The sequence below is a fragment of the Pollutimonas sp. M17 genome (genome assembly GCF_025836975.1).
In the GTDB taxonomy this organism is placed as follows: Bacteria; Pseudomonadota; Gammaproteobacteria; order Burkholderiales; family Burkholderiaceae_B.
On the sequence record NZ_CP107548.1, the window covers coordinates 3,116,121 to 3,229,617 of the forward strand.

Below are 113,497 nucleotides of genomic sequence, written 5' to 3' on the forward strand. Positions count from 1 at the left end.
ATAAAGATGGGAATGCGACAGCCTGAAATGCTGCATGATGGCCTTGGGGCCAAGCGCTGGATCAGCGAGATGCCGATCAATGTACTCGATGATGCGCTGCCGCATGGAGAGATTAATGGCCATTTGCTGTGAGTGGGTGAGGGTGACGCCGCCAAGAGCGGCGTTCACCAGCACCATGAGCGATTCCTGCACGCCCGGAATGGCGCGGGCCTCCATCCCATCCAACTGGCCATCGAGAGAGACGATGAAATCGAACAGCAATCGGTTGGTCGCCACGCTGGCCGGCAGCACCACACCATGCAAGTTCTTCATTGCCAGGGACTTGTCAATATCCTTGCGCGGGATCACCAGGGTAATTCTGGCACCGGGCTCTTTCCGGCTGTTCAGCGGACGGGTCAGATCCAGAATGAACATATCCCCCGGCCGAGCATGCAGATCCTTGCCGGCGAAATCCCCCCGGTACTCCCCAGCCAGGATCACCTGCAGCAAATAGAAGTCCAGATCCGTCTGCGCGATCAGGCTGGTGGTACGTCGGCAGTCTTGCGTATTGAACGTCGTATTGCCCAGCACCATGCTGCCGAAGAGGCGCGAACGCACCGAACCCGCCATGCCGCCCGCGCCCTCGTCGCGTATGGGCGACACTTCATAAAGCAGGGATGACGTCTCCCGCCAGAAATCATTACGTATCGATTCCTCAACCATATCGGTTGAAATGTAGAAACCTTCTTTCATGACGTTCGCTCTATCGATGAATCACAGGCATTGAGGCACACCTTCCGGTGGGAGGGCCAGCCATATGATACCCATACATGTCGGGGATAAATAGAAACGTCCAGTTTTAGTTCATGAAACATCCGTGAGCTGCAAGGCCGCTACGCAGCCGAGGATAGCGTAATTCTGCGCAAGCGTCATGCCTCTCGGACCCGACTGGCAGTCCCTCCTGCAGAACGCAAGAACGCCTTGTCGTCGGCAAGGTAGAAAGGCGTGACTCGCCCTCCATGGCGGAGAAGCATTCGGCGCAGCTCGGAGGAGCTTCTAGCAGACGTCAGTGGAATATGTTTTTAGGAATAGCTACCAAAAATCAATACTTAGATACTTCAGCAGACGTCGGTAGAACCGTGGAAAGTCAGTGTGGAGCGGGGTGAAGGGAACAGAATTCAGCGTCCAACTCTTAGATTAATAAGGTGACACCCCCGCCAGGGAAGCGAGGATGTACCACATTTTGGGCCGGTCTGATGGCTGCTGTCCACTCTCCGCAGATTTCAGTGCCAAAATCGTGATTTTGCGCTATTATGGACAAATTAGATTTATAAAGTCCATAATAGCGAACATGCCACGCAAACCGCCAATCATCTTCCCTCAAGAACAGCGTCTCCTGTCCGCACTGGGAGAGCGGCTGCGCCTTGCCCGCAAGCGACGCAAATTGAGCAACGCCGTCGTCGCGCAACGCGCAGGGATTTCAAGGACGACTTTGTACAAGGTCGAGGCCGGGGACGCAGGGGCTACGCTGGGGTCCTATGTTCGGGTCCTGGCCGTGCTGGGTCTTGAGGGCGACCTCGATCAGTTGGGGGCCGACGACAGAGTTGGTCGAAAATTGCAGGACCTGGAGCTTGAACCCACTCCCAAGCGCCGCACGACCACCCGTGCCAAGGCGACCAAACCCTCGCCAACCTCAAACAACGAGAAATCGACATGAGCGCGCAGGGCAATACCCTGGAAGTCTGGTTGGATGATGATCTCGGCCCTGCACACCAAGTCGGCACGCTCGCCCATGACCGCGGCCAGATCCGCTTCCGTTACGAACGTGATTGGCTACGAGACCCTCGCGCCTTCGCGCTGGACCCTGACCTCTCTCTGGACGAACACCCCTTCTTTCCCAAGCCTGAACTAGGCAACTTCGGCATCTTCCTGGATTCGTCACCAGACCGATGGGGACAAACACTGATGAAGCGGCGCGAGGCCCTACAGGCAAAGGATGAGCAACGCTCTCCTCGCACGTTGTACGCCTGGGACTTCCTGATCGGCGTGCAAGACCTCACGCGCCAAGGCGCCCTGCGCTTTCGCCGGCCAGGTACGGAAGCGTTTCTTGGCGACGAGAAAATGGCGGCACCGCCTGTAACGACGCTACGAGAGTTGGAAGCCGTGGCATACCAGCTCAGCAACCGGCGTATCGACGATCTAGATGCACTACGCAAATGGCTCGCCGTGCTTGTCGCACCTGGCGCGTCTTTGGGCGGAGCAAGGCCAAAGGCCAACTTTACTGAAACCGACGGCTCACTGTGGATCGGCAAGTTCCCAGCCAAGGATGACGATCGAGACGTCGGAGCTTGGGAATATGTCGTTCACCAACTCGCCCGAAAAGCGGGGATAGACGTACCGCCTGCGAAGCTCATCAAGCTAAACAACGACTTCCATACCTTCTGCGTCCAAAGGTTCGATCGCGCCAACGGTTCGCGACGCTTCTATGCCTCGGCGATGACATTGCTTCGCAAGACGCAAAGTGAAGGTACGAGCTATCTGGAATTGGCGCAGTTCATTCGCGCTCAGGGGGATGCCGAGCATGCGGATGCGGACTTGGAACAGCTATTTCGCCGCGTGGCGTTCAACGTCGCGGTCGGCAACCGAGACGACCACCTTCGAAATCACGGATTCGTGCTTGGCAAGACAGGATGGAGACTTGCACCCGCGTTCGACGTCAATCCGAATATCGACAAGGCGGAACATGTATTGAATATCGACGACGTCGACAATCGACCTAGCCTAAAGACCGTCCTCAGCACGGCCGCATTTTATGGGCTGAACGATGTACAAGCTCGGCAAATTGTGGTTGAGGTAGCCATGGCTGTCGATCGTTGGCAGGGCGCTGCTCGTCGGACGGGCATTAGCGCTGCGGATATTGATTTGACTGCAGGGGCGTTTTCGGCAAACAAAACATAGAGAAGAAGGCAGCCGTGCGAATGGCTGCTTTCGGCCAAGCCTGCACGATGGTCGGGTACTTGGCGCCCCATTGACCCTCGGCAAAGACCTGCAAAGCCATTTGCGCTTCTTTTTCGCTGGCGGCGGCATAGATGGGCCGCAGTGCCCGGGAAACGAGTTTGTGATCTTCAAGCCGGTGTAAATATCCTTACGCCATGGCACTTAGCCTCAACCCTTCACGAGACAAAACCTATTACTTCCAAAGCTGAAGCTGTGCATATGAACAATAGGCTTTCATCTACCAACAACCTGGCAGCTCTTCTTACAAAGCTATCCAACTCGCAGCCTTACCGTCCCTGGAAATTCTTTCGCTTGCCCGGAAGCGCTGAGGTCTGATCACATCAGGGCCTTGACTCAACGTGACAGGGACTGTGCGAACCGTATTTGGGGGATGGCCACTCTTTCTCCGCATATGGCGAAGAGTCCATTGCTGAAATTCTTGGAGCGGGTGAAGGGAATCGAACCCTCGTATGCAGCTTGGGAAGCTGCCGTTCTACCATTGAACTACACCCGCCTGGATGGCCGTTCCGGAAATCGGAAGGGTTTGCATTATAGCGCCCTGCCTGCATCTTTTGCGCTGGCCCTACAATTGCTTGCGGTTGCCGCATGAAATAAGCGGCGGCAATCACTACAATTCAGGCTATGAACATGAATTCCCAATCCAACTCCCCTACACCTCCTTTCGCGGGCCTGGTGGCCGATACGCATCCCGCCCTGGCCGGGAAGGAAGCGATCGATTTCGTCACGACGTCCACCTCGCCATCCGGAAGCAGCCATATACGCAGTTTCGTGCATCGGCGCGCCCACATCACCCCGGGCCAGAAAGAAGCCCTGGACCGCCTATTGCCGCTGTGGTCCCTGCCCTATCGCAAGGCACAGCTGGATTTCGACAAGACATTCGGCCGTCAGGCGCCCACCGTGCTGGAGATCGGCTTCGGCATGGGCGAGACCACTCAGAAAATCGCCCAGGCCAGGCCTGGCGACAACTTCCTGGGTGTGGAGGTATTCAACGCCGGCGTGGGCGCAATGCTCAAGCGCATCGACGAGTCGGGGCTTGGCAATGTACGCATCATCCAGCACGATGCGGTGGAAGTGGCCCGCGACATGATCGCCCCTGACTCGCTGGCGGGCGTGCACATCTACTTTCCCGACCCATGGCCCAAGAAGCGCCACCACAAGCGCCGCCTGATCCAGCCGGCCTTCATCCAGCTGCTGGCCAGCCGCATCAAGCCCGGCGGCTATATACACTGCGCCACCGATTGGGAAAACTATGCCGAACAGATGCTGGAAGTGCTAAGCGGGGAGCCCAGCCTGGCCAATACAGCCGACGGCTATGCGCCGCGTCCCGACTTCCGCCCGCAGACCAAGTTCGAAACACGCGGCCTGCGGCTGGGCCATGGCGTCTGGGACCTGATCTTCAAGCGGAAGTAGACCTCAGACACCCGCCGCGCGACAGCGCGCGCCTTGATCATTTCACACTAAAGGAATGCCACGTGTACCCGGAAATACAGCCTTATGCCCATGGTTTTCTGGACACCGGAGACGGTCACCAGGTGTATTGGGAGCTCTGCGGAAATCCGCAGGGCAAGCCGGCGGTGTTCCTGCATGGCGGCCCCGGTAGCGGTTGCTCGGCGGCTCACCGGCGGCTGTTCGATCCGGAACGCTATAAAGTCCTGCTGTTCGATCAGCGCGGCTGCGGCCGGTCCACGCCGCATGCGGGCCTGGAGAACAATACGACCTGGCATCTGGTGGCCGACATCGAGCGCCTGCGCAGCGAGGTGCTGGAAGCTGAAAAGATACTGATCTTTGGGGGATCGTGGGGTTCCACGCTGGGGCTGGCCTACGGCCAGAAGCACCCGGACCGGGTCAGCGAGATGATACTGCGCGGCATCTTTGCCATACGCCGCGAAGAACTGCTATGGTTCTACCAGGAAGGCGCATCGCGAATCTTTCCCGACTACTGGGAAGACTATCTGGCGCCGATACCGGAAGCAGAGCGGCACGACCTTATGGCGGCCTACCGGCGCCGGCTTACCGGCACCGACCGCCAAGCGCAGTTGCAGGCGGCCCATGCCTGGAGCCTATGGGAAAGCCGCAGCATCACGCTGCTGCCCAGCGCGGAGCACGAGAAAGCGCATTCGGCCGACGATTCCGCCCTGGCCTTCGCACGGATAGAAAACCACTACTTCGTGCACAATGGCTTCATGGACGAAGGCCAGTTGATACGCGACGCCCATTTGCTGCACGGCATTCCGGGCATCATCGTGCAGGGACGCTACGACATGTGCACGCCGGCAAAGACGGCGTGGGAACTGCATCGGGCATGGCCGCAGGCCGAGTTCCACATGGTTCCCGATGCGGGCCACGCCTTCGACGAGCCCGGCATACTGAAGCAGCTTCTTGCCGCCACCGACAAATTCAGCCGGTAAAGGATGCGGCACAGGCCCTATTCAAAGTTTTCAGCAGGATTATTCAAGAATGAACATCACCCTCAATGGCAAACCGATGCAGCTCGATCAGGTCAATACCATTGCCGAACTGGTCGCGCACCTGGGCTACCAGGACAAGCGCATCGCCGTGGAGCGCAACGGCAACATCGTGCCCAAAAGCCAGCACGGCCAGACCGGCCTGGCCGATGGCGACCAGCTGGAAATTGTCGTCGCCGTGGGGGGCGGCTGATCAATCCGCCATTCCGGCCCGCGCCGAAGGTTGATAAGGCCCGCCCGCTCCGGCCGTAGACGCCTTCCGGGCGAATGCACAAGGCAGCAGGGCGGCTGGACCGCCCTGCCGGCAATCTAGCGGAATCCGCCGAAGCCGCCCTTGCCCAGGCCTTTCAAGCCACCCATGGCACGCATCATCTTGGCCATGCCGCCCTTTTTCATCTGCTTCATCATGCCCTGCATCTGATCGTATTGGGTCAGCAGGCGGTTGACTTCTTGCACGGGCACGCCCGCGCCCGCAGCGATGCGGCGCTTGCGCGAGGCTTTCAGCAATTCAGGCTTGGCACGCTCGGCCGGCGTCATGGAGTTCAGGATGCCTTCGCTGCGGCGCAGCTGCTTTTCGGCCTGGCCGCCTTGCAGCTGGCCCGCCGCCTGGGCAAACTGGGCCGGCAGCTTTTCCAGCAGCGAGCCCATGTCGCCCATCTTCTTGACCTGCTGCAGCTGCTCGCGAAAGTCGTTCAGGTCGAAACGCGAACCCGACTTGATCTTGGCCGCCAGCTTCTCGGCCTCGGCCACATCGATGTTCTTCTGCGCCTGCTCCACCAGGGCGACGATGTCGCCCATGCCTAGCACGCGCTGCGCCATGCGCTCGGGGTGGAAAGGCTCCAGGCCGTCCAGCTTTTCGGACACGCCGACAAACTTAAGGGGCTTGCCCGTGACATGGCGCACCGACAAGGCCGCGCCGCCGCGCGCATCGCCGTCCAACTTGGTCAGCACCACACCGGTCAGCGGCAGGGCGTCGGCAAAGGCGCGCGCCACGTTGACCGCGTCCTGTCCCTGCATGGCGTCCACCACGAACAGGGTCTCGATGGGGTTCAGCAGGTCATGCAGCGCGCGGATTTCGCGCATCATGGCCTCGTCCACGCCCAGGCGGCCGGCCGTATCGACGATCAGCACGTCGTAATGGTGCTTCCGGGCATGATCCAGCGCCGCGTGGGCGATCTGCTCGGGCTTCTGCGAGGCGTCGGACGGCAGGAAATCCACCTTGACCTGCGCCGCCACGGTTTTCAGCTGCTCGATGGCGGCCGGGCGATAGACGTCGGCGCTGACCACAAGCACTTTCTTTTTACCCGTCTTGCGGCCGTTCTGGATGTGGCCGCCCTCGGCCAGCCATTTGGCCAGCTTGCCGGTGGTGGTGGTCTTGCCGGCCCCCTGCAGGCCCGCCATCAGTATGACGGCGGGCGGCTGGGCGGCCAGGGAAAGCTCGCCGGCCTCGTCACCCAGGTCGCCGCCCATGAGCGCGGTCAGCTCCTTGTGCACCACGCCCACCAGCGCCTGGCCCGGATTCAGGCTGCCGACCACGTCCTGGCCCAGTGCGCGTTCTTTCACGCGGGCCACAAAATCGCGCACCACGGGCAAAGCCACGTCGGCCTCCAGCAAGGCCATGCGCACCTCGCGCAGCATGTCTTGCGTATTGGCTTCGGTTAAACGGGCCTCGCCGCGCATTGTTTTGACAACGCGCGATAAACGCTGGGTCAGATTGTCGAGCATAAGGATGGTTTCGCTTAAACTAATTGATCTTTCGGTATACGGACTAAAATAGTCCGATTCAGGGGCGTGCCCCGAACTGCATAACGAGAACTTAAGGGACTATGTCTGCAGGCATTGTATTTCACTTGCTGGCGGCTCTGGCGTACGCCGTGCTGGCTCTCTCGCTTTGGCGCCCTTTGACCCGGGGCGGCGAACAGGTCAGCACCGGAAAAGTACGGCGCGTATGCCTGGCCAGCACCATCGTGCTGCATGGCATAGGCCTGGCGCAGGCCATCGTGCCCGATCACACCCTGGTGCTGAGTTGGGCGCTGGCCCTTTCGGCCGCGGTCTGGCTGGGCATGGTGGTGTTCTGGCTGGAAAGCCTGGTCATGCGCATAGACGGCCTGCTGCTTATTCTACTCCCTGCCTCGGCCATCGCTTCGGCGCTGGCCGGCCTGTTTCCCATGGGGCACGTCGTCGCCCATGCCGGCAGCGAATGGCTGCGGGTGCACCTGCTGATCGCCCTGACGGCCTATGGCCTGATCACCGTGGCCGCCCTTCAGGCCATGCTCATGACCGCGCTGGACCGCCAGCTTCACCGGCCCGTGGAACCCGTGGCCACGCGCACCACGCTGAATCGCGCGCTGGACTCCATGCCGCCGCTGCTCCTGCAGGAAGTCCTGCTGTTCCGCCTCATCTGGATAGGCTTCGCCGTCCTGACGCTGACCGTCATCACGGGCGCCATCGTATCGCTGCGCCTGACCACCGACCTGGTTCCCATGGACCACAAGACCATCTTCACGCTGCTGTCCTGGCTGACTTTCGGCGGCCTGCTGATCGGCCGCTACACGCGCGGATGGCGCGGACGCATCGCTCTACGCTGGACGCTGGTCGGCTTCGCCTTCCTGCTGCTGGCCTACACCGGCAGCCGCTTCGTGCTCGACGTCATTCTGCAACGAGGTTAATGTGGGAAAAATACTGTTCTGGGTAGTGGTCATCATCGGCGGCCTGCTGGCCGCGCGCGTCCTGGCGCATTACAACGCGCAAGATCGGGCGGACAATCGCGAAGCTAAACCGATCAAGCGGCGCCGCAGCGAAAAGAAGCCGCTTGAATCCATGGTGCGCTGCGAGCATTGCGGCATACACCTGCCTCGGTCTGAAGCCGTCATGGCCAATGGCCGCATCTGGTGCAGCCAGGATCACGCCAAGCTGGGCGTGCGCCAGTGACTGCACTGGTTCTGGATCGCCACGGCTGGCTCAAGCCGCAAGCAGGCGTCATCCATACGCCCTCGCCGAATCACGATGACAGGCCCAGCCCCGACGACGTAACGCTGCTGGTCATGCACAACATCAGCCTGCCGCCCGGCGTCTTCGGCGGCCCGGAAGTCGCCGGCCTGTTCACCAATACCCTGGACTACGGCTCCCACCCCTGGCTGGACCGCCTGCGCGGCCTGCGCGTATCGGCGCATTTCTTCCTGCGGCGGGACGGCGGCATCGTGCAGTTCGTATCCACGAAAAAGCGCGCCTGGCACGCCGGGGTATCGTCATTCGACGGGCGCGAGCGCTGCAACGACTTTTCGATCGGCATCGAAATGGAGGGCACCGACACCCTGCCCTATGCCAACGAACAGTATCAAACCTTGCGCGCCCTGGTGCCGGCGCTGCGCGTGCAGCATCCATTGAAGGCCGTGCGCGGCCATGAGCACATCGCCCCCGGCCGAAAGACCGACCCCGGGCCGGCCTTCGACTGGCGGCGCTTCGGCCGCGAAACCGGCTGGCCCGCCCGGCAGATGCCGCCAGCCTGAACAGACGCCGGATTCCGGGCACGGCCACAGCAGGAATCGGACAGGCCATGCGGCATGCAGGCCAGCCCTCTGGCACCCCTGAGCGATTGCAAGACCGCCCCTTTGCCAAGCGTCCGTAACTATAAAAAAGCCCGCCCTTGCCACGATAAGGGCACGGGCGGACTCCGGTTCTCTCTGCTACTTATTTATTCAGCAGCAGGCGATTCATGCGCTTCACGAAAGCCGCCGGGTCCGACAGGCTGGCGCCTTCGGCCAGCATGGCCTGATCCAGCAGCAGCAAGGACCATTCGCCGAAATCCGCATCCGGCGCATCCTGAACCCGCGCGATCAAGGCATGCTCGGGATTGATCTCCAGAATGGGTTTGACCTCGGGCGCCGCCTGGCCCGCCGCCTGAAGCATGCGCAGCAGATGCGGGCTAAGCTCGTGCTCGTCGACCACCACGCAGGCGGGCGAGTCCACCAGGCGCCCGGTCACGCGCACTTCCTTCACCTTGTCGCCCAGCGAGGACTTCAGGCGCTCGACCAAAGGCTTGAAGGTCTCGGCCACCTCGGCCTGGTGCTTCTTTTCCTCTTCGTCGGCCAACTGGTCCAGGTCCAGCCCGCCCTTGGCGATGGAGACCAGCGCCTTGCCGTCGAAGTCGCGCAGGTAGGACAGCATCCATTCATCCACGCGGTCCGACAGCAGCAGGACTTCCAGCCCCTTCTTGCGGAAGATCTCCAGATGCGGGCTGTTGCTGGCGGCGGCGAAGGAATCGGCGCTGACGTAGTAGATCTTGTCCTGGCCTTCCTTCATGCGCGACACATAGTCGGCCAGCGACACCGTCTGGGCCGAGCCCTCGGCCTGAGTGGAGGCAAAACGCAGCAGCTTGGCGATGCGTTCCTTGTTGGCGGCATCCTCGCCCGTGCCCTCTTTAAGCACCTGCCCGAATTCCTTCCAGAAATCGGCGTACTGCTCGGGCTTGTTCTCGGCCAGGTCTTCCAGCAAAGACAAAATGCGTTTGGCCGAGCCTTCGCGTATTACGCGCACGTCGCGGCTTTCCTGCAGGATCTCGCGCGACACGTTCAGCGGCAGGTCGGCCGAATCGATCACGCCACGCACAAAGCGCAGATAAGTGGGCAGCAGCTGCTCGGCGTCGTCCATGATGAACACCCGCTTCACATACAGCTTGACCCCGCGCCGCCCTTCGCGATCCCACAGGTCCATGGGCGCATGCTTGGGGATGTACAGCAGCTGCGTGTATTCGCTGCGCCCTTCCACCCGGTTGTGCGTCCAGGCCAGCGGATCGTCGTAATCGTGCCCGATATGCTTGTAGAATTCTTGATACTGCTCGTCGCTGATGTCCGACTTGGACCGCGTCCACAAGGCATTGGCCTGGTTCACGGTTTCCCATTCGTTCTTCTTGACCTGCTCGGACTTCTCGGCGTCCCACTCTTCCTTCTGCATCTGGATGGGCAGCGAGATATGGTCGGAATAGCGGCGCAGCACCTCGCGCAGCTTCCAGCCGCTAAGGAAATCGTCTTCGTCCTCGCGCAGGTACAGCGTGACCGAGGTGCCGCGATCGGCTTTTTCCACTTGCGTGATGGAAAATTCGCCCTGGCCGTCGGACTCCCACAGGATGGCGTCGGTCTCGGCCACACCGGCGCGGCGGCTCAGCACCGACACCTTCTTGGCCACGATGAACGACGAATAGAAACCCACGCCGAACTGGCCGATAAGCTGCGCGTCCTTCTGCTTGTCGCCGGTCAGTTGCGAGAAGAATTCCTTGGTGCCCGAGCGTGCGATGGTGCCCAGATTGGCCACCGCCTCGTCGCGCGTCATGCCGATGCCGTTGTCGGATATCGTGACCGTGCGCTGGTCCTTGTCGTATTCCACGCGTATGCGCAGGTCGGAATCGCCCTGGAACAGATCGGGATTGTCGATGGCCTCGAAGCGAAGCTTGTCGCAGGCGTCGGAGGCATTGGAAACCAGCTCGCGCAGGAAAATTTCTTTATTGCTGTACAGCGAATGGATCATCAGATGCAGCAGCTGCTTTACTTCGGCCTGAAAGCCCAAGGTTTCCGAATTGGCGTGTGTGTCGGTTTGAGTCATGGTCCAACCTGGATAAAAATAGTCAATAAAACAATTATTTAGTCGATTTTTTTGCGTCTCGCGCTGCGTAGCGGCAGCGTCGACGGCTGCTTATCTCATTTAAATGGGGGTGCCCGGGCCGATTTTCAAGCGTGCGGCCGCATCCGGAAAACCCCTTGTTACACCCGAAAACAAGCGGATGGTGTACGGTTACACCACGACTGAAAGTACGAGCAGATAGTTCGGTCTTTGTATCCAGGTTATTCGGCCCAGAACAAAGGAGTGCGATCGTGCAAGCTTTAGCGCTTTTCAATGTATTGAAAATAATCGGACTTGTCGTCCTCGTACTGATGGCCGCGGCCATCGGCTATGCGGGCATCATCGGGATCAGCTACTGGTCCGGCATCGGCGTCTGACACGGAGGCCGCCATGAATAAACGCCAGACCCGTGTCTTCGCCATTGCGTCCACCGCCATCGCCTCGCTTATTTTCCTGGGGCTTACGCTGGACAGCCACCGCCAGTTTCCCAAACTGACCAACTCCGATTCCATCACCGAAGAAGTCGTACGCGGGCAGAACGTCTGGCACGCCTACAACTGCATCAACTGCCATACGATATTCGGGGAAGGCGCCTACTACGCGCCCGACCTGACCAAAATCACCCAGCACCGCGGCGCCCCTTACCTGACCGCCTTCCTGAAAGATCCCACCCAATTCTACGACGAGCAAAAGCATCGCCGGCTGATGCCCAACCTGAACATGAAGGACCAGGAAATCGCCGACGTCATCGCCTTCATGGACTGGGTCAGCAAGGTCGACAATCAGGGCTGGCCGCCCCGGCCCATACTGGTGACCGGCAGTTCCATACCCGGCACCGACCTGAGCATCGCGCAGCAGGACGAAAGCGGCGTGGCCCAGGACAGCACCGGCCTGCCCCCGGGCACCCGTCCCGTCAGCAGCGCCAACGACCCCATCGCCCTTGGCCAGGCATTGTTCCGCACCGTCGTGCCCACCTGTTCGGCCTGTCATTCCACGGCGCCCGGCGTGAACCTGGCCGGCCCGACTCTGGCCAACCTGGTCGCCACCGCCGAAAAGACCCTGGCTTCGCCCGATTACAAGGGCAAGGCCAAGACCGTGGAGGAGTACATAAGGGAATCCATCGTCGAGCCCAGCGCCTATCTGCACCCGGGGCCCATGTACTCGGCCAATGGCGTGTCCTTCATGCCGCCGTCCTACGGCAAGGACCTGAGCGAAGAGCAGATCGATCAACTGGTCGCCTATCTGGCGTCGTTCAAATAACGGCTTAGCTTATACGGAACAGCCACATTCCAGGAGTCGCCATGCGTTACAGATCTCAATCGGTCGCCTATTGGTATTTCGCGCTAGCCATGATTCTTTTCGGGCTGCAGCTGGTCTTCGGCCTGCTCTCCGCTTCGAAATACCTGGGTCCGGACCCGCTGCTGAACATCCTGCCTTTCGACGTCACCAAAACCATACACACCAACCTGCTGATCGTGTGGGTGCTGACCGGCTTCATGGGCGCCACCTACTGGATCGTATCCGACGAATCGCGCTCGGAACTGCACAGCGTCAAGCTGGCCTATATACAGCTTATCCTGTGGGCCATCATGGGCGTCACCGCCGTCATCGGCTATCTGTTCGGCTACGGCACCGGCAACAAGCTGCTGGAACAGCCTCTGCCGCACAAGCTGATCATCGTCGTCTGTATGCTGATCTTCCTGTACAACATCGGCATGACCATCAAGCGGTCGGGGCGCTTCACCACCACCGAGGGCGTGCTGCTGCTGGGCCTGGGCTCTTCGGCCGTGCTCTACCTGCCCGCCCTGCTGCACTACGAGAACTACGTGGTGTCCATCTTCTATCGCTGGTGGACCATACACCTGTGGGTGGAAGGCGTGTGGGAAATGATACAGGGCTCCTTCCTGGCCTACCTGCTGATACGCCTGTCGGGCGCCGACCGCGAGGTCCTGGAGAAGTGGCTGTACGTCATCGTGGGGCTGGTCTTCATCGCCGGCATCCTGGGCACGGCGCACCATTACTACTGGGTCGGAGTGCCGTCCTACTGGCTGCCGCTGGGCGGCTTCTTCAGCGCGCTTGAACCGGTGGCGCTGGTCGGCATGGCCATGTACGCCTACTTCGCCATACGGCGCACCGGCATGCGCCACCCCAACGGACTGGCCCTGCACTGGACCATAGGCAGCGCCGTCTTCACCCTGTTCGGCGCCGGCCTGCTGGGCCTGGCCCACACCTTCCCCGACATCAACAAATGGACGCATGGCACCCTGATCACCGCCATGCATGGCCACGCCGCCTTCTACGGCGCCTACGCCATGATCGTCATGGCCGTCATCAGCTACGCCATGCCCACCTTGCTGGTGGGCCGCAAGGAAGAAGGCAGCTCCATAGGCTACTGGGCCTTCTGGCTGCAGATCGCCGGCATGTTCGGCATGACGCTGTCCTTCGCCACCGCCGGCATCGGCCAGGTCTACCTGGAACGTGTCCTGGGCATAGGCTATCTGGACGTTCAGCTGAAAATACAGATCCACTTCCTGATGCTGATCGCCACGGCGTCCCTGTTCGCCATCGGCGTGGGCCTGTTCATCTACGACTTCTTCCGCTATGCGCCGCGGCTGACGCCGGTGGAAGACGTCGACTTGAACCACAACGTTCCGGCGAGCGGATTGGCCAATGAACAAGCCGGCTGACGTCCTGAGCCGCCTGCCCGGCGCGGCGGATGGGCGCGCCCCCGGCCGGGACCAGGCGCCCTACTACCTGCCCTTCGCCGACGAAGTCGAGCTGTTCCAGCAATGCCACCGCAACGGCCTGGCCGTCATGCTGAAAGGGCCCACCGGCTGCGGCAAGACCCGTTTCGTGGAGCACATGGCCTGGCGGCTGGGCCGGCCGCTGATCACCGTGTCCTGCCACGACGACCTTAGCGCCAGTGACCTGATCGGGCGCTTCCTGATACGCCATGACAAGACCGTGTGGCAGGACGGCCCCCTGACCACCGCCGTGCGCAGCGGCGCCATCTGCTACCTGGATGAGGTCGTCGAAGCCCGCCAGGACACCATCGTCGTCCTGCACCCGCTGACCGACTACCGCCGCAGCCTGTCCATCGACAAGACCGGTGAAACCCTGGAAGCCGCGCCCGGCTTCCAGCTGGTCGTGTCCTACAACCCCGGCTACCAGCGCATGCTGAAAGACCTAAAACCCAGTACGCGCCAGCGCTTCGTAGCCCTGGACTTCGACTTCCCCACCCCCGAACGCGAGGCTGACATCATCGTCCAGGAAAGCGGCGTAGCCCGCCCCACCGCCCAGGCCCTGGTAACGCTGGCGCACAAGCTGCGCGCCTTCCAGGACCGCGGCCTGGCCGAAGTGCCCAGCACCCGGCTGCTGGTCGCCACCGCGCAACTGATCGCCCAGGGCATTCCCGTGAAACGCGCCTGCCAGGTCGCCCTGGTATCGCCCCTATCGGACGACGCCTCGCTGGCCGGCGCCATGCGCGACCTGGTCGAGCTAAGCTTTCCGTAACGCCGCGCCATGGCCGAAGCGGAAGACGTCATCACCGATGCGGCCCGGCACGCCACCATCTATGCGCGCGAACTATGGCTGCGCAAACGCGGCAAGGCCCGCAACGAAGTGCCACCCATCATCCTGGCTCAGGCCGCGCCGCGCCTGGATTTGCTGGTCAACGCTGTCTTCGGGCAAAGCCACCCCTTGCGTGTGGCCCACCCGCCCGCCATACCCACCCTGCTCACCCGGTGGTTCCGCCGCCACGACGTCATGCCATCGACCGCCCCCGTGCCGGCCACCGACGGCAGTTCCATCTGGCTACCGAATACCGTTGGAGCCGGCAACCATAAACTGGCCATGGAACGCTTCCGCGTCATGGCCCTGCTACAAGCCATGCGCGTACAGCGCGGCAGCGCGCTTTTAACCGACGGCATCGCAACCCCGCGCATCCATGCCATCTACCTGTTGCTGGAGGCCTATGCCAGCGACCAGGTCCTGGCCGCCCTGCTGCCCGGCATCGCCCCCGCCATTAACGGCTTGCGGCTGGAGTGCCTGGCCGGCCGCCCCGCCGTGACGCGATTGCCGCAAGGCTGCCAACCCATCGAGCAATGGGTGCGGGCCATACTGCGCTGCCCCGTAGGACAAGCCGTTGCGGATATTCCCTTATGCCCCACCCCTTCGGCATCGCTTTCTACCGCCATGGAAATGGCCCTGTCGCTGAAAGAGCATGACAGCGCCCAAGCGCGCGAGCCCCATGCGCAGGCCTTGTACAAAGACAGCTGGACCGGCGACCTGCTGCCGCCCGCCGATAATTCGGACGGCGCCGAGCACGCCACCGCGCCCAGCGACGATCAGCCTTCGTCCGCCCAGCCCCCGCGCAGCGCCCGCATGCCGCGCCGCCCCAAAGAGCGCAAGACCAATGAAGACGAGGACGACGACAAACAAGGCGTATGGATGGTGCAGACCAACGCCCCCATGGAAAAAGCCGAAGACCCCATGGGCATGCAGCGCCCCGCCGACCGCGATGAGCAAACCGCCGCCGAAGAATTCGCCGACGCCCTGTCGGAACTGCCCGAGGCCCGGCTGGTATCCACCCCCGGCAAACCGCGCGAAGTCCTGCTGTCCGACGACCCGCCCGACAAGCGCAGCCAGGCCGGCGCGCCGCCGCAGGCGCCCGAAGCCCAATGGCGCTACCCCGAATGGGACTACCGCATCGACGGCTATCGCCACCCCGGCGCCACCGTCAGAATGCAGGCGCTGGAGCCTGGCCCACAAGCCTGGGTGGACGCCACCCTGAAGCGCCACCAGACCATGCTGGACACCCTGCGCAAGCGCTTCGAAATGCTGCGCGCCGAACGCGTCTGGCAACGCCGTCAACTGGACGGCGACGACATCGACCTGGACGCCTGCACCGAAGCCCTGGCCGACACCCGAGCCGGCCTGCCCATGCCCCAGGCACTATATAAACAGCAGCGCCCACAACGGCGCGACATGGCCATCATGCTGCTGATCGACATCAGCGGATCCACCGACTCATGGCTGTCCGCCAACCGGCGCATCATCGACGTCGAACGCGAAGCCCTGCTGCTGGTCGCCATCGCCCTGGAGCGCCTGGGCGAACCCTGTTCCATACAGGCCTTCTCCGGCGAAGGCCCGCAAAGCGTCACCGTCAACGCCATCAAGGACTTCAAGGAGCCCTACGGCAACGACATCGCGCAGCGCATCGCCGCGCTAGAACCCCAGCACTACACCCGCGCCGGCGCCGCCCTGCGCCACGCCAGCGCCCTGCTGATGCAACAGCCCGCCCGGCATCGGCTGCTGTTGCTTTTGTCGGATGGCAAGCCCAATGATGTGGATCAGTATGAAGGGCGCTACGGCGTGGAGGATATGCGAAGGGCTGTCGAGGAAGCCAAGCAGCAAGGGATATTTCCCTTCTGCCTGACTATCGATAGGCAGGCGGCTGGGTATTTGCCGTCGATATTCGGGACCAGGCAGTATGCGCTACTGGGCAGGCCGGAAATGCTGCCGACCGTGCTGCTGGACTGGATGCGGCGGCTGATATCGCATTGACGGGCGGCCTTGTGCAAAAATCTTCAGCCCTGCGTATAATTACGCCTTCCTGCCACGCGCCGCGTTCTGCCGCGCGACATACTCGAATGCCCGGGTGGTGAAATTGGTAGACGCAGGGGACTCAAAATCCCCCGCCGCAAGGCGTGCCGGTTCGATTCCGGCCCCGGGCACCACTCTAAAAATACCAATAAATTCAAGCTTTTAGAGCGGTTTATATTCCCACCCCAAGACTGGGGGATTTTCCAAGTTTGCCAGCCAGGTACAGTTTCGGGCTCTACCCCATGTACGGGGGATGGGCATTCACTAGACACGGTTGATCACACCGTTCCAACCGCACTGAGCCAAGACCCTCATGCGGTAATTCTCAAAATTCCTGAATCCATACGCTCTACGTGAGAGCATCTCCATCTTCGTGTGGAACCTGGAACCCTTCGGTAACTCCATTGGATTTAGTAAAGCGCCACATTCGCACAATGGGCTCCAGCCACGATCGTAACGTAGCGGCCAGCGCCTTGGCCGGACTTTGCTCAAATTAACGGATCAAGGCCGGGAATTTAGACAGCATCTGCTTGGCCCGCTTGGCCTTCAAGCTCTTCATGACCAGAAAGCAAGTGCGCCCATTCTTCACCAGCAGACGGTGTGAACCGGGGTTGGCAAGCGCAGCGCGCAGGCCCTAGGCTGGAAGCCGGGCCGAAGGCGTCAGCCGAGCAAAGCGAGGAAACGATGGAAGCCCGTCAGGGACGAGACTCGCACGCCGAGACTCAATGCGAAGCACGAGAGCGCGACCGGCCGTGTTCCCTGGCCGAGGACGCTCGGATTTCTAAGAGCAACTTCTTGGTGTCGATATGAGCCGAGGGAACCACTGCTCCTGCGACTTGACGCTACGGCACGAATCTGGTTACACTTTTTCTGCGGTTCAGCCGAACCGCGGGTGAGTTGCTCCCGTCAGTGCACGCACTGGACACCTGTCCGACCTGGCAAAACCAGCTTGAAGTACCCCAGTCTTTTTCCCGGCTTGGTATTGACTCCCGGAAAGCCGAACAACGCGTGCCGTTCTTCTTTGTGCTTTCCATGACGGAGCTCAATCCATGGTAACGCCTACTTCAGGTTCATCGGCCGCCTCGGCCACAACCCCTCCCTATTCCGCTGCTTCGGCGGCCCCCCTGACCGACGAAGCACGCGCCGGTGCACTCTGGACTTTTCTCCAGGCCCGCGCACCACGATTCACTTTTGATCAAGCGCTCGAACTCGTCCGATCGCTGCACGTCGACCCGCGCGAGGATCACAAGACACTTGCCAAACGACTGCGCAAGGAGCTGCAAGAGCGGCGCATCGCGCTCAAGCATGTGAATGCCCTGCATGCTGCAGCCCGGCTAAACGGTCATGCCAGTTGGCACACTGACGACGAGCCAACCGTTGCGCGCCTGCGTTTCGAGGTGTTTGATAGCGGTACGCAGATACAGCAGTTCGAGTTTGCGTCCTGGAGCGAGCTTGCGGTAGCACTGCGCGCTTGGGCCGACAAGCTGTATACCCGTGGCGAGTTGCCATTAGGCGTGCTGACGATGAACTTTACGGGCCGCTCGCTGCGTTTCACGGTTCCCGTGCCCAAGCGAGGTGGAAGCGCGGGCCCAGGCCGCAACGAGCTGTGGCCGGTGGGCGGTGTCACACCGGTAGCTGACGATAACCCAGACTGGCTCACCGAAGCGCCGGCCGCGCTAGAGAAGCTACGCCGACACCTAGAGGAGACCAGCAAGGCCGTGCTGGACGGCTATGCCACGCTTTACCTGTGCGCCAATTCTCACGACCGGGCGGGCGACGTCAACGCCGTGACCGCCGGCGACGTCGTGAATTCGGAACTGGTGCTGCTGCGAGAGCCGGATGAAGACGATCCACACAGCGGCTACGAAATCGCTCGTGGCGACGAGTTGACCTGCTGGCACCAGTTGGAGCTGTCGCTGCGCCACGACCGGACTGAGCGCAAGCCAGCATCTATCGATGTGCGCATCCCACAAGAGGGGGTGGGCGCGTGGTTCGTCAATGGCGCGCGCTATGTGTGGGCGCTCGACACACTAAAGCCTAGCGAATTCGTGCCAGGCCACATCAGCCGTCAACTCAGTATCTCGGATTGTGAGCGGCTGCTGCGTCGCTACAGGCTCGCTCGGCGCATCCATGACGGCGGCTTCCGCTACCACGACATGACCAAGCACGTCGACTATCTGGGAGAGGTGCCGGAGACGTGGCGTATCAACCTGCATCGGTTGCTGCATATCCTGAATGAGGCCGGCCTGACCTGGGAAGGCTACATTGAGAAGTTCGGCTCCGAGCCGCTGCCGATGAAAGCTGACCTGCCAGTGGGCTTTGTGATGCAGATGCTAAAGGATCTGGAGGTCGAAGAGCCAAACAAGGTGTTTGCTTGGCCAACGCTGGCCGAAATGGCGCCTGTCACGGATGACAAGCTGCTCTCCAGCCTATTGCCACGGGTGGACGTCGTGCGCTACGTCACGCCGCAGGACCTGGACGCTCAAACCGCAGCCAACCTACATGAGGCCGTCAACGAGTTCGCCAGCGGGCTGCAGATGCAAAAGATGGCCGCCGCCGGGGGGCTGCCCCTGGAAAACGAACTGCCGTACCTTGTGTACGCCAACGATGCCCAGGAGTTTCGCATGTCTGCGCAAGCCCTGGGCATGCGGCTGTATGTGGCGGTGTCACCGCACCTCATCTCAACCAAGAATCTGCTGCCGGAAGTGCAGGGAGTAAAAATGTGGCCGTGGGCGTTTGCGCACGCACTCCTTGTGCGCTACGAACGTAAAGGAGCGGCACAATGACGCCGACCGCCGAAAACCTGCGCACTCTCCTTGAAGCGCGCGACATTGACGGCTTTCTGACCGCCTTGGACGCCTACCGCCAACAACACCTGGGCGAGCCAGAGGTCACAGCCTTGACCCAACGCGTGTTCCCGCCACTGCTGCGCACTGCATTCCAGGAAGAACGCCTGCTGCCCGCCACCCTAGTTCGGCTCTACCGCATGGTGCGCTCCGGCAGGCTGGTACTCGTCGAGGATGACCTGCTGGTCGCCATCAACTCGCGCATCAACGGCGCGATCCGCGAGGCGGAGCCAGCGACGGATGCTCCAGTGCCCCCCTTGGTCACCGGGGAGGATGTCCGTCCGAAGGCGGTGCAGTGGTCACCCCCCTCGGCACCAAGCGGCCAGCCGCTGGCCGTGACAGAGATGAAGCGAATCGCGGTCGTCAACACCTTCACATTTGGCTCCTGGGCGGCAGCCGACGCATTCGACTTCCGCCGCAACGCCTGCGCCAGCCAGCAGGAGCGTGAGTTCCTGCACGCAGTCCGCCAGTTCTTCCCGTCGCTGCAAGCCTACCCCAACATGCCGTTGAAGAACTTCATCGACATCGGCAAGCTTGAAGCAACCGTTCCCGCGCGAGTCCGCAAATACGCCTGGTTGGCGCAGGTGGATGTCCTGCTGTGCACCACTGACGAAGACCCGGTGGCTGGCATCGAACTGGACTCCCTGCACCATGATACCGAAGAGGCCATTGCGCGCGACGAGATGAAGAATATGCTTTTCGGGCTCGCCGGGCTGCACTTGGTGCGCATCAGGGCCGATGACGAGAGAGCCGTGCGGGCCGAAGATTTCTATGACCTGCTGATGGCCGAGTCCAAGACGCTGGATGCACTCAGGCCCAGGCGCCTGCGGCCAAGAAGGACCCACGACTTCCTGGTGCCTGCGGAGTCGGCTACATGCACAGCGCCTGCAAACATGGCACGGAGATAGGCATGGAAACAGGAAACTCCCCGTTGCAGCATGAGATCGACCACCGCCTTCGGCCCGCCAAGCGGCGGGCGCAGGCGAGACCCGTTCCACGTGAGTCGCTTGCTCTCGACAAACCCGAGATCAAGGAGGTGATGGAACCGAGACAGGCAGGCAGCCGATGGTGTCATTCCTGCTCCCGGAGCTTCTGCCTTTGCCCTGAGCAGGAAGCGCGCCGCGCCCGCGATCGCGAGGCGGCGCGCAAGACGGATTCAGCGCTTCAGTCCGCAGCCGGTTCGATCATTGCCTGCAAGTGGTCGATTACCTCGGGTTCGACGAAAACGAATGGTTGTTGAGCCGAAATCGGTACATTGAAGACTTTGGCAAACACTTCGCGCCTCAGGTGTGCCAACCAGCCTGTGCGATACGCTTGCTCAGGATCGATCCTGCCCAAGGACGGCACGCCGCTACGCTGCGGGCCGCATTCGACCAGGGCGATGAAACCCTCCTCGAACATACGCCCGTGTTCGGGGCACAGGCCCCAGCCCGTGACTGTGTGGCGCACCATACTCTGGCGCAGACGCTTGTCCAGCAAAATGTTGCCCGTGTCATACGGGCTGCCGCACGCCAGGCATACGCGCCGCTCCTATGAAACGTGGGATTTGTCGTTCATGACCTTCTCCGGTTGCTGGGCGGAATTGCCCGAGAACCGAAGGGGCACGGCGCGGCGGACGCAATCACAGAGTCGCAGACGGCCGCCAGGCCGCAAGCGCAAAATGCGCGCCGCCCTTGAAAAACATCGGTGACGAGTTTTCAAAGACACCGCTTGACGCCTTCGGTCTGATTGCAAAGGAAGGCCGAAAATACAGTTTTACTTGTGTACTAGCAACGCAACGGCCTCGCGATATTCCAGAGGATGTGCTGAGCCAAATGGGTATGTTCATCGTACATAGATTAATCAATGGCCGCGACAGGAATGTTGTCGAGAAGGCTTGTGGAAATTTGGATGCGTCCGCTGCGGCATTTCTCCCAACATTGGGGCAAGGCGAGGCCATTGTTGTCGGTGTTGATTCGCCCATGCCTTTGCCAGTTGTGATTCGACGCCCTACGACTCCCCCCCCCAGTCTAGAGGAGCTGATTACGAGAACCTCTGAAATGCACAACTGGCATAAGTGTGGCCTGGCATATTGGATTAAGAATTCCCTTCGTGAGCTTCTAATCCCCACCGTGAACGCTTCCAGCATGTTCGGGGCCAGCATCTCGCCATCGACAGGCTTATCCGCCATTGGCTCGGTATCCTCCGGAACGTCCTGGCCTGCGTTTTCTCCGGCGTGGTTCCCGGATCTTCGACCTGGAAGATGGTGGATATCCAGACGGTGCCATCGAGCGACTACCTCACACGTAGATAGTCAAGGTTCTATTGTTGCTAATCCAAAAGCCATAAGCCCGTCGGAATCGGATATTAGGTAATAACCCATCGGTTGATGTAAGAGCTGTTTCGCCGCGTCTTGTATAAGCCATCGCAAACTTGTACCCCGGCTTGTACCCTAGCACTCACCTAATCTACTTTTTTATTTATCAATCAATCGTTAGGTACTTGACAAATATTAACGAAAAAATCATCGAAACCAACGGTCGCCATATTCAGCTACCCATAGATCAACCGCTGAAGAATATGGATTATGCCTACACCAGACCGTTTATAGCACTCAAGGGCTAACTAGCTACCGCGCAACTTATAACGCCGAAAGCTAGAACACGGAAGCGTCCGGCTTTTCCCCGATACCTAGCAAACGGAATCCGAATTGAAAACTGGCTGATCTTCAAATAGCTGCTAGCGGAATATCAGCCTGTACTGGTATCCGCAAGCAGCCAACAAAGAAGTATCAACCATCCAACAAAACAGACAAAATCACTCAACCGCCCGCCCCGATGTAGCACCCTGACACTTATCCAACACCCCCATCAACCCAACCTCACGAGCAACTTCAGCTAAATCACTCCATGTATCCTCAGGCAAGCGCAACCCCTCACGCAAATGCCGTTCAGCCGCAAGGGCCTCCATCTCTCCGGGATAAAAGATTTCATCAAACCCCTGGGCCAGAGGCTGGGCTTTGATTTCGGTGATGAAGCGCTCCATGCGTGCGTCGAACTCTGCGCGATCCATAAATGCCTCGATGTCGTAGACCGTCAGGAAATGCCCCACCCCACTGCGCTTGTCATAGTGATAGGGGCCGTTAACCCCACTAAGAAACTGCGCTCCCGACAGGACGCCGGCCAGAACGTCCATCAACGCCGCAATGGCGTAGCCTTTATGATGCGCCATCGGCAGAATGATGCCATTGATAGCCGCCTCGGGGTCTGTTGTCGGTGCGCCATCCGCATCCAGGGCCCAACCCAATGGAATCGGTTCACGGCGTTGCCTGGCCAGGTAAATCTTGCCTCGGGCGACTCCCGTGTTGGCCATATCCAGCATGATGGGAGGCCGGCCGGCAGCCGGTGCTGCGATGGACCATGGGTTAGTGCCGATGATCTTTCGCTTCGCTCCACCCCAAGGCGCCATCGCAGGCCCTCCATTGCTGGTCAGGAAAGCAATGCATCCGGCTTCCGTCGCCATGCGGGTGTAGTACATCAGTGTGCCGAAATGGTTGGAGTTCCGGACGGTCACCGCTGCGACACCATGCGCCTTGGCCTTTTCAATCGCCAGGTCCATGGCGTGCTTGGCGACAACCTGCCCGACTCCGTCCTGGGCATCGAGCACCGCAACGGCACCCTTGCTTCGAACCACCTCGATACGCGTAGATTGACTCATCGAACCGCGCCTCAATCGCTCCCAATACCATGGCATACGCAGCACCCCATGCGATTGATGATTCCATAAGTCAGCCTGTACCAGCGACTTCGCTATGAGTGCCGCGTCCGTATCGGACAATCCGGCATCGGCGTAGACATCATGCACAAAGTGTTCCAGGGCATGGGAATTGACGAGAATGTGCGCGCTCATGGTGTACTTTGATCATCTAAGTTAAAGAAGAGGACGCAAGGCGTCCAGCCGTGGCAGGCCATCATGTGTTCGCCCCAGCGGCTTGTATTCGCAACCGACCCAGCCGTCATAGCCGGATTCTTTAAGAGCGCCGAAGAAGGCGCCAAAATCAATGTGGCCGGTCCCTGGCTCATTGCGGCCCGGAGCATCGGCGATCTGTACATGCCCGACACGGCCCGCCCAATTTCGCACAAGTGACGGCGGGTCTCCCGTAAGAATTTGCGCATGGTAAGCATCGAGCAACAGCCGGACCTCTGGCAGTCTCTCTCTGACTTGTGCAGCCAAGTCGTAAGTGCACATTGCGTACCCTGGCACGGTGGCCGCGCTAATCACTTCGATCAAGACGCTCAATCCATTTGCGCTCGCCATTTCCAATGCAAGCTCAAGGTTGCGCAAGTAGACATCCATGGTCGCCGCATCGGACAAGGAGACGCCGGCACCCGCCATGGGATGAATCATAGTGGCGCCAAGCGCTTTGGCATACAGCACGGCCGACTCAAGGCCACGCAAGTATTCGTCCTGCCTGCCCGGCAGTGCTGCAAGGCCCTTTTCGCCTTTGGCGCCATCGCCCGTGGGCAGAGTGACCTGTACCCAACGCAGGCCAAGCTCGCGCGTCCGGGCCGCCAGTTCGTGTGCATCGAAGCCGTAGATGGCGGGCCACTCGACCGCTTCGAATCCGGCGTTGGCAGCCATCTTCAACCGCTCCAGGCCCTGATACTCGGTGAACTGGTATCCCAGATGGGCGCAAAGCTTCATGCTTGCACCTTGATATCCAATGCCTTGATCGCTTTGGAGAACCGCTCTATCTCGGCATCTACGAAACGCGCCGCGTCGGCACGCCCGCCCGAGAACGGCACTGCCGCTACGCTGGCCAGCCTTTGGCGCACATCAGGGTCGGATACCGCCCGCTGTAAAGCCGCCGAAATGCGGTCCAGGACGTCGGCCGGCGTACCGGCTGGCGCATGCATGCCATTCCATTCGTAAACTTCCACCCCCTTGATGCCTGATTCCGCCAGGGTAGGAACATCGGGAAACGCTGCCGAACGCTCGGCGCTGGTCACGGCCAAGGCACGCAGCTTGCCCGCCTTGACATGGGGCAACGCCGCGGCGGCATTGCAAAGGTACACAGGCACCTGCCCCGCGATGACATCGACAAATGCCGGGCCCGCGCCTCGGTAAGGCACGTGAGTCATGGTAATGCCGCTGGATTTCATGAACATGGAGGTGGCAATGTGCATCAGGGAACCAGCCCCCGAAGAGGCGTAGAACATGGTTTGTGGTTTGGCCTTCGCGACCTTGATCAGTTCGGCAACGCTTTTTGCCGGAAACGCCGGGTGTACGACCAAAACGAGGGGAACGCGCGCAATCACGCCGACAGTTTCGAAAGAGCGGCTCGAATACGGCAGCTTAGGATACAAGGCCAAATTGATGGCGAACGAGGACGCATCGATCAGGACGGTGTATCCATCTGGCGCGCTGCGCGCCACTGCCGATGCGGCGATTTGCCCTGCCACTCCCGGCCTGTTGTCGGTAATGACCGATTGGCCAAGCGATGCGGACATCTCGGGGCCAACAAGCCTGGCCATAAGATCCGCCCCGCCTCCTGGCGGGTAACCCACAATGATGGTGACGGCTCGGCTAGGCCAGCGCGTTTCGGCCCTGGCGGGAAGCAGCGTGGCAATGGCTGACGATCCCATCAGGGCAAGTGCTGCTCGACGTGTGAGGTTTCGCATGTTGTCTCCGTTTGTCTAGTGTCATCGCAGTGTGGGTAGGCGGCTTTAAGTCGTCGATTTATTGTACCTAATACATAACATAGTACAATTAAATCACGAATCGATGAACAAAGAAAAGGCAAAATCCATCCCGGCAAGAAACAACCGGCGTTTTTCATGCCAAGTCCGTGATCAGGCAGGCATGTTCGATATCAAAAAAGGAGACAGGCAACATGTTCGCCTATGTAGGGTCGCGTACCACCAGGGAAAGAAACGCGCGCGGCGAAGGCATCAGCGTCTTCGATGTCCAGTCCGATGGACGCCTGGAGCAGATCCAGATATTTTCAGGAGGCCCGGCAAATCCATCCTATCTCGCCCTGAATCGCTTGGGCGACCGGCTGTACGCCACCCATGGCGATCAGCAAGAAGCAAGCTCCTTCATGGTGCAAGCCAATGGTCGGCTGGAATTGTTGAATACAGTCCGATTTACAGGAAAGAACCCTGTGCATCTGGCCTTGGATGCACAAGAGCGATGGCTTGTGGTTTCCGTACACCTGGCCGGCAAAGTCATAGTCCTGCCCATCCTGGCCGACGGGCGGCTAGGGGAAGTCCACGCATCGGCCAGGACTTTCGGCGATCCCGGGCCTCATCGGATTGAGCAGCCGTTTGCAAAGCCGCACTTCAACTTGTTCGATCCATCCGGCAGGTTTGTCATCGTTCCCGACAAGGGCGTCGACCGCGTGTTCAGCTTTCGATTCGACGACGGCGAGCTGCGCCCGGCCCAACAGCCATACACGCAGGCGCGAGAGGGAGCCGGGCCGAGAACTGCCGTATTTCATCCAGTAGGACGTCATGCCTACGTGGTGAATGAACTGGACAGCACGATAACGTCTTATGCGTTCGACGATGCTTCAGGAATGCTCACGCCGACCTCCATTTTCTCGACCCTCTCGTCCAACTTTACCGGAAACAACAGGGCAGCGGGAATTCAGATCAACCGCGACGGCACACGCTTGTATGCATCCAACAGGGGGAATGACAGCATTGCATTGTTCCAGCTCGACGCTTCGGGAGTTCCACATTTCCTTGAGACCATACCCAGTGGAGGCCGCACGCCACGCTTTTTTACGCTGTCACCCGATGAAAAGACGCTTTACGCGCTCAACGAAGGTAGCGACAGCATCGTCGCGTTTTCTGTAGACCCGGACTCGGGCAGGCTAAGCCTGACAAATCAGGTGACTTCATGCGGTAGCCCGGTTTGCATGGTGTTTAACCATAGCGAGAGATGAACGCAGGCCATGACAGGCCCAGTCATCACCCGTTTTTCATTGCTTAACCAAGGTCAGTCCGGCGCCTTCCTTTGTTTGGCGCCATTAAGATGCTCTCGTAAAAAGTGAGAGGCTTCCATGCGCTCGCCACGACGCAGCAGGTCGATGAGCGTCAAGTGCTCTGTACATTGGCGCGTCATGTGATCATGATCAAACTTTGACCGATACTCCACCAATCGGCGCAACTGGTTTACCTTTTTTAGCGCATCCAGCAAAAGATGATTGTGCGCGCCTTCGATGATGGTTTCGTGCAGATGGACGCCTGGCCTGAACAACTCTGATCGAGCCCATTTCTCAATGCCGCCGGACAGCAGCTCCATCTGTTCGCGATAGCACTTGTCCAGTTCTGCCAAATTGACCGAATACCCGGGTTCAAGCAGTGCCGCGGGCTCAATGATCATGCGAAAACGATAGGTCTCGCGGTAAGACTCCGGCGTATTCAGCACGTACTGGAACATCCAGCCACGTCCAGGCTTGCGTTCGATCATGCCCTCGCGAGACATGCGATGAAGAATGCGCTGAATCCTCTGCCGATTGGCGTCGTAGCGCTGCATCAGATCGACTTCCGCAATCTCCCCGCCGAGCTTTCCCGCCAATCGATCCTCGACGATCGCCATGTAGAGAGTTTCGTCGGAGTCCTCTCGTTCCGGTACCGCCAAAGCACCCAACTCGGCGAAAGATTTTGCGACCTGGAACCCCTTGTTCGGCTCGGAACGGACAACGCCGGCTGTCTCCAAAAACTGCAGCGCTTTGCGCACCGGTGAGCGCGATACCCCAAGCTCATCGACAAGGCGCTGCTCCGTTAGCCGGTAGCCAGCCTCGAAACCTTCTCGCCGAATCATGGCGACAATCTGGTTGGCCAGGGACGGAACGAGAGCACTGATGTTATGGGGAAGTTGGGCCGTTTTCATTGGCATAGTCAAACCAGGCCGCAAGAACAGTACGCCTCGCAATGATGCGCTTTGCACAAAGGCACTACCACGATGCGTGAAATGCGGCCGTTAGCTCCTTAATCACGTCATCATACAATGGGGGCTGGTCTATGGGCGGGCCAGAACCATAAATTGTACTTATTTCATATTGTGGTACAAATAAACCAATTTATAGTGTCAATAGCAGGAGACCAGACATGACACGCATCGCCCTCATCCATGCCGTCTACGCGGCGATCGATCCTGTCACCAAGGCGTTCGGCTCATTGTGGCCGCAAGCCAGCCTTCACCATCTCATCGACGACGGCCTTCCAGGTGACCTGGAGCAAGCGGGGCACCTGACTGACCACATTCGCGGCCGCATACGGGGGCTCGCCGATCTGGGCCTGTCTGCGGGCGCGGACGGAATTCTATTTACCTGCTCAGCCTTTGCTAATGCCATCGAGGACACTGCCCGGGCCTTGCCGATACCCGTGTTAAAGCCTGACGAAGCGATGTTTTCCGCCGCACTGCAAGCGGGACGCCGCATCGGGCTGCTGGCCACATTCCCGCCAGCGGCCGACTCGATGGTCGCCGCTTTCCATCGCCAGGCGGAAGCGGATGGCATAAAAGCGACTCTCGAAACCGTATGTGTACCCGAGGCCATGGTGGCGGCGCGCGCGGGAGACACCGCGATGCACAATCGACTGGTCGTGCAAGCCTTGCCGCAATTGGAGGCATGCGACGTCATCATGCTGGCGCATTTCTCGACCTCGACGGCGTTGTCCGACGCGAGCGCCGCGACCAAGACGCCTGTGCTAAGTGCTCCCCAAGCAGCAGTACTTGCGTTGAAGGAAGCTGTCGAGCAGCGTAGGACTGCAGGGTAGCCACAGCTTTGCTTACAACAGGCGTGTACGAAAACACACGGGCGTCGTCAAACTGAAGCCTGATCAGCCGCAAGAATAAAATGCTCGCGCAGCCATTGATGCCCCGGGTCTCCATGCGACCTGGGGTGCCATGCCATCGCCACGTCAAAAGCGGGCAGATGGAAAGGTAGCGGTAGAACATCCAGACTGGACGCATAGCGTTGCAGCAGTCTGCTCGGTAGCGTTGCCACGCAGTCGGTATGGTCCAGCACGAGAGGTATCTGGTTGTAGCCAGAGACAGTCAGCGCCACACGGCGTTTCCGGTTCATGGCTTCCAGCGACTCGTCCACGCTGCTTCTGAACTTGCCTTCCTTGGAAACCATCACATGCGCAAGATCGCAGTACTCCTCGATATTGGGGGGACTTTTTCCTCGAGGGTGGGCCTTGCGTTGCGCCAGCCGAAACTCGTCCCTCAACAAGAATCTGGCCTTTAAGGCTTCGGGTATTTGTTGTGCAAGTCCTACATACAGATCGATTTCACCTCGTTCCATTCTATAGGTAAGGTTGGCTTCTACCGGTGCGATGAAGCTCAAGCGTATGCCTGGCGCCCGCAGTGCCAAAACGGATTGCACAACCGACAGTCCCACCAAAGCGAAGACATTGTCGTTCACAGCCACTACGAAGTCGCGCTGGGTATTGTGCGGCTGGAAATCGTCAGGCGACACAACTGCTCCTTGAAGGTCCAGCAATGCCTGGTGCAGACGCGACTGAATTGCCAAGCCGCGTTCAGTGGGTGCCATCCCTCGCCCCTCTTCGGACGGCACCAAGAGCGGGTCGCCAAAGATATCTCTTAAGCGACCAAGCTGAGTTGATAGGGCGGGCTGGCTAATGTTCAGGCGCTTGGCGGCTCGAGTGACATTTCGCTCTTCAAGAAGAACGTCCAGGGAGATAAGCAAAGGCAGATCCGACCGCCGGATATTCATATTCTATATACCTCGTATAGGGAAAGGTAACTCACTATCAATGGCCGCGTAAGTTTAGAGTGGATCCTTGACTGAACTCGGCGCGTTTTGCGATCCGGGCAGTCGCACTCGAATGTGCTTGTAAGTCTTGGATTATGGAACGATATATGCGAGTTAACAGTTTTTTTATCCCTAGTGTAATGGCGGTCTCGCTATTGATGGCTGGGTTGCTTCCTTCAACGGTCAATGCCGCCGCTGATACTCAGGTGATGCCGATGCACGCCGCCGCACAAGCTCGTGCACAGGCCCCCGGCGTTTACCGTTACCGGGTAGGTGACATTCAAGTGACTGCGCTGTCCGATGGGACGGTACCTCAGGATCTGCATACTTTGCTGACCAATACCTCTCCCAATGAAATAGATGGGTTACTCCGGCATTCGTTTCTGTCCAACCCGGTTGAGGCATCAATCAATGCTTATCTGATCGACACGGGTACACGACTTTTGTTGGTTGATACCGGCTCGGGTTCGCTTTTTGGTCCCGGCAATGGCGGCAAGCTGATTGGTAATTTGAAGGCAGCGGGCTATTCGCCCGCACAAATCGATGATGTCCTGCTCACTCACATCCACACCGACCACAGCGGCGGCCTGACCAGCGAGGGTCAGTTGGTTTTCCCCAATGCAACCATCCATGCGGGCAAGCCCGATGTAGACTTGTTCCTTGACCCGGCAAACATTCATGGGGTTGGCGGCTACGACAAAAAATATTTTGAAGAAGCTGTGAAGACGGTAGGGCCTTATGCCAAAGCGGGCAAGGTCGCGCCCTTCAGTGGTGTTACGCAGTTATACCCCGGCATAACGGCAATCCCTACACCCGGCCATACGCCCGGTCATAGTTTCTATCGGATCGAAAGCAAAGGCGAGGCCATCGAATTCATCGGCGACATCGTTCATGTTGCGTCGGTGCAGTTTCCCAAGCCCAGGATCACTATCGTTTACGATGTGTCGCCCAAGGAGGCTGCAGCGGAACGCAAGAAGCAGTTCGCTATCGCCGCCTCGCAGCGTGAGCTGGTAGCGGGTGCCCACCTACCTTTTCCTGGCCTGGGTCATATCCGGGCGGAAACGGGCGGTGGTTTCACTTTCGTGCCGGTCGATTATCGGGATCGCGACGGGCGTTGACACAAAGATACTTGGGAGACCTGCCCTGCTCCGGCCCAATAGGCCGGAGCATCTCGTTTCACTTGAGAGCTGGAACGGCAAGCCATCCACCCTTTACTCGACAACTCACCCGAATCCCAATCATCCGTGACGAACGGTGATGAATCGCGAACGTGATAGAGAGAAGGCAGAATATCCGCTATTTCCCCGGCGCAAAGTCGATGTGTTTCACAAACTTGATGTTCCCCTCTTCATTCTTGACGATGTTATACCCATGCAGTCCGTCGCCGTTCTCGTCATAGGTGTAGGTGCCTTCCACGCCCTTGTAGTCCTTGATGGCCCGAATGGCTTTTTGTACAGCCTCCGGCTCGGTGCTGCTGGCGTTCTTCATGGCCAGGGCCAGAATCTGGATTGAATCGTACGCCCACGCCGAATACAGGTCGGGTTCCATGTTATATGCGGCTTTGTAGCGATCGGCATAGGCCTGTGTTTCGGGGCTGGAGCCCACCGCATAATCGGCAATCGAATAGGTGCCGTACAAGGCGTTCTGTGCCAGCTTCATCGCCGTGTCGGTGGAAATCGAGGGTGATCCTACCCATGCAATGTCCAGGCCCAATTGACGCAGTTGCTTGGCGAAGATGCCCACGTCGGTGGAGTTGGCGATATAGGTCGATACGACATCCGCCCCGGATTTTTTGATGGCCAGCACGATAGGGGTGAAATCCTGCGAGTTGCTGGTGAAGCCTTGCACGGTGACAGGCTCCAGGCCGTGCTCTTTGAGCGCGGCCGTCAAGGCCTTGGCGCCGCCATTCCCGAACGCGTCCGTGGAATGCACGATGGCCCACTTTTTCAGCTTCAAGGTATCCACGCCAAAAGATGCGATCACTTTGGCCGAGTACCCATCGTTGGGCCGGGCCCGGAAGATCCAGGGGTTGCCGCTGTGGGTCAGGCCCACGTCGGTGCCGCCGACCATCATGGGAAGGCCTGTTTTCTTGACGGTGGGCGACATCGCCTGCACCTGGGTGCTGCGCACTGTGCCGATCAGGGCCGTGATGTCGCCGCGGCTGGTCAGCTTGGACAAGGCCAATATCGAACCGGGATTCGTACTGCCGTTGTCTTCAATAAGCAGTTCAAGCTGACGCCCCAGCACTCCGCCTGCCTTGTTGATCTCTTCGACCGCCATCTTGGCGCCGTTGTTTTGATAGACGCCTGCCTCGGCATTGGCGCCGGTGCTTTCAGTCACCATCCCGATCTTGATTGGGTCTGCGGCCTGGGCATAGGATGACATCATGGCCAGGGACGCGATTGCGCAGATTGAAGCCAACCGTGATTTCATTTGTATCTCCTAGAGTCATTTTTATGAGGTGCGACGCTTATGAGCGATCAAGTCGGTCAATCGCTCGTCACGCCACTGCTGACGTGCCGGCCGTTGCGCGGCCGGCAATTCCCGTTGTCGTTCGTCTTCCAGCCTGGAAAGCAGCGTTTCGCTCCATTCACGCGGCTGGGCCTGACGGGCAATGTCCAGATATAGCGGCCCGTAGCGCTTGCAATAATCGCGGATCCCGCCTGGCGCATTCAAGTCGATGGTCTCGAACGGGCCCATGAATGCCCAGCGCAGCCCCAGGCCATCCTTGACGGCCTTGTCGACATCGGCACTGTCGACATAGCCGTCTTCCACCAGACGGAATGCCTCGGCCAACAGGGCCCCCTGCAGCCGATTGACGATAAAGCCCTGGATTTCCCGGTGCACCATGATGGGCACCTGGCCTGCTTTTTCGTAGAGGATTCGGGCGCGCTCCATGACCGCGGCGTCCGTCCATGGCGCGGGCACCAGCTCCACCAAGGGCACCAGCGAGGGCGGATTGATTGGGTGCGCCACCAGGCAGCGAGCGCGGCCCTTCAGATTTTCGGTATAGCTGGAAGCGGGTATGCCGGAGGTGGAGCTGGCCAGTATCGCATCGGGGGCGGCGGCTTCGTCCATCAGGGCAAAGATGGCTTGCTTTGCATCGACCGCTTCGCGAATGTTTTCCTGTACCAGCGACGCGCCGCGCAATGCCTCTTTCAGGTCGGCATTGACGCTCACACGCTGCATGATCTGCTTTGTGTCTTCGCTGATGAGTCCGGCCTTACGCTGCGATGCCAGGTTGGCCTCTATGGCGGGCAGCGCTGCCTCCAGCGCCGAGGCCACCCCGTCGTACAGCACGACGGGGTGACCTGCCCGTGAAAATACCGACGCCCATGCACACCCAATAAGTCCAGCCCCAACGATTGCAATCTTTTCCATGAATGTTCGTCCTTCGGATCATCAAATGGGCCGTGCCTGGATGGCTGCGCTACGCCGCCAAGGTATAGGGCTCTACGGTTTACTTGCCGCCCCCCAGATAAGCGGCCTGCACTTCCTCGTTGCCTTGCAGTTGTGCGGGTGTGCCTTCCACGATAAGGTTGCCCGTCGCCAGCACATAGCCCCGATCCGCCACCGATAGCGCCATATTGGCATTCTGTTCCACCAGCAATACCGTCGTGCCGTGGCTGCGTATGTTGCGGATGGTGGCAAAAAGCTGCTGTACGATGATGGGCGCCAGACCCAGCGAGGGTTCATCCAGAAGGAGCAGCTTCGGTCTGGACATCAGTCCACGGGCAAGAGCCAGCATTTGCTGCTGCCCGCCAGACAGGCTCCAGCCCAGCGCACCGGTCAGGCGCTTGAGGTCGGGGAAAATTTCGTACATCTCCTCGACCTCCGCCTCCATCTGTCGTCGGGACAAGCGGCCCCTGCCGGAGGTGCCTATCATGATGTTCTCTTTGACGGTCAGGCCCGCGAAGATGCGTCTGCCCTCGGGCACGTGCGCAATGCCTTGGCGTACGATGTGTTCGGCCTTGATACGCTTGAGCGACTTTCCTTCGAACAGGATGTCGCCATCGTTGACAGCGGTAAGGCCCGAGATGCTGCGCAAGGTTGTACTCTTGCCGGCACCATTGGCGCCCAGCAAGGTGACGATTTCGCCTGCTTCGACATGAAGGGATATGCCCTTAAGCGCCTGCACATTGCCGTAGGCGCTATGGACGTTTTTAAGTTCAAGTAGCGGCATGCGCAGGCTCTCCCAGATAGGCGGTGATGACATCGGGGTGACGCAGGACTTCCTGAGGCGTGCCTTCCGCAATTTTCTTGCCAAAGTTCAAGACGGTGATGGTGTCTGATATCTGCTCGATCAGGCCAATGTCATGTTCGATCAGGAAAATCGTCAGGCCATGACCACTCAGGCGTTTAAGGAGATCGCCCAGTTCTTTTTTCTCTGTCTGGTTCAAGCCGGCCGCAGGCTCATCCAGCAGCAGGAAGCGGGGGTGGCCGGCCAGGGCGCGCGCGATCTCGATCAAGCGCTGATGGCCGTAGGGCAGGTTCTGCACGATCAATTCGGCCTTGTCGGCCATTTCGACGAACTTGAGTGCCGACAACGCTCGCTGCCGTAAGGCCTCGCGGCCCGGCTCGATAGGATTGTTGGCCCGCTGTGCGCCTATCATCACGTTTTCGACCACCGACATCGTGGGGAACAGTCGAATATTCTGGAATGTGCGCCCTATGCCCAGTCCGGCACGCTCATGAGGAGACATGCCGGTGATGTCAGTACCGTCGAAGATCACGTTGCCACTCGTAGCGCTATAGATTCCATTGAGCACATTGAGCGTCGTGGTCTTACCCGATCCGTTGGGTCCGATCAGGGCGTGCACCGTGCCGCGCGCCACTTGCACCGATACGCCGTCCACGGCCTTGACGCCGCCGAAGTACTTGCGCACGTCATTGATCTGCAGGATGGGCGATTGGTCGTGTATTGGCACGGTCAGGTCCAGCGCTGCGATGGCATCCGTGTCGATGGCCGAGCGCTTCCGGTGCCGATCGAACGGTGCTCGCAACAAACCCCAGATACCTGCCGGTAGAAACACCATGATCAGTATGACCGCCAGGCCGTATACCGCCAGGTACACCTCTTTCAGGAAACGCAACCATTCGGGCAGCAGAATAAGTAGACTGGTCCCTAGCACGCCGCCAAAAGCCGATTGCGCCCCGCCCAGCAATACCATCGTCAGGAATTCAATGGAGCGCATGAAGTTGAAGTTATCCGGGCTGATGTAGGCAAAGCCGGCAGCGTAGAACGCGCCGCCTACGCCGGCCAGTCCCGCCCCCATGGTGAAGGCGATGACCTTGACACGCAGGGTGTTGATGCCGCTGACTTCGGCGGCCAGCTCGTTCTCGCGCACGGCGCGCATACCACGCCCGGTGCGGGTTTGCGGCAGCCACCAAACCATGAAAATCGCTGCGTACAATATGGCCATGCACAGCAAAAGATAGTAGCGGTCATCGATCAGTTCGAAACCGAACAGCGACGGCCGCCCAATGCCGGCCACGCCATCCGGGCCTTGGGTGACCTGCGACCAGTTCACCAGGACCAGATCGAAGATAATTTGAAAGCTGATGGTGATCATGGCCAGGTAATGGCCGCCCAGGCGCAGCGTGGTCAGTCCCAGCACGAAACCCGCTACAACGGCCATCCCGATACCCATGAGCAAGGCGATCCAGAAATTCAAGCCTAGCACTACCGTTCCGATGGCGACGGCATAAGCGCCCAGCCCGAAGAAGGTAGCCTGGGCCAGATTGATCTGTCCGGCATAGCCCAGCACGATCGTCATGCCCAGCACGGCGACGGAATAGGTCGCGGCCTGCATGAAGATATTCAATACGTAGGGACTCAGGTTCAGGAATAGCGGCGCTATGGCCACCAACAAGCCCAGCACGATGAAGAACACGATTTTGGCGCCGGTGCTCAATGCGGGGCGAGTCGTGGCCGATTGCGAGGCGGCCATGGTGGCGGCATCGGTAGAATGCGTATCTTTCATGCTTTCTCCGAGATTTTTTCGCCGAAGATCCCTTGCGGCCTGACAAGCAGGAAGATGAACAGCAGCAGAAAGGCAAAGGCGTCTTTATAGGGAACCGAAATGTAGGCGGCACCGAAGCTTTCCACGACGCCCAGAAGCAGCCCACCGACGATGGCCCCCGTTATGTCGCCGAAGCCGCCGATGATGGTGGCCGCGAACGCCTTGAGCGCGATGATGGCCCCCATTCCGATGGAGACGAACAAGACGGGCGAAACCAGTATGCCGGCGATGCCGCCCAGCGTGGCGCTGTAGATGAACGTAAAGGCGATCATGCCCGCGACCGGGATGCCAACCAGGCGCGCCATGTCCTTGTCCTGCGAGGTGGCCTGCAGCTTCTTGCCCAGCAGCGTATGTTCGAACAGGAAGTACTGAAAGGCCACCGCAATGGCGGTGACGGCCAGTATCACCAGGTACTGCGTATCCATGAACACGCCGCCCACTTCAATGCCTTGCGTGCTGAACACGCGCTGCATGGGCTTGGGTTGCGGCCCGAAGAAGTAAAGCACCGTGTTCTGCATGAAGATCGACGCGCCCAGTGTGCTGATGATGACCGGCAGAAAGGAGCGGTGACGCAAGGGGTAATAGACCCCCAGGTTGAAGATCATGCCGATCACCCCCATGACCACTAGCGCCATGATGATGCTCAGCCAGTAGGGAAGGCCGGCGCTCATGAAGGCCACCATGGCAAAACCGCCCAGCATCGCAAAATCGCCTTGCGCGAAATTGACCACGTTGGTCGCGCGAATGATCAGCACGAATCCGAGGGCAACAAGGGAATAGATCGATCCAAGCGCAAGACCGGCAAACAGCACTTGGAAATTCATGGCCAAGAAATCCAAAGCTTCTCCTCCTTTCCTGTGCCAGCGCCGCGTCCGGTGGGCTGGTCATTGTTTTTTGTTGGAACTACCCGTCATAAGCCAGCATGGCTGCCCAAGACCGGTGTATCTTTATAAACAACAGGTGCTGCGGGTAAAACACACAAGGGGGTACAGCAGATCGAACAATAAGCAAGAATCAGGACGGCCTGTTTAGAGGAAAATACCTGTAAAAACCACAACTAAACTTGAGCTTCGCGGCCGTCCAATGTACGATCAGATCGGAAATCATATCGGCAACTCTACAGTCCTGGAGTGCCCGCGTCAAGCAATTTTGAAGGAGTCGATTCATGTCCAACGCGATCAAGGCGGGCCGCTTTGCCCGAGCCGCAGAGCCCGATAAGCCGCTAAGTATTGCCCGCCGAACGTCGTTGGGCGACGAGGTCTATGAAACGCTGTTGTCGCAACTCGTTGCCTTGCGGATTCCGCCGAATGCGCGAATTTCCGTGGACGCGCTGGTGCGCGAACTCGGGGTTTCGCAGACGCCGATTCGCGCGGCACTGATACGCCTGGAAAACGAAGGACTGGTCGTCAAGACCCATAACGTGGGTTACAGCGCTGCCCCGATGCCTTCGCGGGAAAAATTCGAACAGATCTATGATTTGCGTCTATTGCTCGAACCCTATGCCGCCGAGCAGGCCTGCCAGAAGCTGAGCGTAGCGGCCCGCGATGAACTGGCTGAACTGGCACTCGCCATGACCGAGCCCGAACCCAACGATGCAGACCGGGCTTACGGCAAGTTCGCGCTGCATGACGCCAAGTTCCACGCTCTGATCGCCACGCAAAGCGGCAACCTTTTGGTGGCCGAGGCCTTGGCGCGTTCTTATGCCCACTCGCACTTGTTTCGCCTGAGATACCATGCCGCGGCCACAGAAGGCGCCGTCGAGGAGCACGCCAAGATTATCAGTGCGATGGCGGCAGCCGACTCCGCCGGTGCGCGTGCGGCCATGGAGGAACACATCGTACGTTCGCGCGCGCGCTGGCGCCCGTATTTTGTCGAATGATCTGAGTGCAGCGCCGGTGCCCCTCACATCGCCTGTTCAATCACCGCCAACAAATTCTGCAAGGCCGGCGTCTTGCAATCGTCGCGCCAGGCAACGCCCAAGCTGGCCTGTAAATTTGAATCGCTGATGGAAATATATCTGACCTGATCCGCGCGACTGGTCCGCATGCTGGCCGGCACGACGGTAATTCCCAGCGCCCCTGCAACCAGATTGATGGTCGAAGAGATTTGGGGGGCGATCTGGACCACGCGCGGACTGAAGCCCTCTTTTTCGCATGCGGAAATGAATTCATCTGAAAGCCCCAGGCGAGTTGCCCGAGGGTACAAAATAAAATACTCCTCTTTCAGGTCTTTTAATTGGACCGCTCTTTTCTTCGCAAATTTGTGATGCTTGGGAACCGCCACGACCATCTCTTCGGTAGAGATAAGCTTGAACTTGATATTGGGCTCGCGGCCAATCGGCAAGCGCACGAATGCCACATCGATCAGCCCCTGGCATAAAAGCTTGATCAGCGCTTCGCTTCGATGCTCTTCCAACAGGATTCCAACTTCGGGATACTGCTTTCGAAAGCGCTGCAAGATCAGCGGCACTTCATGGGTGAACGATGCGGACTCTGTAAAGCCCACCGCTAAACGGCCTATCACGCCCTGTGCCGCCAGCTTGCAACGTGCCGTGGCCACTTCCACCTGATTCATGATGGACCGCGCATCATGCAGAAGCACCTCTCCCGCCGCCGTTAAATTGACTCTGCCCGGAGATCGGTCGAACAGCTTGACGCCCAGCTCATTCTCAAGCGATTTGATTTGAAACGTCAACGGAGGCTGAGCGATGCCGATTCTTTCCGCAGCGCGCGTGAAATGAAGCTCTTCCGCCGTAATGATGAAATAGCGTAGATGGCGTAAGTCCATTCGATACAAAATAAGTATTAAAACTGCAATTTTAATATATTGGACAAGCACTCTGAGCAACCCTAAACTCATTTCCAAATTCCATGGGGTGGCTCAATGCAAACTACTGATTCCGCTAAACCGCTAACGTCGATACTGGCTGAATTTACTTCGTCGCTTACGTTCGATCAGATACCTTCAGCCGTCGTTTCCGACACCAAGCTTCATGTGCTGGACGGCATAGGCGTCGCCATTTATGGCTCTCAGTTGCCCTGGACGCGCATCGTTGCCGAAACCATGGTCGAGCAAGGCGGCGCGGCGTCCGCAACGATATGGGGAACCGGGTTTCGCGCCACACCGCCTCAAGCGGCATTGGTCAACGCGACGGCCGGCCACTCCTTCGAGATGGACGACATCCATAAAGAATCGGTGCTCCATCCCAATTCGCTTTCCGTTCCGGTCGCTTTGGCCCTAGCCGAGTCGCGTCCATCCATCAGCGGCAAGGATGTATTGACGGCGCTGATTGCCGGAACCGAATTGGGCGCCAGGGTGGGAAATGCGGCAACGACCGCGCTGTTTCTTAATGGCTTTCACCCCCAAGGAACCACGGGTGCTTTTGTAGCGGCCGGCACCGCGGGAAGACTGCTCGAGCTTGACCCGCAGGCCATGCTGCACGCGATAGGAATCGCCGGATCCATGGGCGCGGGTTTGATGGCGGCGCAGGAAGGGGCCATGGTCAAACGGTTTCATGCCGGCAGGGCGGCCGAGTCGGGAATGCTGGCCGTGTCCTTGGCCAGCAAGGGGTTCACCGGCATAGAAAATATATTGGAAGCTGATTACGGGGGCTTCCTCAGCGCCTTCGGGCGAACCTATAACCTTGACCGCTTGCTTGACGGGCTGGGCTCGGACTGGGAGTCCGCCAAGGTGGGGTACAAGATGTACCCCAACGTCACCAGCATTCATACCTCGCTCGATGCGTTAAAGCAGTTGATGCATCAACACAAGCTTGCCGCTGATGATATCGAGCGTATCGACGTCGGATGCGGACACATGACCTATGTGCACACGGCATGGCCTTACGCGCCCAGCGGCGTGACCGCAGCTCAAATGAATTTGTTCTACGGGCTTGCGGTGATGGCCATACGCGGGGACGTCACACCTCACGATTATGCGGAAGACACCATCGCCGATTCAGATGTGCTGGCGTTCATTCCCCGGATTCGTCCATACGAAGACAAGGAAATCGATGATAAAGGCCCCGCCGCCCGGCATGCGGTAAAGATGAAGGTCATGACGAAATCGGGCCAGGAGCTGACGCATGATATCTGGTCCAGGCGAGGAAGCCCCGAGTGCCCCGTTTCCGACGAAGAGGTGAAGAAAAAATTCATCACTAACACTCAGCATGTACTGACGCAGAAAACCCAAAGCAAGATTGCCGATCTGGTTCTGAATATGGACGACATGCAGTCCCTGTCTGAGCTGACCAGCTTGTTGAGCGTGAAGAGCAATCAGGCGGGGTGAAAGGCTTGTGGAAGAGACCGAGTATCCAGTACTACAGGAGGAGAAACCAATGAAAATCAATCGTCGAAATTTTATTCTTTCCGCTTGCGCGGGCGGCATCGTCGCAGCTGCCCCGCAAATCGTGCGTGCGAATTCAAACCCCACTCGCATCGTATGCCCGTATGCCCCGGGTGGCGGAACCGATACGGTGACCAGGATAATGGCAGAGGGATTGAGCACGCTGACAGGCCAGTCGTATATTGTTGAAAACAAGCCCGGCGTAGGAGGCTTGGTCGGCCATCAGTATGTGGCTTCCGCCAAGCCCGATGGCAAGACCTTGTTGCTGGGGGCCATCGGCCCACTGGTCATTGCGCCGCATCTGTCGAAAATAACGTACGATCCTCAAAAGGACCTGGCACCGCTTACGATGGCGGTCATTTTTCCGAATGTGCTGGTGGTCAGCCCAAGTGTCGGCGTAAAGAACCTGAAGGAATTTATCGATTTGGCCAAAAAGCAGCCTTTGAGTTATGCCTCTACGGGTGCGGGATCCGCGGCGCACCTTGCCGGCGAGCTGCTTAACAACAGTGCCGGCCTGGATATTTTGCATGTCCCATACAAAGGCGGCTCGCAAGCCATGCTGGACTTGGTGTCCGGACGGGTATCAGCTTACTACGCCACACCCAGCTCCGCCCAACCGTACATTAAGTCCGGAAAACTGATTGCCCTGGCGACAACCGGGGACGAGCGCTCCGAGCTTTTACCTGACGTGCCGACCTTGAAAGAATCCGGCTACCCAGGGGCTGTAGCCTTGAATTGGTACACGTTCATGGCGCCGGCGGAAACACCCAAAGACATCCAGAAGACGCTTAATAAAAACATGGTCGCGGTACTGAAAGACCCGAAAACACGCAGCGAGTTATCGCGACATGGCATGACGCCAGCGCCTTCTACTCAAGAGGAGCTACGTCATTTCATCGCTGCCGAGTCGAAACGCTGGGGGCAGCTTATCAAAGATAGAAATATCGCCGCAAATTAGAAGAGTTCTTCTATAAATATGGTTGGGACGGTGGCGCTCTCACGAACGCCACTGATATGCGGCATTTGCTCGGGCTTGCCGGATGACATCAGGCTACTCGACTAACATTCGATTCTGCTGGGTCGTTACAGAGACGGCCTTTTCATTTTCTGCTAACTTCACTTAAGGTCTTGCGCTGAAACCCCAATATTCACCGTATAACCACGGCGAATATGCCGTCAGCAACCCTTGAATCGGAGAAAGCATCATGCAAATCATCGTCGAGACAAACGTTCGCGCCCCCATTGAAAAAGTATGGCAGGCCTACACCACACCCAGCGATATCGTCCAGTGGAATGCCGCATCCGACGACTGGCACACCACCGAAGCCAGCGTCGACCTTCGGGTGGATGGGGCCTTTTCGTCCCGCATGGAAGCCAAGGATGGCAGCTTCGGGTTCGACTTTGCCGGCACCTACACCGCCATCGTTCCACATCGCCTTATCGAATATTCCTTTGGGGATCGCGCCGCCAAAGTCGAGTTTTCCGAGAACTCTGAAGGCGTCCACGTAAAGGTTTCCTTCGTCGCGGAATCCAGCCATTCCAACGATGAACAGCAGGCGGGGTGGCAGGCCATTCTTGATAACTTTGCCCGCTATGTTGAAGGGCGGAATTAGCGCAAAGCGTGTCCTCGTTCTCTTACCTCCCTCGGTCAATACAACGCCGACCGTAGGATTGGCGATAATGCCGTTCCCCCACCACACTATTGCCACCATGCTGAACATCCTGGAAAGCGATGGCGTGCGCACCCTGCATTTCGGCTCGTCCGCCGTGCAGGGCGCCATGCGCGTCGACCAGCCGAACGACATCGAGCTGGAATACGTACAGCAAATGATGATGTGGCTGCTGTTTCGCGGCGACGCCTCGCATATTGTCCAGCTTGGCCTGGGCGCCGCTGCGCTGACCAAGTTCTGCTATCACCGACTGGCCTCGGCCCGGGTCACCGCGGTCGAGCTCGATCCGGGCGTCATCGATATCTGCCGCAGCCGCTTCGCGCTACCGCCCGACGACGAACGCCTGAGCATATTGAGCATGAACGCCCTGGATTATGTGACGGACTTTTCCCGCCGCCGGTCAATCGATGTCCTGCAAGTCGACTTGTACGACGCCCAAGCGAAGGGCCCGCTGCTCAGCACCGACGCCTTCTATGCGGCCTGCGCCAATTGCCTGACCGTCCAGGGCATGATGACCGTGAATCTGTACTGCGACTGGCCGGATCACCTGCATCATTTCGAGAAGATAGGGAACTCCTTCGAGGCGGTGGCCTGGCTGCCGGAGGTGCATGACGGCAATATGGTGGCGATCGCATTCAAGCAGCCGCCGTCGGTGGATTTTGACGATCTTTATGCGCGCGCCGCGGAGATACAGGCAACGCTAGGTCTACCGGCGCAGACTTGGGTCGCGGGCCTGCATAGCTGGATGAGCCACGAGAACACGGCTGGCTGACGGCTCGCCGCCACAGCCCTCGCTCAGTAGCGGTACATATAGCCAAGTCCGATTGAGGTCTGGTTTGGCTTGTCGACCAAAGGGCTATCCTTGACTGTGCTGCCGTAGCGACTGGCAGCGAGGTCGAGATACACGGTGTGATGCTTAGTCGGCATGTAGTCCACACGCAGGCCCGCAAGGATATGGGTGGTCGACTTTCCCTGGTAGAATGCACGCGTAGCGGTCACCTCGGATTGCCGGACGCCGTAGTAGTAGTCGACGTACTTATCGTCGGTCCATTCAGCCGCAAGGCGCGGAATGAAACCGAACTTGCCGACGGCAAAGCGGCGATCCACTTGCAGTCGGGCACGGATGCCTTTGCTCTTTCCCATGGTGTCGGCCAGGACTTCACCCGTGAAATTGGCGAAATCCGTCTTCCAGGTCACGGCGGCGCCCGCCCAAAGACTGGCCTTGCGATCCTCCATGCCGGCCAGGAAGGGCGAATCATCAGCTTCGTAGCCATCTCCCCCGGCATAGCGCGCACGCAGACGGAAGGACAGCGAGTCATCGCTATAGAGCTTGAGATCGAGCGTTGGAATGGCAGCACTGATCCATTTGTTTTCGTACCCGACGATAGGTAAGCCCATGGTTTTGGTATCCATATCGCGATATGGCTTTTTGATTGCGGCTACGCCGGCACCGAGCCTCCACGACGACTGGCCGGGCTCTGCAGCATGGGCGGAAGCAAAGGTAGCAAATGATGCGGACAGGGCAACGGCAATAGCCAGGCCCATTCTGGAGCGTACGGCTATCTTGAAGATTTTTGTGAATCGCGACATGGTTAATCCTTTCTTTGAAGCATCAGATGGGAAAGCGGTGTGGTCGGGGGTGCCATTCAACATCGAGCTGCCCGAATCTCGTCGCGCGTCGACACGGCGCACCCACGAGATCGGATGCTACGGAAGCGGAATTAGCCGCTCTTTAGACTCTTTAGGAATTCTTTAAAAAAGGAGCTCGGCGGAAAACAAGCGCGCGGGCTTGCATGAACGGTTCCCTACCTACTTGCGTTGAGGAGTAGAGAGTCAAACCGCGTGCTGCGCGGCAGCTATGCCGGGAAAGACCACGCGCACCATGAAACCCCGGTCTTCCAGTCCGGTGCCCGTGTATATGGCGGCGTTGTGCGACTCGGCAATGCTCGCGACCAATGACAGGCCGATCCCGCTGCCGCGCACGGGATTGCTGCCCACACGGTGAAAGCGCTCGAAGATGGCGCCCCGTTCAGCGGCCGGAACGCCCGGGCCATTGTCGGCGACCTCCAGGAAGACACTGGATGGGCCTCCGTCCTGTGCGGGTGACGCATAGCCACAGCGCGCCAATACGTTGCCGCCTTCGGCGGTGTAGCGCATGGCGTTATGCAGGAGGTTGCGGAGCAGTATGCCGACCTCGTCAACATCGCACTGAATCATGCAGGAGGCTACATTCAAAAACAGCGAACGCCGATTATGGCTGGCGTAGACCTGGAATTCCTGCGCGACGTGCTGCACGAGCTTACTCAAGTCTGCTGCCACGTGTTTAGGGGTCTTGGCACCGGCGTTGATGCGGGCCAGGTCAAGCAGTTGCTCGGACAGCCGGGCGCCGCGCTGAGCCACGATCAGCAGCTTCCTCAGGGCTGCGTCCTTCTCCTGCGGATTCGTCTCGCGAAGGGCAATCTCCGCCTGCCCCTGCAAGGTCGATAGCGGTGTGCGCAGCTCATGCGCCGCATTGCCGATAAAGCGGCGTTCGCCTTCGATGGCCGCGTCCAGTTGCCGCAGCAGGCGGTTGAAAGCATCGACCAACGGATGCAGCTCCCGCGGCAGCCCATCCAGCGGCAGGGGCGTGAAATCGAAGCGGGGCCGGCGATGCATGGCCGCGCCAAGGGCGCGCACCGGCTTGAGCGCGCTGGCGGTGACGATCCACATGATGACACCCACTATCATGAGCAGAATAGTGGTCTGGATCACCTCGTCCGCTGCCTTGTGGCGGAAGTCGGCATCCACGATTCTTTGCAGGTTGCCCACCTGGACCGTCACCCGTCCGGTACTGTCCGATGCGGAATAGACCCGCCACTTCTTCCCTTCAACTTCGGCCGATACTGGTCCATCCGCAAAATCGGGCCGGAGTGGAGCCTGGGGGCCCCCGGATGTGCCGGCGACCAGCCTGCTTCGATCCACCCATATCTGAAAGACCAATGGCCCACGCAGGATATCCAGGGATTGCGGCAACGCCAGTCTTGGCCCCTCGCGCTCGCCGAAGCGACCGTCGGCGGGGATGGTGACCAGCAGTTGGGTCGCGATAGCCTCGAGTCTTTCGTCCCACGTACTGCTGCGGTTGATGGTCGTTTTTGCTAGCACGACCGCGACCACGATTATCCAGAACAACGCGGTGATACCGATCACCGCCAGTATCAACTGCGCATTGATGGATCGCGGCTTCATGTTGGCTGCCCCACTACGTAGCCAAGACCATGAACGGTCCGGATCAGGTCATCACCCAGCTTGCGGCGCAACTGATGGATGAAAACGGCAATGGTATTGCTTTCGACATTACTGGCTGTGCCATAGACAATGTCATGCAGATGGTCGCGCGTCACCACATGGCCCGGACGCTCCACAAGCGCCAGCAGAGTGCGATACTCCTGGGCGCTGAGAGTGACATCGCTGCCCGCCTTCGTCACCATGCGGCGGTTGCGATCGATTTGCACATCTCCATAGGTGAACACCGGAACAACGCGCCCTTGGCTGCGGCGAATGACCGCACGCAAACGAGCCCAGAGCTCGTCGAACGGAAAAGGTTTAACCAGGTAGTCGTCGGCACCCGCGTCCAGGCCGGCGATGCGTTCGGTCAATTGGCCTCTTGCGGTCAGGATCAGCACGGGCGTGCTGTCATAGTGCTTGCGCATGCCGCGCAGTACGCTAATGCCGGAGTCCCCAGGAAGGCCGATGTCAAGCAAGACTGCCGTATATACGTGATCGACCAGCGCGGCGCGCGCGGAATGTGCATCATTGACGTGGTCAACGTGCCATCCGCTCTGGCGTGCGCCATCGCAGATGGTTTCCCCCAGCATCTGATCGTCTTCTACGAGAAGCAGCTTCATGTCAAATCAATCCATGCCAAAAACATCGGCTTATTTCGAATGATGAGAGAAGCAGTTTAATTTTTTATTAAGAACGGGCGGTCCAGGTTCGGTCTTGTTGCCTTGGAAGCGAAATTACCTGCAAGGCCGCTTAAGGCCCGGCATGGTAAAGCGGCCATTGAGATCGGACGGGTTTGGATTCATACCTGATCTGCGGAGCACTGTGGCGCTTACGCCATTACATTCAGATCCGCCGCCCAGTTCTTTATCCTATTGAACGAAGTGCGCATGTACTCCGCCGTCCTTTCCGGATCAAGCGGAGCAGAAATGGCGCCCAGTTGATCACCCAACCTCGCTTTCACATCGTCCAGTTGGACCACTTCACCAAGAGCTTTGCTGAGTGCTTGCGCATGCTTGGCGTCCATCAGCTTCGGACCAACAATGACGAAGAAATCATCGACCACCAAACCGGGCACCGTCTCATTCACCGTGGGCGCATCGGGAAACAGTGGCGACCTCTCGGCGTTGGATACCCCCAGGATATTCACCTTTCCCGAACTCAGCGTTGCACGCGTACCTGCCAGGTTCTCGAACTTCGCGTCGATGAATCCGCCCATCATGTCTTGATTCGCCGGTGCAGACCCCTTGTAATGCACAATGATCACGTCAAGGTTGGCTGCCTTGGCCAGATACGCCGCAGCCAAGTGGCTGGACGAACCTTGTCCCACAGTACCAATTTTGACCTTTCCAGGATTGGCGCGGCAGTACTCAATAAACTCGCGCACGTTGGACACCGGTAGGCTCTTGTTGGCCAGGAAAAGATAGGTGTTTATCGTGAGCCTGGCCAGCGGGGTGAAGTCGGTTACGGGATCCAGTTTCTGAGTCGTCGGGTTAACCGCCGGAGCAGTAACCAGCATGGACGAACTCAAGTAAAGCACCTTTCCATCTGGTGCCTGGCGTTTTACATAGTTACTTGCAATAAGGCCGGCGGCACCAGGACGCGCTTCGACAATGACCGTGTCGTTTAACTTCGGCCCGAGCTTATCCGCCACTATGCGGGCAATCGCGTCTGCGCCGCCGCCGGGAGGCCCTGGAATGACAATGCTGACCGGCGCCGAGTTTGCCAGCGAGAGCTCAAACGGCGCCCCTGCCGCCAGAATGCTGCCGTAGGCCGTCTTCAAGAAGCTGCGACGTGAAATCATGTGGACCCCCCTTAGTCTTTGATTGAGTGAGGCCCAATGTATCAGCGACACATACGGCAGACAATTGAATTTTTCCGCATCGGTAGTTATTCCAAAATGGTATTGATTGGCGAAGTTTCCCAAACCGGCGGCACGCAGAAAGCCTCCGTTCCGCAATGACAAAGCCATACCATTCCGGACACTTTTCCTGATCGAAAATATCTCTTTTCGGATAAAACCCGTCTATTGATAATCTGCATATCGACGGGCTCATCGAATGCAGTGGCAGTGTGCCTATGCCGGTGACGCCAATACAGCTCGCTTATGCCGCATCGTCCAAACATTCGTCTTGCTACTTTTGGAAGCTACCCTACACCTCTTGAGGAGCTTCAGGCCCTCTCAAAAATCGTCGGTGGCCCGCGTATTTGGGTCAAGCGCGATGACCTGACAGGGGTTGCCATGGGTGGCTCGAAGACCAGAGCACTCAACACGCTGCTTGGAGATGCGTTATCGAACGGCGCCGACACAATCGTAACTTGCGGTCCGGTCACATCCAACCATATAAGAATTACTGCGGCGTGTGCTAACCGCCTTGGGCTGGAAGCGCTCCTCGTTATAAAGCACCCGTACGGAGAATCACTCGACGAGCAAGGGCATCAGGGGAACATGCTTCTAAACCATGTACTCGGTGCGCGACTTGAATACGTGTCCGCTGATTCTCTATCAGATCTTGAACTGGCCATGGAAGGCGTCGCGGAAACACTAAGGTCTGAAGGGAAGAAGCCGTATGTAATTCCCGGTGGCGGCTGCTCACCGATGGGAGCGCTTGGCTACCTCGAACTCGTCGCTGAGCTTGCACGGCAGTCAAATCAATATGGCTTCAAGATCGACGCAATACTATGCGCCTCGGGTTCGGGATGCATACAAAGCGGCCTGATTCTGGGCAACGCATACCACCACACTGCATACCCGGTAATCGGAGTAACGATCAATCGCAGCATCGGCGAACTAGCCGCCCGCATTTCCCGCGAGGTCAGGAATGCCGCAGTACTGGCCGGATTTGACCTTCGAGTTCAATCTGGTGACATTTGTATCCTGGACAACTACCTGGGCGAGGGATATGCCATTCCAACAGAGGCCGCCATGTCGGCGATCAAGTTGCTGGCTCAACAAGAGGGTTTGTTGCTGGACCCCTGCTATACCGGTAAAGCGATGGCCGGTGTCCTGGATCTGGCAAAGACACGATTCACTTCGGGACAGAATATTGTATTTATCCATACCGGCGGACTACCCGGCATGTTCAATTACTCAAAGGAGTTATCTCGCTTGTAGGCAGTTTCAGCAGCCAATCGACATGTTCGATCGGCATATCCTGCATTTTTAATCACGCCGCGGATGAGCCCTGCCGGCCGGGCGTCGGGGCTTGCGGGTGAAGGTGCTGCATTGCTGGGCGATTTCCGCCACGCGATAGCCGAGAGCCGAGTCTGAACTTTTGAGGAAGCAGCATGAGTAGCCTACGGACGGTGCCGGAGTGGACGTTCTCAGCAGCTGAAGCGTTCCGGCCCTGAGCTCATTCCTGAACAATGCGATCGGTAAACAACTGATACCTACGCCCGCTGAGATCAGGCCGGCGAGAGCCTTTACGTTGTTTCCACCGTAGATTCGTTCCGGCGACGCGCCGGCGCTTTCCCACAAGCGACTGCATGCAGCGGTAATAACCGAGTTTTCGGACTGCTCGATAACAGGTTGCGTTGCCAACTCATGTAAAGAATGCACCTCTCCAGGCGCAAATATGCCTGCTGCGGCAAACCATCCGAACTGTACTTCTCCAACCTCGATCTTCACCATGGCGTCCGAGGTCCGGGCTTCCGGCACAATAGAAAGCTCAAGTCGTCCCTGTTCTACTTTGTCTTGCAACAGCAACGACAGGTCGATCTCCGGCTGGACGGTGATGGACGGGTATACGTGTTTCATACGCCGGAGGAAATCGGAGAACCACGTCAGGGCTACCATTTCTGTAAGGCCCACACGTAGCAATCTGGCCGACTGATTATCAAAACCCTTCTGGCCATCGAGGACGCTCAGCATACCGAGCAAGGCACTACACTCTTCCTCTAGTTCCCTACCGAACTGCGTAAGCTGATTCTTACGGCCTCTTCTCTCAAACAAAGGCCTGGCAGCCACTGCTTGCACCTCGCGCAAGCGCTTCGTTATGGCGGACTGAGTGATACATAGTTTCTCTGCTGCCCGACTCAGCGTGCCCAGACGAGCCACCCAATAGAATGCCTGCAGTTGCTTGATGGTAAGCATGGACCCTAACGCCAGAGATACTCAGATTGCCAATCAATGCTGATCGAAGACACAATGCCGCTTGACCAGCTCGATAACGTCGTGGTGAAGCGCCGTAAGCGAGTCAATTCGAACCAGGATGGCGTAATTCATCGTTGGTGCCCCGAGCGAAGTTCTGATCTCGCTTAATGGACCGGCATTACCCATATCTGCAACCATCGCTCGCGGCAGGCTTGCTATGCCAAAGCCTGCCATACATATTCCTTTTAGGGCAGCCAGGCTGTCGCTTCGAATCGTGTTTGTCAGCTTCACACCCTTATCGACAAGCCAGGATTCGATTTGAGTTTCAATTTCGCCCGGCGCGCTTTGAATCAACAAGGTCTGCCGCTCAAGTTCAGGGAGGCTCAACGAGCCAGGCAGCGCCAGGGACGACGCTCGGTACCATCCGAATGCCGCTGACCCGATGGGAATACACACCATATTCTTAGGGCATGCCAGGTCTGATGCGATGGCCATATCAAGTTGCCCATCCTGCATTCCCGTATACAGGCGCGACGAAGAATCAACCGTGAAATCCAGTTGAATTCGTGGATACTTGGCCTTCATCTCTGCAACGAAAGCCCCCAGCCACGTAAGCGCAGTAAGTTCCGTGACGCCTAGCCGCAAAGTCAAGGCCAGAAACTCGGGATTGGCAAAGCGCTCCATCAGGCCCGCCCGCTGGTGAAGCAATGCACGAGCCTGGCGCAGCACTTCTTTTCCCTTGCTGGTAAGGCGTGCAGAGCGGCTCTCTCGATTGAACAAAGGGTATTTGAAGCCGTCTTCAAATTCACCAATAAGGCGGGAAATTGAAGATTGCGACGTATCCAGACTACGAGCCGCCTTCTCGAATGACCCCATATCCGCCACAGCGACAAACGCTTCCAGTTCTCGAAATGTCGTCATGTCACTCACCCGCCATCAGGCCGGCGCCGATCCGTTGACCGGCGGCCTTCGAGTACGTAGATGCGCGTTCAGCTTGTAGTTCGATCATGCATCGCCAGCGCTATCAGCTGAAGGGAAGCGCGCCCGGTGCGAAAACATGGGATTGCCCGCCACGGCCAGGTTGGCCCGGAATATTTGCCCACTTGCTGACTCGGTAATGAACAGATCCTTGTTCTGTGGGCCGCCATAGGCAACGTTCGTCGACATGGCGCCTGCCGGCGTATTGATCCGGTACAGAGGTTCTCCGCGATTGCTGAATAGCCAGACGGCGCCCAGTCCCGCGTGCGCAACCGCCAGCCCGCCCGCCGCGTCGAGAGCGAGTCCGTCTGGCCCGACGCCGCCGGACAATTGGAGGAAGGTTCCCACCTTTACGGCTTTTCCCTTGACGATAGGAACGCGCCACACTGCGTTGGCCCGTGTGGCAGCCAGATAGAGCGTGCTTTCCTGAAGGTCCATGACCAAGCCGTTCGGGCTCGGTACGTTGGAGAGCAAGCAATCAATGTGGCCATCCGGCGATAATCTGAATACCTTCCCGGTTGGATCATGTAGCCCCGTCAGCCCCTGGTCAGTGAAAAACAAGTCGCCGTTAGAGGCGAAGAACAGGTCGTTGACCGCTTTGAACCGCTCCAGGTTCGCTCGCGCCAGATATGGCCTTACTTTCTTCGACCCGGGTTCATGCACCATGATCCCATTCTTATAATCAGCAATGAAGACGAGACCGTCATCACGAATCTTCAAGCCGTTAGGCCAGCCATCATATTCCGCGGCGACTGAAAAACTTCCGTCTGGGGAGACATTCAGCAACCGGCCGTTTACCACGTCGACACACCATAAGACACCATTCCGGTCAAAGGATGGCCCCTCTAGAAAACAGGATGAGGCGAACCCCGTCGGCTGCCCCTGATTCCACTCGCTGTCTTCCGTCCCGGTTTTTAGCTCCTGGGGATATCGCGCGAAAACTTCAGCAGCGATAAGCTGCGGTGTGGCAAACATACAAGTCTCCGTTCAAAAAGGCCGCGTTGACGCATCGGCCAGGCGTCACCCATTGCTTGGCGCAGTACAGCAATCATTTGAACGACACGCCCTTCAGTCGAATCATCCCATCCGCATAAGGTTCGAATCCTTGCACTTTGTTGCTGGTGGCGAACGGCCACGGTTGATAGTAGAGATAAACGGCGGGTAGCTCATCCTGCAGTATGGCTTGCGCCGCGTCATAGATGGCCCGGCGCTGATCGACATCGGACACGGTTCGTGCCTTGTCCAGCAGCTCATCCACCTTCGGATTGCAATACTTGCCATCGTTCAGCGTTCCTTTGCAAGTGACGAACGCATAGATATTGCCGTCCGGGTCGATACGGCCCGACCACCCCCTCATGTCCAGCTGAAAGTCTCCCTGGGTGGCGGCAGTCTGCATGGTGGCATATTCGGTGGGCCGCAAGCTCAGTCTGAATCCCGCCTGGGACACCATCGCCTGAACCATTTGAGCTGTGGAGGACTCAAGGGTGTTGTTCCCGAACGTTAACTCAGCTTCTACAGTTTCTTGTCCCGCATCCTTCAACAGTGCCTTCGCCCTGGCGATGTCAGGCTCTTGTATGGGGAACCGCTCGCTATGATAAGGGCTTGCAGGAGGGAAAGGCTGTTGCGCCGGCGGGAAAATCCCTCCTCCGATGATTTCATTGATGGCGTTACGGTCTATTGCCAACTGAAAAGCCTGGCGCACGCGCTTGTCATTGAAAGGATTCGACGTGGCGCGTTCGCCGTTGCCCACATTGAATACAAACCGGCGGTATCCAAGACCGACTACAGGCTTGAACGACAAGGTCGCATCGTTTTTTACATACGTCACATCGGTGGGGTTCAAACGCTCCAGAATGTCAATTTCACCGGACCGCAGATTGGACAGACGCACGGTTGAGTCAGGCATGTTTATGTATTCGACTTGCTTGAACGCGAAATTGCTCGCATCGTAGTGTCCGTCGAATTTCTCAAGCACGATACGGTCGTTCTGTATGCGCTTGACGAACTTGTACGGCCCCGAGCATACCGGCTTGCGGCCTATGGCAGAGTCACTGTCTTTTGCGCCGAAGCTCGCCGGGGAGAGCATCATGCCGGCTCGGTCGGATAACTGGGAAAGCAAGGATGCGTCTGGCTTTTCCAGCGTAATGGTCAGTGTCATGTCATCCGGCGCATCGACCCGTGTCACTGATGCCAGTTCGCTCTTGCGCTGGCTGGCCGGCAGCGTAATCGCCCGCTCCAGGTTCGCTTTAGCTGCCTGGGCGTCGAATTTCGTGCCATCATGAAATACAACGCCATCGCGCAGTTTGAGTGTAAGTTTGGTATTGCCTTCGCTCCATGCCCACGTGGTGGCCAGCCCAGGGACAAAATTAAGCTTGGCGTCGATATCCATCAGTTTGTCGCATAACGACGTCAGGACAATACGGGCGACATAGGTACGGGACCGGTGCGGATCCAGCGTATCCGGGTCCTCCTGCATCCCGATCCGCAATACCTGTGCATGAGATGCCGCAGCGGTGCCAAGCAACAGGCCGCCGAGTATCAAGGTGAATCGTCTCACGGGTGTGTCTCCTCTGTTCTAGAGTTATTACATGTGGCACGCGACCGTTCATCTCAAGTTACTTGAAAGCAATCGAGTAAAAGAACGAATCATGAAACGGAGGTGCCAACCCAAGTATCCCGCTTACCTGGCAGGCCGAGAAGCATCGTCTCTCACATTACCCCTTGTTATGGCTGAACCGCTATTAATTAACTGGGGGTGTTCAGAAAACAACTGCCCTTGAGTATATGGCCCCAGAAAAGAGAGAGGGTGAGATGGTTTCAGCCTATTATGGTGCTGAAGAAATATATAAAAAAGTGATATTTTTGTATCGGATAGCATGAAAAAAAGTGATCTTTCCCGCGCACTCCGGCCTGCGCTATCGCCCCATCCTTAGGCGCTTATGTATTTAGCCTGCAAGGCGTTCTCGTCCCACCCCGGGTTCTGCGATACGATGCGAAGGAGCCCACCGCCATCGAGCCAAACACGATGAAGTCATTGAATGACTGGACACGGGTCTTCTCTTCGGGGCGATGGCATTCCAGCATCAGCGCGGATGCGCCAATGAAACCGAAATTCCAGCCGATGCCAATCGGGATCAGGGTAGGCTAGAATGCGCGACATCTATCCCGGTCAGATCCACGGCGGCGGACACGCCGATAAGCAGCAGCCCGGCGGCAGCGCCGCCAATGCCTTGTGCGCAACGGCCTGACGCCTTCGTGCCGGCTCCATTGGATCAAACAACGCTCTCCCCTTCCGCAATCAAACCGGCCCGCAACGTTTCCGCCGGCTGGCTCAATATTCTGTCGTTCGACCACACCAGCCCAAGTCCGATTTCGGGCGCGGCCAACAGATGGCGCGCGATCAATCCCTGACGCTGCGCATAACGAGCGCCCAGGGTCTCCACGATGGCTATCCCCAGTCCCTGCGCCGCCAACGCGCAGGCGGCCGACGACTGGCCGACTTCCATGATGGGTTGATAAGGAAGCCGGGCCGCTTCCACGGCCTGGCGGGTAACGCGGCCGGCAGGCAGCGTGGTCGCCAGGACGATGGGACCGGCATGGGCCACGTCCTTCAGGCTCAACTCGGGCTTGTCGGCCCAGGCGTGCGTGGGGCTCATGACGGCGTACAAGCTCATGGGCGCCAGGGCGCGGCTGGCGACCCTGTCCTTCTCGACCAGGGTCCCCACGATGATGCCCAGGTCGATGCGCTGGTCGACCGCCATCTCGATGATCTCGATCGCGGTGCCGGCCCGTACCGTCACGGCGATGCCGGGGTGCTCGCGGCGCACCACGGCGAGCGCCGGAGGCAATATGCTGGACGCCGCAATGGCAACCGCGCCGATCACCAGCCGGCTCATGGAGCCCTGCCGGATGTCGCCCGCAAGTTTGTCGACGGCTTCCATTCCCGCCAGGGCGTTCAAGGCATCGGGAATCAGCGCGCGGCCCTGGCTGGTCAGTTGAAGGCGGCGGTTCTGGCGGCTGAACAGCGCAAAGCCCAGGCGCGTTTCCATCGTGCGCAGCAATGCGCTTGCGGCGGGCTGCGTCATGTGTATGGATGCCGCGGCGGCCGTCACGGTTCCGCATTGGTACATCGCGCGCAGCAAGGTCAGTTCACGTCGGCTCAGCATATGGTTTTTATTATGAAATTATTCAATCTATCTATTGGACCATATACATTCCCAGCTGGACAATGCAAGGATGAATCACGACATCATCCGCTCGGTGGACTGCATTCCAATGCGCCTGCCTTTTCACCATTGGACCGACCCGCCGCTGTTCGCGGGGCGCCCGCGCACGACGCTGGACAGCGCTCTGGTTCGCGTGGAAACCCAGGACGGCCTGGTGGCCTGGGGCGAGTCCTATTGCGTCGAGCCCCGCGCACTGAAGGCCATATTCGACACGCTGGTCGCGCCGCTGGCCGTAGGCAAGCCCGCGTCGGACCCGGCGCTGCTGCCGGCCATGCAGAGGACGCTGCACAATCTGGGCCGCTCCGGGCCGGTGGTGCATGCCCTGGCCGGTCTGGACATTGCCCTGTGGGATTTGCGCGCCAAGCATGCGGGCGTTCCGCTTTACGAACTGCTGGGCGGCAAGCGCCGGGATCGGGTGCGCGCGTATGCGTCGCTGTTGCAGTACTACGAAGACGCCCGGCTGCTGGACACGGTGACGACTCAAGCCTTGCAACAAGGCTATACGGAAATCAAGCTGCATGAGCGCAGCAGCGCGGCGCTTTCGGCGGCCCGCCGGGCGGTGGGTGCACGGGTTCCCATCATGGTGGACACGAATTGCGCCTGGCTGCCCGATGAAGCGCCAGAAGCGATCGCCGCCATGCGCGAGCACGATCCCTTCTGGATCGAAGAGCCCCTGTGGCCGCCGGAGGATTCCGGAGCGCTGGCGCGATTGCAGCAATCATGCGGCCTGCCATTGGCCGTGGGCGAGAACGCCGGCAGTGCGCATGCCTTGATGGAATTGGTGGACCGGGAATCCGTACGCTACGTGCAGCCCAGCGTCATCAAGCTGGGGCTGACGGCCGCCCTGGGCATTGCGCGCCGATGCAAGGACACTTCCGTCACCTGCGCGCCTCAGGTGGCGTTCTTCGGTCCGGGCTACTTGGCCAGCCTGCATCTGATCGCCGCACAGCGGCAGGAAGTATCGCTGGAGCGGCTATACGTGCATCTTGCACACACGCCTTATCGGCACACCGTGCCGATAGAGCAAGGATGGGTGCGCGTTCCCGAAACACCGGGGCTGGGCGCCGATCCCGAAGTGGAACTGGCCGAAGGCCGCTATGCAAACTGATACCGACAAACATCCTGAAAGATGAAGGAGACAATAATGAATACTGGACGCCGCTCGTTTGTACTGGGTACTGGCGCGCTGATGGTGGGCGCGGCCGCCGGCCCCTGGACCAGAACCGCACATGCCGCGGGCTACCCCGACAAGCCGGTGCACGTGATTATTCCCTATCCACCGGGCGCGGCGACCGACAACTTGGGGCGCATGGCGGCCGACGTATGGTCCAAAGAGCTCAAGCAGTCGTTCGTCGTCGAGAACAAGGGCGGCGGAGGCACGATGATAGGCACGCGAGCCCTGGCAACATCGGCGCCCGACGGCTATACATTGGGCATGGTGGATTCGGCCTTTGTCATCAATCCCGGCCTGCGCGGCGCGGAAGTCCCCTACGACACCCTGAAGGACTTCAAGCCCATTGCGCAGATCGCCACCGCGCCCTTCGTCATGGTGGTCCACCCGTCCGTGCAGGCCAAGGACCTGAAGTCATTCATCGAGCTGGCCAAGGCCAGCCCCGGCATGCTGTCCTATGGCTCGGCGGGCGTAGGCAGCGGCCCTCACCTGGCGGGCGAACAATTGCGCCAGAGCGCCGGCATCGACATCCAGCATATCCCCTACCGCGGCGGCGGCACGGTCATCACCGACCTTCTGGGTGGGCAGGTGCAGTTCGCCTTCGCCACGGTTCCCACCCTGGCCGGGCACATCAAGGCCGGGCGACTGCGCGCCATTGCCGTCACGACCAGCCAGCGCGTGGACCTTCTACCTGGCGTTCCGACCTTTGCCGAACTGGGCCTGCCGGATGTCGACCTGACACCGCTGTTCGGGCTGATTGCGCCGGCCGGCGTCCCGGACGACATCATCCAAACGCTGTCCGGCATCATCGCAACATCGGTGCGATCGGGCGAGATGCACCAGAAACTGAGCAAGATGGGCTTTATCCCGGTGGGCAGCACACCCGCCGAGTTCCAGCGCCGCATTCAGGACGAGGTCCAAAAATGGACCCAGGTGATCAAGCGCGGCGGGGTGGTTGCCCAGTAGGCGGGGCGCATGCCGCCGCGCTTGTTGATTGTCGGGGGAGCCGGAGATTACTCCTGCTTCAAGTTGACCTTCTCGACCAATTGCCGATTGGACGCCAGCTCTTCCCGTATATCCTGGGCAAACTGCTGCGGCGTGCCGGTGGCGGGGATATTGTTGCTGTCCACCAGCAGTTTCTGGATTTCAGGCGTGGCGACGACCTGGTTGAGCTCTGTATTCAGCTTTGCAACGATGTCGGCCGGCGTGCCGCCCGGCGCGAAGAAACCGAACACCGACATCTTGTTGGCGTCGGCATAGCCCAGTTCGCTGAAGGTGGGCACCTTGGGCAGGGTATCGATGCGTGCCGGCGCCGCAATCGCCAGCGGGACGAAAGTGCCGTCGGCGATATGGGAGGTCAAGGCGGGGCTCATGTTGGTGGAGATCAGTTCAAATTGCCCGCCCAGCGCGTCGGTCAATTGCTGGCCCGCCCCCTTGTAGGGAACGTGGGTGACTTCCATTTTTCCGGCCTGCTGCATCTGCTCCAGCATCAAGTGCCCCAGCGAACCCTGCCCGGATGTCGCCCAGCGCAAGGATCCGGGCGCCGCCTTCGACAGCGAAATCAGGTCGGCCACGCTCTTGCCCTTGAAGGCCTTGGTGCCCAACAGCACCACCGGAGAGACCATGACGCTGCCGATTGGGGCGATATCGTTTTCCGGATCGTAGGGCGTTTTCCGGATGGCCGGGGACAAGACCAGGGGGCTGACGGACGAGAACCCGATGGTGTAGCCGTCGGCTGCCGCCCTTGCCACTTCGTTCATCCCTATCGTGCCGCCCGCCCCGCCCTTGTTCTCGACGACAAACGAGACGCCCAGGCGCTCGCCCAGCTTTTCCGAGATGGCGCGCGTGACGGCATCGCTGACGCCGCCCGGAGGGTAGGCCACGATGACGCGCACGGATTTTTCAGGCCAGCCGGCCGCGACGGCCGCCGTGGATGCGGCGGCCAGCATGGCGGCCGACAGCGCAAGATGGAATATTCTGGAATACATGGATATCGTCCTTGAAGAATGGTGGATGCGGCAAGGACGAAAATTGTACTCGGCTGCGCCACGTGCAACGCGATACGCGTTAATGTGTGTTTGGGCTGGCGTAGTGGTCGCAACGCACATTGACCAGAAAGAACTACGCCGTGGCCGAACCGTCGGCCACGGCGTCTTGCGCATTCCCCTTCACACTGCCCCAGGCAGGCCGATCCCCGGATACACCTTGATGACCGCCGAATCGTCTTCTTTTCCATGCCCGGCCGCCGACGCCATCATGAACATCTGGTGCGCCGCCGCCGACATGGGCAATGGAAACTTGCTGCTGCGCGCGGTATCCAGCACCAGGCCCAGGTCCTTGACGAAGATATCGACGGCCGACAAAGGCGTGTAGTCGCCTTCCAGGATATGCGGCACGCGGTTCTCGAACATCCAGGAATTGCCCGCGCTGTGGGTGATGACCTCGTACAGGGCAGCGGGATCGACTCCTTCGCGCATGCCCAATGCCATGGCTTCGGCGGCGGCGGCTATGTGCACGCCGGCCAGCAGCTGGTTGATGATCTTGACCTTGGAGCCGGTGCCGTATTGGTCGCCCAGGCGGTAGACGTTCTTGGCCATGGCCGCCAGCACGTCTTCCACCTTGGCGTAGGCCTCGGGCACACCAGAGGTCATCATGCTGAGTTCACCCGATGCGGCGCGGGCCGCTCCACCCGAGATGGGCGCGTCCAGCATCAGGATCTGGCGTTCGGCCAGGCGCTGGGCAAGGCTTGCGGCGAAGCTGGGCGCGGCGGTGGCGCACGCCAGCACCACACTGCCCGGCCGCAGGCTGTCGCATGCGCCGTTCGGCCCGAACAGCACCGTTTCGGTCTGCTCCGCGTTGACGACAACGATGACCAGAACGCCGCAGTGCTGCGCCAGCTGCGCCGGTGTATCGCAGGCAATGCCGTTCTCGGCGGCAAGCTGCTCCAGCGCCGATTTCCTGACGTCGTAGCCATGAACCTGGAAGCCGCCGCGCAGCAAGCTGCGGGCCATGCCGAATCCCATTGCACCCAAACCGATTACGCCAACATTCCGAACCATGGAGCACCCCTTACATTCAGTGAAAATCAGATGAAAAATGGATGTGGAAACTGCGTTGCCAATGCCCATACGGGCGGATGGCGCTTATGGCAACAATCCTGCCGCCATTTAAGCGCTACTTCGCCTTGCCAGCAACGCCCCCACCAGGCTGTGGATGAGCGGGTTTGTCGCATCCTTCGAAACAGCGACGACGACTTGCGCCCGCGGCATGTTGGCGGCGTTGATGGAGCGGCACGTCAGGGCAGCGGTATGCGCCTGCGCCATGGATGCGGGGGCGATGGCCACGCCGACGCCCGCTTCCACCAGGGTCAGGATGGACGGCAAACGGCTTTTCTGCACGATATTAGGCCTTATGTTTGCCTTGGCGAACAGCCCTTCCACCATCTCGGCAAAGTAGGGGGATACCGACTGGTCATAACCGATCAGGGGATGGCGCGCGATGTCCTCCAGCCTTACGCTCTTGCCCGCAAACAGGCTTTCTGTTCTTGACACCAGCACGATAGGCTCTTCGTAGACCGGCATGGTCTTGATCTTGTCGCTCTGGACGATGGGGCGCATCAGCGCCGCATCCAGCTGCCGTGCAAGCAGGGCGGCCGTCATGTCGACCGAGTCCATTTCCCGAAGGTCCAGCTCTATGGTGGGATGGTCGCGCCGGAAGGAATGCAGCGACTCCACCAGGGGCGAGTGCGCGGCGCTGGGCGTAATGCCGATGGACAAGGTGCCGGCATCGCCCCGCGCGACCTGGCGGGTCGCCCGCAGCATATGCTCCAGGTCGGCGCATATCTGCCGCGCCTGCTCATACATCACCACGCCGGCGGGCGTCAGGCTTACTACCCGTGTGGAGCGGACGAACAGCGGCGTGCCCACCCATTCTTCCAGCTGCTTGATCTGGCGGCTGAGCGGCGGCTGACTGGTCGACAACCGATACGCCGCCCTGCCGAAGTGCAATTCCTCGGCCAATACGCAGAAGGCGAACAGGCTGCGGCCGTCGAATCTGATTATTTCCGATTTGGTCATCAATATTGAAAAAAATGGTATTGGACGGGCATCAATGGGCACTTTACCATTTGCGCTTTCACGAAACACCAATTTGTTGAAGTGCGGCAAAGGGACAAGAAAGAATCGATATGAATGCTGATCAGGATCTTGAATCGTTGGCCGGACGCTTTCCCGACAGGGAAGCGCTTGCACGAAACGCGGCGGATTTCGCCCTGCGCACCAGCCTGGATGCGATCGAACAAAGGGAGCCGCAAGTGCGGGCCTGGGTGGCGCTGCGGGCCCGGCAGGATCTTGAAGCCGAGGTGGCGGGCGCCGCAAGGCAAGCACTGCAAGCGCTGCCCTTTGGCGTGAAGGATGTGATCGACCTGCGCGGGCTGCCCACGCAGTGCGGCGCCGCGGGGGACGGCAAGCCGGCTGCGCAATATGACGCGGCCTGCGTCGAGCAGTTGCGTTCCGCAGGCGGCATTCCCATAGGCAAAACCGTGACGGCGGAATATGCCTTCCGCCAGCCGGGCCCCACGCGCAATCCATGGAACCTTGACCATACGCCGGGCGGCTCTTCCAGCGGCTCAGCGGCTGCGGTGGCGGCCGGCATGGTGCCGCTGGCGCTCAGCACGCAAACCGGCGGTTCCATCATTCGCCCCGCGGCGTACTGCGGTGTCGTGGGGTTCAAGCCGTCCTTCGGGCTGGTCAGCCGCGATGGCTTGAAACTGACCAGCGAGTCCCTGGATGTGATCGGCTGGCATGCCTCATCGGTGGATTATGCCCGCCTAGCCGCCCAAGTGCTGCTCCCCCGGGGTCGCAGCACCAAGGGCGGCGATCTGCGCGGCCTTAAGGTCGCCATCACGAAGCACGGCGCCGAACAACTGCCCGATGCCGAGGCAATCGCTTCTATAAGCCGTGTCCGGCAAGTGCTTGAACGCGAGGGAGCCCATTGCGAAGAAGTTTCCATGGACAAGGAATTGGATCTTCTGGCCCAGGCGCACGCCGCGATCATGCGATATGAGTTCGCCCGCAACCTTGCGCCCGTGGTCCGCCACGATCGGCATGTGCTGAGCCCCTCTCTGTTGAACAACGTGGCGGAAGGATTTGCCGTTCCGGACAGCCTGTATCGGGAAATGCGCGAGGTCCAGCGCGAGCTTAGAAGTGCCTGGCAAGCGCTGTCGGATGGCGCGGACCTGATCCTGGCGCCCAGCGCTTCCGGCACGGCTCCGGCCGGCCATGCCCATACCGGCACGCCGGCATTCAACAAAATGTGGTCGGTGCTGGGCTGGCCCTGCCTGCATCTGCCGGTGACGGCCGGTGCCGGCGCGCTGCCGATCGGCGTACAGCTGATCGCCGACTGGCATCACGACTTCAGGCTGCTCGAACTGGCCGCAACGATAGAAAGCAAGTTAAAACCCTAAAGGAGACTGCAGTGACCAAAACCCGAAAGATCCTGAGCAAGGCCATGGCCATCGCGCTCGCAAGCGCCGGCTTCTGCATGGCGAGTCCCGCGGCCGCCGATGTGGCGTCCGACTACCCATCCCGGCCCATCACGGTAACGACCCCGACGGCCGCCGGAGGCGGGACCGACATCGTTGCGCGCATCGTGTCGGAAAAACTGTCGACGCTGCTTGGGCAACCCATCGTCATCAGCAACAAGCCCGGCGCGGGCGGCGTGATCGGCAACCAGGCCATGCTGCGTGAAAAAAACGACGGGTACAGCCTGTTCGTCACGGCCAACAGCAACCAGTTGATCGTTCCCTGGGTCTTCAAGAACGCCAATTTCGATCCGATCAACGATTACGAGCCTATCGCGGCGCTGGGCGTGGTTCCCTATGTGCTGGCCGTCCATCCGGATTTTGCCGCGAAGAGCCTGGATGAATTCCTGGCGCTGATCAAGAAAAACCCCGGGCAGTATCAGTATGCGTCGGCGGGAGCCGGCACATTGAACCATCTGATTCCCGAGATGCTTACCCATACGATAGGTACCCGCATGGAGCACATACCCTACCGCGGTGTGGCTCCCGCCATGGCCGACGTGCTGAGCGGCCGGGTGCCCATTATCTTTGGCAGCCTTTCCTCGGTGCTGGAAAACATCAAGGCGGGCAAGCTGCGCGCCTTGGGCGTATCCAGCGCACAGCGCACCGCCGTCCTGCCCGACGTTCCCGCGATCAGCGAGAAGATCCCGGGCTTCCGAAGCGAGATGTGGGTGGCCCTTTATGCGCCGGCGGGCACGCCCAAGCCCATCATCGACAAGCTGCACAAGACGGTGAAGCTGGCTTTGGCCGATCCCAAGACCATAGAGCTCTTCCAGGGCCTGGGCATGTCGGTCATGAGCGAAGGCCCAGAGGAACTTGCCAAAATGCAAAAGGCCGAATACCAGCAGTGGAAGGAGACGGTCGAAGTGGCCGGAGCAAGTGTGAACTGACGGGAAATATCGGCAAAGCAAGACGGCAGGCCGCTGCGTGCCACGCGACCTGCCGTCTCGCCACGCTGTTTTTATTCAAAACGTAACCACGCCGCCGTGCGCGTTGCTTTGCCTTACCTCTTCGTTTCCTTCGCCCGAGCATGCAATGCTATGATTATCAAGGAAAAGAACCGCGCCCAGGGCGCGACCAATCAATAGTAGACCGCATCCACCTTGTGCTCGGCCCTTCCATGGCCACGGATGCCATGGACCGATGACACTCGACAAGCTTACAACCGCCCTTCTCACGCTTCGCAATATACCGCTCATTTCCAATACCCGCCTGGCCGCCGGCGCCTTTTGCCTGGCCGGCTGCCTGCTTGCGCCTGCCGGCGCCTCCGCCAAGGAACCGGCGGGCGGATGGGACCCCATGGCGACGATATCGATGCAGATCGCCCTGCAGCAATGGTCCGACCCCGCTGGCCTTCCCAACATCACGCCCGACCTGCTCGGCGATGAGCAGTTGCAGTCGCTCGCCGAAGAGGCCGGCAAGCAGGCGCAGGCCAAGTATCTGTCCAAGAAGTGGGGACAATCCCCCGCGACGGTGCGCAAGTACGTGAATCTGGCGTGGGCGGAAGCGGACAAGCGCGAAGGCCTGGAGCCCGAGCTGTTGATCGCCATCATGCAGAAGGAGAGCTCCTTGAGCCCCCGGGTGCAAAGCCGCTATGGGGCGCAAGGCTTGATGCAGGTGGTTCGCCGCTGGCACCGCGACAAGCTGCACCCGTCGGAGTCGCTTTTCGACCCGGCCGTGAACATACGCGTAGGGGCCGATGTGCTGGAGGAATACCTGGAACTGGCCGGTGGAAGCCTGACCGGCGCCCTGGCCAAATATTCCGGCAACGCGCGCAATTACGCCAACGCCATCCTCAAAGAATCGCGCAGGCTGGCCCGCGTCGCCGAGCAGGCGGCCGCCAAAGTGGAGGCTTCGCAGGGCTGACGCCCGCGGGCGGGCATGTGAAGATCGACTCCACGACTGTGCAACTGGTGCTGGCGGTTGCGGAGGAAGGAAGCATATCGCGCGCAGCCGACAAGCTGAACCTGGCGGTCGCGGCGGCATCCCGCCGCATATCGGATCTGGAAGCCCAATGCGGAACGCGAATATTCCAGCGGGTGCCGCACGGGATCAGGATTACCGAATCCGGCAGCAAGCTGCTGCAGCACATGCGCCAGATCGACAGCTTGATCCTTCGCCTGAAGGATGACGCCGACGCGATCAGCCGGGGACAGGACGGACGCATCATCATCGGCGCCCCAAAGACCGCCATCATCCAGTTCCTGGCCCCGGATATTGCGCGCGTCAAAAGACGGCATCCCGGCATCGCCATCCAGGTCGTCGAAGAGAACAGCAAAGTGGTGCAGCAGCTGCTGCGCGACAAGATCATCGATATCGGCATTTACGAAAAGACCAGCGGCTTCATGCCGCTGGAAGCCTTGGACTATCGGCAGGACAGGCTGGTGCTGGTCTATAGCCGTGCGCATTTCCATTTCCATGCCGAACCCGTGCCCCTGGAAGAAGTGCTGGACATCCCTCTGGTCACGCTGGGAAAAGGCTCGGCCATCCTGGCCGCCGTGCAAAGAGCCTATCGCAGCCGTGGCCGGCAGTTCCAGTCCAGCTTCGTCGTCAGCGGCTTCGACACCATGCTGGCCCTGGTCCGTGAAGGGCTGGGTGTGGGACTGATGCCGCCCGGCGTCCTGGAAGACTTCCGTCTCGATCCCTCGTTGGCAACCTCCGAGATTCAGGGAGATTGGCACGAGCGGCACTACATGCTGTCGTCCGTCGATACCAATGCGCAGCCCCTGGCTCTGCGCAATGTGCTGAACATACTGCTGCACAGCCGCTAGCCGCCCCTTACTCCGCCCCTGCTTAAAGCCCGCGATGCGCATACACGCGGCGGTTTCGCAATTTGCGAAACCAGGCATGCCGCAGGCATTATTGCCGCCGGCCCGCCAGGGGGGAACAATGGACGACACAATTCCTACTACCGGAGACACCATGAAACGCCGTTCATTTCTACTGGGCGCGACAGCCTTGCTGGCCTCGCCCATGCTCAAGGCCACAACCCTGCCCCAAGGCACGATCAAGATTACCGTTGGCTGGGCGCCGGGCGGCGGCACCGATGTGTTCGCGCGCATCGTGGGCAACAAACTGAGCGAGCTTTGGGATCGTCCGGTGGTCGTGGAGAACAAGCCGGGCGCCACCGGCATGCTGGCGGCGGAACAGTTCTCGAAGCTCCGCCACTCCAAAGACTTGAATCTGCTGATGGCGCACGTGAATACGCATGCCATCGCCCCCCATATATTCAAAACGGTCAGCTACGATCCGCTGAAGGATTTTGCGCCTGTGGCACTGATCGGCGCAACGCCTCATCTGCTGGTGGCCAACGACCGATACAAGGGCAAGTCGGTTGAGGACGTGGTCCAGCTATGCAAGAAGAACCCGGGTGACATTTCCTTCGGCTCATCGGGCACAGGTTCGGTTCAGCACCTTGCCGCCGAGATGTTCAACATGGCGGCCAAGGTGCAAAGCATACACGTGCCCTACCGGGGATCGGGCCCCATGCAAACCGACCTGATCGGCGGCCAGATCGACTTCAGCTTCGACACCATGACCGCGTCGACCGCACAGGTCAAAGGCGGAAAGCTGTATGCCATCGCCCAGACCCGGCTCAAGCGCGCCAAGGGCTTTCCCGACGTGCCCACGATGGACGAGCATGGCTTCAAGGGTTTCGATGCATCCAGCTGGTACGGCGTCGTGGGACCCGCCGACATGCCCAAGGATCTGGCGACTGCGATCAACGCGGACATCAACAAGGTGTTGCTCATGCCCGATGTCGTCCAGCGCTTCGACAGCTACGGCGTCGAGGACGGCGGCGGCTCGGTCGACGATTTCGCATCGTTCATGGCCGTAGAATATGAGAAATGGGGCAAGGTCGTACGTGCCGCCAACATTCGCGCGGATAGCTAAGATGATTACTGCAAGTAACCTGCCTTTGAACGGCATACGGGTTCTTGATGTCAGCCAGGTCATGGCGGGACCTTTTGCCTGCATGCTGCTGGCCGACATGGGCGCCGACGTCATCAAGGTCGAACCGCCCACCGGCGACCAGACGCGCGGCGCCATGGGGTTCAAGATGAAGGGTCCCGACAGCATGGGCTTCCTGAACATGAACCGCAACAAGCGCTCGTTGACGCTGGACCTCAAGAGCGAGGAAGGAAAAAAGACCTTCCACGAGCTGGCGAAGACAGCGGACGTGATTGTCGAGAACTATCGGCCGGGCGCGGTGAAGCGCCTTGGCATCGACTACGAAAGCATCAAGGCGGTCAATCCGAAAATCATCTATGTGAGTATTTCCGGCTTCGGGCAAAGCGGCCCCTGGGCGCACCGTCCCGGCTTCGACCTGATGGCGCAGGCCATGTCCGGCATCATGAGCGTAACGGGCTACAAGGGCGAAAAACCGGTGAAAGCCGGAGTGCCGGTGGCCGACATCGGCTGCGCGCTGTTCGCGGTGTACGGCCTGTTGTCCGCCTATATCGGCGCGCAAAAGACGGGGGTCGGCCAGCACATCGACGCATCGCTCTTTGATTCGGCCATGGCGTTTTCCATCTGGGACATGTCGGAGTACTGGGGAACGGGCGTGCCGCCCACGCCGCTGGGCACCAGCAACAAGATGAGCGCGCCGTATCAGGCCGTGAAAGCCCGCGACGGCTACCTGGTCATGGGGGCGACCAATCAGAAGCTGTGGACCAAGCTCTGCGAATTGCTCCAGCGCCCCGACCTGATCGATCATCCGGAATATGGAACCATCCCGCTGCGCCTGAAGAACCGCGAGGGGCTCATTGAAGAGCTGGAAAACGAGTTCGCCAAGCGCGACAGCGCCGAATGGATAGACATCATGCTGGAGGCCGGCATCCCCGCCGGCCCCATCCTGAGCTATCCCGAAGCCTTCGAGGGCGAACATGGCAGCTACCGGCGCATGGCCATGGACATCGACCATCCCATCGAGGGCAAGGTCAAGAACATAGGCTTCCCAGTCAAGATGCTGGGCACGCCGCAGCAAGTACGGCGCCATCCGCCCCTGCTGGGCGAGCACAACGATGAAATCCTTGCGGAAATCAATGCCCTGAACGGCGGCGGCAAGGCTGAGCCATGAAGAAGCTCGTCGACCTTATCATGCACCCCACGGGTGTCGCCGAAATCATCGTCGACCGTCCCGAGCGCCACAACGCCATGACACTGCCCATGTACGAAGAGGTGCTCTCGCTGATCGAGCGATGCACCCTGGACCTGGGCGCCGCCTGCATCATGTTCCGGGGCATGGGCGGGAAGTCCTTTATCGCTGGAACGGACATTGCCTACTTCAAGGACTTCACCAGCGGCAAGCAAGGCCTGGAGTACGAAGCGTTCGTCGAGCGCGTCGTCGATGCCGTCGAACGCATCGCGGTGCCCACCATCGCCGTCGTCGACGGATGGGCGGTCGGCGGCGGCCTGGCGATGGCCACAGTGTGCGATTTCCGCATCTGCAGCGACACGTCGAAGTTCGGCGTCCCCATCGCCAAGACCTTGTCCAATACGCTGTCGTCACGGAATCTGGCGCGCCTGGTCGCCGGCTTCGGGCTTCCCCGAGTGAAAAAGATGCTGCTGCTGGCCGACTACGTGTCGGCCGACGAGGCCTTGTCTTGCGGATATGCCTATCAGGTGTGTCCGCAGCAGGAGCTGGAGGGCGCGGCCCACGCTTTGGCGGGCAGGCTCATGGGCTTGTCGTTCGTCACGCAAGAGGCGGTCAAGGAAAGCCTGCGCCGTCTGGTGATGGAGCAATCGCAGAAGGACGACGACCTGGTCGAGAAAGTCTACGGAAGCCAGACTTTCCGCGATGGCGTCGCGGCTTTCAACTCGCCAAAGGAATAAGCAGCAAGCCTGCGCGGCCTGGCTCGGGGTTCCTCGGCAGCCTGTACAGGCCCGCCCTAGGCGGTGCAGCGCTTCTTGATCTCTTCAAACGACAGCAGCTTACCCGCCAGCGCGCTGGCCGCCACCGTCGGCGGGCTGGCCAGCCATACCTGCCCCGGTCCCGAACGGCCCGGGAAATTCCGGTTGATCGCACTCACGGTCACCTGCCCGTCTTCGGTCGATGATCCCGGACCGCAGTTGGCGCAGGCGCCGCAGGACGGCTGCAGGATGCGGGCCCCCACGGCCGCGAATGTCCGGTCGTAGCCCTTCTCCAGGCAATAGTCGCGCACGGCCGTGGTGCCGTACTGCAAGTACAGGGTTACGCCGGCGGGCACACGCAAGCCTCGCTCCACCGCCCAGGACAGCACTTCGTGATAGTGATCGAAGTCCTCGCGCTTGCCGGCCGTGCAGGATCCGCCATAGGCGATATCGATACGTGGCCTGTCCTCGACACTGGACAAGGGCAGCCCGTTGCCCGGATCGCCCGGCGCGGCCACCATGGGCGCCAGCCCGCTGCAATCGATATGCAGGCGGTCGGCATAGCATGCATCAGGGTCGCTGTGCATCCAGGGCTCCAGCTTGAAATCCACGCCGCGCCGTTCACGAAGAAAGCGCACTGTTTCCTGGTCGGGGGCGACGATGCCGGTCAGGCCGCCCAATTCGGCGGTCATATTGGTCAGCGTGGCCCGCTCGTCGATGGAGAATCGCTCAATGACTTCACCGCAGAATTCGAAGACTTTGCCGATGCCGGCGCCGGCACGGATTTCAGGCAGCGCCAGGATGTGCAGCACGACGTCCTTGGCCGTCACGCCCGCCGGCAAGGCGCCGGACAACTCGACGCGCAACGATGCCGGCATGGTCAGCCTGACCGCCCCGGTGACGAAGGCATTGGCCATGTCCGTCGTGCCGACGCCGAATGCCAGGCAGCCCAGCGCGCCACTGTGCGGGGTATGCGAGTCGGTGCCGACGGCGACCTGGCCCGGCAGCACGTAGTGCTCCGCCATCATGGCGTGCGAGATCCCCGCCGCGTCCGGTGCCGGACCCTTGGCGGCCTCGGCCTCGGTCAATGTGCGGTGCAGCCGGAGCCGGTAATCGCGGACGAAGTCGCGCTGCGCCTGGCACATGGCCCGAACATCGGCGACCGTGCCGGCTCGGATGTGGTTGGGGCTTTCGTCGACGTAGGAAGTGTGGTCCTCGAAGACCACGATCTGCTCCGGATTCACCAGTGACAGAGGCCTTCCGAAGCGAGCATGCAGCATGTGCGCCGCCATGCCCGTGTAGTACTCATGGATGAAGCGCCAGTCGGCATGGACGAAGATGCCGTCGCCCGCCTGCGGTTCGTCGGGCGTCACCGGGGTATGCAGGCTATGGCGCCGCACGATTTTTTCAAACAGTGTCCGGGGCGGGCCGTCAGGCGCTGCGCCCCCATCATGCGGATCGGACGCGGCGGCCTTCAAGTGCGCTTCGCCAAAAGCCAGCAAACCGCCGGCACGGACAATGGAGGCGGCCAGCTCATCGCGCCCTTCGATGATCTCATCCACGGAAATGGATTCCCCGCGCAGCAGGCCCTCGATCAGGCCCATGTCGGTGCTGGTGTACAGTCCGATGTTGTCCGCGTTCTGCCGGTAGATGCGCTCGAAACTCTCGGCGATCACCAGTTGTATGCCGGCCGATTTCTCGGCCATGGGGCTATGCTCCCGGGACGAGCCTTTGCCGTAACGCTTGCCCGCCACCAGGACATTGAACCCCGCCGTCTTTATCGCATCCACCGCGATGGGCCGCAAGCCCTCGACCTGGAATCCGGTATAGGGATAGCGGCCCAGCGCCTCATCGAAGTGGGTCATGATGGGCACCGGGGTGATTTCGTCGGTCGATATATCGTCCCGCAACGGCGCCGCCTGGGTCAGTGTCAGCGTCTGGCCCCGCAACTGCGCGTCGATCAGCTCGGCGCTTGTCGACAGGAACAACAGGCGGGGTCGTCGGGTGGGAAGAAGCATGGACGCGGGCATGGGCGTTACTGCTGAGGCTGAATGCCGGCCGCCTTCACCAGTTCGGCGCTTCGGGCGATCTCGTCCACGATGGTGGACCTGGCTTCATCCGCGCTGCTGCCGTTGGACACGAAGCCCTGCGGCGCAAGCGCTTTCAGCACGGTTTCGTCTTTCATCGCTTTTGCCGTGGCGGCCTGAAGTTCCCGAACGACATCGCCGGGCAGGCCGGCCGGGCCGATAAGGGCTATCCATGCATCGTAGGCATAGTCCTTGACGCCCGCCTCGCTAAGGGAAGGCACATCGGGAAGCGCGTCCAGACGCTTGGGCGTGCTGACGGCCAGCGCCCTGAGCTTGCCCGCCTTGATCTGCCCCAGGACAGACGGCACGGCCAGAAAGGCGGTATGTATCTGGCCGGACATCACGTCAGTCGCCAGTGCGCTGCCGCCCCGATAGGGGATGTGCACCATGTCGGCCTTGGCTTTGGCCTTGAGCATTTCGCCGGCCAGGTGCAGCACGCTGCCAGTTCCCGCCGAGCCATAGTTGATGGTTCCGGGCTGCTCGCGAGCGGCCTTCAGCAGATCCTGAACCGTGCGATAGGGGGAGTTTTCCGCCACGACCATGACCAGCGGCGTCGTGCCGATGATGGAGATGGGCGTGATGTCCTTGACGGAGTCATAAGGCAGGCTTTTATGCAGGCTGGGATTGATGGCGTGGTTGGACGACACGATCGCCAGCGTATAGCCATCCGGCTTGGCGGCGACCAGTTGCCGTGTTCCAGGCACGCCGGCGGCGCCGGACAGGTTCTCCACGACCAGGGTCTGGCCCAGCGTCTTGCTCATGCTGTCGGCGACCACCCGGGCAACGACATCGGCGGTCGAACCGGGCGATGTGGGCACGATCAAGCGGATCGAGCGGTCGGGGTAATCGGCCGCGGCGGCCGTTGCGGCAATGCCGGCAGCGCCCAAGGCAAGCATGCAGCCGGCCAGTAATTTATGCATGTACATGTCGTCTCCCTGATAGTAGTGAGGCCGCAAGGGCCCGCATCCCTTATGGACTCTGGGGTGCGCCGTCAGTATAGGGAAAGCATGCTGGCACCCGAAGTGCCATCTGGGCATGCCGGGCATCGCAAATCGGCAAGAGCCTGAACGCTCAACTTCGTTGCGTAAGAAACTTCAGCAAGGTTTCGGCCGTGGCCGAGAGCTGAAGCCTGTCGGGAAAGACGATGCTGATCCTGCGCTCCGCCCAGGCGTCCGACAGCGGGTGAACCACCACGTTCAACGATTGCTGATGCAGCTCCGCCACCTGCTGCGGCATGATGGCGATGCCCAGGCCGGCATGCACCATGCGGCACAGGGCGTCCAGGCTGGCAACGCGTATCTTTATCGACAATGACACGCCAAGCGCGCCGGCCTCGGCCGCCAGCAACTGTGTCAGTGCACTGTTCTCGCGCAGGCTGACAAAGGTTTCCCGGGCAATGTCCTTCAGGCTGGGGTTCCGGCAACCCGCCTTGGGATGCCCGGCGGGCATCATCACCGCCAGGCGATCCCTGCGATACGGCAGTTGCTCCAGCCCATCCAGACCCGCCATGTGGTTGCAGATGCCGAAGTCGGCGGCCCGCTCGCGCACCAGGCGCTGCACGTCGGGGCTGTGCTGCTCTTCAAGATCGATGTCCACTTCGGGAAACACGCGCTGGAAGGCGGCGATGTCCTCTGGCAGGAACTGGACGATGGCCGACAGGTTGGCCACGACGCGAACGGAGCCTTTCACGCCGGCAAACAGGCGCGACAGCTCGGCGCCCATGGCTTCGACGTCGCCGATGATGCGCTGTGCATGGCGCAAAACAGTCTCGCCCGCCGCGGTGATGGTCACGCCGCGCGTATGGCGCTCGATCAGGGGCAGCCCTATCAGCGATTCCATGTCGGCAATGCGCCGGCTGACCGCGGAAGGCGCAATGAACTCGCGCTGCGCTGCCCGCGCGATGCTGCTTTCCTGGCAGACGGCGGCAAATAGCCGCAGCGTGGTCAGGTCGAGTTTTCTGAGTATGTTTTCCATGGTCTGTCCGGCGCCAATCCATGCTGGCGCCACGGCAAGAGCCTAAGCGGCCACCTCGTGCAGCAGCAGCCGCCCCCTTTCCTTGAATTCCTTGAACATGCCCGCGACACTGTCGTCAGGCCCCTTCCAGTTGACGATGAAGCAGAAGCTGCTGCGCTGGGCGGGCTGCACCATCTGGCCCGCGACGCAAAAGCAATGGAAGTCTTCCCAATCTATGCTGCCGCCCTTGCCGTAGGCCATGGTGTCCGCGGGCACCATCATGGGCATGGCGTCGGCCATGGCCGAGATTCGCTTGAATTCCGCCAGGGTTTCGGGCTTCTCGAAAATATTGCCCGCCAGGACCTGCTCATACCAGCGCGTCATCTCGCCTGCCGTGCTCAGCATGGTTTGATCCGGGTTGATGGGCGCGCGGGATGGGCCGACGTTCTTTCCCTTCTGCATGTCCTGTATGCCGCTCCAGCCGATGTCGGTGCCGCTGGGCGCGCCGGCCAGGTAGGAAAACAGCTTGCGGGTGGAATCGGGGATACGGGTTTCATTCAGCCCCGCTCTCTTGATAAGCTTGCGAACGTTATCGGCACCCACGACGTTCATGGCCGCGTCGGTTGCTGTATTGTCGCTGTGCGCGATCATGGCCTCCAGTACGCTTTTTGCGGTGGTACTGCCTTGCAGGCCGATGAATACCGGGCTGCCGGGCGACCATGCCCGCGGACCGATCTCGACCTGAGTGTCTTCGGCCAGCCTGCCTGCCTCGACCTCTTTCAAGTATTGCGCAAGAATGAAGGTCTTCACGGCGCTGCCGACGAATAGCGGCACACCCGCATTGTGCTCATAACGCTGTCGCCCGCCGCGTTCGGACTGTATGGATATGCTGGCGGCGGCAGTGGGCGACAAGCTGCCGAATTCACGCAGGCCCTGCTCGATGTCCGCCTTGCGCAAGGGCCGTGTGCCCCCGCAGGAGGAAAGCGAAAACGATAATGCGCCGAAGGCGGCCGTACCCAACAGTGTTCTGCGGTTCATTGCTAGTCCCCAAGGCATGATGTGCATGCAAGAGTTTACAGCGCAAGGACCAATATGCTGGTCAACTGGCTCGCATCAGCCGCCTTGTCGAATCCATGCAGCAATGCCAGACTGTCTTCCACATGCATTGCTTCCAATCCCGCCAGCGGTACCAGGCGCCGGTACTTGGCGTCGATGTCATCCCAGCTTACCCCGCGCGGCCCTGAACCGCGCGGCGCCACACAGGTGCTGGAGAACTCCCTGCCGTCTTTCAATCGAATGGTGACGCTGCCGCCATGGCGATGCGGAAACCGGTCGGGCAGAGGCGGCGGCGAAGGGTCGAATACGATCTTGTCCTGGACGCGGGCGATGAGTGGATCGGCCATCTTGGCCAGCGTCATGGCATTCCAGCCGAACTCCCCATCGACGATCGAGGCCGCCACGAAATACACCAGGCTGTGTGCGGCATCGACCAGATTGCGCGGATGCGGCTCGCCCTTGAAGTTCGTCCATTGCACCGCCGCGGAGATGGTGACGCGCTCGATGTCCTCCGGATCGACCTTGCCGGCGCGCGCCGCATCCGCCGCCGCTTCGGCGGTGGCATGGAAGGGATGGGCGCCGGGCATGAGCTTGATCGCCATATCGGTGACGATGTCCCAGTCTTCGCCCAGGCCTTGCGTGATGTACTCGATGGCCTGGCCGTTCATCGCGCTGAGGAATCCCCGTGGCGTTTCAAGAATGCCGATATCGGCCTGGAAACCACGCTCCGCGGCCAGCGCGGCCTGCATGCCTGCCATGGCGGCGTTTCCGGCATGGTACTCACGCGCGCAACTGGTGTCGGCGGCCACGGCCATGCCCCCGATGGATGTGGCGGCAAGCGCAATGGCGTGGGCCATCCGGCCGGAATCCAGGCCCAGCAGACGGCCGGCGGTGACCGCCGCGCCGAAAACCGTCGACACCGATCCATGAAAACCGCGCTGCATGCGGCCGGGTGTAAGCGATTCATCGATGCGCCCGGCCACTTCGTAGCCCAGCACCATGGCGGCCAGAAGGTCGCGGCCCGGCCTGCCCGTATGTTCGCCCACGGCGACCGCCGTGGTGGAAACGATGGTGCCGATATGGGCGATGCTGCGAAGGTCGCTGTCGTCGGACGCCGCCGCGTCGCTGGCGACGGCATTTACCCTTGCCGCCCGCGTCAAGGGCAGGCGGGCATCCTGGAACCATACAGAGACCTGCCCGGCGCCACCCTCTTCCAGCTCCAGAGAGCGCAGGATGCGGGTCGAGTCTATGGCCTGGCCCATGGCGGCGCTGGCTATGGTGCTGGCCAGGCTCATCTTGGCGCGCTCGAGGGCCAGCGTGGAAATGCCGCTCGCAGGCGTGTTCACGGCGAACTCGGCCAGGGTTTGGGCAAGAGTCGTCATCATATGGCTCAGGTCTGCATGCCCCAGCGCCCGATGGTGCGCCGCTCGACCACCCTGAAGATCAGGTTCTCAACCAGCAGGCCGAACAGGATTACGGTAAGCAGCCCGGCGAATACATTGGGTATGTCCAGCATGTTCTTGTTCTGGAAGATGTACCAGCCCAGGCCGCCGGAGCCTGAACTGGACCCGAACACGAGCTCGGCGGCGATCAAGGTGCGCCACGCGAAGGCCCAGCCTATTTTCATGCCGGTAAGTATGCTGGGAAAGGCCCCCGGAATCAGGATCTTCAGCACGTACTGCAATCGCGACAAGCCATAGTTGCGGCCCACCATGCGCCAGGTCAGGCTGACGGACCGGAATCCGGAGTGCGTATTCAGGGCGACCGCCCATAGCACGGCGTGGATAAGCACGAAGATGATGCTGGCATTGCCCAGCCCGAACCAGATCATGGACAACGGCAGCAAAGCGATGGACGGCAAGGGATTGAACATGGACGTCAGCGTTTCAAGCAAATCCGCGCCCACTCGCGTCGCGCTCGCAAAGGCGGTGAACAGCGCGGCGATAAGCAGGCCGGCCGCATAGCCTTGCAGCAGCAGGGAAATCGACGTCCACGTCGCCGACAGCAGCGTACCCGACGCGATGCCCGAAAAGAACGCCTTGGCGGTCGCCACGAAGGTGGGGAAAAGCAAAGGATTTCCCGACCAGCGGGCATAGGCCTCCCAGACGATGGCCAGAAGGACCAGCATGATGCCCTTGCGGACGGCGCCGTTGTCCAGCAGGCGCTCCCATAAGCCCAGGGGCTTCTCGACGATGCCGAAACCCTTGTCTTCGACGGTGTTGACGATTTCTTCGCGGTAGACCGTCGACCTGGAAAGTGCTTCAGACATGAGCCATTCTCCCTTGCGTTGCGCTCTCTTCGAAAAGCAGCTCTTCGATGCGCTGAGTCAGCAGCTTCCCATCGGGGCCCGTCGCGTCGATGCCGTCGCTATTCAGCTCCGCACGCACCTGGCCCGGATGCGGACTAAGCAGCAGAATGCGGCTGCCTATCCGTACCGCCTCGGGTATGGAGTGAGTAACGAACAGTACGGTAAAACGGGTGTCTTCCCACAGCTGCAGAAGCTCTTCCTGCATTTTGGCGCGCGTCAGCGCGTCGAGCGCCGCGAAAGGCTCATCCATGAGCAGGATGTCCGGCTCCATGGCCATGCCGCGGGCAATGGCCACACGCTGCTTCATTCCGCCCGAAAGCGTATGCGGCAAGCTGTCGGCAAAGCCTGAAAGGTTGACCTTGTCGATGTAGTGCATGGCCCTTTCTTCCGCCGCCTTACGCTCCAGGCGGCCGCTGGCCGTCAGGGCAAATACGACGTTTTCCTTTACCGTCTTCCACGGCAGCAACTGATCGAACTCCTGGAATACCATCACCCGGTCCGGCCCGGGCTTGGCGATTTCCTGGTTGTTCAGCCTGATATGGCCCTCGACAGCGGGAAGGTAACCGCCCACCGCCTTCAGCAAGGTGGACTTGCCGCAGCCCGATGGACCGACAATGACGAAGCGGTCGGAGCGGAAGACATCGAAGCTGACGCGGTAGGTGGCGGTGATCAGGTGGTCCTTCGTGCGATATCGCAGCGTGACACCCTGAACCGACAGCAATGGTGTTGCGGTTTGAACCATGAAATACGGTCTCCAGACATTCTTTCAAGGCAAGCCGCAACCGGCGGCGGCCGGATGCGGCTTGCTCCAGCGATCAGTTTCCTGCGGAAACGGCGGGACCGGGAAAAAAGAGCTCTTCCAGTTTCTCGGGACGATGCTTGATCGACTTGATGTCATTCATGAACTTGGCGTACTTCATGACGTTTTCCGGCTTGGCCGTGTACTTGATCGACGGATCATTCAGTATCTTGACCATTTGGTCGACGGCGCCACTGCCGCCCATCGAGGCGATGAGCACCTTGGCGGCGCCCTCTTTGTCGGCCTTGATCATGTCCTGCGCTTCTTGCAGCGCCGCCACGAAAGCGGCATAGACTTTGGGATTCTCGTCATGAAACTTGGTGGTGGTCGATACCATGGTGAAGGTGGTCGAGCCACCCATGACGTCGTCCGTATTCTGAATGGTGCGTATGCCTTCCGTCTGCTGTTCACGCTCTGCCAGCGGCGACGATGCATAATGCGCGACAATGCTGCCGCCGCCCGATATCAGCGCGGCCGCGGCATCGCCATGCTTCATGCTGACGGTATAGGGATCGAACCGGAACGCCTGGTCCTTGCCATATTTTTGAACCGCATACATCTGCATGACGATGGACGGAATCGATGACTTGACCGACGTTACAGCGATCTTGTCGCCTTCTTTCAGGTCGTCTATGGATTTCAGGTGCGCCGCGCGGGTGTTCAGATACATGGGCATGGAGCTGATGGCCGCCACCCCCTTGACGTCGGCCGTTCCCTTGGTGCGATCCCACAAGAGCAGGAAGGACGGCGGGCCCGCCGAAATAAAGTCGGCCGAGCCCGACAGCAAGGCGTCGATCATGACTGAAGGGCCACCAATGTTGGACCAGTTTATGGTGACTTTCTGACCTGCCTTCTCGGCATGTTTTTCGATGAGCTTGTGCTCCTTCATCACATGAAGGGGTAGAAACCCGAAGCCGCCCGCTCCCAGCGGGATGTTCAGCTTGCTGACTTCCGCGTGCGCGCCCAGGGGCATCAGCCCCGCGACGGCAAGTAAAACCATGCTTGCATGCTTCTTCATTGTCTTCTCCTTTGGTGGTGGTACTGCGCCTCCTGGACTACTTGCCGCCTCTGCCATCGGCAGAGGCAGTGTCATTGCTTTGGAGGTTTGCTTATCTGGATGCCGGCCAGCTGCTCGCTGAGCAGGGCGACGGCGGTATGGTCGGCCTGAGGCCCCAGGACGGCATTGGCGCCCGCCCACAAGTTGCGGCACAGGTCCGCGAAAGGCGCGTTCACGTTGTTCTCGTGGGCGATGCCCAATGCGATGGTCAGGTCCTTGACCATGAGGCTCATGGCAAACCCCGAATCGAACTTGCGCGAAAGCACGTATTGCTTGAATTTTTTCTGCGTGCTGTTGTTCATGCCGGTTGAAACATTGAGCACGTCGACCATGGTTTCCGGATCGATGCCGAAGCGCGACCCGATGATCAGGGCTTCTATGCCGATCAGGAATCCGGCGGACGAGACCAGGTTGTTGAGCGCCTTCATGGCATGGCCCGAGCCTACTTTCCCCGTGGGGATGACACTGCCCAGGGCGTTCAGAATGGGCATGGCGGCATCGATATCGGCTTGCTCGCCGCCCGCCATGATGGTGAGCTCGCCTGTTCGGGCTCTTGGCACGCCGCCCGAAACTGGCGCATCGAACAGTACGACGCCCTGACGGGCAAGCCGTTCGCTGAACGCCACGGTCTGGCTGGGAATGCCCGAGGTCATCTCGATGACGACCGCGCCGGCCCGCAGGCTGGAAGCCAGCCCCTGCGGACCGAACAGGACTTCCTCGACGATGGCGCTATTGGGCAGGATGGTTATGACCACGTCCGACTCTTTGCCCAGGTCGGCCAGCGTTGCCGCCGGTTCGATGCCGTGATCTTTGGCAAAGGCGGCCATGCGATCCGGATTACTGTCGTAGACAGCAAGCTGGTAGCCGTCCTTCAGCAGGCACCCCGCCATGGGTGCTCCCATGGCGCCTATTCCCACAAAGCCGATTCTGGGTGTGGCCCTCGCCATTATTTGGCTCCCGCCTTGTTGCCCTTGGCTTTTTCTTCCGCGATGACTTCCGCGGCGACCTTCATGCCGTCCAGGGCGGCCGGCACGCCGCAGTAGATGGCCACCTGCAGGAAGATCTCCTTGATGTCGTCCTGGCTAAGACCATTGTTCAGCGCACCGCGCACATGCAGGCGGATCTCGTGCGGGCGATTCAGCGCGGACAGCATCGACAGGTTGATGATGCTGCGCGTGCGGCGGTCCAGGCCCGGACGGCTCCAGAGCTCCCCCCAACACCATTCGGTGACCAGCTTTTGCATATCGGCCGTGAAATCGTCCGCGGCGTCCAGGGACTTTTGCACATGCTCGGCGCCGAGCACCTCTTGGCGGTTTTTCAAGCCCTTGGCAAACAGCTCTGTATTGAATTCTTTGCGCATGGTCGTTCTGACTCCTGATTAGAAGGGGGAAATATGAGGCAAAGTATGATGACAGAACTACAATCTGTCAATCATATCGTCATACAATTTAGCCTGTATTTACGGGTATCATATGTCAACCGTCCCACCGACAGGAATGCCACCGACTTATGGAAAACTCAAGGAAAACAGCCCAAGCGAATCCGGTCACCGCGCCGCTGGCGGCCTTCATCGGCGACACCACGTGGGAAAACGTTCCAGGCGGCATTCGCCATGAAATCAAGCGGTCCGTGATGAATTACTTTGCGGTGGCGCTGGCCGGATGCAATGACCCCACCCTGGATATTGCGGTACGGACATATGCGCGCTTTTCATCGGACTCCACCGCCACCCTGGTGGGCCGGCCCGAGCGCATGGACATGCTCAACGCCGCCGCGCTGAATGCCATGAGCGCCAATGTGTACGACTACGACGACACGCATATTCCAACGATCATCCATCCCACATCGCCGGTCGCTCCCGCCCTGTTCGCCTTCAGCCAGGCCCGGCTGCTTTCCGGCAGGGACTTCATGCTGGCCTTCCTGCTGGGCGTGGAGGCGCAATGCCGGATCGGCCTGGCCATATCCCCATTCCACTACGACAGGGGATGGCACATTACCTCGACCTGCGGCGTGTTCGGTTCCGCCATGGCCATCGGCAAGGTGCTCAAGCTGGCGCCCGCCCAGCTCTGCTGGGCGCTGGGCTCGGCGGCATGCCAGGCGGGAGGCCTGGTGGAGTCTCTGGGAACCATGTCCAAGAGTGTCAGCGTGGGCAATGCGGCCCGCAACGGCATGCTCGCCGCGCTCCTGGCCCAGGACGGCTTCGATGGGCCCGCCCGGCCGCTGGAAGGCGTGAACGGTTTTCTTCAGGTGTTCGGCGACGCGCCGGATTTCGACGCCGTGACCCGCGGGCTGGGCCATGATTGGGAGATCAGCAGGGTCGCCTATAAGCCCTACCCCTGCGGCGTCGTGCTCAACCCCGTCCTGGATGCCTGCCTGGCGCTGTCCGGCCGGCTCGACCCCCGCCGCTTCGATGCCATCGAGTCCATCGAACTCACCGGCAACCCGCTGCTGCGCCAGCGCACCGACCGTCCCGGCATCAAGACGGGGCGCGAGTCGCAGGTAAGCGCCCAGCACGCCGTCCCTGTCGCATTGCTGCGCGGCCGCGCCGGCCTGGAGGCCTTCTCCGACGACGCGGTCAGCGATCCGAAACTTCGCGCACTGGGGTCGCTGCTGCGATTCCACGACGATGAGGCGTATTCGATAGACAGCGCCAAAGTGGTGCTGCGTTTCCGGGACCAGACTTTCGACCAGGAACATGTGCAAGCGGCGCGCGGCTCGCTTCAGCGACCCTTGACCGATGACGAACTGGAAGCCAAGCTGCGCGACCTGTGCCGCTACGGGCGTTCCAGCTGCGATGCCGGCCGGCTGATCGATGCCGTCTGGAACATGGAAGACGCCGCCGACATGGGACGCCTGGCCAGGCTTGCCCAGGCACCCAACCCGGCATGAGTCTTATTTTGCCTGCTGCGGAAGCCACAATACGATGTCGGGGAACCCATAAAGTATGGCCAGGAACACCAGCATCACCGCAACGAATGGAAGCACGCCCAGGGAGATCTGTACGAAGGTCACTTTTCCGCTCATGCTGCTCAGAACGAAAAGCACCATGCCCAGGGGCGGCGTGATCAGACCTATCTCTATCATCAGGACAAGGAAGATGCCGAACCAGATCGGATCCATGCCCAGCGCCATGGCGATTGGAAAGGTGACGGGCAGCGTCATCAGCATCATCGCGATCGATTCGATGAACATGCCCAGCACCAGATAGACCATGGTCATCAGCACCACCACCAGCCACGGCTCCAGGCCGGCATGGGTGATCAGGGCGACAATCTCGCGCGGCAGCCGGATGTAATCGAACACCCAGCTGAATATCGATGCCCCCACGACAATCAGCAACAGCATCGCGCTGACCTTGGCGGTATCCAGGGCGACGGCGAACAGCCCGCCCACGTCGATCTTCTTGCGCACCAGGCACAGGACATAGGCCGCGAGCGCGCCGATGGCGGCGGCCTCGGTCGGCGTGGCGATGCCGGCGTACATCGACCCCAGGACGACGAAGATGATGGCGGCGAACGGCACCATCCCCGTGGAGCTGACCAGCTTTTCCTTCAGGGTATAGGCGCGCGCGACGGGCGCCGACCCGCGCCAGCCCAGAGCCCAGACCAGAGCGGTCAGCATGAACATGGACATCAGCATCAGGCCGGGCAGCACACCTCCCATGAACAGATGGGTCACCGATGCCCCGACGGTCGTGCCATAGATGATCATGGGAATGCTGGGCGGTATCAGTATGCCCAGGGTGGCGCCGGCCCCTGTAACGCCGTAGGTCAGGCGCGGGCTGTAGCCGCGCTCTATCATTTCTGGGCACGCCACTTTACCCAGGGTGGCCGCGGTGGCGATGCTCGAGCCCGACACGGCCGCGAACACCGCCGACGCTCCCGCGCTGGCATGCGCCAAGCCCCCCGGCGTGCGCCCGAACCAGCGAACCAGGGAATCGAACATTCCGGCGACGATGCCGCTGCGCAGCAGCAGCCCGCCCATGAAGATGAACATGGGCACGGCCGACAGCGTGAAGGTGTTGGTGCTGCTCCAGGCCCGCTCCGCCAGCAAGGACAGCTGCGGCCTGGACAGCAGGAAGTAGACCCCGAGCGTCCCGACGAGCCCCAGGGCGAGCGCTATCCGGACGCCGAACAGCAGCAGGAAGATCATGGAGATCACCAGCAATACCCCGACCATGGCCAGGGACTCGCCGCGCATCAGCCCGTACAGCAAGGACAGCGCCCCCAGCAGGACCACTGTATGAAGCATGGTCCGCCAGCCGCTCCATGCCAGCATGCCCAGCACCATGAACAGGGCGATCGCCATGGTGCCCCAGTCGTGGCGATTGCCGAATGCCGGCACGCTATGCCGGCCCAGGCCGAGCAGCGCCGCCAACAGCAGCAGGGCCAGCATGGGCAGCGCCCATCGGCGCAGCGCAGCTCGCGGGGGCTTCAACCGGTAGATATCGATAAGAATGGCCAGCGCATAGACCAGCAGGCCCACCGACACGGACAGTTCGGGAATCCACTGCGGCGTGGAAAGCAGGCCCCAATCCCGCGTGCCGTTGAAGAACTCCCTGGCATTGAAGGAGGCCATCTGCCATGCCGACATCAGGACGCAGAACAGGCCCACCCATTGGCAGATGAGTTCGACCTTGCGTCGGCTCTCCATGGAAAGCCGGTCGACCCATAGCTCGACCTGGACGTGGCTGTTGCTGCTTTGGGCAATGCCCAGGCCCAGGAAGACAACGGCCACCAGCAGATAGGTCGAGATCTCGGTGGCCCAGGAGGTCGGCGAATTGAACAGCGAACGAGATCCGATCTCGTAACACATGATCAGGGCCATGGCCAGCAAGGCCAGGCCGGCCAGTATGCCGCTTGCCCGCACAATGCCTTCCGCGGCGCGTACCGCACTGAAATCGTCGCCTCTGGACAAGGGATACAGCGATGCGGCGGCCGATTCGGCCTGCGACGCATTACCGCCGGGGTTCGTTGCTGTCATGGCGTCTCCTTATCGGCGATGCTGCCGGCCATTGCTGTTTTTAGAGGTATATTGTATTATCGAATTATGGAATGACGATAATATAATATCTGCCTCGCATCAATCCCCATCGACCCCGCCTGCGGCGTGGACAATCGGCACGGCGACATTCCATTCCAGCCAAAAAGCATTCAATACGGAGAAGACAATGAAGCGCCTATACCAGCACACCGCTGTACCGCAGTCACTGTCAAATGCTTGCAAGCAAAGCTTTGCACGCACGTTTGCACATGCCGCGCTATGCATTGGCGGCCTTTTCGCCGCCTCTCCCGCCGTCGCGCAAGAATATGACCTGACGATGTCGGTCATTGTCTCGCCCGGCGACGGCTATTCCATACTGACCCAATCCGTACCCGAACGCGTTCGGAAAGCCACCAACGGAAAGGTCAAGGTAACCGTCAGCGATTCGCTGGTACCGGCGGCCCAGATTGCGACGGCCATCCGCGAAGGACGCGTCGACATGAGCGCCGCCCTGCATACTTACCTGGCCGCCGACGAACCGCGCATGGGCATATTCAATCTGCCCGGCCTGATCAATAACGTCCAGGAATACAAGAAAGTGGGCGATGCCTTCTGGTTCGAGGACACCAAGAAGATCTGGAAGGAAAAATGGGATGCCATCGTGCTGGCAAACGGCGTATGGTGCACACAGCAGCTCTTCTCGAAAGAACCCATCAAGACGCTGGCGGACTTCAAGGGCAAGCGCTTGCGCGTGCACAATCCGCAGACGGCCGAAGTGGTGAACGCCCTGGGCGGAAAGCCGGTTCCGCTGCCGGTTCCCGAAATCTATCCGGCGCTGGAACGCGGCGTGATCGACGGCCTGTTCACGTCGACCTGCGTGGGCAACGCCCTTGAATACTGGCGCCTTGCCAAAAACGTTCAGAACTGGAGCCTGGGCCCCGTGAACGGCTGGGCAATACTGGCTAACCCGGCCAGCTGGAACAAGCTGCCGCCCGATATCCAGAAGCAGGTCGCGGGCGTCATGAACGAAATACAGGAAGAAGCCTTCTCGCGCCATAGCGAGTTCGTCGGCAACGCCAAGAAGAAGATGGAGTCCGAAGGCGTGACCTTCTGGGTTGCTCCGGACTCGGAACGCGACAAGCTGATGCAGCCCAAATACATCGGCCCCTCTTATGATGCCTGGTACAAGCGCGCCAACGCGGTGGGCTTCGATGGCAAGGCATATATAGAGAAGGTGCGCAGCGTGCTGAAAAATCAATAGAACGGCTTGAAAAGCGGCGGCTGGACTAAACTGGTGTTCACTCACGTTCCGGGAAGGGAAGATACATGCCCGGAGCGTGCCCACCTTTTTAACATTCGCTAATAAGACAGAGAAACCCCCATGAAGCCAGAAGAAGCCGACGATGATTTCAAGGTGCATCGTGTTGCAGCGGTACTGCGCCATAGTGTGACCGAAAGCATACGTAACGCTATCCTGGCAGGCCGCTTCCAACCTGGAGAGCGCCTGCCGGAGCGCGAGCTGTGCGAGATGACCGGGGTCAGCCGCACCCTGGTGCGCGAAGCGCTGCGCCAGCTTGAAACCGAGCGGCTGATCAAGGTCATTCCACATCGAGGACCTGTCGTCGAGACCATCACCCCCGGGCAGGCGGACGGCATCTACAGGGTTCGCGAAGAACTCGAAGGCCTGGCCAGCCAGCTGTTTGCCGAGCGCGCGACGCCTGAACACCTGAAAGCCTTGAAGCAGGCCTACACGGATCTTCGCGCATCGCACACCAAGGACGATCCCTTGAGCCAGCTGAAGGCCAAGAATCATTTTTACCGCTGCCTGCTCGATGGCGCGGGCAACGAAGCGCTGTCGAACACACTGCGCCTGCTGAACTCGCAAATCATGTTGCTGCGCTCGATGTCCATGGCGGCGCCGGGGCGCGCCAGCAAGAGCCTTGCGGAATTGGGCGACTTGCTGAAGGCCCTGGAGGCCAAAGACGAGAAGGCCGCACGCAAGGCGGGAAGCCGGCATGTCCGAAACGCCTCGGCCGTGGCGATCAACCTGCTTCGCCAGCAGGATGAGAAAACCGTCCGGAAAAAGGCCTGACGGCCTCTTCCGGCCGTCCATAGCAACAAGACCGGATAGCGGCATGTCGGCCCACGATTGAAAAGGATTCGGAGACAAACCCATGGATGCCCAAGGTACCGCCCCATTTGAACTCTATGCCATCAGGTACGCCCGCCATGGCGGGCGCAAGGCGCACGACAACTATATCGGCGCGGTGGATTTTCACGATGCCGAGTCGGACCTTGATTATTACGTATGGGTGGCGCGTCGCGACAGCGAAGTCTATGTCATAGACACCGGCTTCGAGGAGCCGTCGGCGCGGGAACGCGGACGCGAACTGCTGATGCCGGTCCAGGACGGCCTGGCGCTCGTCGGCGTGGATGCGAAGGAAGTCGGCCACGTCATCATCACCCATTTGCATTACGACCACGCCGGCACGCTGGACCGCTTTCCCAAGGCCCGGTTTCACATCCAGGATGCCGAACCGGCCTATGCCACAGGCCGATGCATGTGCCATCCGGCCTTGCGCCAGCCCTTCAATGTGGAGGACATCGTCAGTTTCGTGCGCAAGCTCTATGGCGGCCAGGTGGAGTTCCACCGCGGCGATACCGAGCTGGCTCCCGGCTTGACACTGCATCTGGTCGGAGGCCATACGGCCGGCCTGCAGATCGTCCGGGTCTGGACCCGGCGCGGCTGGGTGGTGGTCGCCTCCGACGCCACCCATCTGTATGGCAACATCGAGCGGCAAGTGCCCTTTCCCGCCGTCTACAACGTAGGCGACATGATGGAAGGCCACAAGCGGGTGCGCAGCCTGGCCGATTCGCCCCGCCACATCATTCCGGGCCATGATCCGCAGGTCATGCAGCGTTATCCGTCCCCCTCGCCCGAGACCGCGGGAAAAGTGGTCAGGCTCGATGTGGCACCCAGCAACCCCGCCGAATGACAGGCATCCGGCCTGCCCCTTTCCATGATGCTAGAAGACAAATGCGCCCTGATAACCGGGTCCATACGCGGACTCGGCTACGCCATCGCCCAGGACCTTGCCATGGCGGGATGCCATATCGTGCTGCACGGACTGGAGCCCGATGAAATCGCGAACGATGCCGCCGACACGCTGCGCAAGACGTCGGGGCGCGACGTACTGCTCAGCCGGGCCGACCTTGCACGGGTCGACCAGATCGAGGCATTGATGCATGCGGCCGGACGCCAGTTCGGCAATGTCGACATCGTCGTCAACAATGCCGTGGTCAGGCACTTCTCGCCAGCCGAAGAACTGCCGGCCGCGCATTGGGACGAATCCATCGCCGTGAACCTGTCCGCCGCTTTCCATACCAGCCGGCTCGCCATACCCGGAATGCGGGCCCGCGGCTGGGGCCGCATCATCAATATGTCTTCCGTTTACGGTTCATCGGCGGCGGTCAATCGCGTGGGCTATGTCACGACAAAAACCGGGCTTATCGGCATGACCCGCGCCATAGCCCTGGAAACAGCCGCCAGCGGCATCACCTGCAATGCGGTCTGCCCCGGCACCGTCCCCACGCCGGCCATCCTGGAGCGCATCGCCGGCATGGCCGCCAAAGCGGGCGTATCGCAAGAGCAGGCCACCCACGATTATCTGGCCCAGCGCCAGCCGACCGGCCGGTTCGTCGCCATGGAGAGCGTCGCCGCCCTGGTCCGTTTTCTGTGCAGCGACGCGGGGCGGGACGTCACCGGTTCGGTGCTTCCCATAGACGGCGGCTGGACGGCTGCATAGATCCGTTTTGACGATCAACGATTGAATCGAAAGAAGCAAGGAGCAGACATGAACGAAGCAGCAAACAATCGCCTGGGTTTCGTAGGGCTGGGAAAAATGGGCGGGCCTATCGCCGGCCGCCTGATCGACGCAGGATATGAACTGATCATTTGCGACGCCAACCAGGACGCGCTGGCTCCGCTACTGGAAAAAGGCGCGGTCCGGGCCGATACGCCCAAAGCCGTTGCCGACCAGGCCCCCGTCGTCCTGATCTCGCTGCCTACGCCCGATGTCGTGGCCATGGTCGGCCTGGGCGAGAATGGGCTGGCGGAAGGCGGCGCCGTACGCACGGTCATCGACTTGTCCACGACCGGCCCCGGCGTGGCGAAGCAGCTGGCCCAGGGGCTGGCCGACCGCTCCATCGCCGTCATAGACTGCCCGGTCAGCGGCGGCGTGGCCGGAGCGACCAAGGGCACGCTCTCCCTGATGGTGGCCGGCGACAAGGAGCGGGTTAAGCAGGTCAAGCCCATACTGGATCACCTGGGCAAGCAGATCTATGTCGGCGCCGAGCCCGGCATGGCGCAGACCCTGAAGGTCATCAACAACCTGGTGTCGGTCACCGCACTGGTCGTTACGTCGGAAGCGCTGGTCATGGGCACCAAGGCGGGACTGGACGCCGATATCATCACCGAAGTGATCAACGCCGGCTCGGGCCGATCCAACGCCTCTGAAGTAAAGATTCCCAACTTCGTGCTGTCGCGCACGTTTGATTTCGGCTTTTCCGTCGGCTTGTCCGCCAAGGACGTGCGCCTGTGCATGGAAGAGGCCGACAGCCTGGGCATACCCATGCCCGTCGCGCAATCCGTGCGCGCCTTCCTGAATTCCGCCGCCGACAAGCTGGGCTACCAGGCCGACATGACGGAAATGATACGGGTGATCGAAGATCAGGTCGGCGTCGAAGTCCGCGGCAAGGCGGCCAAGCAGGCATGACGGATCGCCGGACCGCTGTGATCACCGGCGGTGCCAGCGGCATCGGCCGGGCATGCGCGATCCGTTTTGCGAAGGAGGGCTGCGCCGTCGCCATCCTGGATGCCGATAAGTCCAAAGGCGCTGAAACGGCGCGGCATATCGTCCGTGGCAGCGGGACTGCCCGGTATTATCCTTGCGATGTGGCCAACCGGGTGGAGATGCAGCAGGTGGCGGCAACCGTGCAACGCGAGATGGGCCCCGCCGACATCCTGGTTACCTCGGCCGCGTTGATTCCCAATGCCGAATCGATACTGGACATGGATATGGACCGCCATGATCGCATGTGGCAGGTCAATTACCATGGAACCCTCCATGCCTGCATGGTTTTCGGACGCCAGATGCGCGAACGCGGCCAAGGCGCCATCGTGACGGTGGGCTCCATCAACAGCATTCTGCCCCTGCCGCTGCCCGCCTACAACCCGGGGAAAGCCGCCATCCAGCGTCTGACGCAGTTGCTGGCGGTCGAACTCGGGCGCCATGGCATCCGCGTCAATTCGGTGGCTCCCACTTATGTGCTGACCGAAGGCCTGCTAGCGAAGATCGAGGCGGGCCAGCGCGATCCGGCGAAAATCATGGGCGCGCATGCCCTGGATGCGCTTCCGGACGCCGACGACATTGCGCAAGCCGTGGCTTTCCTGTGTTCGGAATCCGCATCGAAAATCACCGGCGTGCTGCTTCCGGTGGACTCCGGGTGGGCCGCCGCCGTCAGCTACAAGACTTATGCCGGCGGCGTTCCCTGGGATGCATAAGGCCTGAGCGCCGTCAGGCCCCGGCCCTACTTGCTTTTCTCGGCGAACACCGAGGGCGCCGCCGCATCGATGATCTTCTGATCCTGCGCCACCTGCTTTGCAAACTCTTCCGGCGAACTGCCCACCGGCGACAGCAGCAAGGGCTTCAGCACTTTCAGGACCTCGGGCGCATTGGCCGCCTTGTGGAAGCCATCGGCGATTTTCTTCTTGACGTCCTCCGGCGTTCCGGCCGGTGCAAACACCCCGTACCAGTTATTGCTGAACTTGACGTCACTCATGCCGGCTTCCGCATAAGTGGGAACATCGGGCAGTTCCGGAAGGCGCTTGGCGGCGCTGACCGCCAGTATCTTCAGGTCTCCGGACTTATGGGCCGACAGTACGGACGATGTGCCGGTCACCAGCGAGGTAACGTGCCCGCCGATGACGTCGCTCACCGCCGCCGAAGTGCCCGCGTAACGCACATTGGTCACCTTGTCGTTCAAGCCCAGGGAAGACATCAGGCCGGTTCCGACCATCAGCGTGAACGGCTCGCCGCTGGCCCAGCTGCAGTTGTTCGCCTCGTTGGAGCAGTGGCGCTTGTAGTCCGCCACCGTATTGATGCCGGTTTTGCCTTTCACCACGATGGCGGTGGGGCCGGTCGCCATCATGGTCACGGGCGTCAATTGCGTCAGCGGATCGACCTTGAGCGATTTGTTGGTGTGCTTGAGCATGGCAATGGCGGGAATGGACACCAGCAGGGTGTAGCCGTCCGGCTTGGCCCTGATTGTGTCATTGGTGGCGATCAGGCCGTCCGCCCCGGGCTTGTTCTCGACCACGACGGTTTTTCCCCACTCCTGGGACAGGTAGCGGGCCATGGCGCGGGACACGTTGTCGCTGCCGCCGCCTGGGGAATAGGGCACGATGATGACGACGTTCTTCTCCGGAAACTTCGTCGCGTCCGCCTGTGCGTTCGCTCCCATCGCAAGGGCCAGGCCCAATCCCAGGGTCAGTTTGGTCAGCTTCATTTGTCTCTCCTGTTTGTGTGTTTTGCTGATGAAGTATGTCGGCGCCTAACCGGCGTCGGCGAATTTGCGTTCGATCGCCACGGATTCCTCCAGGCCCACGAATCGGTTGAAATCCTGGAATGAAGTGATCCGGTCGGCAATGACGTTTGTGGAGCAGCCCTTATGCATGAAGGTTTCCATCATTTCCTTTACCGCCTTATGCATCGCGAACATGGGCTCTATCGGGCAGATCGCAAACGAGAAGCCCAACTCGTGCACTTCGTCCAATGAAAGAAACGGCGTCTTGCCGGACCGGGCCATGTTGAAGAGTATGGGCTTGCCCAATGGTTTCAGCCGGCGCCCGATTTCACGCAGTTGATCCATGCTTTCGGGGGCATCCACGTAAAGTCCGTCGGCGCCCTCCTCGGCATAGGCTTCCAGCCGGTCCAGCGCATCCTCCAGGCCGTTCACGGCCACGGCGTCGGTACGGGCGACGATGAAGAAGTTGGGGTCGCGCCGCGCCTCCAGCATGGCGCGCAGCTTCAACCGCATTTCCTGTTTTGGAATCAGCTGCTTCCCGGCGAAGTGCCCGCATTTCTTGGGCAGGGCCTGGTCTTCGATGTGCAGGCAGGAGGCGCCCGCCTCTTCCCAGAGCTCCATGGTTCTTTGCACGTCGAGGATGCCGCCGTAGCCGGTATCGGCATCGGCGAAGACGGGAACGGTCGAAGCCCGGCAGATGCGGCGGATATGCTCGAACATCTCCGTCTGGGTCAACAGGCCGATGTCCGCCTTGCCGATAAGGACGGCGGACGCGGCGAACCCGCTGACAAACAGGGCGGGCGCCCCGGCCTGCTCGGCCAGCTTTGCCGTAACGGCATCGTGCGCGCCCATGCAGACGAAGGGCCCTTTGTTGAACAGTTCGCGGAATTCGGCCGAACGTGGATTCATCTTGTCTCCTGGATTGTCGATGTGCCTGTACAATCCCATGAAATCGGGAATACAAGCAGTCAATAATACAATCCTATAGGATTCCGCAATAGAGCGCAAGAATGAAAATGCGGGGCGAACGGCCGGAAAACCGTTGCAGCCCCGCATGGCAAGCGAATAAAAGGAGCGTGCGCCCTTATCCTATCCTTCCCAGGAACCGGCCGATGCGCTCATTGGCCTGATCGGAGAAGAACTCCCGGGGACCGGTATCGTTCAAGATGACGCCATCTTCCATGAAGACCACACGGTCGGCCGCCTCTTTCGCGAAACGCACTTCATGCGTCACCACAAGCATGGTCATGCCCTCATCGGCCAGGCCGCGCATGATGGTGAGCACTTCATCCCTGAGCTCGGGATCCAGCGCGGAAGTCGGCTCATCGAAGAATATGACTTCCGGATCCATGGCCAGCCCGCGCGCAATCGCCACACGCTGCTTCTGCCCGCCGGACAGTTTGTTGGGATAATGTTCGCCCTTGTGCGCCAAGCCCACCCGGTCCAGCAGTTCCATGGCTCGATGCCGGGCCTGCGCCTTTGCGATTCCCTTCACGCTCAGCATGCCTTCCATGACGTTCTCCAGCGCTGTCTGGTGAGCGAACAGATTGAACGACTGGAAAACCATGGCGGTCTTGCGGCGTATATCGCGTATGGCGCGGCGCTCCGGCCTGCCCAATGCCTGGCCGGGCGCCAGATCGACCCGGCTTCCCACCACCTCCACCGATCCGGAATCCGGGGTTTCAAGGAAATTGAGCGAACGCAGCAGGGTGGTCTTGCCCGACCCGGATGGGCCCATGATGACGACCACCTGCCCCCGTGCCACATCCAGGTCGACGCCACGAAGCACCTGGTTGGCCCCGAAGCTCTTTTCCAAAGCGCGGATGCGCACGGCGCATGAATGTTCTGGGTTCATAGATACCGTCCCGCAAATCTGCCTTCAAGGTAAGTCTGGAGTATGGTCAGAAGCTGATTGATGACCCAATAAATAATGCCCACCGTCAAGAACATCTCCATGTAGCGGAAAGTGGTCGCGCCGACCTGATCGGCGACGCGGGTCAGCTCCACCACGGTGACCGTCGATGCCAGCGAAGTGTCCTTGACCAACGCAATAAGGCGGCTTCCGACGGTGGGAATGGCGATCACCAGGCCTTGCGGCAGGATAATGCGCTTCATCGCCGTCCAGTGCCCCATCCCCATGGACATTGCGGCTTCCCATTGCCCGCGGTCCACAGCCAATATTCCCGCCCTGAAGTTTTCGCTGAGGTAGGACGCGGCAAACAGCGTCAGGGCGGTAATGGCGGACGAAACCGGATCCAGCGCGATGCCCACGGAGGGAAGGCCGAAATAGATAAGCAGCATCTGGACCAGAAGCGGCGTACCCCGGAAGACCGATACATAGCAGAACGCCAGGTAGCGGAGCGCCCGATAACGGGAAATCCGGGCAAACGCTATCATGAGACCCAGTATCGAGCCCAGGATGAACGACACCGCCGCGAGCATCACAGTCATCGCCAGAGCGCTCTTCAGCATGGGAAGCGCCCGCATGAACAACTCGAACATGGCGTCAGTCCTTGGCCGCGGCTGCTTCAGCCTTGGCTTTTGCGATGGACTCCATCATTTTGTAGTCCTCTCCCACGAACTGCGCGCTGAGGCGCGCAACGGTGCCGTCCGCCAGCATGCTCTCCAGCGCCTTGTTCACAGCGGCAAGCAATTCGGGCTGATCCTTGGCCAGGCCGGCCGCAGCCAGCTGGTAGGTCAGAGGTTCGCCGACCTCTTTGGTGGGGACCTTGTTTGCCTCGGCGTACCGCATTCCGCCAAAGTGCGAAATGATGACGGCATCGATGCGGCCGATGGCAAGATCGTTGAAAATCAGCGAGCCGTTATCGTATGTGCGAATGTCGGACTCCCGCAGATTGGCACGCGACCATGTCTCGTTCGACGAGCCTGAGGACACGCCTACGCGTTTCCCGGCCAGGGTGGCGCGGCTGACGATATCCGTATTGTTCTTGTGCACAAAGATCCGGAACTGCTCCACGCCATACGGCACCGAGAAATCGATCTGCTTCATGCGCTCGGCGGTGGGAGTCAGGTCGTTCATGACCAGATCATATTTCCCCGTCTTGAGGCCCGAAACGAAATTCTTGTATGTATCGGCGGTGAATACGACCTTGGCGATGCCCATGCGCTTGGCCAGCTCGCGGGCCATGGCCACGTCGTAGCCCGTAGGCTTGTTGTCGTCGCCCAGCATGCTCCAGGGCGGGCTGGTCTGCGTGTTGGCAATGCGGATAAGCTGCTCGGACTTTATCCTTTCAAGGCTGTCGGCCGCGACGGCCAGCGAACTGAACGCAATGCCCAGGGCGCATGCGGCGGCCACCATCAAGCGTGTGGCAATACTGCTGGAAATATTCGTGTTCATCGTCGTCTCCTCGTTGGTCGTTTACGTTGGGGCCTGCGGCCGACCGTTTCCGAAGCCCCGGAAATGAAGCTTTCAGCCCATGCATTGGCGTTCGAACTGCCGCAGGGCGTCAGCCAGATCATCGATGAGCGCCTGTGTCGGCTCCAGCCCGATCGACAGGCGCACAACGGGCTGGTCCGTCTTCGAAAAGGCCCGGCCCTTCTGTATTGCCGCCGGGTAGAACGCGGCCAGGCTATGGACGCCCCCCCAGCTTGCACCGATGGAAAAATGCTTGAGCGACGCAAAGAAAGCAGAAAACGCCTGCTGCGGCGCGGGCTTGAGGATCACGGAAAACAGGCACCCTCCCGGCGAAAAATCCCTCTTCCATACTGCATGGCCCGGATCGCCGGCAAGCGGAGGAAAAAGCACTTTGTCGACCTGCGGATGGCTTTGCATCCAGGCGGCCACCTCCAGTGCGCTCCGGCTTTGCGCGTCGTACCGCAGGCGCAAGGTTTCCAAGCCCCTCAGGACCAGGAAACAATCCTCGGGACTGGCCTGCTGGCCCATGATGCTCTGCGTTTCGCGCAGCGTTTCATAATGCCCATGATCGCGCATGGAGATCGCGCCCAGGAGCACATCGGAATGGCCGCCGAAGAATTTGGTGGCCGCCTCGATACTCAGGTCCACGCCCGCCTGAAGCGGCTTGAACGCCAGTGGGGAAGCCCAGGTATTGTCCATCAGCGTCATGACCGAATGTTCTTTGGCCGCGGCGACGATAGCCGGAATGTCGGGCATCTCCATCGTTACAGTGCCCGGCGCTTCCAGGCAGATCATGCGCGTATTGGGCCGGATGAGCCGTTCGATATCCGCGCCGATGTCCGGTGCATAGATCTCAACTTCCACCCCGAACGAGGCCAGCCATTGGCGGGCGAACGTTTGCAGGGCGCCGTAGCTGGCGGCGGAAATCAGGAGATGATCGCCGCCCCGGATGAAACCCATGACAGCCGTACAGAGCGCGGACTGGCCGGAAGGCGTCGCAACACAATAGCCTCCCCCTTCAAGGGCCGCGATATCCCGCTCCAGCCGGCGAGCGGTGGGGGTGCCGGTTATGCCGTAGCTATAGCCGCCGGGCTGGCGCTGCTTGCGATCGACAAAGTCCTCGAGCGTATCGAACACCACGGTGGAACCCCGGTATACGGCGGGCGACAGGCTGTTGAAATTCTGGTTGAGGTCGGCGTGGGGGTCGTTCATGCTGCATTCCTTTTCAAGTGTCGAAAAAATTACAACATGCACCAACTATTTGGTCTAATGACATTAATCGCCTACATTATTCGCTGAGGTTATGGGATATTTTCTGGTTAACACCTAGTTTCCGGCCCTGGCCCCAAGCTCCCGAATACTGGCGGACAACAATGAATCAGAGACAGATTGAAGTGTTTCACGCGGTCATGCTGCACCACACGGCGTCACGGGCGGCCGAGGTTCTCTTCATGTCGCAACCCGCCGTCAGCAAAACGATTCAGCAGCTCGAGCGATCGCTAGGGTTTGCGCTGTTCGAGCGCAGCAAGGGGCGCATGACGCCCACGCCCGAAGGCCAGCTATTGCACGAAGAGGTGGCGCGCTCGTTCGTCGGCCTGATACAACTGCGGCAAGCCGCCGCCCGCATCCGTGATTTCGGCTCAGGCAAGCTGCGCATCGCCAGCCTCTCCGCCTTGAGCACGAATATTGTTCCCGCAGCGCTGAAAGGATTCCAGCAGCGCCATCCCAACGTCACCATCACCTACCAGACCCGCCTGTCATCCGAGGTTCGGGACCTGGTGGCATCGGGCCAGTTCGACCTGGGCCTGGCGGCCGACGAGATAGATACATCGGGAGTCGATGCGGTTCCTTATTGCCGGTACAAAGCGGTCATCGCGCTTCCGCCCGGACATCCATTTACCCGGAAGCGCCAGATCAAACCCTCGGACCTGCATGGCGTGTCGTTCATTGCCCTTTCGCCCGAAGACACGACACGGCAAGAGGCGGATGCCATCCTTCGCGCCAACAAGGCGGAACCGCGCGTCGTGTTGACCACGCCGTTTTCAAGCAATGTATGCGCGATGGTGCTTGCCGGCCTGGGCTGCGGGCTGGTCAATCCGGTGACCTCGGCAGGCTATGTCGCACAAGGCCTGGTCTTGAAGCCATTCAGCGCCGACGTCCATTTCCGCAGCCTGATGCTGTTTCCCAGCAATAGAAAGCAGTCGCGCATCGTGCGGGACTGCGTACAGGAGTTCAGGAAGATAGTGCAGCCGGGCGGGCGCTACGAGTCGGCCTAGATCGTAGCGATACGCCCCGCTTCTGTCATTTGGTCAGCGCCAGGCCAGGCAGCCATGTGGCAATGGATGGCACCAGCATCACCAGCATCAGGGTGAACACCAGCACGCCCACGAACGGCCACACCGCCCGCACTCCCTCGGAAAACGGGATCTTGGCAATGCTGGTGGTGACGAACAACAGGATCGCCACGGGCGGGGTCAGCCCGCCGATCTGGGTGATCATGACCATCAGTATGCCCAGGTGCAGCGGATCGATGTTGAACGCGTTGCCGATGTACACGATGGTGGGGACCATGACCACCACGACAGCCAGGCCATCCAGCATCATGGTAAGGACCAGCATGATGATGATGAGCAGCAACAACATCAATAGGCCGTTGTCGGTGATTCCGCGCAGCACTTCCAGTACGACTTCGTTGAAGCTCAGGTAGCTGAGCAGCCAGCCCAGCACGCCCGCCATGCCGATTACACCGGCCACCATGGCGGTGGTGACGGCCGCGTCGACCAGGACGGCCGGCAGATCGCGCCAGCGCAGTTGGCGGTACCACAGCATGCTTACCGCCAGGCTGTAGACACACGCCACCACGCCGGCCTCGGTGGCCGTGAATATGCCGCCGAGAATCCCGCCCATGATAATGATGGGCGCCAGCAGGGCGGGCCATACCTTGACGGTGGCCCGGACAACCTCACGAAGGCTGGCGCGCGGCAAGGTATGGCGAAGCTCCGGATAGGAGGGCAGGTAGGACATGCCGTAGATCAGGGCCATCAGCAGCAATGCGATGATGATGCCGGGCAGCACTCCGGCCACAAACAAGCCGCCTATGGATACTCCCGTGATCGAGCCATAGATGATCATGGTCATGCTCGGCGGAATGATGGGGCCGACGGTTGCCGCCGCTGCAACGATAGAGGCCGCGTATCCCGGCCGGTATCCCGCTTCTTTCATCGGCGGGATGGTGACGGAGCCCACGGCCGCGGCCTCGGCCGTGGACGAACCCGAGATATTGGCCATGGCCACGCAGGAAAGAATGGACGTATGGCCCAGACTGCCGCGTATATGGCCCACCACTTTCTGCGAGAACTCAATCAGGCCGGCGCTCATGCCGCCACGCGTCATGATGGCGCCGGCCAGTATGAAATAGGGCAGTGCCAGCAAGCTGAAGGAATCGAGCATGGCGAATGCCTTCTGGGGCATCAGCGCAAGCACCAGGTTGGGGATTGCCATGATGCCGATCATGCTGACCGACGCGATCGACAGAATAATGGGCACGCCCAGGAAAACCAGGGTCAGGATGCCGATGAATATCAGGCTCAAGGTCATGCAACGTTTCCTTCCGCAGTCTTTGAAACCAGGCGATGAACCACGCATGCGATCAAGTAGACGCCCCCGACCAGCATGCCGCAGTACACCCACGACATGCTAAGCCCCAGGCCGGGGCTTTCCTGGAATCGCGTCACCTGCATGATGCGCCATGTAAGCATGGTGAGCGCCACGCCAAGGCATATCCATAGAATATCCACGATCAGGGCCAGCATCCGCTGCAGCCCTTCGGGAAACAGGCCCACCAGCGAATCGACACGCAAATGGGCATAGCGGTTATAAGCTACCGGTATGGCGATGAACACGAGCCAGATGAAGGCGTATTTCTGGAACTCTTCGCTCCAGCTCAGCGACACATTGATGAAGAAGCGATTGAACACCTGCAGCGAACCCACAATGATCATGGCTGCAAATAGAATGGTCAGCAGGGCTTCGGCAAGCCTGTTGGCGTAACGCATGGCGCGGTCCCCTGGCGTTGCGGTCCAGGGGCGGGCAGTCCGGCTGCCTGCCCCTGAAGCCGGCGGTATGCTTATTGAGAAGAGCGGATCTGCTTGAGCAGGCTTTCGGCGCCCCGCTCTTTGGCGAATTGGTCTTGCATGGCCACAGCGCGCTCACGGAAGACGGTAGTGTCGATCTCTGAAATCTGCATGCCGTTGGCGCGCAGGAAATCGAACGCCTCTTTCTCGCGGCGCGGCGCCAGCGCCCAGTTGACGTCGCTGGCAAGCTTGGCGGCTTCCGCCACCACCTTCTTGTCCTTGTCGCTCAACTGATTCCATTCGTTCAGCGAGCAGACCATGGCCACAGGCCCCAGAAAATGGCGAGTCAGCGCAATATATTTCGCCACTTCGTAGAACTTCTGCGTCACCACAATGGCCGAACCGTGCTCGAAGCCGTCAAGCACGCCCGTCTGCATGGATGTGTAGACTTCCCCGAATGACATGGGCGTGGCATTTGCGCCCATGGCATTCAGCGCCTCGATGTAGACCGGACTTTGAATGGTGCGGATCTTCAGGCCTTTGAGGTCGTCGGGCGTTTTCACTTCCTTCTTGGAGGTAACCACATTGCGCGCCCCCCAGTTGGTCATCCAGGCGACAACCTTGAAGCCGGCTCCCTCCAGGTCCTTGGCCAAGGCCTCGCCCACCGGGCCATTGAGCGTGGCATTCATATGGTCGTAGTCGCGCCACATGAAAGGCAGGTCGATGACCCCCAGGCGTTTGGAGAAGTTATTGAGGATGGCGGTGCCGGTTACGGCACATGAAGCACCTGCGCCCAACTGCATGGCTTCGTACACGGCCCTTTCTTCGCCCAGCGCGTTGGCGGGGTAGATTTTGGCCGACATCGTATCCGAGTGCTCGTTGACGTAATGGCTGAATACCCAGGCCGCCATATGCAGCTCGGACGAAGGTACGCCGGGCGCGGAGTGGGAAATCTTGAATTCGCGCTTGGCCTGGGACTGGACCGGGAAAGAGAGTGCCAAGGCAAGCGCCCCAAGCACCGAAGCCAAGCCGGCACGCCGGCCAAGTGTATGTATATGCTTAGTCATGTCTTCTCCTTAGTGTATCGTTATAGTAAATCGATTTATCGAAAACTAACATGGATACAAGGATGAATGCAATAGGCAAATGCGCACGGAAATCAATCACTCAAAATTTGAGTATTTGCTTGGCTTGCTAGATAGAATAAATACCGATATAGTAAAACGATACATTTGATAAACGGGGATCAGCAAGAGTGACGACAATCCAGGATGTAGCCCGCCTAGCGCGCGTCTCGGTCAGCTCGGTATCGAATGCGCTCAATGGGAAGGCGGATCGAATGCGGCCCGACACCCATGCGCGCATCCAGGACGCCATCCGCAAGCTGGGCTATCGCCCCAACCAGGCCGCACGCCAATTGAAAACGGGGCGCATACCGATATTGGGCTTGCTCGTTCCCACCACGGCCAACCCTTTCTTCGGCCAGCTAGCCATGGCCATGGAAACCTATGCACAGCAGCAGCATGGCTACCGTGTGCTGCTGTGCAATACGCATCGCGACAAACAGCAAGAAGCAGCCATGTTCGACGACCTGATCGCCTTCGGGGTTGGCGCCGTCATCGTGGTGTCGTCGCTGAGTGACGAACAGCACATCGAAGCCGCCATCGCCCGCGGACTTGCCGTCATAAGCTTCGACTTGGCTGTGGATCCCAACAGCGATGCCCGGCACGACTATGTGCTGCCCGACAACGTCATGGCGGGCGCTCTGGCTGCAGGCCATCTTATACAGCAGGGCCATAAGCGCCTGGCCTTTGCCATGCCCAAGGGCCTGACATTCAGCCGGCGCCAGAAAATCGAAGGCTTCATGGCTGCCATCGATCAAGCCGGCGCCGGCGTATCGGGCCGGGTCGTGGAAGGCAAGTCGGCCACGCGATTTGGCGACACCGAACTAGCAGGCCTGGGCTATGAGTTGTCCTCGAGCATTGCCGCACTGGATCCCCGGCCCACCGGCGTCGTCACGGTCAACGACATGATGGCCGTTGGCTTGATGGCGGGCATACGGGAACAGGGCCTGACCGTTCCCCAGGACATCTCCATCGTCGGCATGGACGACCTCACCCTATCCGCCTATACGTGGCCTCCGCTGACTTCGGTGTGCATGCCGGCTGCCGAAATGAGCCGCGTCATGGTCGACCGGGCCATACAGCGCATCGGCGAACCCGGATTGAAGGCCGAACAGTTCTGCTTTACCCCTTCCCTGACCGTACGCCAATCCGTGGCCGCTCCGCCATCGTCCCGAAAAAAAGCCCAACCGCCGGCCGCCGACTCGTGATGCCCACCATTTATCTGACCCATGATCCTCAGGCGCATGCCCTGTATTTCGGCGATGCGGCGCTGTCGCGCTTGCAGAGGCTGGGCACCGTCCTGCGCAACTCCGGCGATGGCGAACCGAGCCCCGAACAATTGGTTGAATCGGCGCAAGACTGCGACATCATCGTGGCTTTTCGCATTCCCGCCATTCCGGCACAGGTGCTGGACCGCCTGCCCCGGCTGGCCGCCGTGTGCCGGGTCGCGGTCGACGTGCGCAATATCGATGTGGCCGCCGCCAGCCGCAACGGTATCCTCGTCACACAGGCCACGCCCGGCTTCGGCCCGTCGGTAGCGGAATGGGTCATCGGCGCCATGCTTGCGCTCGCCCGCGGCCTGTGCGATTACAACGCAAGCTACCACCAAGGCGGCGAGCCCGTGGCGGCGATGGGGCGGGAGCTCGGACACAGCACATTGGGGATCATCGGCTACGGCACCATCGGTCAATATTTAAGCCGCCTGGCGCTTGCCTTCGGCATGAAGGTGCTGGTCCATGACCCCTATGCTTCCGTGCAGAACGAGGCGATTGCGCAATTGAATCTAGACGCCCTGCTCGACCGCTCGGACTTCGTCGCCTGCCTGGCGCCAGCCACCCCTGAAACACAGGGACTCATGGGAAAAAGCGCATTCCACGCAATGCGACGCACCGCCTTCTTCATCAATGCCTCGCGCGGAGAGCTGGTCGACGAAGCGGCGCTGCTCCATGCGCTGGACAACGGAACCATCGCCGGAGCCGCGCTGGATGTCGGGATGTCCGCCGATCAACGCCCTAGCCCAGCGCTTGCCATGCATCCCCGCGTCATTGCCACGCCCCACATAGGCGGCCTTACGCCTCCCGCGGCCACGCATCAGGCCATGGACGCCGTGCGCCAGGTCGAAGCGATACTCGCCGGGCGCATGCCTCGCGGAGCCCTGAACAGCGCCGATGCCTGGCGAACCGAGCGGCTGCACCGGGGCCTCGGCCGCGACAAGGAAAGCAGCGATGCCTCATGACACTCCCCTGCCGCCGGCGTGCGATTGCCATATTCATATCTATGATCTGAAGCGCTATCCATTGCAGCAAGCCCACGCTTTCGATCCCCCGGATGCTCCCTGGGCAGATTACCTGGCCTTGCAGCGCGAACTGGGCCTGGGCCGCTGCATCATCGTGCAGCCGATGGGCTACCGCTTTGACAACCGCTGCACACTGGAAGCCCTCGCCCAGGCAAACGGAGCGGCGCGTGCGATCGTGGCGCTACAACCCGGCGCGGATGCCGGCACACTCCAGCAACTGGATGCGCAAGGCGTCCTGGGCGTGCGCTTCATGATGGTGCCCAATGGCAACAATATCGTCACCTGGGAGATGCTGCCCCAGGTGGCGCACCATATCGCCGGACTGGGCTGGCATATCAATCTTCAGCTGGACGGCCGCGAAATACATTTGTACGAAGACCTGCTTTTGAGTCTGCCCTGCCAGGTAGTCATCGACCACAACGGCAAATTCCTCGAGCCGGTATCCACGGCCGATGCAAGCTACTTGCGGCTGTGCAAGCTGATGGACACAGGAAAATTCTGGGTGAAAATGTCGGCGCCCTATGAAACCTCGCGCGACGGGCCGCCCGGCTATGGCGACGTCGGCGTGCTTGCCCGCGACCTGGCCCGCCGATACACGGAGCGCTGCCTGTGGGCCAGCAACTGGCCACATCCGGGACAAAGGCAGCGCCCCGATAATGCGGGGCTCCTGGCCTTGATGGATGACTGGGCGCCTTCCGCCAAGGCCAGGGAGCAGATACTGCGCTGGAATCCCCAAGCCCTCTATCGCTTCTAGCAGCGCGGGCCGCCTTCATCCGGGCCCGCGGACAGCATGCGTCAATTTACGGTAGCGCCGGAGTCTTGCACGTACTGCTTCCAGATCGGCACTTCTTTTTCGACGAAGTCACGGAACGCCTGCAGCGAAGGCGCCGGCTCGACGATCAGTCCCTGGCTTTCCAGCTTCTTGATCGTTTCAGGGTCGGCAAGCACTTTGCTGATTGCCGAGAACAGCGTTTGCTGGGCATCTTCCGGAATACCCGCCGGCCCCCATATGCCGAACCAGCCCTGAACCCCAAGGTCGGGCAAGCCCGATTCAGCCATGCCCGGAACGTCAGGCATCACGCTATAGCGGTCCGGCCAGGTGACCGCCAGCGCGGTCAATTTTCCGTTGGCCACTTGGGGCATGACGACGGGAGGCGTGCCGACGATGAGTTCGACGTCGCCGCTCATCACGGCGACGACGGCGGGCGAGCCGCCCCGGAAGGGGATGTGCGTGATGTCGATGCCCGCGGCGCGCTTGAACGTTTCGGCCGATATATGGGCCGGGGTGCCATTCCCGCCGGTGGCGTAATTCAGGGAACCCGGCGCCTTGCGGGCCCGCTCTATCAACTCGGCCAGCGTCTTGATCCCGGTTTGCTTGTTCGCCGCAATGACGGAAGGAATATTGGCGATGCGCGCTATGGCCGTGAAATCGCTGATGGGGTCATATGTCGTCTCTTTATAAAGGGCCGGATTGATGCCATGGCTGAAGTTTCCTCCCACCATCAACGTATAGCCGTCGCCCTTGGTCTTCGCCAGCGCGCGCGTGGCGATATTGCCGCCCGCGCCGCCCTGGTTCACGACGACGACCGGCTGATCCAGCACTTTGCTCATGCCGTCGGCCATGACCCGGGCCACGAAATCGGTGGAGCCTCCGGGCGGCGAACCGGCCACCAGTTCGATGGAACGCTCCGGAAACTTTGCCCACGACGGCATCGCCACGGATAGCGCCATTACCGCAAGAAAGGCCTGGCCAAGCTGCGCGAGTGATTTTTTATTTTTTCGACTATCGGTTGAATATCGCATGTAACGCTCCTTTATCGTTACGCTCCAACAGCGTGGGTTCTTATTGCTGGCCCAGTTGCAAAGCGATTTTTCTGAAGAGGTGGGTGGAAAGATGCAGTTGCGGCAAATCGATGTATTCCGTGGGCTTATGCGCATGGTCGATGTCTCCCGGACCAAACACCAGGCACGGAGCAAGCTTGGAATACTCCGATGCTTCAGTGCCCAAGCCCGCCACCCGGGCTGTTGTACCCAGAATCTCTTCCGCCTGCCTGACCAGGGGATGATCGCCGGCAAGCTCCGGCGGCGGCGCCTCCGGCCGGACCTGGACTTTCAGATTGTGCCTCTCGGCCGCTTCGCGGACGCGGGTAATGACCATTTCAGGATCGAATGACTTGGAATAGCGGAATTTGATATTGCATGTCGCGAGCCCGACCGTCATGTTCGGGAATGCGCCATAGTTGTCGATGACGAAGTTCAGATCGCAGTACGGCGGATCGTATTGCATGTCGAACAAGGCGGGATTGGTGCGCAGGTGCAGGTGCAGCTCCCGCATTTCATTGAGAAATGGCACCAGCGCAATGTTGGCGTTCACCCCTCGCCCCGTCGATGAATGCGCCTGTATGCCCTCGGCATGGACCGAAAAGGCTACGTCCACCCTGTGTCCACGCAGTATCCCCAAGGCGGTGGGCTCGGCCACGATGAAGCATGCCGGCGTAAATTCCTTCAACGTCCGGCTGTTCGCCACCACCTCGCGCACGCCCTGCTTTCCCGCTTCCTCGTCCGAGGTCAGCACAAGCATGGGCCGCTCGGCTTCCGGCAACGAATTGGAGGCCACGATGAACGAGGCAATGGGCCCTTTCATGTCCGACGCGCCCAGTCCATAGAGCCGATGGCCTTCGATGGTGGCATCGAACGGGTCACGGACCCAGCCGGTGGAAGAAACGGTGTCCAGGTGGCCGGCGAAGGCCATCCGTGACCGGCTGCCGGGATGGCGGGCAACCATATTGCGCTTGGGCGTTCCGGCGGCATCCTGGTAATCGACATACTCCAGATCCCAGCCCTCAAGCGCGCTTGCCGCGGAATCGAATATGGGCTGACTGGCCTTATGGCTCTGCGAATCGATGGAAATGAACTCACGCAGCAGTTCTAGTGTTCTGTTTTGATCATCTTGCGACATTTTCTGTTTCTTCCTACGTTCCACTTGCTTATGTCAGAATTGGCCCTGACCCCTTTGCGGACTTATTATGAGACGCTTTTGCCGTTCTGCATAACTGTAAAAATCGAACGTTGCGTTCTTATTTTTGCAACACAAGACCTTGGCTATTCAGGTACATTCCCAGCCATCCCCACCCTAGAAAGACGGTCATGACGATCACCCATCATCAGATATCCGGCGGTCCCAGGCGCGCATTGGCGCTCGTGGAGGCGCACAAGAAGCGAATGGACAATGGCATACAGCTCTATGCCGGCTCGTGCATGCTGTCGCCGACCGTCGAACGCGCACTCATGAACAACATGGGCTTGATGCCGGCCATGGGAGACCCCTACGACAAGCAGCAACCCGGCACCGACGAGATTTCGGCGCTGGAAGTCCTGGTCGGCGCGCAATTGACCGATCTGTTCGGCGGCGCCTGGGCGGAACCCAGGCTGCAAAGCTGTACTTATGCAAACGCCGCTGTCTATGCCGCCTTCTCCAGCCCCGGGGATTCGATCGCTTCAATCGGCGCGCAGGAAGGCGGGCACGTCAGCCATCACAGTTCGGGCACCGTAGGCCTGCTCGGCCGCAGGAATCTTCCTCTTGCGTTCAGCAACGGCATCTATGACGATCTGGCCTCGGCGCGCGTGATCTCCAGGGAGCGGCCGAAAATCGTGATGCTGGGCGCCAGTGTGATGCTGGACCCCTACACGGTGGACGCCACGATTTCGGCCGCCCGCGACTGCGGCGCCTTGCTGGTCTACGATGCATCGCACGTTGCCGGCCTGATCGCTGGAAAGGCGTACCAGAACCCCATGGACATGGGTTTCGACATCATGACGGCCTCGACCTACAAGACGCTTGCCGGCCCACCGGGCGGGATACTGCTGGGCCGGCATCGGGATCATCACGATGCGTTGCGCCGGCATATCGTCGGGGGCTGGGCATCGAACTACGACGCGTCGCGCCTTGCCGGCCTGTCGATTGCGCTGGAAGAGGCTGCCGTCTTCATGCCGGAGTACTCGAGGAAAATGCTGGCCACCGCGCAGGGGCTGGCCGCAGCCCTCAGACGCGAAGGAATCGCCGCAATCGGCAGCGCCATGCCGGGCGACGTCCCGCCCAGTTCCCATCACATCATCATCCCCGTCCGCGACGCCGGCACGGCGCGCGAGCTTTCGCGGCAAGCGGGGCAGGCCGGACTTTATGTGGGAACGGCCAGCGTGCCAGGGCAAGCTTCGGCCGGCGGCCTGCGCATCGGCACCCAGGTCATAAGCCGGCAAGGCGCCACTGAAGAGGACATCGCCGGCATTGCCGCCTGCTTCCGCCATCTTCTGGACGGCAGGCCCGGCGATATGGAGCAAATGGTCGGCTCGATCGCCGCCCGACTGCGCGCCTGCCTGTACTGCTTCGATCCGGACTGACAAGGATAGGCGATGATCAGCTCGAGCTACCGTTATTTCGTGGCGATTTCAGAAGACCTGTCGATACGCAAGGCGGCCGAACGCGTGCATATTTCCCCCTCCGCGCTTAGCCGCCAGGTGATGCTGCTTGAAGCGGAATACGGGCAGCCGCTGTTGACCCGCAAGGCCAATGGCGTCGAGCTGACTGCCGCGGGCAATATACTTTTGCGCCACATCCACTCGCTGCTCCGCCAGGAGCATGCCTTGAAGGGCGACCTAGCGGATCTGGGAAACCTGCAGTTCGGCCACATACGGATTGCCTGCGGCAACGGCTTCGCCACCAGTCTGGCAAATCTGGTCCTGCCCGAATTCTACGAACTGCATCCCGGCGTCACCTATACCGTCGCCGTCGAGCCCGGCGACGAGGTCATGCGCAGCATTGCCGAGGACCAGGCCGATATAGGCCTTACCTTCAACCCGCCATCCCACCCCGCCATTGAGGTCATCAGCTCCTTCAAGGCCCCTCTCCTGGCGGTTACGTCTTCGCATAAAAAATACAAGAAGCTCAACGGAGGCCTCTCCATAGACGAATTGTCGAAAACTCCATTGGCCCTGCCTCGATTCAACCATGGAATCCGCCGCCTGGTTCATCAGGTGGAGATGGCCGAGGGCGTCCGGCTGCGGCCGGCAATGGAAAGCAATTCCTACGAAGTGCTCAAGTCGTTCATCATGAACCGCAACGGCGTGTCCCTGTTTCCCTATTTTTCGGTTGCCCAGGAATTGAAAGAAGGAAAGCTGCGCGCGCACCCGCTGGCCAACACGATGTTCCAGTCCACGACCGGAGCCATCGTGGTCAGACGTGGCAGGCACTCGTCATTGGCGGCAACCGAGTTCCTGAAGCACTTGAAGCAGGAAATCCGCGCCTGGGAGAACACCGGACTGGAATGAAGCGATTCAGGCCGGTGCCCCGGCAGCGCCGTCAGCCTTTCTTCGCCTGGCCCGACCGTGCGCGCAGCGCCCCCAATACCTCGTCATTATGTTCGCCCAGCACCGGCGGCGGAACCACTTCGGTGCTGCGCTGGCCGTCGAACGAAACGGGCGGCCGCACGGTGCGGAACTCGCCCATGGTCTTGTGCGTGGAAGAAACCAGGATCTCCAGATGCCTGGCTTGCGGATCCTCCAGGGCTTCGCTGGTATCGTACATGGGAGCGTGCGGCACGTCTTCGGCCTCCAGCCGCCGGCACCACTCGGCGCGCGTGCGTCCCGCAAATATGGGCCCCAGGATATCGATCAGGGCTTCCTGGTTGGCGATGCGTCCGCTGCGGTCAGAGAACCGGGGGTCCTGAAACAAGGTCGATTGCTCCATGGCATTGGCCAGCCCCTGCCAGAATTTTTCCGGCGAGGACATATGCAGGGCCAGCCATTTGCCATCGGCGCATTTCATGACGTAGGACTGCGAAACGCTGGGCCGGCTGTAGGGCCCCATGACTTCGCCGGCGGAGTAGTAATGCGTGAAGGCATCCAGATTGAAGTGGCTCATGGCTTCCAGCATGGACACCTCCACCTTGCGCCCCACACCGGTCCGGTTGCGCTCGTGCAGCGCGCCCAGCACGCCGTAGGCGGCATAGAAACCGGTAATCGAGTCGGCCAGGGCGGGGCCGACCACGCGCGGGTTCTCGGGGTTGATCAGCAGGCCCAGGAAGCCGCTGGCCGCCTGGGCCACGGAATCGTAGGCGGGCCGGCCGGCAGCAGGACCCGTAGGCCCAAAGCCGCTGATCGAGCAATAGATTAGACGCGGATTGATCTTGCGCAGGCGCTCTTCGCCGACATTGAGCCGCTCGGCCGCGCCGGGACGGAAGTTCTGGATATAGACATCCGCCGTGCTGATCAATTCGTCGAAAGCCGCCAGGTCTTCGGCGTCTTTGGTGTTCAGCGTAATGCTGCGCTTGTTGCGGTTGTAGGTCTGGAAATGAGGACTGTACAGGCCGCCCTTGAAGGCGCGAAAAGGATCGCCGGCGCCGGGCTGCTCGATCTTGACGACGTCGGCGCCAAGGTCGCCCAGCAGCATGCCCGCCGCCGGACCGGTGATGAAGGTTCCTTGCTCCAGCACGCGAATGCCATTTAGCACTTTGATCATGGTAATGCTCCTGGAAAGCGCCATCGGGCGGCACAGCGGCCGCGGGCTGGCGGTTTCGTTCTACGAATCAGGTTGTATGGACGATGTGGACGCTAGGCGTGATCTTCAGTAAAGCCGTCAGGCACATCGCCGTCGTAGACATAGCTGCGTGTCGCCTGATACGACAGGGCGAAGCCGATGGGCTTCCGGAATTCTTCGGTCAGATGGCCGATAAGGCCGGCGGTGCGCGCAAGAATAGGCACGCCTCTCAGGGCGGTGATCGGAAAGCCCACGCCCAGCAGAACCGCAGGGATGGCCGCCGAGACATTGAGCATCAGATTCTTGCCCACGACGTCCGGGATCACTTTCTCGACCGCATCGGCGATTCGCACATAGGTCATGTCGGCGCCGGCCTTCTCGGCCACATTGAAGAGCGCGGTCACCCTGGGATCGCGCTGTTTATGCAGGGGATGGCCGTAGCCTGGAATGGCCCGCCCGGCGCCGCGGTATTCGCCGACCACGTGTCGGGCGGCAGCTCCGTAGTCCCGCCCTTCACCGGCGCGCACGCGGATCTCTTCGAGCAATATTCCGCAGGTTTCAGAAGCGCCCAGGATGACCGATCCGCAGCCCAGGATGCCCGCCGCCACCGCGCCCTGCAGGGCATCGGGCGCCGCGGCCAATGTCATGCGGCTGGCCTGTACGCTGGGCACCAGGCCGTGCTCCGCGATAGCGACCAGCGTGGCGTTCAGCACGGCAGTGGCGGCCGGTGTCGGTTCCTGCCCGGCGACCAGCAGGTAAAAATAATCCGTAAAGGACATCTTTCCGATGAGTTCCTGCGCCAGGTCTTTGCCCCGAACCACGATGGTTTCCGAATTGGAAGTGCATATGGCCGAGCGGGGAATGGTTTCTTTACCTATTTTCATATCGTTCCAATAGAGTGATCGCGCCGCGCCGTGCTGCCGCACTGTTCCAGCGGGACGCCTGTGAGGGAAAGTCGTGATTCAAAACAATCTTTGGTGCCGATCGGCAAGAAAGCCGGATCAGGCAGGCCGCGCCCCCTCGAATGCGCGTTGCAGCAAAGCGCGTATGCCGTCGCGGTCGATGGGCCGGGGGTTCCAGTACGGTTTTGACGACGCGATATCCGCCGCCCGGTCAAGATCCGTTTCGCGCATGCCGATGTCGCGCAGGGCCAATGGCGCGCCCAGCTCTTGCGCAAGGTCGTGCAAAGCCTCGGCGGCGGGCAGGCCGGGCCGGTCGAGCGCACGCGAAATGCGCTGCATCGCGGGCGAAGCCGCAGCCGCGTTATACGCCATGGCATGCGGAAGCACGACGGAATGCGTCTGTGCGTGTGGCAGATCGAAACTGCCGCCCAGGGTATGGCACAGCTTGTGATGCAATGCCATGCCCGCGCCTCCAAGGACGGTGCCGCAAAGCCAGGCTCCGTACAGGGACTCGCTTCGGGCGCCGGCATCGTCCCCCCGCCGCGTCAGCCGGCGCAGTCCGCCGGCCATGGCGCGGATGCCTTCTTCCGCCATCAATGCCAGCACAGGGTTGCCATCCCGGGCATACAAGCCCTCCGCGGCGTGGGCCATGGCGTTCAGGCCGCTTGCCACGGAGATGCCCAAGGGCAATTTCAGGGTGAGCGCCGGGTCGTAGATGACCGTGCGCGGCAACACACGGTCATCTTTGCCGGTTTTCTTCTGGCCGTCCTCGGTCACTCCGTAAATGGACGTCATTTCAGACCCGGAGTATGTGGTCGGCACCGCCAGTATGGGCAAGGCGCTTTCCAGAGCGAGCGCCTTGGCCAGGCCTATTGTGGAACCGCCTCCGATCGCCACGATACAGTCGGCCTCCATCTGCCTTGCCGCTATCCCGGCGTCCTGCACGGTGGCCAGAGGCACATGCATGGCCGCCTTGTCGTAGATGCCTGCGCCGCGCTGCGCAAGCGCATCGAGCGCCCGCTGAGCCAGCGCGCGCTGGCGCGGCGTGCACAGCACCAGCGCTTTGCCAGCGCCAAGCAGGCCCGCCTCGGCGTTCAGCCTGCTCCATGCATCCACGCCGAATACCACGCGCACGGACTGCGCCGTATACACGAACTCTTGCATCGCTTCACCTTCGAGGCGATCCGTGCGGGCCCTGAGGCACATGCATCCGCCCTGCCCGCCCACTGACCGCCCAGTCTCTATCGGCCTGTTAGTTGACCTTGGCGCCCGATTTCCTGACCAGTTCGGCCCACTTCTGGATTTCGATTTTCTCGAACTTTGCCAGATCCTTGGTGGCTTCGCCGCCCGGCTCCACGCCCTGGGCCTTCAGCTTGGCGGCCAGCTCCGGATCGGCCAGTGCGACTTCAGCGGCCTTTTTCAGCTTGGCCATGACGGGCTCGGGCGTTCCGGCGGGCGCGTACATCATGAACCAGGCCACCAGGTCGAAATCGCTGTTGGTCTGATCCGCGATGCTGGCGACGTCGGGCGCGGCAATGCTGCGCTTATTGCTGGACACGCCGATGGCCCGAAGCTTCCCGGCCTTGACGTGGGGCAAGACCGCTGCGGGATGATAGAACATGAACTGCACCTCTCCGGACATCACGTCCTGCAGGGCCATGCTGCCCTCCTTGTAGGGGACGTGCACCATTTCTCCGCCCAGCCTGTCTTTCAGCAACTCGCCCGCAAGGTGGCCGGATGTACCGCTGCCGGCCGATGAGAAGGTGATGCCCGGCGGCTTTGCCGCAGCCGTGCCAAGATCTTTTACCGAATGATAGGGCGAGTTGCCGCTGACCACCAGAATGGTGGGCGTTTGGCCGACGAAGGCGATGGGCTCGAAATCGGTCTCGGGATCGTAGCCGCGCTTGGAATACAGTTCCTTGTTGATTGCATGCGTTCCGACCGTGCCCATGACGATGGTGTATCCGTCCGGCGCGCTGCGCCCGACTTGGGCAGTGCCTATCGTGCCGCCCGCGCCCGCCCGGTTGTCGATAACGATGGACTGGCCGAGCTCCTGCGCCATTCTCTCGGAAATCAGGCGGGAAATCGTGTCGGTCGTGGTTCCGGGCCCGAACGGCACCACCATGCGCACCGCTTTGGACGGATAGTCCGAAGACTGCGCCGGCGCGGCCATAAACGCCAAAGGGGCCGCAATGAGCGCAGCCGCCAGACGATGCCATGCATGCCTGCTCGAGGCTTTTTCCATAGGTAAATTCATGATTGTCCCTCCCTGTTGAACACGTCACTTCATTTTTGAATTGGTATGGAGCTTGATGCGGGTATCAGTCTATATGCCTCTTCGAAAAGATAGAAATGATTGATTTCGTCCGTTATCATCGATGCTATCGATGGATATGGGCATACTATGGAACTCAGGCACCTACGGTATTTCATCGCGCTGGCGGGTTCGTTGAATTTCACGCGGGCCGCCGAACGCGTACACGTGACGCAGTCCACGCTGTCGCATCAGATACGCCAGCTGGAAGAAGAATTGGGCCAACGGCTATTCGACCGCAAGGGCAAACGCGTTGTTTTGACCGAAGCCGGCGAGTCTTTCCTGGCCTATGCCACCCGTGCCCTGGCCGTCATAGACCAAGGCCTTAGCGAGCTAAAGCAAACTGTCATCCCCATGACGGGAACGGTGCGCATAGGGACCACCCACACCTTCAACCTGGGTTTCCTTCCCGATTGCATAGCACTTTTTCTCAAGCATAACCCTACGGTCAAGGTTGTAATCGAAGAGCTTTCGGGAGACGCCATTACGGAAGGCCTGAAGGAGGAGCAACTGGACGTGGGCATTGCCTATCGGCCCGAGCAACAGAAAGAAATAAGGTTTGAACCCTTGTTCAACGAAGAACTTGCCTTGGTGGTTGGGCACACGCATCCGCTCGCCAAACGCAAGCGCCTGCGAATCGCCGAACTTCATCGTGAATCGCTGGTCTTGCTGCCGCCCAGCTTTTCGACTCGCCGCCTGCTTGACGAGTGTTTCAGCGCGGCCGGCGCCGAGCCCAATGTTATCGCCGAGATGAATACCATCCCAGCCATGCTGGGGTTGCTGGCTCGCGAAAACGTAGGCACCATCGCCGCCCCCAGCGCGGTTGCCGAACACAGCAAGCCGTGGCGCATCATTCCACTGGAAGGCCCCACCCCCATCCGCACGCATGGATTGTTGTTCATGGACAAGCATGCTCAAACGCCCGCCAGCATGGCTTTCATCACCCTTATCCGCAAGCAGGCCATGGCCGGAAAGCGCGGCGCTACGCCCGCATAAAGAAAGCCGCCGGGCTGTCATGAAGACCTGCATGTACGATCAGGGCTGATCCTCACAAAGCAGCCGGACGCCCCCGCAGCGCGCTTTGCCCCCAGCGAAGCATGCCTGCGATTGCCGCCATCGCCCAGGCCAACGGCCCCAGGGCAAATCGCAGCAACAGCATCAGGGGAAGCAGTACCAGGAACCAGCCCACGACCTGCACCAGGCCGGGCGGCAGGCCGAATTTTTCAGCGACACTTCCGAGCATGGAATTGATCACACTGGGATGCCGGATGGCAATATAGGCCAGCACAGCCGGCGCCCCATACTTGAGCAGCCGCGTGCCGATCGCGCTTGTTCGCCACAAGCCGGATCCAAGCGCCGCCGAGCGCTGGGAGAATGTCAGGGAACGGCCGCCTGAAGCACCGGCCCTGCCCATGCGCAGCACTTTCAGCGCACCCACGCCAATCGCCACATCGAGCGCCGCCCACCCCAGGTCGCCGGCAACAATCGTTTCTTCACGGCGAAGCTTGGTCTCCAGCCCTTTCAGTCCCCCCGCAAAAAAACCATTGATACCTTCAAGCACGCGTTCCGTCTGTATCCAGCTTACTTCCCCCTTGGGGCTTATGACGAACTGGCCCAGGAAATCGTAGCCTTCCGTCTTGATGAATTGAACGGCATACCAGCCCCGGTCTTCACTGGACAGAGTCCCGTTGGGGCTTGCTTGGGCAGGTTCGCCATTGCTCCACAGCCGCCTGACGGCATCCAGGGCGGACCGGGCTGACTCGCTCATGCCGCGCATCAATTCCAGGGTGAAGACTTCATGGGTCAGAAAATAATGAATGGGCAGGACGACGTCTTCGCCGTACTTGCGAAGTATCGTTTGAAAGTCCTGGCTGTCCCCGAACGTCATGAATATGGGCCTGGCCATCTCCGGATAGCGCTGCAAAGCCAGCCTGGCCTTGGCGGCCAATACGGGATCGTCGGCATACACCAGGAAAAGCGCCTGGAGTTCGGCCGGCTCGGCAGCGAGCGCCTGGGCGTATTCCGGCATCGCCTGTTCAATCTGCAGATGCAGCAGTTGTGCGTCCAAGGGCTTGGGCTTGTACAAGAAGGTGATCAGGAGTGCTGCTAGCAGTGCCAGCAGGCTGGCCGAAATCAAAGATCGCATAAGGCTGCCTCGATAGTATTCAAGCAGAAGCCAGGGACGGAGCAGTCAAGGGTCCTGCCTACTCTACCTGCACAGCAGCCCCGCCCTCATGCAGCTCCCCAATGATCGCGGCCTGTGCGAAGCCTTCGGAGCCGAAGACATCAAGCACCTGTGCAGCGGCTTCGGGCGCGCAGGACACCAGCAGCCCCCCCGACGTCTGGGGATCGCACAGCAGGGCGCGCAGTGTTTCATCCAACTGGGGCGCCAGCACGATGGCATCCCCGTAGGAGGCCCAGTTACGGCCTGAGGCGCCGGTGACCACCCCTCGTGCGGCCAATTGGCGCACGCCGGGCAGCCAGGGAAGGTCTGCATGGCGCAATCGTGCTGACAGGCCCGCTGCCCGCGCAACTTCCAGCGTATGGCCCAGCAGCCCGAAACCGGTGACGTCCGTCATTGCGTGCACGCCTTCCAGGCCGCCCAGGATGGCGCCCGGCCGATTCAACTGCGTGGTGCTGTCCACCATGGCGCGGTAGCCCTCGTCATCCAGCATGTTCTTCTTCAGCGCCGCCGACAAGACCCCCACGCCCAGCGCCTTGCCGAGAATCAGCACATCACCCGCCCTGGCGTCGGCGTTGCGCTTGATGTGATCGGGATGCGCCAGGCCCATGGCGGCCAGGCCGTAGATGGGCTCCACGGAATCGATGGAGTGTCCGCCCGCCACGGGTATGCCGGCCTGGGCGCAGACCGCCGCGCCACCTTGCAGGATGGCGGCAATATCGGATTTAGGCAGAACATTGATGGGCATGCCCACAATGGCCAGCGCCATGATGGGCGAGCCGCCCATGGCATAGACATCCGACAGCGCGTTGGCGGCGGCGATGCGGCCAAAGTCGTAGGGATCGTCGACGATGGGCATGAAGAAGTCGGTGGTGGCGATCAGGGCCTGCTGGTCATTCAACCGGTACACCGCCGCATCATCCGATGTTTCGCTGCCCACCATCAAATTGGCATAGGGCTGTGCCGCGGGCATGCCGGCCAGCAGTTCGGAGAGTACGCCGGGCGCAATCTTGCACCCGCAGCCACCTCCATGTGACAGTGAAGTCAATCGCGGCCCGGCTTGGGTGGAAATAGAGTCTTGCATGAATGGATTCCTTGATTCCCTATGATAGCGCGCCGTTTCCCCGGGCGCCGTCCGTGCCGCCGCGGCGCGCGAAGCGCCGCCTGTACCCAGGACGTCACAGGCGCCTGCTACACTTAGACGCCCTCTCCATCGCATCCTGCAGGGTGCACGCAACCTATTGTTTCAAAAGGCATATTCCAGGCATGACCAGTACGCTTGCAATCATTGTTTCCCTCGTTCTTTTGATGTACCTGGCTTATAGAGGCATTACCGTGCTGCTGCTGGCGCCCCTGATGGCGGCACTGGCGGTATTGCTCTCTGGCGACATCTCGTTTTTCTTGCCTATCTACACTGAGACCTTCATGTCCGCGTTGAGCGGCTACGTATTGCAGTTCCTCCCTATCTTCCTGCTGGGCGCCCTCTTTGGACAGTTGATGGCGGACTCGGGAGCGGCGCACACGATCTCGCGCTGGATAGTCGACCGCCTTGGCCACAAGCATGCCATCGTGACCGTGGTCCTGGCATGCAGTGTGCTCACCTACGGCGGCGTTTCGCTCTTCGTGGTGGCCTTCGCCATCTATCCGATAGCCCGCGACCTGTTCCGCGCGGCCGACATCCCGAAACGGCTGGTGCCCGCTTCCATTGCGCTGGGTTCGTTCACCTTTACGATGACGGCCTTGCCCGGCACGCCGGCCATACAGAACGCCATTCCGATCCCATACTACGGCACGAACGTGTTCGCCGCGCCGGGGCTGGGCATTATCGCTGCGGCCATCATGCTGGGCGGCGGCCTGTGGTGGCTGCGCTCACGCGAAGCAGCGGCGCGACTGCGGGGCGAGGGCTATGGACAGCATGTCGAAGCGGAGAGCGTCGCCAATGAAAAGGACGCCGAAGAGCGCGGCCCGATGTCGCGCATGCCGCTATTTCTGGCGATACTGCCGCTTTTGCTGGTGGTGGGCGTCAATGCCCTGTTCACCTACGTCGTTTTCCCGAACATGGACCTGACCTTCCTGGCGGAACGTTTCCCAAGCGTATCGCCCGGGAAAATGACCGGCCTGTGGGCGCTTATCGTTGCCCTGGTGGTGGCTTGCGCCACGCTGATCGTGTTGCGGCTGGGACACTGGAACGATCTCCGCGAAACCATCAACAAAGGCGTTTTCGGTTTCATGCTGCCGCTGTTCAACACCGCTTCCGAGGTGGGCTATGGCGCCGTCATTGCAAGCCTGGCGGGATTCGCGATAATCCGTGATGCCGTCCTGAATGTGGCGCCCGGCAATCCGCTGGTTTCCGAGGCCGTCGCGATGAACGTCCTTGCGGGCATCACGGGATCGTCTTCCGGCGGCCTGAGCATCGCCCTGCAAACGCTGGGTTCCGACTACCTGCGCATGGCGCAAGAGGCCGGCATCAGCCCCGAGCTGCTGCACCGCGTTGCCGTCATGGCGGCCGGCGGGTTCGACACCCTGCCTCACTGCGGTGCCATCATCACCCTGCTGTCCATTTGCAGCCTGACCCACCGGCAGTCCTATTTGAATATTGCGGCGGTAACCATGGCTGTGCCACTGGTGGCGCTCATCACCGTCATCAGCCTGGGCACGATGTTCGGCAGCTTCTGAAAAATGGGTGCGGCGTCGCCGCCGCGGCGCCCTTGACTGCTAGACATAGCACGGGCCTTCGATAAGCGGATGAGCCGCAACGAAGGCCTGGTCTATCGTCAGCCCTATGCCGATTCCCTCCAGGGGGCTGACGCACCCATTCCCGTCCAGCACGTAGGGCGGCTTGTCCGTCATATCGTCCCGGAAGGGGTTGTAGGCGGTAAGATCGGCCTCGAAGTAGCCCGGATTGTCGATCCCGCACAGGAAGCTTATCGACGTGGCCATGTTGACCGCCGTGGCGGAGGTGTGGGGGTTGACGCTGAGCCGCCGCGCGCCGGCGATCGCCGCTATCTTCAGCGACTCGGTGATGCCTCCCGTCTTGGAAAGATCGGGCTGGACGAAGCCGATGGACTCGGAGGCGATCAGCGGGTCGAATTCATAGCGTGTGTAGTGATTCTCCCCGGCGGCAAGCGGGGTGCGGCCGAGCCTGGCCGCACGGCGGTACAGTCCCAGGTCGTGCGCGGGGAATGGCTCTTCCAGCCAACCCACATCGAGCTCATCGTAGGCCGGCAGCACGCGGCGCGTATCGTCCAGCGTGTAATTGGTGTTGGCATCCACCAGGATGTCGATCTCCGGTCCCAGGGCCGCGCGCACCGCCGAGACGCGCGCAATATCGCGTGCGACGGTATCACCCACACGCAGCTTTACGGCGCGATAGCCC

The 113,497-nt window shown here is 60.5% G+C and carries 106 protein-coding genes, 2 tRNA genes and 2 pseudogenes (2 of these 110 only partly in view); 50 read left to right on the forward strand and 60 right to left on the reverse strand.

The features are described from left to right. Positions 1–732, reverse strand: partial view of a helix-turn-helix domain-containing protein gene (locus tag OEG81_RS14675; protein ID WP_264130018.1) — the 5' portion only. Its footprint begins 294 nt before the window's first position; the window shows 732 of its 1,026 coding nt (coding positions 1–732); it begins with the start codon at positions 730–732; its stop codon lies beyond the left edge, outside the window. Between the two features lie 598 nt (positions 733–1,330). Between OEG81_RS14675 and OEG81_RS14680 the strand changes: the two genes are divergently transcribed. Next, on the forward strand, positions 1,331–1,696 hold the full coding sequence (locus OEG81_RS14680) for a helix-turn-helix domain-containing protein (protein ID WP_264130019.1): 366 nt from the start codon (positions 1,331–1,333) through the stop codon (positions 1,694–1,696). Next, entirely contained in the window at positions 1,693–2,937 is a 1,245-nt protein-coding gene (locus tag OEG81_RS14685; protein WP_264130020.1) for a type II toxin-antitoxin system HipA family toxin, read from the forward strand. Before OEG81_RS14680 ends, OEG81_RS14685 begins: the two co-directional genes overlap by 4 nt. Here the strand turns inward: OEG81_RS14685 and OEG81_RS14690 are convergent. Next, positions 2,882–3,091, reverse strand: a pseudogene (locus tag OEG81_RS14690) (transposase); the annotation flags it as partial. The gene OEG81_RS14685 and the pseudogene OEG81_RS14690 sit on opposite strands and share 56 nt — an antisense overlap. A gap of 325 nt (positions 3,092–3,416) precedes the next feature. Next, positions 3,417–3,490: transfer RNA gene (locus OEG81_RS14695), tRNA-Gly, on the reverse strand. A gap of 134 nt (positions 3,491–3,624) precedes the next feature. Here OEG81_RS14695 and trmB point away from each other — a divergent pair. The 3 genes from trmB to thiS all read left to right on the forward strand — a co-directional run bounded on the left by trmB (position 3,625) and on the right by thiS (position 5,655). Continuing rightward, entirely contained in the window at positions 3,625–4,407 is a 783-nt protein-coding gene (gene trmB / locus OEG81_RS14700) for a tRNA (guanosine(46)-N7)-methyltransferase TrmB (protein ID WP_412034075.1), read from the forward strand. A 62-nt stretch (positions 4,408–4,469) separates the two neighbouring features. Then, entirely contained in the window at positions 4,470–5,405 is a 936-nt protein-coding gene (gene pip / locus OEG81_RS14705; RefSeq protein WP_264130022.1) for a prolyl aminopeptidase, read from the forward strand. Between the two features lie 49 nt (positions 5,406–5,454). Next, entirely contained in the window at positions 5,455–5,655 is a 201-nt protein-coding gene (thiS, locus tag OEG81_RS14710; protein WP_264130023.1) for a sulfur carrier protein ThiS, read from the forward strand. Between the two features lie 116 nt (positions 5,656–5,771). On the opposite strand, the gene ffh is transcribed toward thiS, so the two are convergent. Continuing rightward, positions 5,772–7,187 (reverse strand): signal recognition particle protein, encoded by a 1,416-nt coding sequence (gene ffh / locus OEG81_RS14715; RefSeq protein WP_264130024.1) that lies wholly within the window; start codon positions 7,185–7,187, stop codon positions 5,772–5,774. A 101-nt stretch (positions 7,188–7,288) separates the two neighbouring features. Here ffh and OEG81_RS14720 point away from each other — a divergent pair, with 101 nt between their 5' ends. From OEG81_RS14720 to ampD, 3 genes are read left to right on the forward strand one after another with little or no spacing between them, the layout of a single operon-like run. Further along, positions 7,289–8,131, forward strand: coding sequence for an inner membrane protein YpjD (locus OEG81_RS14720; RefSeq protein WP_264130025.1), 843 nt, complete (start codon positions 7,289–7,291; stop codon positions 8,129–8,131). Position 8,132: 1 nt separating this feature from the next. Beyond that, positions 8,133–8,393 (forward strand): PP0621 family protein, encoded by a 261-nt coding sequence (locus OEG81_RS14725; protein ID WP_264130027.1) that lies wholly within the window; start codon positions 8,133–8,135, stop codon positions 8,391–8,393. Continuing rightward, positions 8,390–8,971, forward strand: a complete 582-nt coding sequence (gene ampD, locus OEG81_RS14730) for a 1,6-anhydro-N-acetylmuramyl-L-alanine amidase AmpD (protein ID WP_264130028.1) — start codon at positions 8,390–8,392, stop codon at positions 8,969–8,971. The genes OEG81_RS14725 and ampD overlap by 4 nt, the downstream gene beginning before the upstream one ends. 181 nt (positions 8,972–9,152) lie before the next feature. Here the strand turns inward: ampD and htpG are convergent, their stop codons facing one another. Beyond that, complete coding sequence (gene htpG / locus OEG81_RS14735) at positions 9,153–11,060, reverse strand: molecular chaperone HtpG (protein ID WP_264130029.1); 1,908 nt, start codon at positions 11,058–11,060, stop codon at positions 9,153–9,155. A gap of 269 nt (positions 11,061–11,329) precedes the next feature. On the opposite strand from htpG, the gene OEG81_RS14740 reads away from it, so the two are divergent. The 6 genes from OEG81_RS14740 (at position 11,330) to OEG81_RS14765 (ending at position 16,816) form a co-directional block, all read left to right on the forward strand. Continuing rightward, positions 11,330–11,455 carry a hypothetical protein gene (locus tag OEG81_RS14740; protein WP_264130030.1) on the forward strand — a complete coding sequence of 42 codons (126 nt, stop codon included), beginning with the start codon at positions 11,330–11,332 and terminating at the stop codon, positions 11,453–11,455. A 13-nt stretch (positions 11,456–11,468) separates the two neighbouring features. After that, a complete protein-coding gene (locus tag OEG81_RS14745; protein ID WP_264130031.1) occupies positions 11,469–12,338 on the forward strand; it encodes a c-type cytochrome in 870 nt (289 codons plus the stop codon). Positions 12,339–12,379: 41 nt separating this feature from the next. Continuing rightward, positions 12,380–13,765, forward strand: a complete 1,386-nt coding sequence (locus OEG81_RS14750; protein ID WP_264130032.1) for a cbb3-type cytochrome c oxidase subunit I — start codon at positions 12,380–12,382, stop codon at positions 13,763–13,765. Beyond that, on the forward strand, positions 13,749–14,591 hold the full coding sequence (locus tag OEG81_RS14755; RefSeq protein WP_264130033.1) for a CbbQ/NirQ/NorQ/GpvN family protein: 843 nt from the start codon (positions 13,749–13,751) through the stop codon (positions 14,589–14,591). The genes OEG81_RS14750 and OEG81_RS14755 overlap by 17 nt, the downstream gene beginning before the upstream one ends. Before the next feature lie 9 nt (positions 14,592–14,600). Further along, complete coding sequence (locus tag OEG81_RS14760; RefSeq protein ID WP_264130034.1) at positions 14,601–16,643, forward strand: nitric oxide reductase activation protein NorD; 2,043 nt, start codon at positions 14,601–14,603, stop codon at positions 16,641–16,643. An 88-nt stretch (positions 16,644–16,731) separates the two neighbouring features. Beyond that, a tRNA-Leu gene (locus OEG81_RS14765) sits at positions 16,732–16,816 on the forward strand. A gap of 130 nt (positions 16,817–16,946) precedes the next feature. Here the strand turns inward: OEG81_RS14765 and OEG81_RS14770 are convergent. Next, complete coding sequence (locus OEG81_RS14770) at positions 16,947–17,087, reverse strand: transposase (protein ID WP_412034076.1); 141 nt, start codon at positions 17,085–17,087, stop codon at positions 16,947–16,949. 644 nt (positions 17,088–17,731) lie between these two features. Between OEG81_RS14770 and OEG81_RS14775 the strand changes: the two genes are divergently transcribed. Together OEG81_RS14775 and OEG81_RS14780 are read left to right on the forward strand one after the other, a co-directional pair. Further along, a complete protein-coding gene (locus OEG81_RS14775; RefSeq protein ID WP_264130035.1) occupies positions 17,732–19,468 on the forward strand; it encodes a hypothetical protein in 1,737 nt (578 codons plus the stop codon). After that, positions 19,465–20,436, forward strand: a complete 972-nt coding sequence (locus tag OEG81_RS14780; protein WP_264130036.1) for a DUF2726 domain-containing protein — start codon at positions 19,465–19,467, stop codon at positions 20,434–20,436. The genes OEG81_RS14775 and OEG81_RS14780 overlap by 4 nt, the downstream gene beginning before the upstream one ends. A 256-nt stretch (positions 20,437–20,692) precedes the next feature. On the opposite strand, the gene OEG81_RS14785 is transcribed toward OEG81_RS14780, so the two are convergent. Further along, entirely contained in the window at positions 20,693–21,043 is a 351-nt protein-coding gene (locus OEG81_RS14785) for an ATPase (RefSeq protein WP_264132611.1), read from the reverse strand. Between the two features lie 158 nt (positions 21,044–21,201). On the opposite strand from OEG81_RS14785, the gene OEG81_RS14790 reads away from it, so the two are divergent. After that, positions 21,202–21,882 (forward strand): ATP-binding protein, encoded by a 681-nt coding sequence (locus OEG81_RS14790; RefSeq protein WP_264130037.1) that lies wholly within the window; start codon positions 21,202–21,204, stop codon positions 21,880–21,882. Between the two features lie 442 nt (positions 21,883–22,324). Here OEG81_RS14790 and OEG81_RS14795 read toward each other — a convergent pair whose 3' ends face one another. From OEG81_RS14795 to OEG81_RS14805, 3 genes are read right to left on the reverse strand one after another with little or no spacing between them, the layout of a single operon-like run. After that, positions 22,325–23,416 (reverse strand): Ldh family oxidoreductase, encoded by a 1,092-nt coding sequence (locus OEG81_RS14795; RefSeq protein WP_264130038.1) that lies wholly within the window; start codon positions 23,414–23,416, stop codon positions 22,325–22,327. Between the two features lie 21 nt (positions 23,417–23,437). Then, complete coding sequence (locus tag OEG81_RS14800) at positions 23,438–24,211, reverse strand: hydroxypyruvate isomerase family protein (RefSeq protein ID WP_264130039.1); 774 nt, start codon at positions 24,209–24,211, stop codon at positions 23,438–23,440. Then, positions 24,208–25,188, reverse strand: a complete 981-nt coding sequence (locus OEG81_RS14805) for a tripartite tricarboxylate transporter substrate binding protein (RefSeq protein ID WP_317135351.1) — start codon at positions 25,186–25,188, stop codon at positions 24,208–24,210. Before OEG81_RS14805 ends, OEG81_RS14800 begins: the two co-directional genes overlap by 4 nt. 212 nt (positions 25,189–25,400) lie before the next feature. Between OEG81_RS14805 and OEG81_RS14810 the strand changes: the two genes are divergently transcribed. Next, entirely contained in the window at positions 25,401–26,456 is a 1,056-nt protein-coding gene (locus tag OEG81_RS14810) for a lactonase family protein (protein WP_264130041.1), read from the forward strand. 53 nt (positions 26,457–26,509) lie between these two features. On the opposite strand, the gene OEG81_RS14815 is transcribed toward OEG81_RS14810, so the two are convergent. After that, positions 26,510–27,406 (reverse strand): GntR family transcriptional regulator, encoded by an 897-nt coding sequence (locus tag OEG81_RS14815; RefSeq protein WP_264130042.1) that lies wholly within the window; start codon positions 27,404–27,406, stop codon positions 26,510–26,512. Positions 27,407–27,624: 218 nt separating this feature from the next. Between OEG81_RS14815 and OEG81_RS14820 the strand changes: the two genes are divergently transcribed. Continuing rightward, positions 27,625–28,293 carry an aspartate/glutamate racemase family protein gene (locus OEG81_RS14820; RefSeq protein WP_264130043.1) on the forward strand — a complete coding sequence of 223 codons (669 nt, stop codon included), beginning with the start codon at positions 27,625–27,627 and terminating at the stop codon, positions 28,291–28,293. Positions 28,294–28,340: 47 nt separating this feature from the next. On the opposite strand, the gene OEG81_RS14825 is transcribed toward OEG81_RS14820, so the two are convergent. Further along, on the reverse strand, positions 28,341–29,228 hold the full coding sequence (locus OEG81_RS14825; RefSeq protein ID WP_264130045.1) for a LysR family transcriptional regulator: 888 nt from the start codon (positions 29,226–29,228) through the stop codon (positions 28,341–28,343). Between the two features lie 173 nt (positions 29,229–29,401). Here OEG81_RS14825 and OEG81_RS14830 point away from each other — a divergent pair, with 173 nt between their 5' ends. After that, positions 29,402–30,412: an MBL fold metallo-hydrolase gene (locus OEG81_RS14830; protein WP_264130046.1), complete on the forward strand. Its 1,011-nt coding sequence runs from the start codon at positions 29,402–29,404 to the stop codon at positions 30,410–30,412. 178 nt (positions 30,413–30,590) lie between these two features. Here the strand turns inward: OEG81_RS14830 and OEG81_RS14835 are convergent, their stop codons facing one another. From OEG81_RS14835 to OEG81_RS14855, 5 genes are all read right to left on the reverse strand, one after another. Next, positions 30,591–31,727 carry an ABC transporter substrate-binding protein gene (locus OEG81_RS14835; RefSeq protein ID WP_264130047.1) on the reverse strand — a complete coding sequence of 379 codons (1,137 nt, stop codon included), beginning with the start codon at positions 31,725–31,727 and terminating at the stop codon, positions 30,591–30,593. A gap of 21 nt (positions 31,728–31,748) precedes the next feature. Beyond that, a complete protein-coding gene (locus tag OEG81_RS14840) occupies positions 31,749–32,675 on the reverse strand; it encodes a 3-hydroxyacyl-CoA dehydrogenase (RefSeq protein WP_264130048.1) in 927 nt (308 codons plus the stop codon). Positions 32,676–32,754: 79 nt separating this feature from the next. Then, on the reverse strand, positions 32,755–33,477 hold the full coding sequence (locus tag OEG81_RS14845; protein WP_264130049.1) for an ABC transporter ATP-binding protein: 723 nt from the start codon (positions 33,475–33,477) through the stop codon (positions 32,755–32,757). Then, the gene (locus OEG81_RS14850; RefSeq protein WP_264130050.1) at positions 33,464–35,278 is read right to left on the reverse strand and encodes a branched-chain amino acid ABC transporter ATP-binding protein/permease; all 1,815 of its coding nucleotides are present in this window, start codon (positions 35,276–35,278) and stop codon (positions 33,464–33,466) included. The genes OEG81_RS14845 and OEG81_RS14850 overlap by 14 nt, the downstream gene beginning before the upstream one ends. Beyond that, a complete protein-coding gene (locus OEG81_RS14855; protein ID WP_264130051.1) occupies positions 35,275–36,141 on the reverse strand; it encodes a branched-chain amino acid ABC transporter permease in 867 nt (288 codons plus the stop codon). Before OEG81_RS14855 ends, OEG81_RS14850 begins: the two co-directional genes overlap by 4 nt. 341 nt (positions 36,142–36,482) lie before the next feature. On the opposite strand from OEG81_RS14855, the gene OEG81_RS14860 reads away from it, so the two are divergent. Next, positions 36,483–37,196, forward strand: coding sequence for a GntR family transcriptional regulator (locus OEG81_RS14860; protein WP_264130052.1), 714 nt, complete (start codon positions 36,483–36,485; stop codon positions 37,194–37,196). 23 nt (positions 37,197–37,219) lie between these two features. Here OEG81_RS14860 and OEG81_RS14865 read toward each other — a convergent pair whose 3' ends face one another. Continuing rightward, entirely contained in the window at positions 37,220–38,176 is a 957-nt protein-coding gene (locus OEG81_RS14865) for a LysR family transcriptional regulator (protein WP_264130053.1), read from the reverse strand. A 24-nt stretch (positions 38,177–38,200) separates the two neighbouring features. Here OEG81_RS14865 and OEG81_RS14870 point away from each other — a divergent pair, with 24 nt between their 5' ends. From OEG81_RS14870 to OEG81_RS14885, 4 genes are all read left to right on the forward strand, one after another. Next, complete coding sequence (locus OEG81_RS14870; RefSeq protein ID WP_264130054.1) at positions 38,201–39,604, forward strand: MmgE/PrpD family protein; 1,404 nt, start codon at positions 38,201–38,203, stop codon at positions 39,602–39,604. A 49-nt stretch (positions 39,605–39,653) separates the two neighbouring features. Then, positions 39,654–40,619 carry a Bug family tripartite tricarboxylate transporter substrate binding protein gene (locus OEG81_RS14875; RefSeq protein WP_264130055.1) on the forward strand — a complete coding sequence of 322 codons (966 nt, stop codon included), beginning with the start codon at positions 39,654–39,656 and terminating at the stop codon, positions 40,617–40,619. 247 nt (positions 40,620–40,866) lie between these two features. Further along, entirely contained in the window at positions 40,867–41,274 is a 408-nt protein-coding gene (locus OEG81_RS14880) for an SRPBCC family protein (protein WP_264130056.1), read from the forward strand. Between the two features lie 67 nt (positions 41,275–41,341). Next, entirely contained in the window at positions 41,342–42,103 is a 762-nt protein-coding gene (locus OEG81_RS14885) for a spermidine synthase (protein ID WP_264130057.1), read from the forward strand. 23 nt (positions 42,104–42,126) lie between these two features. Here OEG81_RS14885 and OEG81_RS14890 read toward each other — a convergent pair whose 3' ends face one another. The 4 genes from OEG81_RS14890 to OEG81_RS14905 all read right to left on the reverse strand — a co-directional run bounded on the left by OEG81_RS14890 (position 42,127) and on the right by OEG81_RS14905 (position 46,564). Next, positions 42,127–42,921 (reverse strand): MipA/OmpV family protein, encoded by a 795-nt coding sequence (locus OEG81_RS14890; protein WP_264130058.1) that lies wholly within the window; start codon positions 42,919–42,921, stop codon positions 42,127–42,129. A gap of 243 nt (positions 42,922–43,164) precedes the next feature. After that, a complete protein-coding gene (locus tag OEG81_RS14895; RefSeq protein ID WP_264130059.1) occupies positions 43,165–44,556 on the reverse strand; it encodes a sensor histidine kinase in 1,392 nt (463 codons plus the stop codon). Further along, entirely contained in the window at positions 44,553–45,215 is a 663-nt protein-coding gene (locus tag OEG81_RS14900) for a response regulator transcription factor (RefSeq protein ID WP_264130060.1), read from the reverse strand. Before OEG81_RS14900 ends, OEG81_RS14895 begins: the two co-directional genes overlap by 4 nt. Before the next feature lie 209 nt (positions 45,216–45,424). Further along, complete coding sequence (locus OEG81_RS14905) at positions 45,425–46,564, reverse strand: Bug family tripartite tricarboxylate transporter substrate binding protein (RefSeq protein WP_264130061.1); 1,140 nt, start codon at positions 46,562–46,564, stop codon at positions 45,425–45,427. Positions 46,565–46,699: 135 nt separating this feature from the next. Between OEG81_RS14905 and OEG81_RS14910 the strand changes: the two genes are divergently transcribed. Further along, positions 46,700–47,707, forward strand: a complete 1,008-nt coding sequence (locus OEG81_RS14910) for a D-cysteine desulfhydrase family protein (protein ID WP_264130062.1) — start codon at positions 46,700–46,702, stop codon at positions 47,705–47,707. A gap of 48 nt (positions 47,708–47,755) precedes the next feature. On the opposite strand, the gene OEG81_RS14915 is transcribed toward OEG81_RS14910, so the two are convergent. The 6 genes and pseudogenes from OEG81_RS14915 to OEG81_RS14940 form a co-directional block, all read right to left on the reverse strand. Continuing rightward, on the reverse strand, positions 47,756–48,685 hold the full coding sequence (locus OEG81_RS14915) for a LysR family transcriptional regulator (RefSeq protein WP_264130063.1): 930 nt from the start codon (positions 48,683–48,685) through the stop codon (positions 47,756–47,758). Between the two features lie 33 nt (positions 48,686–48,718). Next, positions 48,719–49,606 carry a LysR family transcriptional regulator gene (locus tag OEG81_RS14920; protein ID WP_264130064.1) on the reverse strand — a complete coding sequence of 296 codons (888 nt, stop codon included), beginning with the start codon at positions 49,604–49,606 and terminating at the stop codon, positions 48,719–48,721. Positions 49,607–49,690: 84 nt separating this feature from the next. After that, positions 49,691–50,638: an SMP-30/gluconolactonase/LRE family protein gene (locus OEG81_RS14925; RefSeq protein WP_264130065.1), complete on the reverse strand. Its 948-nt coding sequence runs from the start codon at positions 50,636–50,638 to the stop codon at positions 49,691–49,693. A 73-nt stretch (positions 50,639–50,711) separates the two neighbouring features. Continuing rightward, positions 50,712–52,220 carry an ABC transporter substrate-binding protein gene (locus tag OEG81_RS14930; RefSeq protein ID WP_264130066.1) on the reverse strand — a complete coding sequence of 503 codons (1,509 nt, stop codon included), beginning with the start codon at positions 52,218–52,220 and terminating at the stop codon, positions 50,712–50,714. Between the two features lie 431 nt (positions 52,221–52,651). Then, a pseudogene (locus OEG81_RS14935) lies at positions 52,652–52,881 on the reverse strand (MFS transporter); the annotation flags it as partial. A 54-nt stretch (positions 52,882–52,935) separates the two neighbouring features. After that, a complete protein-coding gene (locus OEG81_RS14940; RefSeq protein WP_264130067.1) occupies positions 52,936–53,829 on the reverse strand; it encodes a LysR family transcriptional regulator in 894 nt (297 codons plus the stop codon). A gap of 70 nt (positions 53,830–53,899) precedes the next feature. On the opposite strand from OEG81_RS14940, the gene OEG81_RS14945 reads away from it, so the two are divergent. Both OEG81_RS14945 and OEG81_RS14950 read left to right on the forward strand, forming a co-directional pair. After that, positions 53,900–54,997 (forward strand): mandelate racemase/muconate lactonizing enzyme family protein, encoded by a 1,098-nt coding sequence (locus tag OEG81_RS14945; RefSeq protein WP_264130068.1) that lies wholly within the window; start codon positions 53,900–53,902, stop codon positions 54,995–54,997. A gap of 36 nt (positions 54,998–55,033) precedes the next feature. Beyond that, a complete protein-coding gene (locus OEG81_RS14950; protein ID WP_264130069.1) occupies positions 55,034–56,026 on the forward strand; it encodes a Bug family tripartite tricarboxylate transporter substrate binding protein in 993 nt (330 codons plus the stop codon). 47 nt (positions 56,027–56,073) lie between these two features. Here the strand turns inward: OEG81_RS14950 and OEG81_RS14955 are convergent, their stop codons facing one another. The 3 genes from OEG81_RS14955 to OEG81_RS14965 form a co-directional block, all read right to left on the reverse strand. Continuing rightward, entirely contained in the window at positions 56,074–57,048 is a 975-nt protein-coding gene (locus tag OEG81_RS14955; RefSeq protein ID WP_264130070.1) for a Bug family tripartite tricarboxylate transporter substrate binding protein, read from the reverse strand. Between the two features lie 180 nt (positions 57,049–57,228). After that, positions 57,229–58,119, reverse strand: coding sequence for an L-threonate dehydrogenase (gene ltnD, locus OEG81_RS14960; protein ID WP_264130071.1), 891 nt, complete (start codon positions 58,117–58,119; stop codon positions 57,229–57,231). 108 nt (positions 58,120–58,227) lie between these two features. Further along, positions 58,228–59,136, reverse strand: coding sequence for a LysR family transcriptional regulator (locus OEG81_RS14965; RefSeq protein ID WP_264130073.1), 909 nt, complete (start codon positions 59,134–59,136; stop codon positions 58,228–58,230). 110 nt (positions 59,137–59,246) lie between these two features. Between OEG81_RS14965 and OEG81_RS14970 the strand changes: the two genes are divergently transcribed. From OEG81_RS14970 to OEG81_RS15000, 7 genes are all read left to right on the forward strand, one after another. After that, positions 59,247–60,524: an amidase gene (locus OEG81_RS14970; RefSeq protein WP_264130074.1), complete on the forward strand. Its 1,278-nt coding sequence runs from the start codon at positions 59,247–59,249 to the stop codon at positions 60,522–60,524. 11 nt (positions 60,525–60,535) lie between these two features. Continuing rightward, positions 60,536–61,531: a Bug family tripartite tricarboxylate transporter substrate binding protein gene (locus OEG81_RS14975; protein WP_264130075.1), complete on the forward strand. Its 996-nt coding sequence runs from the start codon at positions 60,536–60,538 to the stop codon at positions 61,529–61,531. Positions 61,532–61,784: 253 nt separating this feature from the next. Then, complete coding sequence (locus tag OEG81_RS14980) at positions 61,785–62,507, forward strand: lytic transglycosylase domain-containing protein (protein WP_264130076.1); 723 nt, start codon at positions 61,785–61,787, stop codon at positions 62,505–62,507. Between the two features lie 17 nt (positions 62,508–62,524). Then, positions 62,525–63,412, forward strand: a complete 888-nt coding sequence (locus tag OEG81_RS14985; RefSeq protein ID WP_264130077.1) for a LysR family transcriptional regulator — start codon at positions 62,525–62,527, stop codon at positions 63,410–63,412. A 151-nt stretch (positions 63,413–63,563) separates the two neighbouring features. Beyond that, complete coding sequence (locus tag OEG81_RS14990) at positions 63,564–64,535, forward strand: Bug family tripartite tricarboxylate transporter substrate binding protein (protein ID WP_264130078.1); 972 nt, start codon at positions 63,564–63,566, stop codon at positions 64,533–64,535. 1 nt (position 64,536) lies between these two features. Continuing rightward, the gene (locus OEG81_RS14995) at positions 64,537–65,721 is read left to right on the forward strand and encodes a CaiB/BaiF CoA transferase family protein (protein WP_264130079.1); all 1,185 of its coding nucleotides are present in this window, start codon (positions 64,537–64,539) and stop codon (positions 65,719–65,721) included. Beyond that, entirely contained in the window at positions 65,718–66,476 is a 759-nt protein-coding gene (locus OEG81_RS15000; RefSeq protein WP_264130080.1) for an enoyl-CoA hydratase, read from the forward strand. Before OEG81_RS14995 ends, OEG81_RS15000 begins: the two co-directional genes overlap by 4 nt. 56 nt (positions 66,477–66,532) lie before the next feature. On the opposite strand, the gene OEG81_RS15005 is transcribed toward OEG81_RS15000, so the two are convergent. From OEG81_RS15005 to OEG81_RS15050, 10 genes are all read right to left on the reverse strand, one after another. Beyond that, positions 66,533–68,524: an aconitase family protein gene (locus OEG81_RS15005; RefSeq protein WP_264130081.1), complete on the reverse strand. Its 1,992-nt coding sequence runs from the start codon at positions 68,522–68,524 to the stop codon at positions 66,533–66,535. Positions 68,525–68,529: 5 nt separating this feature from the next. Beyond that, a complete protein-coding gene (locus tag OEG81_RS15010; protein ID WP_264130082.1) occupies positions 68,530–69,501 on the reverse strand; it encodes a Bug family tripartite tricarboxylate transporter substrate binding protein in 972 nt (323 codons plus the stop codon). Between the two features lie 151 nt (positions 69,502–69,652). After that, positions 69,653–70,555 carry a LysR family transcriptional regulator gene (locus OEG81_RS15015; protein ID WP_264130083.1) on the reverse strand — a complete coding sequence of 301 codons (903 nt, stop codon included), beginning with the start codon at positions 70,553–70,555 and terminating at the stop codon, positions 69,653–69,655. 42 nt (positions 70,556–70,597) lie between these two features. Further along, positions 70,598–71,572: a serine hydrolase gene (locus tag OEG81_RS15020; protein ID WP_264130084.1), complete on the reverse strand. Its 975-nt coding sequence runs from the start codon at positions 71,570–71,572 to the stop codon at positions 70,598–70,600. Positions 71,573–71,607: 35 nt separating this feature from the next. Then, on the reverse strand, positions 71,608–72,975 hold the full coding sequence (locus OEG81_RS15025; protein WP_264130085.1) for an MmgE/PrpD family protein: 1,368 nt from the start codon (positions 72,973–72,975) through the stop codon (positions 71,608–71,610). Between the two features lie 5 nt (positions 72,976–72,980). Continuing rightward, positions 72,981–73,859 (reverse strand): ABC transporter permease, encoded by an 879-nt coding sequence (locus tag OEG81_RS15030; protein ID WP_264130086.1) that lies wholly within the window; start codon positions 73,857–73,859, stop codon positions 72,981–72,983. Then, the gene (locus OEG81_RS15035) at positions 73,852–74,640 is read right to left on the reverse strand and encodes an ABC transporter ATP-binding protein (protein ID WP_264130087.1); all 789 of its coding nucleotides are present in this window, start codon (positions 74,638–74,640) and stop codon (positions 73,852–73,854) included. Before OEG81_RS15035 ends, OEG81_RS15030 begins: the two co-directional genes overlap by 8 nt. Positions 74,641–74,713: 73 nt before the next feature. Then, positions 74,714–75,715, reverse strand: coding sequence for an ABC transporter substrate-binding protein (locus OEG81_RS15040; RefSeq protein WP_264130088.1), 1,002 nt, complete (start codon positions 75,713–75,715; stop codon positions 74,714–74,716). Positions 75,716–75,786: 71 nt separating this feature from the next. Next, on the reverse strand, positions 75,787–76,701 hold the full coding sequence (locus tag OEG81_RS15045; protein ID WP_264130089.1) for an NAD(P)-dependent oxidoreductase: 915 nt from the start codon (positions 76,699–76,701) through the stop codon (positions 75,787–75,789). Further along, on the reverse strand, positions 76,701–77,114 hold the full coding sequence (locus OEG81_RS15050; RefSeq protein WP_264130090.1) for a carboxymuconolactone decarboxylase family protein: 414 nt from the start codon (positions 77,112–77,114) through the stop codon (positions 76,701–76,703). The genes OEG81_RS15045 and OEG81_RS15050 overlap by 1 nt, the downstream gene beginning before the upstream one ends. 149 nt (positions 77,115–77,263) lie before the next feature. On the opposite strand from OEG81_RS15050, the gene OEG81_RS15055 reads away from it, so the two are divergent. Beyond that, a complete protein-coding gene (locus tag OEG81_RS15055) occupies positions 77,264–78,643 on the forward strand; it encodes an MmgE/PrpD family protein (protein WP_264130091.1) in 1,380 nt (459 codons plus the stop codon). A 3-nt stretch (positions 78,644–78,646) separates the two neighbouring features. On the opposite strand, the gene OEG81_RS15060 is transcribed toward OEG81_RS15055, so the two are convergent. Beyond that, a complete protein-coding gene (locus OEG81_RS15060) occupies positions 78,647–80,737 on the reverse strand; it encodes a TRAP transporter large permease subunit (protein ID WP_264130092.1) in 2,091 nt (696 codons plus the stop codon). A gap of 337 nt (positions 80,738–81,074) precedes the next feature. On the opposite strand from OEG81_RS15060, the gene dctP reads away from it, so the two are divergent. The 6 genes from dctP (at position 81,075) to OEG81_RS15090 (ending at position 86,300) form a co-directional block, all read left to right on the forward strand. After that, positions 81,075–81,998 (forward strand): TRAP transporter substrate-binding protein DctP, encoded by a 924-nt coding sequence (gene dctP / locus OEG81_RS15065; RefSeq protein ID WP_264130093.1) that lies wholly within the window; start codon positions 81,075–81,077, stop codon positions 81,996–81,998. A gap of 120 nt (positions 81,999–82,118) precedes the next feature. Next, positions 82,119–82,829 (forward strand): GntR family transcriptional regulator, encoded by a 711-nt coding sequence (locus tag OEG81_RS15070; RefSeq protein WP_264130094.1) that lies wholly within the window; start codon positions 82,119–82,121, stop codon positions 82,827–82,829. An 82-nt stretch (positions 82,830–82,911) separates the two neighbouring features. Next, positions 82,912–83,733, forward strand: coding sequence for an N-acyl homoserine lactonase family protein (locus OEG81_RS15075; RefSeq protein ID WP_264130095.1), 822 nt, complete (start codon positions 82,912–82,914; stop codon positions 83,731–83,733). Between the two features lie 24 nt (positions 83,734–83,757). Beyond that, positions 83,758–84,543, forward strand: a complete 786-nt coding sequence (locus OEG81_RS15080; protein ID WP_264130096.1) for a 3-hydroxybutyrate dehydrogenase — start codon at positions 83,758–83,760, stop codon at positions 84,541–84,543. Between the two features lie 48 nt (positions 84,544–84,591). After that, positions 84,592–85,512: an NAD(P)-dependent oxidoreductase gene (locus OEG81_RS15085; protein ID WP_264130097.1), complete on the forward strand. Its 921-nt coding sequence runs from the start codon at positions 84,592–84,594 to the stop codon at positions 85,510–85,512. Then, a complete protein-coding gene (locus OEG81_RS15090) occupies positions 85,509–86,300 on the forward strand; it encodes an SDR family NAD(P)-dependent oxidoreductase (protein WP_264130098.1) in 792 nt (263 codons plus the stop codon). Before OEG81_RS15085 ends, OEG81_RS15090 begins: the two co-directional genes overlap by 4 nt. 26 nt (positions 86,301–86,326) lie before the next feature. Here OEG81_RS15090 and OEG81_RS15095 read toward each other — a convergent pair whose 3' ends face one another. From OEG81_RS15095 to OEG81_RS15120, 6 genes are all read right to left on the reverse strand, one after another. Continuing rightward, positions 86,327–87,304 (reverse strand): Bug family tripartite tricarboxylate transporter substrate binding protein, encoded by a 978-nt coding sequence (locus OEG81_RS15095; protein ID WP_264130099.1) that lies wholly within the window; start codon positions 87,302–87,304, stop codon positions 86,327–86,329. Positions 87,305–87,349: 45 nt separating this feature from the next. Next, positions 87,350–88,231 carry an isocitrate lyase/PEP mutase family protein gene (locus tag OEG81_RS15100; protein ID WP_264130100.1) on the reverse strand — a complete coding sequence of 294 codons (882 nt, stop codon included), beginning with the start codon at positions 88,229–88,231 and terminating at the stop codon, positions 87,350–87,352. A 175-nt stretch (positions 88,232–88,406) separates the two neighbouring features. Beyond that, complete coding sequence (locus OEG81_RS15105) at positions 88,407–89,177, reverse strand: amino acid ABC transporter ATP-binding protein (protein ID WP_264130101.1); 771 nt, start codon at positions 89,175–89,177, stop codon at positions 88,407–88,409. Next, positions 89,174–89,824, reverse strand: a complete 651-nt coding sequence (locus tag OEG81_RS15110; protein ID WP_264130102.1) for an amino acid ABC transporter permease — start codon at positions 89,822–89,824, stop codon at positions 89,174–89,176. Before OEG81_RS15110 ends, OEG81_RS15105 begins: the two co-directional genes overlap by 4 nt. 4 nt (positions 89,825–89,828) lie before the next feature. After that, the gene (locus tag OEG81_RS15115) at positions 89,829–90,680 is read right to left on the reverse strand and encodes a transporter substrate-binding domain-containing protein (protein ID WP_264130103.1); all 852 of its coding nucleotides are present in this window, start codon (positions 90,678–90,680) and stop codon (positions 89,829–89,831) included. 72 nt (positions 90,681–90,752) lie between these two features. After that, on the reverse strand, positions 90,753–91,910 hold the full coding sequence (locus tag OEG81_RS15120) for a trans-sulfuration enzyme family protein (RefSeq protein WP_264130104.1): 1,158 nt from the start codon (positions 91,908–91,910) through the stop codon (positions 90,753–90,755). Between the two features lie 161 nt (positions 91,911–92,071). Between OEG81_RS15120 and OEG81_RS15125 the strand changes: the two genes are divergently transcribed. Continuing rightward, the gene (locus OEG81_RS15125) at positions 92,072–92,974 is read left to right on the forward strand and encodes a LysR substrate-binding domain-containing protein (protein WP_264130105.1); all 903 of its coding nucleotides are present in this window, start codon (positions 92,072–92,074) and stop codon (positions 92,972–92,974) included. A 25-nt stretch (positions 92,975–92,999) separates the two neighbouring features. Here the strand turns inward: OEG81_RS15125 and OEG81_RS15130 are convergent, their stop codons facing one another. The 3 genes from OEG81_RS15130 to OEG81_RS15140 all read right to left on the reverse strand — a co-directional run bounded on the left by OEG81_RS15130 (position 93,000) and on the right by OEG81_RS15140 (position 95,838). After that, a complete protein-coding gene (locus OEG81_RS15130; protein ID WP_264130106.1) occupies positions 93,000–94,295 on the reverse strand; it encodes a TRAP transporter large permease in 1,296 nt (431 codons plus the stop codon). Further along, on the reverse strand, positions 94,292–94,753 hold the full coding sequence (locus OEG81_RS15135; RefSeq protein ID WP_264130107.1) for a TRAP transporter small permease: 462 nt from the start codon (positions 94,751–94,753) through the stop codon (positions 94,292–94,294). Before OEG81_RS15135 ends, OEG81_RS15130 begins: the two co-directional genes overlap by 4 nt. A gap of 71 nt (positions 94,754–94,824) precedes the next feature. Beyond that, positions 94,825–95,838: a TRAP transporter substrate-binding protein gene (locus OEG81_RS15140; protein WP_264130108.1), complete on the reverse strand. Its 1,014-nt coding sequence runs from the start codon at positions 95,836–95,838 to the stop codon at positions 94,825–94,827. A 188-nt stretch (positions 95,839–96,026) separates the two neighbouring features. On the opposite strand from OEG81_RS15140, the gene OEG81_RS15145 reads away from it, so the two are divergent. From OEG81_RS15145 to OEG81_RS15155, 3 genes are read left to right on the forward strand one after another with little or no spacing between them, the layout of a single operon-like run. Continuing rightward, positions 96,027–97,103 carry a LacI family DNA-binding transcriptional regulator gene (locus tag OEG81_RS15145; protein WP_264130109.1) on the forward strand — a complete coding sequence of 359 codons (1,077 nt, stop codon included), beginning with the start codon at positions 96,027–96,029 and terminating at the stop codon, positions 97,101–97,103. After that, the gene (locus tag OEG81_RS15150) at positions 97,103–98,131 is read left to right on the forward strand and encodes an NAD(P)-dependent oxidoreductase (protein WP_264130110.1); all 1,029 of its coding nucleotides are present in this window, start codon (positions 97,103–97,105) and stop codon (positions 98,129–98,131) included. Before OEG81_RS15145 ends, OEG81_RS15150 begins: the two co-directional genes overlap by 1 nt. Continuing rightward, on the forward strand, positions 98,121–98,945 hold the full coding sequence (locus tag OEG81_RS15155) for an amidohydrolase family protein (RefSeq protein ID WP_264130111.1): 825 nt from the start codon (positions 98,121–98,123) through the stop codon (positions 98,943–98,945). The genes OEG81_RS15150 and OEG81_RS15155 overlap by 11 nt, the downstream gene beginning before the upstream one ends. A gap of 41 nt (positions 98,946–98,986) precedes the next feature. On the opposite strand, the gene OEG81_RS15160 is transcribed toward OEG81_RS15155, so the two are convergent. Both OEG81_RS15160 and OEG81_RS15165 read right to left on the reverse strand, forming a co-directional pair. Next, positions 98,987–99,994 carry a Bug family tripartite tricarboxylate transporter substrate binding protein gene (locus tag OEG81_RS15160; protein ID WP_264130112.1) on the reverse strand — a complete coding sequence of 336 codons (1,008 nt, stop codon included), beginning with the start codon at positions 99,992–99,994 and terminating at the stop codon, positions 98,987–98,989. Positions 99,995–100,034: 40 nt separating this feature from the next. Then, positions 100,035–101,150 carry a M20/M25/M40 family metallo-hydrolase gene (locus OEG81_RS15165; protein WP_264130113.1) on the reverse strand — a complete coding sequence of 372 codons (1,116 nt, stop codon included), beginning with the start codon at positions 101,148–101,150 and terminating at the stop codon, positions 100,035–100,037. A 188-nt stretch (positions 101,151–101,338) separates the two neighbouring features. On the opposite strand from OEG81_RS15165, the gene OEG81_RS15170 reads away from it, so the two are divergent. Together OEG81_RS15170 and OEG81_RS15175 are read left to right on the forward strand one after the other, a co-directional pair. Next, positions 101,339–102,589: a hypothetical protein gene (locus tag OEG81_RS15170; RefSeq protein ID WP_264130114.1), complete on the forward strand. Its 1,251-nt coding sequence runs from the start codon at positions 101,339–101,341 to the stop codon at positions 102,587–102,589. A 12-nt stretch (positions 102,590–102,601) separates the two neighbouring features. Continuing rightward, entirely contained in the window at positions 102,602–103,516 is a 915-nt protein-coding gene (locus OEG81_RS15175) for a LysR family transcriptional regulator (protein ID WP_264130115.1), read from the forward strand. 31 nt (positions 103,517–103,547) lie between these two features. On the opposite strand, the gene OEG81_RS15180 is transcribed toward OEG81_RS15175, so the two are convergent. The 4 genes from OEG81_RS15180 to OEG81_RS15195 form a co-directional block, all read right to left on the reverse strand. Continuing rightward, positions 103,548–104,705 (reverse strand): CaiB/BaiF CoA transferase family protein, encoded by a 1,158-nt coding sequence (locus OEG81_RS15180; protein WP_264130116.1) that lies wholly within the window; start codon positions 104,703–104,705, stop codon positions 103,548–103,550. Between the two features lie 92 nt (positions 104,706–104,797). Further along, positions 104,798–105,607: a citryl-CoA lyase gene (locus OEG81_RS15185; RefSeq protein ID WP_264130117.1), complete on the reverse strand. Its 810-nt coding sequence runs from the start codon at positions 105,605–105,607 to the stop codon at positions 104,798–104,800. Between the two features lie 117 nt (positions 105,608–105,724). After that, positions 105,725–106,789: a maleylacetate reductase gene (locus OEG81_RS15190; protein WP_264130118.1), complete on the reverse strand. Its 1,065-nt coding sequence runs from the start codon at positions 106,787–106,789 to the stop codon at positions 105,725–105,727. Positions 106,790–106,877: 88 nt separating this feature from the next. Further along, on the reverse strand, positions 106,878–107,882 hold the full coding sequence (locus OEG81_RS15195) for a Bug family tripartite tricarboxylate transporter substrate binding protein (RefSeq protein WP_264130119.1): 1,005 nt from the start codon (positions 107,880–107,882) through the stop codon (positions 106,878–106,880). Between the two features lie 147 nt (positions 107,883–108,029). On the opposite strand from OEG81_RS15195, the gene OEG81_RS15200 reads away from it, so the two are divergent. After that, positions 108,030–108,935: a LysR substrate-binding domain-containing protein gene (locus OEG81_RS15200; RefSeq protein WP_264130120.1), complete on the forward strand. Its 906-nt coding sequence runs from the start codon at positions 108,030–108,032 to the stop codon at positions 108,933–108,935. Positions 108,936–108,987: 52 nt separating this feature from the next. On the opposite strand, the gene OEG81_RS15205 is transcribed toward OEG81_RS15200, so the two are convergent. Both OEG81_RS15205 and selD read right to left on the reverse strand, forming a co-directional pair. After that, on the reverse strand, positions 108,988–110,085 hold the full coding sequence (locus OEG81_RS15205; RefSeq protein ID WP_264130121.1) for a hypothetical protein: 1,098 nt from the start codon (positions 110,083–110,085) through the stop codon (positions 108,988–108,990). A 58-nt stretch (positions 110,086–110,143) separates the two neighbouring features. Next, positions 110,144–111,205 carry a selenide, water dikinase SelD gene (gene selD, locus OEG81_RS15210; RefSeq protein ID WP_264130122.1) on the reverse strand — a complete coding sequence of 354 codons (1,062 nt, stop codon included), beginning with the start codon at positions 111,203–111,205 and terminating at the stop codon, positions 110,144–110,146. Positions 111,206–111,387: 182 nt separating this feature from the next. On the opposite strand from selD, the gene OEG81_RS15215 reads away from it, so the two are divergent. Then, a complete protein-coding gene (locus OEG81_RS15215) occupies positions 111,388–112,797 on the forward strand; it encodes a GntP family permease (RefSeq protein WP_264130123.1) in 1,410 nt (469 codons plus the stop codon). 39 nt (positions 112,798–112,836) lie between these two features. Here the strand turns inward: OEG81_RS15215 and OEG81_RS15220 are convergent, their stop codons facing one another. Next, positions 112,837–113,497 carry the 3' portion of a mandelate racemase/muconate lactonizing enzyme family protein gene (locus OEG81_RS15220; protein ID WP_317135352.1) on the reverse strand. 485 nt of this gene lie beyond the right edge of the window, so 661 of the gene's 1,146 nt are visible here — the last part of the coding sequence; its start codon lies beyond the right edge, outside the window — the gene reads right to left on this strand; its stop codon occupies positions 112,837–112,839.

Excerpts from the sequence above, each read along its gene's own strand:
- OEG81_RS15150 (WP_264130110.1), top strand. The coding sequence starts at position 97,103 with ATGCCCACCATTTATCTGACCCATGATCCTCAGGCGCATGCCCTGTAT.
- OEG81_RS14770 (WP_412034076.1), bottom strand. The coding sequence starts at position 17,087 with ATGGAGTTACCGAAGGGTTCCAGGTTCCACACGAAGATGGAGATGCTC.
- OEG81_RS15130 (WP_264130106.1), bottom strand. The coding sequence starts at position 94,295 with ATGACCTTGAGCCTGATATTCATCGGCATCCTGACCCTGGTTTTCCTG.
- OEG81_RS15135 (WP_264130107.1), bottom strand. The coding sequence starts at position 94,753 with ATGCGTTACGCCAACAGGCTTGCCGAAGCCCTGCTGACCATTCTATTT.
- OEG81_RS15125 (WP_264130105.1), top strand. The coding sequence starts at position 92,072 with ATGAATCAGAGACAGATTGAAGTGTTTCACGCGGTCATGCTGCACCAC.
- OEG81_RS15105 (WP_264130101.1), bottom strand. The coding sequence starts at position 89,177 with ATGAACCCAGAACATTCATGCGCCGTGCGCATCCGCGCTTTGGAAAAG.
- OEG81_RS14855 (WP_264130051.1), bottom strand. The coding sequence starts at position 36,141 with ATGAATTTCCAAGTGCTGTTTGCCGGTCTTGCGCTTGGATCGATCTAT.
- OEG81_RS15015 (WP_264130083.1), bottom strand. The coding sequence starts at position 70,555 with ATGGAAAACATACTCAGAAAACTCGACCTGACCACGCTGCGGCTATTT.
- OEG81_RS14805 (WP_317135351.1), bottom strand. The coding sequence starts at position 25,188 with ATGCGAAACCTCACACGTCGAGCAGCACTTGCCCTGATGGGATCGTCA.
- OEG81_RS15110 (WP_264130102.1), bottom strand. The coding sequence starts at position 89,824 with ATGTTCGAGTTGTTCATGCGGGCGCTTCCCATGCTGAAGAGCGCTCTG.
- OEG81_RS14800 (WP_264130039.1), bottom strand. The coding sequence starts at position 24,211 with ATGAAGCTTTGCGCCCATCTGGGATACCAGTTCACCGAGTATCAGGGC.
- OEG81_RS14940 (WP_264130067.1), bottom strand. The coding sequence starts at position 53,829 with ATGCTGAGCCGACGTGAACTGACCTTGCTGCGCGCGATGTACCAATGC.
- OEG81_RS14915 (WP_264130063.1), bottom strand. The coding sequence starts at position 48,685 with ATGCTTACCATCAAGCAACTGCAGGCATTCTATTGGGTGGCTCGTCTG.
- OEG81_RS14755 (WP_264130033.1), top strand. The coding sequence starts at position 13,749 with ATGAACAAGCCGGCTGACGTCCTGAGCCGCCTGCCCGGCGCGGCGGAT.
- OEG81_RS15185 (WP_264130117.1), bottom strand. The coding sequence starts at position 105,607 with ATGAAAATAGGTAAAGAAACCATTCCCCGCTCGGCCATATGCACTTCC.
- OEG81_RS15050 (WP_264130090.1), bottom strand. The coding sequence starts at position 77,114 with ATGCGCAAAGAATTCAATACAGAGCTGTTTGCCAAGGGCTTGAAAAAC.
- OEG81_RS15025 (WP_264130085.1), bottom strand. The coding sequence starts at position 72,975 with ATGATGACGACTCTTGCCCAAACCCTGGCCGAGTTCGCCGTGAACACG.
- OEG81_RS14845 (WP_264130049.1), bottom strand. The coding sequence starts at position 33,477 with ATGCCGCTACTTGAACTTAAAAACGTCCATAGCGCCTACGGCAATGTG.
- OEG81_RS14890 (WP_264130058.1), bottom strand. The coding sequence starts at position 42,921 with ATGTCGCGATTCACAAAAATCTTCAAGATAGCCGTACGCTCCAGAATG.
- OEG81_RS15190 (WP_264130118.1), bottom strand. The coding sequence starts at position 106,789 with ATGCAAGAGTTCGTGTATACGGCGCAGTCCGTGCGCGTGGTATTCGGC.
- OEG81_RS15010 (WP_264130082.1), bottom strand. The coding sequence starts at position 69,501 with ATGCATAAATTACTGGCCGGCTGCATGCTTGCCTTGGGCGCTGCCGGC.
- OEG81_RS14750 (WP_264130032.1), top strand. The coding sequence starts at position 12,380 with ATGCGTTACAGATCTCAATCGGTCGCCTATTGGTATTTCGCGCTAGCC.
- OEG81_RS14870 (WP_264130054.1), top strand. The coding sequence starts at position 38,201 with ATGCAAACTACTGATTCCGCTAAACCGCTAACGTCGATACTGGCTGAA.
- OEG81_RS15175 (WP_264130115.1), top strand. The coding sequence starts at position 102,602 with ATGATCAGCTCGAGCTACCGTTATTTCGTGGCGATTTCAGAAGACCTG.
- OEG81_RS14815 (WP_264130042.1), bottom strand. The coding sequence starts at position 27,406 with ATGAAAACGGCCCAACTTCCCCATAACATCAGTGCTCTCGTTCCGTCC.
- OEG81_RS14875 (WP_264130055.1), top strand. The coding sequence starts at position 39,654 with ATGAAAATCAATCGTCGAAATTTTATTCTTTCCGCTTGCGCGGGCGGC.
- OEG81_RS14865 (WP_264130053.1), bottom strand. The coding sequence starts at position 38,176 with ATGAGTTTAGGGTTGCTCAGAGTGCTTGTCCAATATATTAAAATTGCA.
- ffh (WP_264130024.1), bottom strand. The coding sequence starts at position 7,187 with ATGCTCGACAATCTGACCCAGCGTTTATCGCGCGTTGTCAAAACAATG.
- OEG81_RS15045 (WP_264130089.1), bottom strand. The coding sequence starts at position 76,701 with ATGGCGAGGGCCACACCCAGAATCGGCTTTGTGGGAATAGGCGCCATG.
- OEG81_RS15005 (WP_264130081.1), bottom strand. The coding sequence starts at position 68,524 with ATGCCCGCGTCCATGCTTCTTCCCACCCGACGACCCCGCCTGTTGTTC.
- OEG81_RS14745 (WP_264130031.1), top strand. The coding sequence starts at position 11,469 with ATGAATAAACGCCAGACCCGTGTCTTCGCCATTGCGTCCACCGCCATC.
- OEG81_RS15040 (WP_264130088.1), bottom strand. The coding sequence starts at position 75,715 with ATGAAGAAGCATGCAAGCATGGTTTTACTTGCCGTCGCGGGGCTGATG.
- OEG81_RS15080 (WP_264130096.1), top strand. The coding sequence starts at position 83,758 with ATGATGCTAGAAGACAAATGCGCCCTGATAACCGGGTCCATACGCGGA.
- OEG81_RS14955 (WP_264130070.1), bottom strand. The coding sequence starts at position 57,048 with ATGTATTCCAGAATATTCCATCTTGCGCTGTCGGCCGCCATGCTGGCC.
- OEG81_RS15100 (WP_264130100.1), bottom strand. The coding sequence starts at position 88,231 with ATGAATCCACGTTCGGCCGAATTCCGCGAACTGTTCAACAAAGGGCCC.
- OEG81_RS14775 (WP_264130035.1), top strand. The coding sequence starts at position 17,732 with ATGGTAACGCCTACTTCAGGTTCATCGGCCGCCTCGGCCACAACCCCT.
- OEG81_RS14965 (WP_264130073.1), bottom strand. The coding sequence starts at position 59,136 with ATGACCAAATCGGAAATAATCAGATTCGACGGCCGCAGCCTGTTCGCC.
- OEG81_RS14990 (WP_264130078.1), top strand. The coding sequence starts at position 63,564 with ATGAAACGCCGTTCATTTCTACTGGGCGCGACAGCCTTGCTGGCCTCG.
- OEG81_RS14795 (WP_264130038.1), bottom strand. The coding sequence starts at position 23,416 with ATGAGCGCGCACATTCTCGTCAATTCCCATGCCCTGGAACACTTTGTG.
- OEG81_RS15195 (WP_264130119.1), bottom strand. The coding sequence starts at position 107,882 with ATGAATTTACCTATGGAAAAAGCCTCGAGCAGGCATGCATGGCATCGT.
- OEG81_RS14945 (WP_264130068.1), top strand. The coding sequence starts at position 53,900 with ATGAATCACGACATCATCCGCTCGGTGGACTGCATTCCAATGCGCCTG.
- OEG81_RS15115 (WP_264130103.1), bottom strand. The coding sequence starts at position 90,680 with ATGAACACGAATATTTCCAGCAGTATTGCCACACGCTTGATGGTGGCC.
- OEG81_RS14810 (WP_264130041.1), top strand. The coding sequence starts at position 25,401 with ATGTTCGCCTATGTAGGGTCGCGTACCACCAGGGAAAGAAACGCGCGC.
- OEG81_RS15180 (WP_264130116.1), bottom strand. The coding sequence starts at position 104,705 with ATGATCAAAGTGCTAAATGGCATTCGCGTGCTGGAGCAAGGAACCTTC.
- OEG81_RS14970 (WP_264130074.1), top strand. The coding sequence starts at position 59,247 with ATGAATGCTGATCAGGATCTTGAATCGTTGGCCGGACGCTTTCCCGAC.
- thiS (WP_264130023.1), top strand. The coding sequence starts at position 5,455 with ATGAACATCACCCTCAATGGCAAACCGATGCAGCTCGATCAGGTCAAT.
- OEG81_RS15035 (WP_264130087.1), bottom strand. The coding sequence starts at position 74,640 with ATGGTTCAAACCGCAACACCATTGCTGTCGGTTCAGGGTGTCACGCTG.
- OEG81_RS14720 (WP_264130025.1), top strand. The coding sequence starts at position 7,289 with ATGTCTGCAGGCATTGTATTTCACTTGCTGGCGGCTCTGGCGTACGCC.
- OEG81_RS15160 (WP_264130112.1), bottom strand. The coding sequence starts at position 99,994 with ATGCGATATTCAACCGATAGTCGAAAAAATAAAAAATCACTCGCGCAG.
- OEG81_RS14900 (WP_264130060.1), bottom strand. The coding sequence starts at position 45,215 with ATGAAGCTGCTTCTCGTAGAAGACGATCAGATGCTGGGGGAAACCATC.
- OEG81_RS15085 (WP_264130097.1), top strand. The coding sequence starts at position 84,592 with ATGAACGAAGCAGCAAACAATCGCCTGGGTTTCGTAGGGCTGGGAAAA.
- OEG81_RS15000 (WP_264130080.1), top strand. The coding sequence starts at position 65,718 with ATGAAGAAGCTCGTCGACCTTATCATGCACCCCACGGGTGTCGCCGAA.
- OEG81_RS15090 (WP_264130098.1), top strand. The coding sequence starts at position 85,509 with ATGACGGATCGCCGGACCGCTGTGATCACCGGCGGTGCCAGCGGCATC.
- OEG81_RS15055 (WP_264130091.1), top strand. The coding sequence starts at position 77,264 with ATGGAAAACTCAAGGAAAACAGCCCAAGCGAATCCGGTCACCGCGCCG.
- OEG81_RS14895 (WP_264130059.1), bottom strand. The coding sequence starts at position 44,556 with ATGAAGCCGCGATCCATCAATGCGCAGTTGATACTGGCGGTGATCGGT.
- htpG (WP_264130029.1), bottom strand. The coding sequence starts at position 11,060 with ATGACTCAAACCGACACACACGCCAATTCGGAAACCTTGGGCTTTCAG.
- OEG81_RS14910 (WP_264130062.1), top strand. The coding sequence starts at position 46,700 with ATGCCGCATCGTCCAAACATTCGTCTTGCTACTTTTGGAAGCTACCCT.
- OEG81_RS15205 (WP_264130121.1), bottom strand. The coding sequence starts at position 110,085 with ATGCGATCTTTGATTTCGGCCAGCCTGCTGGCACTGCTAGCAGCACTC.
- OEG81_RS14925 (WP_264130065.1), bottom strand. The coding sequence starts at position 50,638 with ATGTTTGCCACACCGCAGCTTATCGCTGCTGAAGTTTTCGCGCGATAT.
- OEG81_RS14885 (WP_264130057.1), top strand. The coding sequence starts at position 41,342 with ATGCCGTTCCCCCACCACACTATTGCCACCATGCTGAACATCCTGGAA.
- OEG81_RS14980 (WP_264130076.1), top strand. The coding sequence starts at position 61,785 with ATGACACTCGACAAGCTTACAACCGCCCTTCTCACGCTTCGCAATATA.
- OEG81_RS15030 (WP_264130086.1), bottom strand. The coding sequence starts at position 73,859 with ATGTCTGAAGCACTTTCCAGGTCGACGGTCTACCGCGAAGAAATCGTC.
- OEG81_RS15120 (WP_264130104.1), bottom strand. The coding sequence starts at position 91,910 with ATGAACGACCCCCACGCCGACCTCAACCAGAATTTCAACAGCCTGTCG.
- OEG81_RS14950 (WP_264130069.1), top strand. The coding sequence starts at position 55,034 with ATGAATACTGGACGCCGCTCGTTTGTACTGGGTACTGGCGCGCTGATG.
- OEG81_RS15165 (WP_264130113.1), bottom strand. The coding sequence starts at position 101,150 with ATGTCGCAAGATGATCAAAACAGAACACTAGAACTGCTGCGTGAGTTC.
- OEG81_RS14760 (WP_264130034.1), top strand. The coding sequence starts at position 14,601 with ATGGCCGAAGCGGAAGACGTCATCACCGATGCGGCCCGGCACGCCACC.
- OEG81_RS14880 (WP_264130056.1), top strand. The coding sequence starts at position 40,867 with ATGCAAATCATCGTCGAGACAAACGTTCGCGCCCCCATTGAAAAAGTA.
- OEG81_RS15215 (WP_264130123.1), top strand. The coding sequence starts at position 111,388 with ATGACCAGTACGCTTGCAATCATTGTTTCCCTCGTTCTTTTGATGTAC.
- OEG81_RS15170 (WP_264130114.1), top strand. The coding sequence starts at position 101,339 with ATGACGATCACCCATCATCAGATATCCGGCGGTCCCAGGCGCGCATTG.
- OEG81_RS15200 (WP_264130120.1), top strand. The coding sequence starts at position 108,030 with ATGGAACTCAGGCACCTACGGTATTTCATCGCGCTGGCGGGTTCGTTG.
- OEG81_RS15155 (WP_264130111.1), top strand. The coding sequence starts at position 98,121 with ATGCCTCATGACACTCCCCTGCCGCCGGCGTGCGATTGCCATATTCAT.
- trmB (WP_412034075.1), top strand. The coding sequence starts at position 3,625 with ATGAATTCCCAATCCAACTCCCCTACACCTCCTTTCGCGGGCCTGGTG.
- OEG81_RS14995 (WP_264130079.1), top strand. The coding sequence starts at position 64,537 with ATGATTACTGCAAGTAACCTGCCTTTGAACGGCATACGGGTTCTTGAT.
- OEG81_RS14680 (WP_264130019.1), top strand. The coding sequence starts at position 1,331 with ATGCCACGCAAACCGCCAATCATCTTCCCTCAAGAACAGCGTCTCCTG.
- OEG81_RS14820 (WP_264130043.1), top strand. The coding sequence starts at position 27,625 with ATGACACGCATCGCCCTCATCCATGCCGTCTACGCGGCGATCGATCCT.
- OEG81_RS14685 (WP_264130020.1), top strand. The coding sequence starts at position 1,693 with ATGAGCGCGCAGGGCAATACCCTGGAAGTCTGGTTGGATGATGATCTC.
- OEG81_RS14905 (WP_264130061.1), bottom strand. The coding sequence starts at position 46,564 with ATGGCTTTGTCATTGCGGAACGGAGGCTTTCTGCGTGCCGCCGGTTTG.
- selD (WP_264130122.1), bottom strand. The coding sequence starts at position 111,205 with ATGCAAGACTCTATTTCCACCCAAGCCGGGCCGCGATTGACTTCACTG.
- OEG81_RS15020 (WP_264130084.1), bottom strand. The coding sequence starts at position 71,572 with ATGAACCGCAGAACACTGTTGGGTACGGCCGCCTTCGGCGCATTATCG.
- OEG81_RS14840 (WP_264130048.1), bottom strand. The coding sequence starts at position 32,675 with ATGGAAAAGATTGCAATCGTTGGGGCTGGACTTATTGGGTGTGCATGG.
- OEG81_RS15140 (WP_264130108.1), bottom strand. The coding sequence starts at position 95,838 with ATGACTAAGCATATACATACACTTGGCCGGCGTGCCGGCTTGGCTTCG.
- dctP (WP_264130093.1), top strand. The coding sequence starts at position 81,075 with ATGTCGGTCATTGTCTCGCCCGGCGACGGCTATTCCATACTGACCCAA.
- OEG81_RS14850 (WP_264130050.1), bottom strand. The coding sequence starts at position 35,278 with ATGAAAGATACGCATTCTACCGATGCCGCCACCATGGCCGCCTCGCAA.
- OEG81_RS15070 (WP_264130094.1), top strand. The coding sequence starts at position 82,119 with ATGAAGCCAGAAGAAGCCGACGATGATTTCAAGGTGCATCGTGTTGCA.
- OEG81_RS14920 (WP_264130064.1), bottom strand. The coding sequence starts at position 49,606 with ATGACGACATTTCGAGAACTGGAAGCGTTTGTCGCTGTGGCGGATATG.
- ltnD (WP_264130071.1), bottom strand. The coding sequence starts at position 58,119 with ATGGTTCGGAATGTTGGCGTAATCGGTTTGGGTGCAATGGGATTCGGC.
- OEG81_RS15060 (WP_264130092.1), bottom strand. The coding sequence starts at position 80,737 with ATGACAGCAACGAACCCCGGCGGTAATGCGTCGCAGGCCGAATCGGCC.
- OEG81_RS15075 (WP_264130095.1), top strand. The coding sequence starts at position 82,912 with ATGGATGCCCAAGGTACCGCCCCATTTGAACTCTATGCCATCAGGTAC.
- OEG81_RS15095 (WP_264130099.1), bottom strand. The coding sequence starts at position 87,304 with ATGAAGCTGACCAAACTGACCCTGGGATTGGGCCTGGCCCTTGCGATG.
- OEG81_RS14835 (WP_264130047.1), bottom strand. The coding sequence starts at position 31,727 with ATGAAATCACGGTTGGCTTCAATCTGCGCAATCGCGTCCCTGGCCATG.
- OEG81_RS14830 (WP_264130046.1), top strand. The coding sequence starts at position 29,402 with ATGCGAGTTAACAGTTTTTTTATCCCTAGTGTAATGGCGGTCTCGCTA.
- OEG81_RS14860 (WP_264130052.1), top strand. The coding sequence starts at position 36,483 with ATGTCCAACGCGATCAAGGCGGGCCGCTTTGCCCGAGCCGCAGAGCCC.
- OEG81_RS14780 (WP_264130036.1), top strand. The coding sequence starts at position 19,465 with ATGACGCCGACCGCCGAAAACCTGCGCACTCTCCTTGAAGCGCGCGAC.